Origin of the sequence: Streptomyces sp. CA-106110 (assembly GCF_050936285.1) — a bacterium.
Lineage (GTDB): Bacteria > Actinomycetota > Actinomycetes > Streptomycetales > Streptomycetaceae > Streptomyces.
In genome coordinates this window covers 2,852,509-2,967,851 of sequence record NZ_JBNJNB010000001.1, presented here as the reverse complement: position 1 = coordinate 2,967,851, position 115,343 = coordinate 2,852,509, and the positions used below count along the sequence as shown (strand labels likewise).

Here is a 115,343-nt window from a genome sequence, read left to right as displayed (position 1 = left end):
GCACGGCGCCGCCATGGAGCTACGCCGTCGATCCGGAGAAGTGGCCGGATGCCCGGATCGCTGGGGAGCCCGCCGCGGCGGTGGTCCAGACGATTGCCCGCCGCCTCGCCGCCGCCCTGCGTGAGAGGCCGGAGCTCTCGCTGCGCGCGCTGGCCGCCCAGAGCGACGTCGGCAGACAGACCATCGGTGATCTGCTGGCAGGCGCCACCTGGCCCGATGTCCTGACGGTCTGCCGACTGGAGCGCGCCCTGGGCCTCGCGCTCTGGCCCGGATCGAATGCGACCCAATGTGCTCATGACTGATCCCCAATTGCCTATTTGAGGTCAGTCGTGCACGCTCAAGCGCGGAATGGCGCAGACGCCCTATAGCGCCACCGGTGGGAGCGCTAAAGTGAGCGTGCGCGACGGACCAGAACCGTGGTAGGAGAAGGGTCTGTTCGCGTGTCTAGGCGGCCTCCCTCGATCGTTAATCGAGGGAGGCCTGCTTGTTGGGTTGAGGGCCGTTCTCGGATGGATCAAGCAGCCCGGGATGACAGCACAGCCCGGAACATTCCCGGTGCTACGTTTTCCACCTCACCAAGTAGCTTCATACGGTTGAGGGTTTTTCCTACGGATGAGCGGACCGCCGCGTCCGCCCCTGGGCGCACCGCCGCCGCGATATCGGTGATGGACATTGCCTCTTGAGCGGCGCACAGGAGTGTGAGGATCGCATCGCGCATGCTTCCGTTGCGCGGTGGCCCCAGGGCCCGAGTGCCAATGCCCGGGCGCGCATCTTCGGACGAAGGATCCTCGTCGGCGACAGAAACTTCAGACGGACCCCCCGGGGAAGGCTGGGCGGTTTCCGCGCCCTCGCCAGTGTCCGGCGGCTCTTCGCGGACATCGGCGGCTTCGCTGCCCTGGCACATCATCGCGTACACAGCTTCCAACGTGGCCAACTCGCCGCGCAGTGAAGTGATCAGCTCCTTCACGGCATGCCGGGCCTGGCCGATGTAGACACCCTTGTCTGACGCAGGTGCGCTGGTCCGGTATCCCGCCATAGCGAACTCCTAAGGAAGGCCGCTGCCAGTGTAGGGACGGCACACTGTGGCACGCACGCAGTTCCTGTGAGGCGCTATCAAACGGTCAGCAGTGCGCTCAAGCACGGCAAGTCCGGTCGGGGTTATCGCAGGACTCGAACCGTCTTGGCGCAAAGTTGGCTCGTCGGGTTCGTGCGATGCCGCTCCGGAACTGTGAGACGTGCCACCACAGAATTCTGACGTGTGGATTCTGTCGAAGGTCCCGGTCTCCGGGAACGTTTGAGCGTTACGGTTCCTTCATGGTGGATGGCAAGCATCTGTCGGCGACAGAGGCCTTGGGTTCGGCGACGAAGGCCCTGGATGTTCTAGTCCTGGCGTATGACCGGGGGGAAATCGGTGTTACCGAAACCGCCCGGGAGCTCGGTATCTCACGTTCCACCGCACACCGCATCCTGGTCACCCTGCAACGCACGGGTTTCCTGCGTCACGATCCTGGCCAGCACGGATACTCAGCGGGGCCACAGCTCGTACGCATGGGACTGGCCGCGATCGCCCAATTTGACGTCCGACGACAAGCCCGCAGACCCCTGGAAGAGCTTTCCGAGAAGCTGCAGGAGACGGTGTGCCTCTACTCCCTGGATGCGGCCGTCGTCCGACTGCTCGACGGAGTCGAGTGCCGGCATGTCCTGCGCGTCAGTGTTCCGCTCGGACAGGAGTTCCCCGCCCACGTCACAGCGGCGGGCAAGGCCCTGCTCGCGCTGCGCGACCCGGCAGATGTACGCGCGACACTCCCGGCCGCACTCCCTGCCACGGCGGCAGGAAGCATCACCGAGTGGCCGCTGCTTGAGGTGGAGTTGGAGGAAGTCAGAGTCCGGGGATGGGCGGCAGACCTCGAGGAAAGTGCACACGACCTGCACGGCGTAGGCGTGGCCATCCGCAACCGTATCGGGGAACCACTCGCCGCGATCTCCGTGTACGCACCCGCCGTACGTTTGCGTGAACAGGACATGCCAGCGGTTGCCACGGCCCTGCAGGAGACCGCCACCACGATCGCCAGGGGGGAGTGACAGCGGGTGCCGAGGTGCCGGGACTCAAGGCCCCAACGTGATCCGCCCGTCCGGGATCCACCCCTCCAGGTATCCCGCCAACAGCACATCCACATCCGGCAGATCACACCGTGTACACAACTCCTGCCACTGCTCAGGCCCCGCCCAGCGTGTCGCTCCCCTCCAGGACAGATGCTCTGGCGGATCACCAGACGCAGCGAGACGAAAGATGAACACGTGCGCCTCTCGACGGGTCCGGCCTACGGCCACAGGCACCTGAGCCCAGCGGCATCCTTCAACAGTGCCCCCGCGCACCGGCATCGCGCCGACCGCATCGCGGAGTACGCGCAATGCCGCCTCACGGTAGGTTTCTGTGGCTCGGACGGATCCTGAAGGGAGCACCCATCGGGGAACAGCTCCAGACAGGTCGTCTGTCACCAGGGCAAGCCGCCCGTCCGAGCTCAGCACCGCGAGGAACACCACCCGCAGCATCCTGGGAGGCGGCACGGCAGGGCGCCCCGAACTCTCGGCGGCGTCCAGAAAAGCAGGCACGGTCCGATCCTGACATGCGGCCGCTTAACCGGCCAGTTCTGACCCGCGCCGACGGGGGTTTGATCGCGGAGATCGAGTCGGCAAACTTGGTCGACTTGGGGGCTCTGGCATGCGCATCACCAACGGGATGGTTCCGGTTGGGAGAGGTAGCCTGAACCGGGAGTCGCGGATAGCCCAGCCCTGCTCATGCAGCGCTCTCCCCGTGAGCGCCCCGAGCCCGTTTTCCGTATTCTGCCGCGGGACGCCACATGCTTCCATCGAACAGATCAGCCAGTGATCTGACTCGGGAGATGTGCTTGTCGAGGTTCCGAATCTGGGTTGAGTAGGCACCGGGCAGGAGCGAACGAATGGTCTCGAGTTCCGCAAGAGCTTTCGGCGGCCCGAACACTGGAGATGAAGATGATCGCGGCTCCGACGGTCGATAGGTCGTCCCCCTCCGCGCGGGGAGCGCGGCCGGTTGTGATCGGGCTTCCTTGTCGCCGTGCGAGAAGGTGCTTGTGCTGGGCTGACTCAGCAGGTGCCCAGCAGCCCAGTGCGGATTACTGGGTCGCGCAGTAGAGCAAGGGTTTCGGACTCGTCCGCGAAGATGTCTTCGGCTCCTGGGACGAGAGCCTGATGGAACATAGCGAGTACGACGTCTGCGGTTGGCTGTTCCCATACGACGCTCGCCCAATCCGCCGCATCTTCCATGTCCCCCTTCTCGAAGGCATTGAGCCATCGGTCCAGCAAGGGAGGAGTGGCTCGGTAAGCGCGACGACGTCCTCGGACAAGAATGCTCCGGTTGAGACCGAAGACCTTGATCGTTGCCTCACCTCGGTCTGTGAGATGGACGTATTCGCCGGCTGCGAGTGAGAGGTGCAGATGCGGTGCGGGATCATCGCTGCTCGGATCGATGAGCAAGGGGGACCCGTCCTTTGCCAACGGAAAGAGGTCGCGCTTTAAGTGGCTGTTGCACAGGGAGCACGCCAGGAGGTGGTTATGCCAGTCGAACGTTCGCAGCGGATTGATGCGCACGGGCTCGAAGTGATCGATGTCCGTGCCCTGGTTGTCTCCGCAGTACATGCAGCGTTCGAGCCCTGGTGCCATCTTCGCCAGGGTGCTTCTCAGTACGGGGTGTATCTGCCGGCGGACTGTCGTGTTCTTCCATAACTGCTTGGCCCGCTGTTTCGGGACAGAAGCCTGGCTGATGTCACCGGTGTGGCCAGCCATTAATGTCAGCGCCGCCCGCGGGAGTGGTGCTCGCTTGATTCGGATCATGAATCGCGCCGAGGCTGACGGGAGTGAAGCCGGGTCGTGATTTCGTCGACGCGAGTAGCTGGGGAACTGGCCAACTTGCGCTTTAGGTGGCGGTACTGGGTCTTTTCCTCTTCGCTGGCCCGCCCTCGCACGACGTCCAGTTCCAGCGCGAGGAGCTCCTCCCTCTTCTGTTCGGCTTGGTCCGAGTAGGGAGTGTCGAGCCCGAACAGGTCCGAGAGTACGGCGTCGTCACCGCTACCGAAGATGATTCGGTCGTAGAGGTGCTCGGGCACGACCTCCACAGGGCTCTCCTCGTCCGGGCCCGGTAGTCGGATCAGGCCTCCTGGGTCCGCAGCCTGGCAGACGTAGGGGCTGTGCGTGGTGACGATGAACTGGATGTTCGGGAAGTGCGCCTTCAGCCAGCCGCCGATGCGCTTCTGCCAGGAGACGTGCAGATGAGCGTCGATCTCGTCGATGATGACGACGCCGGGACTCGGAACGTTCGGTGTTCCGTCCGTCGTTTCGAGGACGAGTTGGCCGTAGGCGTCGTGGATCTGCTTGAGGATGTCCACGACGAGGGCCGCTACCGTTCGGTAACCGTCGCTCATCTCCCGCAGCGGGAAACGGTGGTTCCGGTTGACCACCCACAGACCCTCGGAATCGACGTTGTCGATCCGGTAGTCGTCGGGGAGCAGGTCGTCACCCAGGATGGCCAGGGCAGCCGCTTTGAGGTCCCGGGCACCGTCCTTGTCCTCGAATGCGCGCAGGTGCTGCTCGATGAGCCAACTCACGCCTTCCGCCAGCGACGCATCCTCATGGAAGAGGCTCGTCAGCCGGGCGACCGCGCCTGAGCTGGACATCAGCCGCTGGATGTCGCTCGAGCCCCCGGCGAGCCTGCGGAAGGGCCCGTACCCGGCGCAGAACCATCCCACCGGGTTGTCCGCCCAAGGGCCGCGCTGGGCGACGGGGCGTTCCTTCTGGTAGCCGATGGCGTTCAGCGCCGGCTGTCCGGCCCTGCTGGAACCCGGCTTGCCGGAGAGAGACGTCTGCTCCGCCGCGGTCCAGCGCAGCCCTGCCCAGATCGGCCGGACCGGACGGCGCCCCGTGGTGAACTGGTCGTGCTCCGGGTCATGGACCAGGCACACTTCGGCCTTCGCCACCGTCTCGTCCCGGGAGACCCAGGTGTCGAACCCGGGGACGAGGCTGCGGGCCACGGCAGGGCCGCTGATCGTCAGGGCGACCGCGCGCAGCAGGGTCGTCTTACCCGAGCCGTTGCGGCCTGCCAGGACCGTCCAGCCGGCATATGAGCCGTCGGGCCTGGTCAGGTCGAGGTCGACATTGCGTGCACCGTGGAACGACCTGATGTTCCGTAGGCGAAGGTTCTTCAGGTACATGTCTCGTCCGCCCGGATCCCGTTCTGAGGTGAGAGCCGGACGACGGCCGGCTCCGTGGTGACTCTAACGCGGCGGTGTTGTGCCGAGTCACCGCAGGTCAGTGGCTTCCCTCCAGGAACGGACTGCGCGGTCCCGCCCAGGTGATGGCGAGCTGTTCACGGGCCCTGGTGGCGGCGACGAACAGCAGCGACCGCTCGCGCTGCAGGTCACGTTCGTACTGGAGACGGTCCTCGGAGACGGGGGTGACGGCGCCAGGTTGCGGCACGTGGTCCGCGCCCACTCCGATGATCGCGACGGCCCGGTACTCCAGGCCCTTGATCCGATGCATCGTCATGACGTGCACCCCGGAACCGATCGCCGGTGTCTGCCGCGGCTTCACCTTGACGGCCTTGATCCCCGCGCTGTGCAACGCCTCCACCGCCGCGTCGACGAGCTTGTTGGTCCGGGCGGTGACAACGATCTCCTCCTCCTTCAGGCCTTCGCCCAGCCACTCCTCGACCCGTCCGGCCAAGCCCGTGAGTTCGGCGGCCGTGGAGGGGTACTCGATCAGCTCGGGCTTCGCTCCGCCGAGGACGGACCGGTAGCCGCCCAGGTCCTCGCTGGCGTCGTCGAGGTCGTCGAAGTCCGCGTCGCCCAGCAGTCTCAGGGAGGTTCCGAGGATCTGACGGGTCGTGCGGTAGTTGAGGGTCAGTCGCCTGGAGCGTCTGCCCCGCACGTTGATGCCGTGGGCGCTCAGCGACGTCCGGTTGTCGTAGATCCGCTGGTGGGCGTCACCGACGATGAACAGGTCGTCCTCGCCGACCGGGACGAGCGCGCGCAGCAGCTTCCAGTGGGCGGCGTGCAGGTCCTGGGCCTCGTCCACCACGATGTGCCGGTAGGGGCGCGTCTCGTCGCTCCAGCCGGAGGCGATCCGCGCGGCCTGTGCGGCCAGTTGGGTGACACCGACTTCACCCGCGGCGTCCAGCCGGTGCTCGAAGGCCTCGATCAGCCCCCACACCTGTGCCCGTTCCGGGCGGTTGAGGCGCCGGCCACGACCGGCCCGGCTGGCGGCGAGGTACTCGTCACGGCTGCGCACGTCCTGGGCGAGCACGACCTGTTTCCATTCGGTCTCCAGGAAACGCGCGTCCCAGCGGTGCGGCTGCTGTTCGTCGGCCAGTTCCTCCCAGCGCTTGCGGATCTCGTCGTCGCCGAGGGACTTGGGGGTCTTCGTGCCGAAGGTCTCCTTGGCGATGCCGTAGGCGACCTTGTCGATGTTGCGGACGTCCACCTTCGCGGTGAGCTGGGTGCCGCCGAGGTCCTCCAGCAGCGAGCGCAGGAGTTCGGCGAGGGTGGTGGTGTAGGTGGTGAGCAGGATCGCCTGGCCGGGCGGCAGCCGTTCCGCCAGGGCCTTGACCCGGTGCAGAGCGACGACGGTCTTGCCCGTACCGGGGCCGCCGGTGACCCGCACCGATCCCTTGTTGGGGGTCTTGCGCTCGGCCAGTGCGCGCTGGGCGGGGTGCAGGAAGATCCGCCAGGCCGACAGCGGCTCGGACATGATCCGCCCGAACTCGGCGACATCGCCGGTGACGACGAACGACTCCTTGGTCGCGGGGCGCTCGTTGGCGGCCTCGTAGTCGTCCGGGTCGACGGTGTCGCTGGTCGCGGCGACGGAGCTGACCTGCTCCCAGACGGCCTCGACGCTCATACCGTCGGCGAGGCAGAGGATCACGTCCCGGGCGAGCTTGGGCAGGTGCTCCACGAAGCCGAGTATCGCGTCGATGCTGCGGATCTCGCGCAGCGCCGGTACGACGGACGGGTGCACGCCCAGCCGGTCGAAGTCGGCGTCGGAGACATCCGCGAAGACGGAGGGTTCCGCGGTGGCGGCGGTCTGGGCGGGCTGCCCGCTCAGGGTGCCGTGCAGGCTCGCGAGGTTGATCAGCTCGACGCCGCCGGTGACCTTGTTGATGTCGAAGATGATGTGCGACGCGAGGGTGTAGGCGTCGTCGTGCGGCAGCACCGCGACCAGGTAGTAGATCCGGTCGGCGTAGTGCATCAGCACCGCACGGAAGTTGTCGTTGATCCTGGCCGTGCGTACCCGCTTGTCCTCGGCGCCCTTCGGCGGCTTGAGGTTCAGTCCGTTGGCGTCCGGGTCACGCTGCATCTTCATGATGAACTGCAGGACCTGCGCCTGGACCGACCCGTCCAGCTTGTCGTAGTACTTGCCGAAGACGTCCGCCATGACGACCTGGGCCTTGGACATCACACATTCTCCAAACGCTCGGCCAACTCGGCCACATCAACTGTCCCGGCATGTACGACGTGCCAGCCGGCCTCCGCGAAGGCGGCGTCACGGTGCTCGTCCACGTCGATGAACACCGCCACTCTCGCGTCCGGCCAGGCGAGTTCCGCCTGCTGCGCCACCCGGTCGTCAAGTTCGAAGCCGACCTCCGGGGCACCGAAGTGACGGGTACGGGCCTCCTTGCACAGGGCGAACAGCAGTTCCTCGGCCTCCGTGGAGGCCCACTCGACGGCCTCCGCCCAAGGCTCCGGCAGTTGCTCGGGCAGGCCGGTGGCGGTGGGCAGCGCGCCCGTGAGCAGCGCGACCGCGTGCGGGTCGACCCGCCCGGCCGTGGACATCGCGATCTGGTGGAACGACCGCGGCAGCGCCGCACCCCGGTCGCCTGCCAGCAGCTGCAGCAGATTCGACCACCGCAGCCAGTCCGCCCAACGCGCCCGGTGGTCCGGCTCGGCGACGGCTTCGTCGCGGTCGTCCAGCACGGTGAAGGCCGACCAGGCGGACATCCCGGGCTGCCCGGTCACCGGCTCGGGCCGCCGGTCGAGGAGCCCGATGATGCGCAGGCCGCCCAGGGTGCGGACGTCCATCGCGATGGCGTCAGCGGCCGCCGGGGCGCCGGGCACCGGGAGGGTCCCACCCGCCAGCACGTCCGGCAGCCGCTCGCCCACCGCCCGCCGGTCGATCGGTTGCCGCGCCGCGCCACCTCCCGCGAAACCACTGATCAGCGCGGCCGCCCGACGAGACCACCGCTCCGCGTCTGGATCGGCGAGCATCGCGAGCAGCGTCTCGACCGGGTTGCGCAGCACCGGATCCAGCGTGTCGTCGGGGCGTGGACCGCCCGTCAGCATCTGGTGGATCTGCCGGGCCGTCCGCAGAGCTCCTTCGCCGAGCAGCGGTTCGGCGGGGGTGCGCACCTCTCGGTCGTCCGCGGTGCCCTCCACCGCCGCCTTCCAGGCCATGACGTCAGCGTGCGTGAACTGCCAGACCTGCATGCCCTCGGCCCGCAGCGCCTCCCGCTTGGCGGCGTCGTCGGCGATCCGGTTGATGCCGGTGCTGGCGTGGAAGGCGTAGCCGTCGAGGAAGACCGCGATGCGCGTCGACGGCCCGTCGATCCGGGTCAGCAGATAGTCCGGTTCACTGGGCGCGGACGTCAGCTGCCGCACATGGTCCTGGAAGAGCCATCGAGTGCCGCTGCCGTCCGGGCGAGTGAAGCGCAGCTCGTACTCCATGCCGCGTTCCCCGGCACGGGGCGTCACCGAGCCGGACTCCGGGCGGCGGCTGCCCCAGTCCACGAGAGTGCGGACGAACTGCTTCTCCAGCTCGCTCTCGGCGAGTTGATCGATGCGCACCCCGGACAGGGTGTCGACCTGCTCCGTGTCCCAGCCCGTGAGGATCTCGTCCAGGAGCTCCCTGGCGACCCGCAGCGACGCGAAGGGGTGTTCGTTGCTGCTGACATGCGGCAGCAGGCAGCGGTGGCAGGGGGTGCGCAGGTTCTCCTTGCCGCAGGGACAGTCCCGCAGGGCGGTCTGGGCCAGGGTGAGCACCCGGTGCAGTACGGTCGCGTCGGCGAGGTGCTCCAGGTAGCCGGTGCCGCCGGGCATGGAGTCGTGCAGCACCAGGAAGCGACGGCGCAGTTCCCGGGTGCCGCCCGGCATGGTCGCGGGTACGACGCGCAGGTGGTCGGGAGCGCCGCCGAAGTGCTTGGTTATGCCCAGCAGCAGCGCGGCCTTGAACGACACCAGCCGGGTCTGCAGTTCCATCGTGGAGACGGGCAGCAGGATCCGCAGTGCCTGCGTGGTCAGCTCGTGCGCGAGGACGAGTCGCTGCATCGACGCCGTCTCGGCGTCGATCCCGTCGTCCTTGTGGCCGCACCAGTACGCGTGCCGGGTACCGATCCGCTGGGCGGCCCGGTCCCATGCCTGGGGGTGCACGCCGCGTACGGCCCCGCACTCCAGGCAGGTATCGAAGCCGGGCACCTGGACGTCGTCGCCGGCGATCTGGTGCTCGGGACCCGCGGCGGCGGCCGGGCCGAGGTTGAGGGTGCGGATGGTCGCCACCCGGGCGAACTCCACACCGAACGGCAGCTCTCCCACCCGCTTCCAGGCGCGCAGTCCCTGGGGCTGATCCGGGTCGATGTCCACCAGCGTGACGTCGTTGAACCGGCGCCGCTCCCGCTCGTCACGCTCGTCGGTGAGCCGTGCGTCCTCGCGCCGCTCGCGGGCGGTGACCCGTTCGGGCACGAGCACGGTGTGGAGCGCGCCGGGATCGGCGATCTGCGGCGTCAGGCAGCGCGGGCAGGCTGTGAGGTCCAGGCCGGCCTCGGCGGTGGCGACGTAGCCGCACTCGGGGCACAGCCGCCACTTGGCGTAGGCGGTGTCGCCCTCGCCGGCGCCGAGATCCAGGCCGTTGACGATGTACTTGTAGCCGTCGGTGTGGAAGGTGTTGCCGGGCGCGAGTTCCAGCAGGCCCATGCGTGAGCCCCGCCCGTACTCGGTCAACTGGTCCTGGAACTCGCCGTCGGCGTCCTTCCACCACAGCGTCGCGTCCAGCAGCGTGGCGTCGTCGTGGAGGGTGTAGTTGGGCAGCAGGCCCAGGCGGACCATGGCGTTGATCGAGTTCTCGCCGACCAGGGCGTCCCTGCGCCGGTTGACCGACCTGCGCTCGGCGTAGAGCTGGCGGCGCTGCTCGTCGCGTTCGCGGTCCCCGGAGGCGGTGGACAGGGCGTCGAAGGCCCGGCCGATCTGCCGGGACCGGGAGCGCAATGCCTCCAGGCGTTTGCGCCACGCGGTGGCGGCCTGGCCGACGGTCTGCTCCAACTCCAGCTGCGCGAACTGCCGCAGGCCCTGCTCGGCCTCGGCCGACATGCCGGGGAAGAGCTGGACGAAGGAGGACGCGAGTTCGGCGTGGCGGGCGTGGGCGACGTCCAGGAAGCGGCGGAACCAGCCGTCCTCGGCGAGCCCTCGGGTGAAGAGGGCGCCTATGCGGTGCGGCATGGGCTCCTCGGGCATCATCGTCCCCCGCCACAGGCTGCGGTCGGCGGCCCGGTCCAGCAGGTACGCCAGGTACTGGCGGCGCAGGATCTCGGAGGCGTCGAGGTAGCAGTCCGGCGGGATGATCCGGCCCGCGAGCATCTGCTCGGGTGCGTGCAGGTAGTACTGGTTGCGGGCGCCGCGCGGTACGAAGGTCACGGTGAGCGAGTTGCCGGTGCTGCGGCCGGCACGGCCGATGCGTTGCGCGTAGTTGGCGGGCGCGGGCGGCAGGGACGCGAGCAGCACGGCGGACAGGTCGCCGATGTCGATGCCGAGTTCGAGGGTGGGCGTACAGGTCAGTACGTTCGGGTCGAAGGGCGAGGGGCGGTTCTTGAAGGCCTGCTCGACCTCCTCGCGGCGGGCCCGGCTGAGTGCGCCCGTGTGCTCGGCGGTGAGGACGTCACCGGGCCGGTCGACCGTGTAGAGACGGCGGTAGTAGTCGTCGCTGTAGTCGCGGTCGTCGGTGGTGAAGGTGCCGCCGCACTGGAAGCGCAGGCAGGGTGTGCCGAGCCAGTCCTCGCGCCGGCCGGGCGGGACGGTCTGCCGCCAGGTGCAGCTGTCGCAGCGGACGCCGTGGTCGTTGACACCCGTTCCGTCGGCCCCTGCCCCGTCTGCCCCACTGCCGTCGTCGGGAGACGACGGATCGGTGGCGAGGCTGTGCACCATGATGGTGCGTGGCCTGAGAGCGAAGACGGTCGAGCCGCCCTCGGCCGGGTAGGTCGCCAGTACCTCGCGCTGCGCGAGCAGCTTCATGGCCTGTTCGGCGAGGGCGCGGGCCTCGCGTCGCTCGCAGCCGAGGGTGCGATGCCCCCAGTCGGCGAACCAGGTGTTGTCGCGGGCCAGCGAGTCGAACTCGGACGTGCCGAGGCGCCCGAGGACCGGGAAGGTCGGTGCGGCCAGGCCGCGCGGAAACGCGGGCATGCCCGTGGGCCGCCCGCCCCAGATCGGCCAGCGCCGGGCGCCGGCCTGGGCGATGTACTCCTTCAGCCAGGGGTGGAACAGCGCCCCGCGCAGCCGCATGCGCTCCAGCAGGCCGCGCAGGTAGACGACGTAGTCGGCGTCGTCGGTGGGAAGGGTGATCTGCCCCGGGAGGCGCTGGTGGGCTTCCCGCAGCAGAGCCGCGACGGCGACGGCGTCGGGGAGGTGCACCTCGGCGGCGGCGGTCCGGGTCAGTTCGAGGGTACGGCCCAGGCGTGAGCGCAGCCCGAACTCCAGCAGCGTCTGGAAGACCATGCGGTCCTGCAGCATGTACGCGCCCGCGTCACTGAACCCGTCGCCGCTGAGGAGCGTCCGGATCTCCGGGTTGTCGCGAAGGTCGGGCGGCACGATCGAGGCGAGCTTGCTCATCTCGCCCTTCTCCGCCGCCGTCACCACGGCTTCGGCGGCGTCGGTGGCCAGATCGTGTACGGCGACGGGGGCGCCCGGCTTGAGCTGCTCGGCGAGCAGTCCGCGGAAGGTGAACCCGAAGCTGCGGTTGGCGATGAACGCGGCCCGGTGGGTGGCGTCCTGGACGGAGTCGGTGAAGACCAGCAGCTTGCGCTCGTCGTCGCTCAGGCCGCGGTCGGAGAACAGCTGGGTGGTGGTGACGGAGGCGAGGGTGGCGGTGCCCGCACCGAGGAAGCGCATGCCGTCGGTCAGGTCGCAGGAGGGACACTTGTCGCCCGCGTTGGCGGGGATGGGCCCGGCAACGGTGATGACGGGCACGGTGTCGTTGCTCGGCACCGTACGTAGTTCGGCTTCCTCCGCGTGCAGGAAGACAGCGGTGTGCTCGCCCGGCCTGGCGCGGATCATCCAGCGGACGGCCCGGTTGCCCTGGGCGGAGGCCCGGTAGATCTCCAGCGGCTTGGTCTTGAGCTGCTGCCACTCCAGATCCGTGGAGAGCGCCGCCCAGCCGGAGCGCCCGCAGTGACGGCAGTACACGGCGGGGAGGTGGGCGCGGTAGGCAGGGCCGACGGGGCGGACGAACGGGACGGGGCTGTCCGGGGTGAGGGCGGCGGCGCCGTCGCCGGGGGCATACGGGTCTGTGTCGGCGTCGGCGGTGCTGTCCACCTCGGCGGAGGGGTAGACGGCGAGGTTGGCCGGGTTGGGCCGGGTGTCCCCGGTGGGGCCGTCGTCGTCGAACCAGCGGAAGTGGGGCGTCGGCGTCGCGGCGCGGATCACGCGGCGCACCTCACGGACCCAGAGCTGGGCCTCGACGCGGAGGAAGGGGATGGTGCGGTCGGCGATCGGGTCGTAGGCGCGGGCGGTCGAGACCAGCGCGAGGAGCCGTGCGAGGCCGGTCGCGACCAGGTCGATGTCGGTGCGGGCCGCCTCGTCCCAGGCCGCGCCGCCGCCGCGCTTCGCGAACTCGCGGGCGATCTCGGGGACGGTGACGGGAGTGTCGCCCGCGACGTCGAGGAGGGCGCGGATGAGGTTGTGCTGGCGGAGCTTCTCGCCGAGTTGGATCGGGTCGGCGAAGTCCCTGCCGAGGACGAGTTCGGCGAGTCGGTGGAGAGCGGACGGGTCGTCGAGGGGGTCGGGGACGGCGGCGAGGCCGGCCGGGGAGGGCACGGGGAGGAGGAAGTCGGGCTCGGCGACGAACTCGCCCGGCGACTGGCGGTCCTCGCCGATGAGGGCGGCGTCCGGGAAGGGGGTGCCGAAGACCTTCTCGGCGAATTCGAGGAGGAGTTCGCGGTCGGACTTCTGGGGGCCGTCGGGGGTGGGGGCTGCTTCGGCGGAGGGGGTGGCGCTGGTGCTTGCGGTGCGGCCGACGGCGCCGGTTCCATTGGTTCCGCCCGCTCCGCCGGTTCCGCCGCCGAGGGTGGCGGAGGTGGCGACGGGGGTGATCGTGCCGAGGGGGCGGCCCGGCTCGGCCTTGCCCGTGGCCGCGCCCAGGCGGCGCAGCAGCATCGCCACATCGGTGCCCTGGGCGCCGTCGTAGGTGTGGAACTCGTCCAGGACGACGTACGTCAGCCCGCCGTCCTGCCAGAGCGGAACGTCGGGGATGCGCTGGAGGAGGAGGTCCAGCATCTTGTAGTTGGTGAGCAGCAGGTCCGGCGGGTTGGCGCGGATGGCCTCGCGGTCGGTGATCAGGCGGCTGTCCGGGGACAGTTGCGCGGGGGTGATGGTGCTCGCGCCGGACTCGCGGGCGTAGGAGCCGGGAGCGTTCTCGTCCTCGTCGTCCGGGGGGCGGTTGCCGGAGGCGCCGCCGATGTAGATGCCGGCGGTGACGGAGGAGAGGGCGGCGTTCTTGGCGAGAAAGTCGTCGATACGGCGGGCCTGGTCGTCGGCCAACGCGTTCATCGGGTAGAGGAGCAGCGCCTTGACGCCCTTGACCCCGGCAGCACGGGCGCGGGCGCAGTGGTCCAGGATCGGGACGAGGAACGACTCGGTCTTTCCCGAGCCGGTGCCCGTGGTGACGATCGTCGGCTCGGGGGCGTGCCCCGACTTGCTGGACAGCCGCTGCCAGGCGGTCGCCTGGTGGGTGTAGGGGCGGAGGCTGGGCGACCAGTCAAGAGCCTTCTCCCAGCCGGGGGGCGCGTACCGGAAGGGCGTACGGACACGGAGGTACGGGCCCCGGAAGAGCCGACTCTCCGGCCGCTCAAGGAATGCCTCGAGCTCCTCGCGGACGTCATCGTCGGCGAGCGCGAAGCTCGTCGTCAGGTACGCGGCGAGGGCACGGCGCAGATCCTCGGCGGCCAGGGAGGGAAGCATGGCTGGGTGCTACCTGCTTTCCGGGGCGGGGGTGGCGGGGGACTCGGCGGGGGCGGGCGTGGGCGTGGTGAGGGGGTGTTCGGCGAGGTAGGCGGCGTAGTCGCTGTATTCGCCGGCGTGGAGGCGGGCGGTGAAGTCGGCGTGGGCGCGGGTCATTTCGGCCTCACGGTTCGGCTTGACCCAGCCTTCGGGGATGGCGGGAGTGGGGTCGCCTGCGCGGGCTGCCTTGGCCCAGGCCTTGACGAAGGCTGTCTCTTCGGGGGTTTGGCGGATGCCGACGTTGTGAGTTGCCGCGCCGATCTTGTGGCCGTCGGGGGCGAAGAACATCTCCCACTCGTACTTGCGTAGTACGGCGAATTGGGAATGGTACATGGCGCAGAGCTGTTCGGCGGTGAGCCCGAGCATGGCGGCGACGAGTGCGTCGATTTCGACGAGGGCCATTCGGCGGTCGTACTCGGTGCGTAGCGGCGTTGCCATGGACCAGGTGCGTTCGACGGCCTGGACTGGCGGTCGAAGGGATTCGGGGTCGGTCCAACGATCAACAAGCCATGCAGATTCGAAGAGTTTCTCCCAAAAAGGGGCGTAATCGCGAGTGACGCAATTGAGGCGAAGGGCGCGGAGGAGAAGTGGAGAGGCCAAGGGGTGTCCCGGCGGAAATGGATAATTACTGACTAGATTGTCGTTGAGATTAGATTTCCCCGCGGCCTTGGTCAGATAGTCAATTGGAAGACTAGCGAGAATCCCTGCAAGGATTCCGGTCTCGCGATCCGAAGGCATTGCAATAGTGTTAATGGAATGAATATGCGTAAACCCAGGAGCGATCAGCGCAGCCTCAAAAGTGCGTTCGGTTCCGGTGTCCACGAAACCACGCCACCCGACTCGCCAGAAGCTGGCCTGAGGTTGACCATTCCAGGGCTTGAGTCCGCCCTCCATACCGGAGTCACCCTTAGCGAATTGATAATTTGCCCTAGGGATTTGAGTCGATGAGAGGACCTCCAGGTCGAAAGTTGACCAGTCGTTCTTGCTCCGGCAATTCTCGTTAGGCTGTTTGGCGAAGGGGTTTGCCACAGTGATATGAGGACTTTGAAGGATCACTTGATCTGCACTCTCATTATCCCGGGTTTCCCACCTTATGGCCCCTGAGGTCTTGGCCCCTTTCTCGTGCCACCCATCGGAGTGGAAGTACGGACGAGCAGACAACCTCTCGGGATAGGTTGACAGGACTGCAAGCGCGTTGAGTTCTTCGGCTGAGATGGGCTTAATCAGCTTAGCCTCGAGTGCGGGCGTCCCTGGCGCGTCCAAGATGTAGGCGAATACTTGAAGCAGAGACTCATCAACACGGATGACCCTCTTTTGGTGCGGCCGCATATCAGGGGCGCCGGAGGCGAATTTCACGCCGGGCACTTCGCCGCTGCCGTCATGCTTCAAAGAGAGTTCGAGAGTTTCCGTGCTCAGTAGATTTGTGACGAGCTTAAATCGGACCTCATCTTTTTGTGGGCCGTAGCATGAGATACAGAAGGTCTGGCTGGGGCTATCGACGCCATCAAACCATTTGTTCGCAAATAGGAATCCAGCATGAAGGCGCAGACGGCCATATGTCGCAACCCGCAGCTTTCCGCCATACTTGTCGGTCATATGGCTTTCAGGGTGTAGCAGCGCAGCAAGTCCATTCGGACCGAGAGACCGCCAGGCTCGTTCCATGAAATTCATGTAGACATTTGTTTGAATACCCGTCAGAGGTGGATGGTCGATCTCTGAACCCAGGTAAGAGCCGACGCCAGCCGATGCGCTCAGGTCAGATAGATAGCCACGGAGCGCTGCCGCATATCCCAGCACTGCCCGGCGACGTTCGTCCCTCACCGACTCCTGAGCCTTGTCTGTAAGTCCGAACCAGGGGTCGTATTCCGCGAGCGCGAGAGCATCATCCCAGATCGGCCGGTGCCAGGGAGGATTCCCCACCTGCAAATCGAACCCACCTCGCCCAAAGATGTGCGCGAACTCCAACTCCCAGTGGAAGAAGCCCTCCCGCCGGGAGATTGCGTCCACCTCGCCCAGCCACGGGAATCGCACCATGACCGACGGCAGGTCAACGCATTGGCTCATGACCCGGTCAAACTCGTCGTCCGTCGCCAGCTTTTCGAACTCGCCGGTATCCGCGAACAGCCCGAACTCGTCGTCCAGGCCCGCCGCGGTGCCACCGATACGGCTGGACTGCCTCGCCTTCGCCTTGGCGGCCGGAACACCCAGCACTGCTTCGCAGAAGGACAGCCACTCCTCCATGCTTGGCGGTGTAGGGGTGTCGACCTGCCCAACCGGCCAGAACCACAGGGCGCACCAAGCATCCATGACCAGCTTTAGCCGGCCGCGCGGCGAGCCCGGCTCGTTCAGCGCGCTCTCGATCTGCTCACGGGTCACGTCTCCCGATGCCTTCTCCAGTGGCTGGTCGGGGTCGACCTCCCATACGTCGATCTGGCGCCGTACCTCCCGCTCGCTCACGATCAAGCGGCGCCGGGTCAGCTCCCACAGCCGCTCGACTCGGGTCGCCAGCGCCAGCAGCCGCTTACCTTGCGCTACCGACGGCGTCGCCACGACAGCGGTTCGCCACTTCGCCAGTGCGTCGCGCTCGTCCTTTGCCAGCTCCTTGGCCTGCTTGGCGTCAGCGACCGCACCCCAGCCCTTAGCCGGGAGCAGGAAGTGGTGGATCTCCTTGCCCGCCTGGAACCGGCCTTCCGCGGCTCCGGCCCGCAGCGGCCGGTCCGTCGGGACTGTCGTCAGCCATGCCTTCCGCTTCAGCGCCTCCGCCGCGTACATGGACCGCCGCGCCCCGATCAGTGAGTTGCCGCGCCGCAGGTGCAGGCCGAACCACGGGGCCTTCAGGCCCTCGTGCATCGAGTTGAGCCACAGCGAGACCTCGGCCAGCTCAACAGCGGTCTGGTTGAGGTCGACGCCGTAGCAGTTGTGCAGGGCGAGATACGCCTTGACCTTCTGTAGCTCCGCCTCGTACCGGTCAGGCGACAGTTGGTCGCCGCCGAGTTCCGTCATCCTGCGCTTCAGGTACTCCGCCGCCAACTGGTTGATGGCCTCGTTGAGGAAGGCCCCGGAGCCCAGGGCGGGCTCACATACGGTCAGGTCGAGGATCGCCCGCGCGGGCGTCGTGACGCCGTCCTGGTCCAGCAGTTCGGCCAGCGCGTGCTTGACCGTGCTGCGAGTCAGCACCTCCGGCGTGTAGTACGACGCGGACCGCTGCCGCTCTCGTCCCGACAGGCGATAGACGAACGTGCCCTTCTTGTGTTCGACACGCCTGAGAACACCCGTCAGCTCATTCCGCCGCTTGACGAAGACTTCCTCGTCGTAGTTATCGGCGTCCTTGAAAGGCACGACCCAGGTGCCGCTCAGCCCGTCGGAATCCGGCTTGGCAACCTCGTACAGGTCATCCCAAGCGAAGAAACCGGTGTAGGACATCAGGCCCTCGTACACCGCACCGAGCTGATTGATGCCGAGCTGCGCGTACGAGATGAAACCCTTGCCGGTGCCGCCGCCGGCATTGCCGCGTCCGCTGCGCCGCCCCTGTGTGAGCATCAGCAGGTTGAGCACGCGCCACAGCACCTTGTTGCGCAGCCGCGTGTCGATCCGCTCGCCCTCGACCGACACCGAGCCGATCAGCGGGGTCGCGTCGGCCTTGAACAGGTCGCTGCGCAGGGCCTCGAAGCGCAGGCCGTCCGCGTCGAGGACGGTCACTCCGCCCTCGGCCGGCGCCGCGTCCGTGCCCAGAGGGCGGTGTCCCTGGTCGACCAGCCGGAAGAGCAGATTCAGCGAATCGGCGAAGTGGGTGCCGTCCTGAGCCTCCTCCGGAAGGTCGTAGGAGACCAGCTCCCCGAGCCGGGCCAGGCCATAGCCGTCCTGGTAGGCGTCGTCCTTGCTGGGCAGGATGCCAAGTTCGGGCCGCGCCTCTGCGTAGAGCAGGAACAGGATCCGGTACAGATACCGCAGCGACTCCCGAGTGAGCCGGCTCGCCAGGTCGGCCGGGTCGCCCAGCTCCGCCGGATCGGCGCCGCCCTCCTTGAGCCGGTCCAGGATCTCCTGGGCGATGAGCTCGACGGACTGTCGCAGCCCCTCCCGCAGCTCCTTCGAGACGCCCACCGCATGCTTGCGGCCCTTGTCGACCAGCCCGTCCAGATACCCGGCGACACCACCCTCCGTCAGCAGCGACTCCGCGCCGAACAGCGCGGCCACCGCCTCCAGTTCCTCGCCGTCCGCGCTGAGGTTGCGGTCCAGGGCCTCGTCGACGCTCACCGCGAGGAACCGGCCCTCGTGCCAGGCCGTGCGGTCGGCGAGCAGTACCGCGCCGCCCGCGAGGAGAAGGACGTAGCGCGGGGCGTAGCCGTCCTCGCAGCCGAAGAGGAAGGTGACGGCGTCGGCTGCACTGGTGATGAGCTGCTTGCCGTCGAGCTGGATCGGGTCGAGGAGTTGTGCGCCGCCGTCATCGACGTCCGCGACGACGAGTTCGCCGTCCACCTGCCAGGTGACGTCCAGGGCGACGAGTTCCAGGCCGCCTGGGCCCGTGACGGCGAGCGCCACCGGCACCGACCGTTCCTTGTCGCCCTGCATCACCTCGAAGTCGCCCCGGCGGAGCCGGGTGTGGGTGGGACCCGCGGGCTCCGGAGCGGCGGGCTCAGCGTCCTTGCCCTTGCCCTCCGGCTCGACATACGCAAGTGCTGCCAACAGGTGATCGTTGAGCTCCCGTACCTCGGGACCGTCGAAGGCCTTGTTCTCGGTGATGCGGACCTTGGCCTTGAAGTACTCGCGGCGCAGGCCCTTCACACCGGACCGGGACGACGGAGCGCCCGCCCGGTCGGCGGAGGTCCAGCGCTTGCGCAGCTCGGTGAGGTCCTTGGCGAACAGCTCGGCGAGGTAGTGGGCGGAGATGTACTCACCGCGGTTGGTGATCGCTTCGAATGCCACGGTGTCACGCACCCCTCTGCTGCTGAATCACGTTGCCGCCGGCGGTCGAGGCCGGCGCCAGGACTCCGATCACCCGCACCATCGCCTCGCCCTGTGTGGCCAACTGCTCGATGAGCTGCTCGACCTCCACCGCGGTCTTCTGCACGCGCGTCTCCTCGTGCTTCCGCCGGATGCCGCTGAAGCTGAGCTGTTCAAACGTGGACAGGCTGGCCTTACGCCAGGCTGCCAAACGCTGCTCGTACTCCACGAGTTGTTCCACCAGCGGAGTTTCCTGCTCGGTGCGCAGCGCGGCGATGTGCTCGCGGCTCGCCCTTACCGCCGCCGGGACCAGTGCTTGCAAGGCCGCCTTGTCCCCGGTGAACGGTCGGTTGAGCATCTTCGGCTTCACCCCGGCCCGCTCAAGCACTCCCACCAGGTCGTCGTCGAAGACCGGCGTGCCGCTTTCCAGGCCCGTCACACACATCCAGGCCAGCACGGTGGGGTGACCCTTGGCGTTGGAGTACATGCCCTGAACCAGGAAGATCGGTTCATCGACGTCCGCCGTGATGACCGGAGCGCGGTCGCGGCTCTGGTCCGAGCCGTTCCGGCGGTCCTGAGTGAGTCTGACGAGGACCTTGTCGGTGAGCCACTCCACCACCGGGTGCTGGTCGGTGAGGTAGCTGACGTCGGGCCAGCCGGAGGTCTCGGTGCGCTCCTGCTTGGTGATCGCGCCCTTGGCACGGTTGCCGCTGCGCTCACGGGCCCGGTCCAGCCTGTCCTGGCCGAACTGCTTGTCGAAGGTGACCCGGAGCTGGTCCAGGACCTGCCGCTCGTCCAGGTACGACTTGGGGAGGACCAGCAGGCGGCGCTGGAGTTCCCGGTCCGGGGTGAAGACCATCATCTTGGGGTGGTCGGCGTCCCAGTGCTTGCCGATGCGCTGCTCCGGGTTGCCGTAGACCTCTTCCAGGGCCTCTTCGACGAACGCGCGGGTGGAGGCGAACAGTTGCGGCACCCGGTAGCCCGGTGAGCCGCCGTCCGGGGTGTGGTCGGCGAGGAACGCCTCGAAGGGGTCCAGCGGGACCGACGGAACGGCAGCGTCGAACGGTTCCTCGTTCGCCAGGAGCCGTTCCATGATGGCGTTCGTCTCGGCGTCCTCGTCGCGCAGGCCCAGGATGGAGGCGGCCTCGCCGAGGGTGCGGTGGACCTCGTCCTCACGCCTGAGCAGGCGCTCGGACACCGCTCGGTCGGCCGAGGGGCGGTCGGGGTCCTCGTCGGCGGTGAGCAGCAACAGCGCGCGGATCTCCGGGGAGTGCTGCTGGCCGTAGCGGTCAATGCGGCCGTTGCGCTGCTCGATGGTGATCAGCGACCAGGGCAGGTCGTAGTGGATCATCTGGTGGCACTGTCGGTGCAGGTTGACGCCCTCGGCGGCGATGTCGCCGGTGAGTAGGACCCGCAGTTCGCTGCTCGCCAGGCCGAAGTCCTTAACGGTGCGCTGCTGTTCGTCGTCGGAGAGGCCGCCGTGGAGCTGGCGGACGGCGCCGCTGGTCTTTCCCCGGCTGGGGGCGAAGCCGAGGGCCGACGGCAGGGTGTCCTGCAGTATCTGCAGGGTGGCGCGGCGTTCGGAGAAGATCACGACGCGGGTGTCGGACCCGGGGCCGACCTTGATCTCCTCCTTGAGGACCTTCACCAGTTGCCGGAACTTGGCGGCGTCCTCGATGTCTATGGCCTCGGCGATGGTGCCGAGGTTGACCAGTGCGTCGCGTTCGGCCTGGCGTTCTTGTGGGTTGGGGCTCCGGTCGATGCTGTCGATCCGGTTGTCGACCGTTTCGACGAGCGCGGAGTGGGAGGAGAGGAAGGACTTCAGCAGGGTGTAGGGGAAGAGCCGGGCGCCCTTGCCGGAGACAGGGGCCTTGCGGCCGTCCTTCGGGTTGATCCAGACGTCGTACAGCTCGTCGAAGACCCGCTGCTCGGCCGGGGTCGCCTTGCAGTCGATGGCGATCGGCGGCTTGCGGGTGGCCCACATGTGGCCGATCTCGGCGGAGACGTCGGGGGACATCTTGTGGCGCCGGATGTAGAGGTGCTGGAGCTGCGTCTCGTCGTAGTCGCTGGTGTTGGGGATGGCCGTCGGGTCGAGGAGGCTCAGCAGTTCGCCGAAGGACTCCCGCTGGCCGTTGTGCGGTGTGGCGCTGGCCAGGATCAGGGCGTCGGTCTTCGGCGCGAGGAGCTGCGCGAGGCGGTTGTTCTTCGTCCCGGTGTTGATGAGCTTGTGCGACTCGTCGATGACGACGGCGTCCCAGGTGACCTGCATGAGATGGCTGCGCCAGCGGTCGGAGCGCAGGGTGTCGATCGAGATGATCGCGCGCTTGTAGTAAGAGAAGGGGTTGCGGCCGGCGGGGATGTCGTTCTTGATCCGCTCGATGCCGGCCGAGTCCAGCCGCACCACCGGGATCGCGAAGCGCGTCCACAGCTCGTGCTGGAACTGTTCCAGGATGTGCTTCGGCGTTACTACGAGGATGCGCTCGCCGCGTCCGCGCCTGATCAGTTCGGACAGCAGCAGCCCGACCTCAAGGGTCTTGCCGAGGCCGACCGCGTCCGCGATCAGCAGTCGGGGGCGCAGGGCGCGCAGGGCGGCCTTGGCGGGTTCGCGCTGGTAGGCGAGGTCGTCGACGAGGTGGGTGCCCACGGTGGCGAGGCGCTGCTCGGAGAGGGGCAGCGGGGTCTTGCGGATCAACGCGTCGATGAACAGGCGCGAGCGGCGGCACTCGGGGGAGTCGTCGGGGACGAGCTCGGTGTCCTCTGGACGCAGCGGGGTCACCAGGTCGAGGCTTTCGTGCGCGAAGAAGACCGCCCGCTGGTCGCGGACCAGGGGCGAGATGCCCCGTACGTCCAGGCGAGTGCCGTCATTGGCGGTCTCGGCGGCCTCCACGACCAGCCAGTCCTCGTCGCGGGCGCGGACCTGCATCCCGGCGGCGAACCGGACGCCGTCGGACGCGTCGCCCGGGACGTTGCCTGACGCACTGTCGGTGACGGTGGTCATCGGCGGGTCTCCTTCGATTGCTGCTCTGCTGCTCTGCTGCTGTGCCGTTCAAGCACTGTGCGTTTGTGGTTTGCGCGCGGGTTTGGCGGGGTCAGCCGCCGTAGTCGCCGCGGCGGTCCTCGATGCGGCTGCGCCATCGTGCGGCCCAGCGGTCCGGCATGGCGTCCGGCCGGGGCCCGGGATCGAGCGGCTCCGCGGGCCTGGGGAACGGCGCGGCCTCGGGCACCGGATCGGGGGCGATGTCCGGAACGCCGTCCGGCTCGTCGTCCACCACGGCATCATGGTCCGGTACGGCATCCGGTGCCTCGACCGGTGTGGCCTGCCGCTCCAGCACCGCCGCGAGGAACGCCTCCGGCAGCGGCGGGTACGCCTGTGCCTCCGTTGGCACGCCGAAGTCGAGCAGGCGTCCCATTGCCTCCTCCAGCACGTTCTGTGCCGTCGGCCGGTCCTCTGCGTCGAAGGCCAGCGTGTGGGTGACCAGGTCGAGCAGCGCGGGCGGGAGGCCGGTCAGGTCGGGCTGGATGTCCAGCGTCCGCTGTGCCGGCATCTGCGCGTAGAAGGGGACGTGGCCGGTCGCCGCGTGCGCCAGCGTCGCGCCGAGGCTGTAGACGTCCGACGCCTCGCTGGCTCTACGGGAGTCCGCCGCCTGTTCCGGTGCCATGTAGGAGAGGGTGCCGAGGGCCGCGCTCGCCGTGGTTAGGCCGGTACCGCCGCTGACGTGGGAAATTCCGAAGTCTATGACCCGGACGCCGTCCGTGGCGACCAGGACGTTGCCGGGCTTGAGGTCCCGGTGCAGTAAACGTACCGAGTGGATGTGCATCAGGGCGGCCGCGAGACCCGCTGCCAGCCACCACGCACCCAGCTCGCTGACCGGGCCGTGCTGCTCCACCAGCTCCAGCAGCGAGGGCGCGTTGATGTACTGGGTCGCGATCCACGGCGTCGCCGCCTGCGGGTCGGCGTCCACCAGAGCGGCGGTATGGAAGCCGCCGACACGGCGGATCGCCTCCAGTTCCAGGGCGAACCGCTTGCGGAAGTACTCGTCCTCCGCGAGCTGCGGTCTGACAACCTTCACCGCGACCGGGCGGGTCGAACGGTAGCCCAGGTACACGACACCCATCGCGCCCTGTCCCAGTCGGCCGACCAGTCGGAAGTTCCCGACCGTCGTCGGGTCGCCCGCTCTGAGCGGCTGCAGCACCTTTGCCCCCGTACTGTCCTGACCTGGCTGGACGAGAGCGAGGTTATCAGCGGATCGGTTCACTGATCCTGCGCCTCCTGGGACTCGCTCTTCCCCGAAGAGGCACTGGTGGCCGACTGCGGCAGCAGGGCCCCGTTAGTCAGCCCGTCGTACGCGAGCGCGCCGACCCGGTCGCCGATGGCGGCGGCCTCGCGCAGCAGTTCCTCGAAGGCGGCCAGGCGCCGGAAGGCCTCGCCGTACTCCCGCTGGCGCCCGATGTCCATCTGCGGAATCTGCGCACCCGAGGCGTTCAGGCGGAGGGTGCCACTGGCGGTGGTGCTGCGGCGGGTGTTGGCGGCGCTGCGGAGGAAACCGCGCAGGTAGTCGGTGTCGAGCTGATCGGTCCGGGAGGTCGGCTCGGTGCCGTCCAGGTCGACCAGACCGCCCCGGACGAGATCGCCGAGTCCCATCGGCGCGGCCTCGATTCGGCCGGGGCCGGCAGGGAGCTCGGGGAGCAGGTCGAGCAGGCCCCGGGCGAGGCTCTGGACGCGGTCGCGCAGGGCGGCGTACTCGACGGGGTAGTCGGCGTGATGCGGGGTGACGTATCGGCCGGGGCTCAGGTCGACGTCGTCGTCCAGGACGTCGACGGGCGGAACATCCGCGATCTGCTCCGGCGTCGGTGCGCAGCCCTTCATATCGATGCCGATGCCGTCCGGGTCGGCGGTGCTGAGGTCGATCATGCGGATGTGTGTCCGGGCGGGGTCGCCCTGGGCCGGTCGCCGCAGGATCCACAGGTGCACGGGCTGCGCGTGGCTGGACATCAGACCAGGCGGCAGTGCCACCACGGAGGCCAGCAGTCCTCGGCGGACCAGTTCGGCCCGGATACGGCGACCGGCCTTGCGGTAGGCGACGGACGAGGGCAGCACCAGCAGCGCTCGGCCGCCGGAAGCGGTGTGGGCGTAACAGTGCTGGACCCAGGCGAGTTCGCTCTCCGAGCGCGGGGGTACGCCCAGCTCCCAGCGGGGGTCGAGCAGCAGGTCGTCCCGCCCCCAGTCGGCCACGCCCACCGGGGGATCGCAGACGACCAGATCGGCGCGGAGGTCGGGGAATGCGTCCTTGCGCAGCGAGTCTCCACAGGCCAGCGTGGCGGTCCTGCCGTCGAGCCGGGCGCGGAACTCGGCAATGGCGGCGGTCGCCGGATTGAGTTCCTGGCCGTACCGGTGGGCACCCGGGACGGCAGTGAGCAGCAGCGTCCCGATGCCGCACGCCGGGTCATAGACCGTGCCGATGGTGCGGTCCGATGCTCCGGCTGCATCGTCGGCCGGCCCGGTGAACGCCGAGACGATCCGCTCCAGGGCGAGGGTGGTCATCGGCTCACCGCCGCTGCGGGTGGTGGAGGCGATACAGCGCTCGACAAGGTCGGCGTAGAGGGCGTGGGCGCCACGCTCTGCGGCCAAGGTGGTGAGGGCAGCCGCGGCGGGCTCGGCCAGCGGCTGCTTGACGGCGGTTCCGAGCAACTGCGCGCCGACCGCGCCGAGTGCGGTGAGCAGGTCATCGCCGTACTGAGCGCGCAGTTCGTGCCACAGGTCGACCTCAGCGGAGGTTTCCCGGCCCTTCCCCTGTAGGTCCAGCCACTGCTGGACTTCCGTGAGCGCGAAGAGGGGGCTGGTCGCGGTGCCGGCAGCGGGGCGCGGGAAGTCTGGGTGGCGGCGGCGCCAGTTGGAGACGGCGGCACGGGTCACCCCGGCGAGGCGGGCGATCTCGGCAGCCGTGACGACCGCCGCGGGAGCGGATTCGTCGGCGGCCATGACGGGACCGTACACACCTCAAAGGACATAGACAAGATGTCTGCGTTAACAGCGCTAACAGCATGGTGACATTCCTGCCCATTTCGGAATCCAAGGAGCGAGGAACCGCCCCTCAAGGGACAAACGGCCAGTCGACGAGTGAGAGGGTCAACCCTCGCTGTCGTGGTGCGCGGCGAAGCCGAGGAAGGCCGCCCACGCGGTGCGGTCCATGGTGAGTGCGGGGCCGGTGACCGCCTTCGAGTCCCGGACGTGGACGGTCCCTCGCGAAGTCGCCACTTCTACGCACTGGCCGCCCTCCGCGCCGCTGTAGCTGCTCTTGAACCACCGCGGATCCTGAGCGACGGCAGTGATCCTTCGGGTGTTCATAGCTCCCCCAGCGGCTGGACCAGTGGGGATACGCCTACAACTCCGCAGCGAACGAGACCCTCATCCTCATCGCGGCCGAACTGGCCGCCAACGCCGTGCGGCACGGCCACGTGCCCGGCCGGGACTTCCACCTCCGGCTGACGGCAACCTCCGACACCCTCCGCGTGGAGGTGACGGACACCCGCACCGAGCGGGTACCTCCCTCTTCTCCGCAGGCGCCACGCGGCGATGCGGAGTCGGGCCGGGGCCTGCTCATCGTCGCCGGGCTGGCCACCCGCTGGGGTACCGGCCCGCGACTCGGTGCACCGGGCAAGACGGTGTGGGCCGAACTCGCTGCCGCAATGCAGGAGGGGTGACGTCCGGGGCGCGCCAGACCCGATGCCGCGACGCATTGCAAACAACGTCGAGTCGGCCCATCCTGAGCTGCAGTCGAGTGCGTCTCAGCCGACTCGACGGCTGAGGCAAGAGGGGGCGACATGACAGGCTTCGGGACTTGGCCCGGACAGGCGCCGGGAATCGGGCACCGAAGCGCCGGAGGCCCAGGTCACCGCTGATGAGGTTTGTCCCACTGGACCACCGTAGGGTCCAAACCGCGGTCATCGGAGACAGGTACTCCGGCGATCCTGTGATCCTCCCCATGGATCATCACGAACTGGACCACTGGCGCAAGCTGCACCCCGACTACACCTACTGGTGCGGGATTCAGCTGGGCGGCTGCGGCGGTGAGTTGAGTGACCGGCGCTACACCGACAAGGTGTGCCACTTCGCCCACCACCCCAATGCCGTGTGTCATCGCACCGCCAACGGTGAGTCCAGCGCCGATCACCTCTTCGTCAAGCGCGGTGTGGAGCGACTGCTCGAACGGCAGGGTGTGCCGGGCAAGGTCAGCATCCGGGATCTCGGCGCCGGCCCGGGCGGTGCCGTGGATCTGCTCGCTCCGGGCATACGACTCCGAGTGAGGTTCCAGCTCGGTGCTCTCGACTTTCCGGCCTGGCGCCGCGCCACCGACGAGTTCGATGGGGGCGAAGTCGGCGTGGACTGGATTCTCGCGCAGGACGGTCCGGTGAGCCGGGAGCTGTTGGACCGTCAGGGCTTCTTGCTCCGGGTCCGCCTCGTCACCCATGGGGGAGAGCGTCGCGTCCACATCGGAGTGCAGGCGCGCGGACATCCGCTTCACTGGGCGCCGTTGGAGGAATGCACGCTGTCGCCGATGGGTCTGCTCACCCCGCACTTGGAGAGGGTTCGCCCGTCTCGGCCGCGTTCCGAACCTGCGGGCTTCCCCGTCCAGGGCGCTCTGGTCTTCGCTCCCGTACCAGGCGGCGAGGTCACGGAAAGCGCGCCCGTCGTGGTCGGCGAGGATCGGCATGTGCTTGCCGCTTACGTCAAGCCTGTCGGCAGCGCGGTCACCCGGGCTTTTCTCTCCGTCCCCGCGGACACTGAAGTCCCGCTCGCGGGGCAGGTCTACCGCGTACCTGACGGAGCGCGTGTTCTTGTAGCGGACGGCGGAACGGGCTGGGTCGTGGCCGCTGAGCGCTACATCCGCCTGAACGCCGACGAGGCTCAACGCACAGGGCTGTGGTCACTTTCCCCTGTCCCGGCCGTTGCTTGCGAACGGTCTTCCGCTGGTGGGACAGGCCAGGCCGGCGCTACCGCGGAGAGTTCCACCGACGCTTCGAGGCCCACGTCCACGGCCGGGACTGCGGCTGACGACGAAGCGCCTCCGGGCGGGGCGGATCACCGGCCCGGGAACAGCAAGCGGGCCAGGGATCTGATCAGTCAGCTTCGCCCGCTCGAAGGTGCTCTGGGAGAGGCGGCCGGGAGACAGGTCACCCGGGCCATCAACGGCGCCGAGTTGTGGCTGGCCGCTGCGGCGAACGAGCGTGGCGGCGCGGCGAACGAGGGTGGGCGGCATGTGCGGCAGTTGGAACTCGCGCTCAGGACCGCGAGACGCGACCTGCAGCTGGAGGATGAGGCGCTTCCTTCGACACGCCCGCTCAGTCCCTGAGGGCGGCATCGGCGAGCCCTCCCGAACCGGGTGTTCCGTGCGACCCGGTCGGCACCGCAAGGGCGGAGGCGTCGAGGAACCAAGGGTTGCCGTGCGAGCCCAGGGCGGAGGCCTCGCGCGGGCCGAAGTTCACCGCGAGGCTGCGGGTCGGCGTGGCCAAGAGCTGACTGCTCCGGGAATAGGTGCAGTTCGAGACGCATGTCAGTGGTGCCGGATAACCTGCGGGGGTGTATGAGATGACCGACCCCGTGGCGGCCCGGCAAGCCGCCATTGAGGCTGAGAAACGTCGTCTGGCCGAGCAGAGGCAGCGACGTGAGGCTGCCCCCTCGCACAGCACCAGTGGATTCGTCCTTCGCAAGTGGCGGTGGCTCGGGGTGAACGGCGCCGAAGCCGTGAGCGCCGTGCAGGAAGTGCTGGAGGAGCTGCAGCAGGCGAGCGGCGGCGAAGGTGCGGACGGCGGCGGTCATCACAAGGAGGAGCTGCGCAAGGCGGTCGAGGGTTCTCCCCGGGCGGACGCCCTGCTGCCCGCAGTCGGAGCACTGCTTGGGCAGTGCACGCCCACGGACGTCCTGAGGCACCTTCGGACTCTGCACGCCGCGGGAGTGGAGTGGCTCACCCCTGAGGGGACGGACCGCCTGGCGGTCATCTGCTCCACCGCCCCCAGTCTGCTGCTGGCCCGCTCGTCCCGAAGCCTGAGCGGTGGACCCGCGTACTCGCTGTTCACCTCGGTCGCCATGGGCGGAGCCGTGCCCGTGCCCAGGACACTGCTTCCCGAGGTGCTCCGCTGGGCTCCGCTGCCCGTCATCGACGACCTCATCGAGCACGGCGGGATCCTGCCGGAGGACGACCCGTGGGCGTATCGGAGCGACAACGAGGCACTCTACCTGCGTGCCCGACTGGTACCGGGGCAGGTGACGCGGGACGAGGCCCGTGCCCTGGACTGGACCTGGTTCCTGCGTCGCGCGGAATTCGTGTCCGGCGAGGAACCGGCGGACACCGACGGGTCCGCTGCCGACGGCCGGCCGGACGTCTGGGACTTGCTGTTTGAGGCATCCGTGGGAGACGCCACGCGCCTTCAGGAGCTGGACGCCGCGCTTCCCCAGGAACAGCGCATCCAGCTGCGCAATCTCAAGGCCGGATCCCAGGAGGGGAACTGGCCCCGAAGTTTCCTTGCCGACCGCGGCCTGTGGGCGCTCATGTCCACGCTGTGGGACCCCCAGTCCACTGTTGATCCGCGGCTCAGCGACTTCCACGCCTGGACGGCCATTCGCAGAGCGTACGATCTCGTGATCGAAGGCCGCGTGGAGGAGGCGGGACGGCAGTCCGCGGCTTTCGACCGCCCCCTGAAGCCCGCCAAGAAGCTTCCGCCGAGTATGCAGGGCATTCTTCCCGAAGCCCTCAACATCGCTGCGTACGCCGCTCTCGCACGTGAGGATCTGCAGGACGCCGAAGCGTTGACGGAACGCGCGGCGGCGCTGACCGACGAAGCGACGGGCAACCTCCGGCTCATACGCGTATGGCGTACGACGCCCAAGAACAGCCGCGATCCCCTCACCAATCCGTACCTGGATCTCGGCCTGCCACACGGCTCCGCCGACTGGGAGACCCGCTACCGTGAGCTCGTCCGCGAGTCACGCTTCGACACGGCGAAATACGCGCGGCTCAACATGATCCGCGGTCGTCTCGACCAGGCACGCCGGAACGAAGCCGGAGACTCGGTCTTCTTCAGGTTGCCCCTGGCCCACTCGGTCTACGAGGCACCCGACGACGTGTCGCGGTCCATCGTCCCGCCGTTGGAGCCGTTGCCGCGGCGTACCCCCGCCACCAGCGGGGCCGATATGGAGGCCGTGCGTGCGCGGGCCGCCGTCGAGCTCCTCCAGGACTTCCGTACCACGCCACCACGTCTTGACCGTCACCGATCCAGGTAGTGGTCGCACACACCGTCCGAGAACCCCTTCGCCAAGAGAAGTCAGGCCACTCAGCGATGCCGCACACGCACCGACGTACCACCATCAAGAAGCGCCCCAAGAAGGCCGAAAAGCGTCTCAGGTCGCACAAGGTGTGTCCGCAATGCGGGCAGATCCGTCCTGAGGCCACGCAGAAGCGCCCGAAACCCACTGCAACGGCGATACGCAGGGCGAAGAAGGCCGAACAGTCGCCGCGGACGGCATGGTCGTCCTCCGAACCACTCGACGCCACTCAGGTGATCAAGGGCATCGTGGCTGCCGTACCGGCGGCCCTGGCAGAACTCGGCGAGGAGCACCCCGCAGGGGGAACGAGCAGTGGGCTGCTCCAGGCCGTCCGTACCGCGGTCATCGCAGAGTTCCGCACCCGCGCCCAGTTCGTGGGCAGGCTGTGCGAGATCGACGCGCTGCTCCACGCGCAGGGCGCTTCCCGAACCGTGGCGGATGCCATGACCGAGCACCTCGGCCAGCTTCAGCTGCGTCGGGTCACGGACCTCGACTCACCGGAGCTGTTCGTGGTGACCGAAGGACAGGGCGAGAACTTCGAGGTCCTGCGGCCCGCCTACGTGGACGAGGCCACCGGCAAACTCGCCCTCGCCGGCCAGTTGCGTCGCGTGGACGCCATCGGCAACGGAGCGAACGGCACGGAGGGGGGCTGGTGACCGCGACGGGCATCGACTTCGGAACGACCAACTCGGTGGCCGCTCAGTGGAACGGCGAATACGTGGAGGTCCTCGAACTCGGCGGCTACGGACTCGACGCCGACTGGCGACGGCCCGGCTTCGAGTGTCTCTTCCCCTCCGTGGTGGGCACCAGCTCGCTGCGTCCCGGAACACTCTTCGGCTGGGAGGCCAAGCTCCGTTCGGAGAGCGCCGTGGAAGCGTGCAAGCGCATGCTCCGTGACGAACAGCTGGTCACGATCGGCAACCGGCGCTTCGCGGCGACCACGGCTGCCGCAGGAGTGTTCCGCACCATGGCCAGGGTGGCGGAGGAGGAGGCGGCGACCGACATCGCACCGGCCGTGGTCACCGTCCCGGCCAATGCGACGGGCGCAGCGCGCTACCGGACACGCGAGGCGGCCAAGGTCGCGGGCGTCGCCGTGCAGGCCCTGCTCAATGAGCCGACGGCAGCGGCCATCGCGTACGCCCATGCCCTGGAGGAAACCGGGGAGTTCCTGGTCTTCGACTGGGGTGGTGGCACCATGGACTCCACCATCCTGCTGCACGAGGACGGGTTCTTCGACGAGAAGGCGTCCCGTGGAGTCAACCGCCTCGGTGGGCTCGAAATCGACGAACGTCTCAAACGCCTGGTTCTCGAACGGGCACCGGCATGCCGTCAGTGGACCCCGTCCGAACAACGCCAGTTCGGGCTCGACATCGAGCGATCGAAGATCCTCCTGTCGCAGCAGAGCAGCGTCCACGTCATCACGCCCGACGGCATCGGAGCGGAGATCACCCAGGAGGAGTTCTCCGAGGAGATCCAGGACCTCATCTCCCGAGCCCTGGACCCCGTCGAGGCCTGCTTGGAAGACCTCCGCATGGACCCGGGTGAGCTCACCGCCGTCCTGATGATCGGGGGGAGCAGCCAGATCCCGGCCGTACGAGCCGCGGTCGCCGAGGCCCTCGGATGCGTGCCGGTCGGCGCGGACCTGTGCAACCCGATGACTGCCGTGGCGGAGGGTGCCGCGATCGCGGCCGCTTCCCTGAACGGCGAACTCGACAGCATCGTCCAGGTGGTCAACTCCCATGCGCTGGGCACGGTGACGACCGAGCGTGGTGGTCGGCGCAGCTTCAGCACCATCATCCCGCGGAACCAGCCGCTTCCACAGATCCGCAAGAAGTCGTACACGCCGACGAAGGACAACCTGGCGTCTCTCCAGGTCGAGGTATGGGAGGGCGACCCAGACAAGCCGGTCGACCACCCGGACAATGTCCGGCTCACCGTACTCACCCTTGAATACAAGAGACGGTGCTCAGCGCAGGACGGAACGTTCGAACTCGACTACACCTACACCAAGGAAGGGCTGCTCGAAGTCAAGGCGACGCTCGTCAAAACAGGCGAGGTCGTTCTCAACGAACCGGTGTCGAGCTTCGGCACGACCGGGGCATCACCCGAGGTCGAGAAAGAGCTGGCTCACCTGATGTCCCTGCGCGGGGCACCCCATCGCAGCGCCCCGCTGCCCACGCATCCTCACCGGACCAAGCCCGACATCCCCCCGGCGCAGGCAGGCTCGAAGCGCGGCAAGGCCTCCCCGGAGGTTCTGGCGCGCCTCGCCGCCACGGCGGACAACCGTCCGCTGGTGGTCGACGGCTCGAACCTCGCCTGGATCTCCAGCGCCAGCCGAGCCGCCGGTGGCCGACCGCGTTTCGCCATCCTGGAACAGGGCGTCGCCGCCCTGCAGCGCCGCTATCCCAACCGGGACATTCACGTCGTCGTCGACGCGACGCTCCGCCACGACGTGGCTGAGGAGGAGCGAGCGGCCGTGCAGGCAGCGATCGACGCACGCCAGGTGGTGCAGCCGCCGGCGGGTACCGAGGGGCGTGGAGACGCACTGGTCGTCGACATCGCCAACGCCGTGGACGGGGTGATCGTCTCGAACGACAACTTCGCGCCGCTCCAAGCCTCCAACCCCTGGCTGCGAACCTCCGGGCGCATGCTCGGCGCGACGCTCTCCCAAGGGGTCTGGGTGTTCAGCTCACGGATCCCGCCGCTCAACAACAGTGCGCGCTACAAGAGATGAACACCTCGGCCGGCGCGGCCCCGGCTGATCGGCAGGGAAGAGGCCCGCTTCACATCAGAGGCGGGTTCTCTGGTACCACGGCTGCATGGGAATCGAACGGTTCATAGGCATCGACCTCGCCTGGGCGCAGAGCGGAGCCCGCACCCAGCCCAATGAAACAGGCGTGGCCGCTATCAACGCGCACGGCGTCGTGATCGAATGCGGCTGGACCCGCGGCCTCGACGAGACGATGTCATGGCTGGCCGGGACAGCCGTCGACGGATCGACCCTGGCATTCGTCGACGCACCGCTGGTCGTCGACAACCCGGCCGGCCAACGGCCGTGCGAGCGGGAGGTCGGCCGGCGGTACGGCCGTTGGAAGGTGAGCGCGAACAGTACCAACCAGAGCTCTCCCCGACAGGCCGGAGTGCTGCTGCGGGAACGGCTGGAGGAGTCAGGCTGGTGCTACGACGACGGCAGGGGCGGGCCGCCGGCCAGCGGTCTGGTCTTCTCCGAGTGCTATCCGTACACGACCCTGGTCGGAGCCGCCGAGCTGGGCTACGACCAGGAACGCCCCACGTACAAGCGCCGACCGGCACGGGTTCCGACGGCACAGTGGCGAGCGGTACGGGCGGCGGAGTGCGACAGGCTGATCGGGCACATGGCGGGCCTGGCCACCGCCGATCCGCCCCTCCTGCTCTCCTCCCACCCGGTCTCCCGTCAACTGCTCTCCGAGCCCTCACCTCAGAAGGCGGCTGACTACAAGCACCGGGAGGACCTCATCGACGCGCTGCTCTGTGCATGGACGGCCGCACTGTGGTATCGGCAGGGACTGGCGCGCTGCCAAGTGCTCGGAGCGGACAGCTCCCTGCCTCCGGGACAGGCTCCCACCATCATCGCGTCTGCCCGCCTTGAGCAGCGGCGTGACGGTGAGACGAGGCGAATCGAGGGAACTCAGCCGCTCGACGGTCCGTCGCCGATGGCGTCACGGCACTGATCGCTTTCTTTCCCCGTCACGTGTCGAGTGTGAACAGGCGACTGACCAACTCCGGGTAGGCGAGGCCCGCTTCGGCGAGAATCTTCCTGAGAGCTTCCGGCGGGCCCTTCTGCAGCGGGGCCGAACCGACGCGGCCGGGTACCGCGGAAAGGTCGCCGCCGCTGAACCGTGATTCCGGTGTGGCGGGGAGCCGCACCTGGTAGGTGCGCCAGACCCGTGCCGGGGGATTGAGCAGGACCAGGTAGGGGTCCGCCCATGCCATGAAGGCCCAGCGGTTCTTGCTGCGGGCTCGCACGAGCACGCCGTCGGCGTGGTGCCGCCCGAGTCGTTCGGCGGCCTTGGCCACGACCGGAAGCGGATTGCCGAAGGAGCCCGTGATCTCCCAGAGCCCGTCCTCGGACGCGACCGACCAGCCGGCCGCGGTGAGCCCCTCTATCGCCTCCGCGTAGGGGTCGTCTTCCTGCGCCAGAGCGATGAGTCTGTCCACCTCGCTCCAGGGCGCGACGCGGGCGAGCGCCCGCTCCGGCGGGATCATCAGGTCCTCCGCCTCGGCGGGCTCGGCACGCGCGATCATCGCCTTGCCGCCGTGCCAGGCGCGGGCCGCGAGTACGTCGTGCTCGCCGCCGCCGGTGAAGGTGGCGTCCTGGACGAGCAGTGTCATCACCACGGCCGCCACCGCGTCCAGCCGTCGCCGGGTCTCGGGCGGCGCATCGTGGTCCGCCTCGCCCGCCAGGTCTTCGGAACGGAGTGCTTCGAGGAGGCGGCTGAGTCCGTCGCGCCAGCTCTGGTCCTGCTCGTCCCAGACTCCGGCGGCCAGGAGCTGGACGTACAGGTTGGCCACGAGCAGCCGGACCGGAACCGGTGCTGCGGCTGAACCGTCAGGGCCTGTGAGCGCCGCGACCCAGCGCTGGGCCCAGGCGCGACAACGGGCACGCTGCTCTGGCGCGACGTACGGGGCGAGCGGCTCGCTCGTGGTGGGGAGGTCCACCTCCTCCGTCTCGTCCTCGTGCTCTTCGTCGTCCTCCTCCCGCACGCCAAGGGTGACCGCCGACACGATCCACCGCGACGAGGGTGCCTGCGGCAGGTCGAGCTGCGAGGTGCCGAACGCCAGATCCGTCAACGGCGCCCCGATCATCCGGCGGCAGTCGGCGAGGTAGGCGTCCCAGCGGTCGACGCCGCTCGATGTCACCGAGCCCGTTGTCGTGTCTCCCGCCGGGCTCACCCGGGGAGCGGACGTTCCGGCGGTGAGTTCGCGCAGGCGCAGCAGATCGGTTTCGAAACGGCGTGCGGCACGCTCGTCGGCGAACAGGGTCTGCGCCGTGTAGTCGTATCTCAGGCGGGGACCGCTGTCGGCGCCGTGGCGCCGTACGCAGTGCACGGGGCTGTACACGAAGACGACGGCGGATTCTGCTGTGGTGCCGTCAGGACGGGCGCACGTGGCGCGAACCGCCGCACCAGGAACCTCGGGCAGCGGGAAGGAACAGGCCGAGACCCCCGCCGGAATGGTTCCGGTCCGTGTCCAGGAACCCGGTGAACCGTCCGGAGACGTGCTGATTACCACGGGCAGGGGCTGGGGGTGCGCCAGAGAGACGTGCAGGCCTTCGCTGTCCGTCTTCGCGCCCAGCAGGACGAGCGTGTGACCGGTGGACTCGAAGGGCCGGATGGTGCGGCCCGTCAGGCTTGCGAGTGAGGTGATGCGCCCCTGTTCGGGAAGCAGCGGCGCGGTGTCGGCGGTGATTACCGCGAGCTCGCAGTTGCCGCCGTCCCGGGTGCTGGTGCACAGCGCGGCGCGGGTCAGATTCGGGCTCCCGGTGAGAGCGTATCGGCGGCCGCCGGCCTGCCACTCGACGAACTTGCCGTGCCGCATTCGAGTCTCCTCGAGAAAACGGATCTGCGCGTCGAAGCCGCCGAGTGCCCTCTTGATCGCTCCGGCGTCGTAGCTGGACCAGCGAGGCTGGAGCCCGAGGATGGTGCGGCGGGGTGTCAGACGGCCGACCAGCCCGCTGAGGGCATGCCCGGCGTCGTCGACGAACGGGGCGTATGCGTGCAGTTCGTCGACAGGACCGAGCGGCAGTTGGTCCAGCAGACTCTCCTGGAGATTGTGCAGAAGCCGGGCACCTGATTCCGGTCCGGCCGGGGCGTTGACATGCCGTTCGGTCAGAAGGGCAGCCATTTCCGTCAGATGACTCGTCGACCAGGGGGCCATTTCCACGGCGGAGGGTAGTGCGTCCAACCAGTCGGCGAGGTCGGCCAGGAGCGCGTGGGAGTCGTCGTCCTCAGTTTCCACCACCGTCCACAGTTCGTCGTTGGCACCCCAGCCGGACAGCGTCGGGTTCCCCGAACCCACTGCGAGCCGGCAGGCGTGTTCTCCGACCAGAAGGACGACCTTGGGGTGGAACGCACGCCGGCAGGAGGCCAGGCCGTGCAGATAACTGCGGCCGGCCATGCGCACATCGACCGGGTCGTACAGCCCTTGGGCCGCATCACCGATCACCGCGGTGCGAGCACCCAGGCCACGGGCGACGGGTATGGCGACCTTCTCCAGGAAGGGAAGATCGACTGTGAAACCGAGGAAGAGTGCTTCGTGCAGCGGCTGCTGATCGCTGCGTTCGCTCCACTCTCTCAGCAATGTGACGGGGGACGCGAACCGGGTGTGCTGTGCCGCGCTCATGGGTTTGTCTCCAGGATTCGCCGTCCCTCCGCGGAGACGGTGTGGCAGTTGTCGCGGACAGCGAAAAGCCCCAGCTGCACTGCCAGGGAGCCCAGTTGGGGGATGCGGGTGCCGATGTCGGAGTCTCCTTCGTCACCGGTCTTGAAATAACGCTCGTTGCGAAGGTGTAGACGGGAGAAGATCTTCAGTCCGCCGGTCGCGGGGTCGGTGCGCAGCTTCGCGAGGGCGACTCTGCGGGACTGGGCGAGCATGTCGTCCACCAGCCGGGCGGCCAGGTCACGGACCGGCCGGTCGGCGTAGTCGTCGATGAGGCCGTCGACCCACGTCGGGTCGAGGAACTCGGCCCAGCGCCGCTGACGGCCCAGGAAGACGGCCCGTACGTCGTCTGGCAGATGACCTTCTCGGGAGCGCAGCGCACCCACCATCAGGAGCAGCACATTGGCCATCGGGGCATCGACGCCCTGCGCTAGGAGTTGCCGTTCGGCAGGCAACAAGTGACCTGCCACGTTCTTGAGCGGAGGCAGGTCGTCCAGGACGCGCCGTACATTCGCATCCGGGGCCTGTTGCGCCAGCCAGTCGCGTAGTTCCTCGGCCGACCGGTCGGCCTCGCCGTCCTTGGAGCCGACGCCGGCCACCAGCGCCGCCCACAGCCGACGCCAGGCGCCGACGGAGTAATGGCGCAGCAGCACTCCCCGCCAACCGGCCGTCTCGGGAATCGCCGCCAGGACGGGATCCGTTGTCGCCTCGCCACCGAAGGCCACCGCGGAGCGCAGCGTCTCCTGATACCCGTCGCCCTCATGACCGTGGAGATCGATCGCCCGGCCGAGGATACGGAGGGTCGCACGCCGTGTGTGGTCGGACGCCTCCCAGTCCCCCTGCGCGTGGGTTCCTCCACCGCGAGTTGCGGTCAGCAGGTCCGTCAGCCATTCCCGCTCGGCCGGACACGGGACGCCAAGAGCCGCCTGCCCCGCTGTCTCCAGGTCGGCGAAGGACACGATGTCCCGCGCCGCGAGAGACAGCAGAGGGGCGAAGAGCTCCTTGACCGCGGGAGGGCACGGGTGCCGGCCGGGTCTGAGCACTCCGTCCCGGACGTCCACGGTGCCGAGCACCGTGGCGGGTCCGCCGTACTGGTCCCAAAAGCCCCAGCGGCGGGGTGAGTACGACTGGCTCAGCTGCTCCTCGTCGGCGGCTCGTGCGAGTTCCAGTTCCTCTGCGCAGAAACGCCGAACTCGATCGACCCCGTGGGCAAGCCACGCCGGATCTGTCTCCGTGTGGTGCTGGAGCGCCGCCAGCAGGACCTCGCTGCGGCGGACCGCCCGGCGGCACGCGGTGATGTCCCAAGCGTTCCGTTCCGCGTGCGCCGCGATTGCCGCATACAGCGAGTGGTAACGGATGTAGCGGGTCACGGTGGACACTCCAGGAACCAACCGGTCCACCGCCCGCATCACCGGGCCCTCCACCGCCAGGGGATAGCGCCCGGACCGCACGCCCAATCCCTCGAGTGCCCATGCCGGCCCACGGACATCCGCTGTCACTTGCCACCCCTTGTTGGCTGCCGGAGCGTTGCATCGGCAGGAGCTACCTGACCCTGCCTCAGAATAGATGCTGATTTCGGACGAGAGGCCAGTACCGTCGACTGGATTCGGGAAGTTGCCGGGACGCGCCCGATCTCGCCCCAAGGCCGTCCGCGACTTGGCTTTCGGCAACGCCCGAGTTGAGTTCGGTGCTGATGCAGGCGATCGATTCACGAACCCCATTGGGCAGCGACGACAGACAGCGCATTAACGGGCTCCGCTATGCCGTCTACATCCAGGGCGGTTGCAAGTTCCCGGATCCCAGATGCCCTGCGGGAGCGCTGTGGTGAGGGCGACTCTGAGGCTGCTACGCGGCCGCCTGAGGTCCGCGATCTTTCGCAGCGTGCGATTCCCGCGTGCCCAATGGGTCTCGTCGGCCCGCACCACGAGCCGCCGGTCCCGGCCAGTCATTGCAGGTGGGGACGCCGTCCGTTCCGTTGTGGGATCGTCAGTTCACCTGGAGACAGAGCCCGTAGCTGCATACACGAGGTTCATGCCGTTCTTGTCGGACGTCAGCCGTAGGCTGTTGTCGGAAAACAAGGGGGAGACGATGACTGACGATCGCAAGGCAGTCGTTCCGGTGTGGATGCTGGCGACCGGTGACGTCCGGGTGCCGGCAATGGCCGGAGGCGAGGCGATGACGGCTGAGCGCCTGGCTGAGCTGCGTGGTGTGCTGGCCGCCCTGGCCGCCGCGCCGATCGCCACCCTTGAGGTGCATCCGCTGCCCGACAAGCTCGACCGCAGCCGAGGCATCCCGCTCGATGCCGCGAGTCCCCTGGCGCAGCACCTGTCACAGTTCATCACGCAATCGACGCGAAGTTCCCTTACAGCGGCCAGGGCGACCGCCGCCGGCGAAAACCTGTATCGCATGGTGGTGCCGGCGAAGGTCGCCGCCCAGTTCGGTCAGGGCATCGTTCGCCCGATGGCGTCGAAGGCGGCGGCCGGTGGCATCCACAGTGCACTCATGAACTCGACGGGCATCGCCGCCAATGCGACGTTCGTGCCAGTCGGTAAAGCGGCGGCAGCAGGCGCGGTCGGCGGAGCCGGTGCGACAGCCAGCGTCGCGGCCGCCGGCAGCGCGGCGCTCACCGTGGCCGCGCCGCTCGTGCTCATGGCCGTAGCGGTGGGCATGAGCGCGCATGCCGACTACAAGCGCCAGCAGGCTATCGAACACATCACAGAACTGCTGGAGCAGCTGCACGAGCAGAAGCTCGAAGATGAACACAGCGAACTCGACGGCTGCCGCGATGCCATCGACAAAGCCACCGCCATTCTGCTTGACCAGGGCAAGCTCGGAGTCTCCCTGGGACTGGACTCGGCAGTGCACGCCATCAACACGGCGTTGGGCGCCGCTGACCGCCGCCTTGCCCGGTGGCAGAGCGCACTCGACAAGCTGCCCGAGGGCAAGTCCGTCGAGATCAGCACGCTGGCCAAGTCGTTCCCCGGCGTCGACGAGCATGGCGGCATGTTCCGCGCCCACCTCGAACTCGCTGCCCTGGCCATTGCGCTGAAGAGGCGGGTCGTCGTCCTGCAGGCTGTCGAGCATGCCCAGGACCACCCTGACAACTTGTTCGAGAACTTCACCCGCGAACTCAAGCGCGACCAGCAGCGCCTCGACGAACTGGAGTGGAGCATTGCCAGTGTCCTGGAACGCTTGTCGGCGCTGGAGCTGGCAGGTCCGCAAGGTCTGTGGCCCGTCTTCACGACCGGTGAAGTCGATCGCCTGATGCGAGCGGCAAACCGGATTCGCAAGCTGGGCGACGGCGTCGTGGTCAACAGCCGCACGACAGACGTGGCGATTGAGATTGCCCGCAACAAGGACGGCTCGGTGGTCGTGTTCCCTGCGCTGTCCGCGTAGACGTAGGCGCGCTCGCACTCACGTGCTGCGTGGTGTGGGGCTGCCCGAAACCTCGAACGCGATAGTGGCCCTACGGCCACGCGGTCGACGTAACTGAGGGTGATGTTGGCCTTTCGCGACCGGCCCAGCTTGGTCCAAGGTGCAATCGGGCATGGGACTCTCCAGCTCATGCTGCCTGTGCGGGCTGTGAGACGCAGAGAGTGCGTGCATGGAAGCTGCGCGGACGAGTCGCCTCAGGACACAGCTCATCCCGCCAAAACAATTGCGTGTGCATATGCTCGGGGGATGATCTTGCGCCTCGCGGGAATCTCAACATCAATTAGCCTTGTTTCTGCTGGTCAAGGGATCTCGTGAACGTCCCACTCGCTATAACGATACGGAAGCGAGGGCCTCGGCCTTACGGCCGTGGTCCTCGTCGGGTTTTCGTGGCCGATCGTGGGGTCCAGGGCCTCGCAGAGTGGGCTTTTTCTCGGTGTCGACTGCACTGATGTGCGGTGCGATGCCCCAGGACGCCTCAGGCGTCCGCAGCGGAACGGTGGCAAGCCGTTCACGTGGACCAACCGGCGACCGGATCATCGGATCTGTCGCTGCTGTTCACGCATCCTCGAAGCGGCTCAATAGGGTTTCGCCGATCGCGCTGCTTGCGCTGTTTGTCATCGGCTCCTCGGGCGGAAGACGTTCCCCGCGGAGCTCGGCGACCATGATCGCATCCTCGGTGGCACGTGAAAGGAAGCGGATTGCTTCGCGTAACTCCGCACGGCAGGAGCACTCATCACCAGCGATAGCCTGTGCGCGTCGGACGTCCTCTCTCGCTGCCTCCACCATGCTCTCTTCGCATGAGTCGGCGACAGCCGCCAGGATTCCTCCTGGCTGTACGTATTCGCGTTTCCCCTCCAGGGACGTCCACGGCAACCTACGCAGCCCGGTAATCCCGCTCACTGGGTCGACTCCTCCCCGTCGGCTTGGCCCCCCGTGCTGTAGCGCTGCATCGGGGGTCTCGCCTTCGACTATACGCGCATACGCGTATTCGCGGTCGCGTGAAGACGAAGATTCGCGCACGCTCACAGCATGGATCTTGACCGGAGCAAGCCCGTATGGCCGCAGGTAGCTGATGAACTGCGCAGGCGGATCGATGCCGGCGTGTACCCGAAGGGTGAGCGATTTCCCGCTGTCGTGACCCTCGCTACTGAGCTCGACGTAGCAGCCTCGACCGTGCAAAAGGCGGTGGCCGCCTTGCGTACAGAGGGGCGTCTCTACACCCTGCTCGGGCAGGGCAGCTTCGTGCGCTGACTGCCGCGCGACTCGCAGGAGAGCGCGCCGATGGCAGTTGCCCCCTTCACTCACCGGTCGGTGCCGCAGACGCAGACGCAGCCGCAGTAAGCGGCCGAGCGGGCCTTGAGTGCCGACTCGTAATCTCTGCGGCCACTGCCCCTGCTGTTGCGGGCTTCCAACTGGCATGCCACCCTGTCCCGCTCGGAAATACGATTCTGGGTCTGGCCTGCAGCTTCTTCGCGCGGGGCAGCGGCCTCCGCGGCGCCTGGGATGATCCTTCGATGTCACTGTCGATCATCACCGCGCTGATCCGGAATTTGATCAAGGCGCTCGTTGCCGTGCTGCGCAGCCGCGTGGCCAAGGACGCGGAAGTCCTGGCGTTGCGGCACGAGAACGCGGTGCTGCGCCGTCAGATCGCCCGGGTCCGATACGGGCCCGCCGACCGGATCTGGTTCGCTGCACTCTCACGGCTGGTCCCTCGCGAGCGCTGGCGCCAGGTCTTCGCGGTCACCCCCACCACACTCTTGGCTTGGCATCGGCAACTCGTAGCACGCAAATGGACATACGCCCAGCACCGCCGTCCTGGCAGGCCCTCCACCGTGCCCATGAGGCGCACCCCGCGGTGTGGACACCTGATAATGGATCTTCTTGGTCCTGGAAGGTGTAGATCTACGTGGCACGGCCCTCGAAGTACAGTGCGGAGTTCCGTTCCGACGCGATCGCGTTGTGGCGGGCTTCGGCGGACAGGCGGACGTTCAAGGACGTCGCGGCCGATCTGAACGTCAATCCCGAGACGCTGCGGACGTGGGTGCGCGACGCGGACGGCCGTCCGGCGGCCGCCGGTGCGGGGGAGGGTCCGGAGGGCGAGTTGGCCCGGCTGCGCGCGGAGAACGCGCGTCTGGCCAAGGCGGAGAAGGAATGGCATCTGGAGCGGGAGATCCTGCGTCGGGCAGCGGCGTATTTCGCTCGGGAGATGAAGTGAAGGCCGCCGCTTGGGACTTCATCTCCGCCCACGCCGAGACCTTCGGCATCAAGCGGATATGCCGGGCGCTGGAAGTGTCCCGCTCCGGCTATTACCGGTGGATCGCCGGCGCCGAGGCGCGGGCTGCCCGCCAGGCCGACGAGGATGCCCTGGTCGAAGAGATCCGCGAGATCCACACCGAACACGGCGGCAACTACGGCGCGTTGCGGGTGCATGCCGAGCTGCGGGGCTTCGGCCACACGGTCAACCGCAAGCGGGTCGCCCGGCTGATGCGCAAGCACCACATCGTCGGCCGCCACCTGCGAAAGAAGAAGCGGACCACCATCCCGGACCGTCTCGCGCCGCCGGCACCAGACCTGGTCAGACACCCCATGTCGTTTGGTGTCAAGCGGCATGGGGGTGGGCGTGGTGCGACCAGGCGGTCGCTTCGTCGTAGAGGGTTCGGGTCTTGAGGCATCCGTGGAGGATGCCGACGAGGCGGTTGCCGACCTGCCGCAGAGCCGGGTTGTAACCGGCCTCGCGGGCACGTTGCTTGTCGTAGTAGTGGCGGGCTCCGGGCGAGGCGCGCAGGGCGGAGAATGCCTGGGTCTGCAGCGCGTCGGCGAGCCGGTTGTTGCGGACGTAGCGGGCCTGGACGGTGTGACTCTTGCCAGAGGCCCGGGTGATCGGGCTGGTGCCGGCGTAGTTCTTGCGGGCCTTTGCGCTGGTGTAGCGGGTGGGATCGTCTCCGAACTCGGCGAGCACCCGGGCGCCGGTGATCTCTGCGATGCCGGGCATCGAGAGGTAGATCTCAGCGTCCGGGTGCGCGAGAAAATGGGCCTTCACCCGTCCCTCCAGCTCGACTATCTGCTCGTTCAGCGCGATGATCAGCCGGGCGTGGGCAGTGGCGGTCGCCGCGTAGGCGGCCGTGACCGGCTCGGGCAGGCCGAGCTGCCGCTCGCGCAGCGCGGTCTGGATCGTGGCTGCTTTCGCGTCCCGGTGATGGCGCCGGGCGCGCGCCAGCACGGCGGTGATCTGAGTGCGGGTCAGCTTCGCCCCGGCTGCCGGGGTAGGGGCCTTGATCAGCAGTTCCAGCGCGTCCGTGCTGGTCAGTGTGAGGTCTGCGTAGGCGTTCAAGGCGGCGGGGAAGTACTCGCGCAGCGTGCTGCGCAGCCGCTGGAAGGTGCGGGTGCGTTCCCAGATCAGGGTCTGGTGGGCACGGGCGACGACCTTGACGGCCTGCGCCTGCTCGCTGTCCCCGGCCACCGGCCGTAGCTGGTCCCGGTCGATACGGACCATGTCCGCGAGCGCGTGCGCGTCGCCCTTGTCGCTCTTGGCTCCGGAGGAGGCGTACCGCTCCTTGAACCGGGCGACCTGCCTGGGGTTGATCGCATAGACCTGGTAGCCGGAGGCGATCAGGGCCTGCACCCACGAACCGCGGTCGGTCTCGATCCCGACCACGACCTCGACGGCCTCCAGGTCCTTACCGCCGTGCTTCGCGACGAGCTCGTGCAGCTTCGCGATCCCCTCCACGCCCTCGGGCAGCTTCGCGGCGGCCAGTTTCCGGCCGGCCTCGTCCTGGACCTCGACGTCGTGGTGGTCTTCGGCCCAGTCATCGCCGATCAGCAGCAACTCATCCTCCTGGTCAGGAACTTCGCTTCCTCTGCAGCCTGCGGAAGGCGCGGCACGCGGCCTAATGGATCCAGTGCTCACGCCCTGTGGGGCGGGCACGCCACCCCATCAACGGTCTGGCCTCCCGGCCGACCAGCAGGGGCACGGTCTGACCACAGAAGTCGGATGCTTCCGGCGGTTGAAGTGTTCACCTGCTGGCGGCTACGGCACCGAGTCTCACCGACCCGGCACGTCCCATTAGGCGGGACTGAGGTTCCCCCTCTGAGCTGGACAGCCTGATACTGGGACGGAAGGTCCCAGAGGAAGCAGTTCCAGGTAGTGAGTAAGAAGAGCAACACGAGCAAGCGGTACACGGCCGAGTTCAAGAGGGACGCGGTCGCGCTGGTCTATTCGTCAGGGAAGACGGTCACCGAGGTCACCCGGGAGATCGGCGTGAGCCCGGAGGGGCTGCGGAACTGGGTGAACCAGGACAAGTCCGACCGGGGTCGGGGGCCGGCGGGCGCGCTGACCAGTGACGAGAAGGAAGAGCTTCGCCGTCTGCGGCGGGAGAACCGCGAACAGCAGCAAACCATCGAGATCTTGAAAAAAGCCGCGGCGTGCTCAACCTCTCGGTGCACCAGAGCGACAGGCCTTCGACCAGGGTCACCAGAGTGTGGCTCGACCTGACGCTGGAGCGCACCGACGGTCGCGAACCGGCACCAATCGCCTGGTCTATGGAGCCGAAGTCGGTGGCAACCCCAGGGCGGGCCGGCACCACGGTGACGATCACGTCGAGCTTGAAGATCTGTAACTGGTTTGGTGGTCCTGGCGCACTGAGTTGATCTTGGCGTCCAACTCGTTGATCATTGGATCTCGTGTCCGACACCCCGCCGCTGCCGAGCTACGCGGAACTGATTGCACTCGTTGGCGAGTTGAGGGCCGAGCTGACGGCCGCCCGGGCCGAGATCGCTGAGCTGCGCGCGGAGAACGGTGAGCTGAAGCGGCGTCTGGGGATGAACTCGAAGAACTCCTCCAAGCCGCCGTCCAGCGACGGGCTGGCGAGGCCGACGTCGCTACGTAAGCCCTCGGGCCGAGGCCCGGGCAAGCCCCGCGGCGGCGCCGGGGGCGCGCTGATGCAGGTCGACGAGCCCGACGCGATCGAGGTCCATTCCCCGACCGCCTGCCTGGGCTGCGCGGGTGACCTGACCGGGGCCGAGGTAGTCTCCATCGAGCGGCGGCAGGTCTTCGACCTGCCCGAGATCCGCCTGCGGGTGACCGAGCACCGCATCGAACACCGCCGCTGCGCCTGCGGGCAGGTCAACGCTGCCGCCACCCCTTCCGACGCCCCCGCCGCCCCGGCCCAGTACGGGCCGCGGCTGAAGAGCCTGGCGGTCTACCTGCTCACTCGCCAGCACCTGCCCTATGAGCGGTGCGCCGAACTGCTGGCCGACTGCCTGGACGCGGATGTGGCCACCGCGACTCTGCTCGGGTGGGCCGGGCAGGCCGCCGAGGCAGTCGCCCCGCACACCGAGGCCGTGCGGCAGCAACTCATCGAGTGCGAGGTGGTCGGCTTCGACGAGACCGGCACCCGGATCGCGGGGCGCACCTGCTGGGTACACACCGCCTGCACCCGCTCGCTGACGCTCTACCAGGTCCACACGAAGCGCGGCGTGAAGGCGTTCGAAGCCATGGGCGTCCTACCGCACTTCACCGGCATCGCGGTCCACGACGGCTGGAAGCCCTACAAGACGTACACCGACGCGGTCCACGCCCTATGCAATGCCCACCACCTGCGCGAACTGGCCTCCGTCGTGGACAACGCGCCTGCCGGCCACCCCGAGGACTGGGCCGAAGAGCTGGCCGCGCTGCTGGTGGACACCTGGGACGAGATCAAGAACATCCAGACCGCGCACCCTCACGCCACCGGCTTCACCGTCGACGCCCTCGAACGCCTCACCGCCCGCTACGAGGAGATCATCGCCGCCGGACGGACCCTGCACCCGCCCCGCGCCCCCGGCGAACCACGCCGCAAACGGGACAAGGCCGCGAACCTGCTCGACCGCCTCGACACCGAAAGCCACCAGGTGCTCCGGTTCGCCTTCGACTGGCGGGTGCCCTTCGACAACAACACCAGCGAGCAGGCCATCCGGATGGCCAAGATCCAGCAGAAGATCTCCGGCGGCTGGCGCACGGCACCCGGAGCCGAGCGCTTCTTCGCCGTGCGCGGCTACCTATCTACCGCCGCCAAGCAGGGCCGCAACCTGCTCGACACCATCACCCGACTCTTCGACGGCCGAGGCGCCTGGATCCCCACCCCAGCCTGACCACCAAACCAGTCACGAAGATCTTTGGGGTGGGAGTGGACGCCGCAATTGCCCGAGGGGACGCACCTGCGATGGAGGAAGTACACATCGACACCCTCAATGAATGACCGACCACCCTCGGTGGGTGCTCCGGGAGACCAGCTCTCGGCCTCTGCACGGCGGCACCCGACTCGCCGTAGTGGTACGGGCGCCGCTGCACGAAGAGGTCCAGGCAACGGGCAGCGTTGGGCTTGTCACCCATCAGAACCGGGTCTTCTACTCCCGGCGGCAGTCTCCAGTGGATCCACCTGGACGAGCACAGTGGCTGCGGCAAGTAGCCTGTAGTTGGACGACAGCGTGGCCGTCAAGATCTGGCTATCAGCCAGCCGTTTCGCTTGGCTGCGTCCGGATCTCGAGCGGGAACAGCCGCTGGTCGAAGCCATACGGGGTCTTCGGATTCAGGCGGTGCGCCGGGGCTGTCGGGCTGACCTGCTGTCACGCTGAGTGAATGCCATGGCGGGCGGAATCGTGAGGGCCACGACAGAGATCACCGTGCTCGCGCACGGACCCTCGAAGCGTCTACACGAGCAACCTCCGGTCTGCTGGGCGCACGGAAAAGGCACATGTCCGGTAAACAGAAAGGGCCGAGGAGATGGATACCCTCGCCCCTCAGCAGCCGCTCGGTTATAGCTACAGTCCGTGAGCTTCCTCGTACCGTTTGATTTGCTCGTTGGACAGGCGCCCGGCATGCGGCACGTTCTCGCCCTGATTCATCAGCCAACTACGCACGTCCTTGGTCGTGAATGCTTGGCCGGTCCTGCCCCGTAGCGCCTGGCGCACGTGCATGCCGGTGCGCTTCTGGGCGTCGTGAGCGACGGACACGAACGGCTCCACGGCGTCTTGCCCCAAGCGGGCGATGGGGGTGCTGCGGGACAAGAGCCGCGCGGCCACCTACCGACGCCAGGTGGGACGGCCGCTGGCGGCCGTGGTCGCCGACCTCAACCCCGTACTGCGGGGCTGGGCGGCGTACTTCCGCTGGGGCAACTCGGCCGGGAAGTTCTCCACGATCGACAGCTACGTGCACGAGCGGCTCGCGATCTTCGACAGTCGCAAGCATGCAATCCCCGGCCGCAGTTGGGGCAAGCGCCATGACGGCGCGTGGTTCAACCGGCTCGGGGTGTTCCGCCTGTCCGGGAACGTACGCAGGGTGGCAGCGCATGCCAGCCGCTGAACGATGTCGGTAAGCCGTGTGCGTGAGAAGCGCATGCGCGGTTTGACGGGCGGGGGCTGGAAACGGAGCCCTCACAGGCCACCGCGCCAGTCCCCGACCCTACTGAGTAATCCTCATTCTTGCTGGGCTGAGGCAATTTCTACTTCCCTGATCACCTACCGGACAGTCCGCTTCGCGAAGGCCCGAGGTTAGGGCGGGATTGAGACGTGGTCCGCTCCCGGAAGCGGACCCGCAGATCTCGGCGTCATCGCAGAGTATTACAAACATGCACGTGCATGATCTCGGGGAGTGATCTTGTGGTCGGCGGGATGCTTGTGACCAATTAGGTGCGCTGTGCATGGTCAGAGGATCTCGTGAACGACCCACAACCACTGACGATATGGTGACGAGGGCCTCGACCTTACGGTCGCGGTCCTCGTTGCATGTTCGTAGCTGATTGTGATGCCCAAGGCTTCGTAGAGCGGCCCTTTCTTGTCGGCGTGGACTGCATGGATGCGCTGTCACGGCAGCTGTAGTTCTTGATCGGTGATGCATCGGTGCTGGTCAAGTCGTTGCTGTGGCAGTGATGTTGTTCCATCTGCGGTGGGCTTGGGCGGCTTGGTGTTGGTGGTGGCGACGCCAGGCTGACCAGTGCAGGAGGTGGTCGCGTTCGCGTCGGGGGCGGGGCAGGACTGTGATCCGCAGGAGTCGGAGGAGTTCGCGGCCGCTGGGCGGGACGAGCTCGCTGCTCGTGGTGGCCGTGGTGGTGCGGGCGCGGGCGACGGCCAGGACGGCGGCGGCGAGCATGCTGATCAAGGTCCAGCGCATCCAGGAGTTCCAGCAGGTGGTCTGGCCCTGGTCGAGGCCGCAGACGCCCTTGGCCATCTGGAAGTCCTCCTCGACGCGCCACCTGCGGCACACCACGTCCACAAGATCGGCCAGAGTGACCGGGGCGGCGGAATGGCAGCGGTAGAAGGAGAGTTCACGGGTGTAGCGGTGACGGCGCACCAGGACGGCGGCGTGCCCGGGCCGGTGTCCGTCGGGGGTGTCGTCGGGGCGGATGCCGAGCACGGCCCAGTCGTAGTGGCGGTCGCCCTTCAGGCCGTGGCCGGTGCGCAGGCGCATCCAGCTCTTCTTCGGGACCCGGGCCGCGAGGTCGGTGACGGTCAGGCGGCCGACGGCGGTGTCCACACGGTGATCGGTGCGGACGGCCAGGGCGTAGTCGAAGGCGAGTGCGCGGGCGGCCTGTCGCAGCTCACGGCCGCCGTAGACCTCGTCGCCGGCAAGCCACCGTGCCTGTATGCCCAGGTCGCGGGCACGCTGCAGCATGACGGCGGCCTGCTGGGGCTTGGTGGCGAACTCGATGTCGTCCGGGACGTGGGTGAGCAGGCGGCGTTCCTCGTCGGCGACCCACTCCCTGCCGAGGTAGAGGGCCCGGTCGATCGGGGCGTGCCCGGTGCGGCTCGCGTAGGTGAGGTGGACCGCGACCTGGCACAGGCCGAGGCCGCCGAGCGCACCGGAGTACTGGTGGGCCGCACCGACGCAGTCCGTGGAGGATTTCTCGTCACCGGTCTCATCCACGATCAACACCGCGTCCGGGTCGGCGAGTTCACCTGCTGTCCAGGCCGCGATCCGGTCCCGGGCCAGATCGTGATCGACCGAAGCGCGGGACAGGAAGTGCTGCAGCCGATGCGGACCGCCGTGCCCGAGGGCCTCGGCAAGGGTCCAGCAGTTGCGGGTGTCCAGCTCCATCAGCATCGCCTCGCACATCTCCCGTGCCAGGGCTCGGGGTTCACGGCGCCCGAAACAGTCCGCGATCTCTTCGATCACCGCCCCCAGCGCCGTCATCCATGCCTGCTCGGCTATCGTGGCCTCCACGGCCACCTGCTCCTGATACGTCGTCACAAACGTTCATGATCACGGTGGCCGTACCCATGCTCGCAGGCACCCCTCCACCGCACTGACCAGCATCGACGACCTACCGATCAAGAACTACAGCTGCCGTAGCTGTGCAATGCGTCCAAGACTCTCGGTCATCTCTCGGATCTGTTTTGCGCCGAGCGGGGATTGCTTTTTTCGAGTGACGGCGGGGAGCGCGTCCAGCTTCTTCCGCCCCGCCTCCTTGTCTCTCTGTGCCTCGTTGATCCATTGGGTGACGACGGCTGGGGGAGTGTCTAATCAACGGCGGATCTGCTGATCAAGGGAGAGACGCCACGTGAGCGAGATGACGATGGAGCAAGGGTCCGTGGAGGAGTCGGCAGGCAATGCGACGCCATCGGCCGCGTCGGACGAACAGCTCGTCGCGATGCTCGTTGACCGGGCACGTAGTGAGGGACTGCAACTGACTGGCGAGGGCGGGCTGTTGCAGATGCTGACCAAGCGGGTGCTGGAGTCCGCCCTGGAAGGCGAGATCACCGATCACCTCGGCTACGAGAAGCACGATCCGGCCGGGAAGAACAACGGCAACAGCCGCAACGGCACCCGGGCGAAGACCGTACTGACCGACATCGGTCCGGTGGAGGTGAAGGTGCCCCGCGACACCGCCGGCAGCTTCGAGCCGCAGATCGTCAAGAAGCGGCAGCGCCGCCTGACCGGTGTCGACGAGATGGTGCTGTCCCTGTCCGCGAAGGGTCTCACCCACGGGGAGATATCGGCTCATCTCGCCGAGGTGTACGGCGCCGAGGTGTCCAAGCAGACCATCTCCACCATCACTGACAAGGTGATGGACGGCATGGCCGAATGGCAGAACCGGCCGCTCGACCGCGTCTATCCGGTCCTGTTCGTGGACGCTATCAATGTCAAAATCCGCGACGGTCAGGTCGCGAACCGCCCCATCTACGTCGTGATGGCCGTGACCGTGGACGGCACCCGCGACATCCTCGGCATCTGGGCCGGTGACGGCGGCGAGGGCGCGAAGTACTGGCTGCACGTGTTCACCGAGTTGAAGAACCGCGGCCTGGACGACGTGCTGATGCTGGTCTGCGACGGACTCAAGGGCCTCCCCGAGGCCGTGGAGACCGTCTGGCCTCGCACGATTGTCCAAACGTGTGTGGTTCACCTGCTGCGGAATTCGTTCCGTTACGCCGCCCGCCAGGACTGGGACAAGGTTGCCAAGGCCCTCAAGCCCGTCTACACCGCTCCCAGCGAGGACGCGGCGACGGAGCGGTTCCTGGAGTTCCAGGAGTCCTGGGGCCAGAAGTATCCAGCGATCGTGAAGCTGTGGTCGGACGCCTGGGCCGAGTTCGTGCCCTTCCTCTCCTTCGACGTCGAGATACGCAAGGTCATCTGCAGCACGAACGCGATCGAGAGCGTCAACGCCCGCATACGCAAGGCCGTTCGCGCCCGCGGACACTTCCCCAACGAGGCCGCCGCCCTCAAGTGCATCTACATGGCGCTGATGAGCCTGGACCCGACCGGGAAGGGCCGCAAGCGGTGGACCATGCGCTGGAAGGCCCCACTCAACGCCTTCCAGATCGCCTTCGAGGGCCGCCTGACCCCGAGCAACAACTGACCGCTCAACAACCAAGATCAGCCGTTAAATTGACACACCCCTTCAAAGCCGACCGGTGGATCGAGGCTAAGGGGAATGGCCCAGTCGGTGCTGTCGCTGGAGCAACGCGGCCCTCCGAGTCGGACGTGACTGGCGCGGGCAGGCAGCCGTGCGCCCGGCCATGGTGGTGGTTCGACGCGTCGGTGCAGCCGAAGGATCCCTGCCTGAGTGGTCAGTTCCAGATCGTGATCTTCCGGTTACCCCGACCTGCCCGACCAGCACCCAGTGGGCTGTGCGCGGAGGCATCGCTCCGGTGTCACATGAGGCTGGACTTGCGAAGTGCAGAGAACTGGCCCGGACGACAGAGCTTCAGTTTGTCAATGGCCAACTGGCCGCGGTGATCGCTGCGAAGGACCGCATCGGAGGAGTGTGCGGTCGACCCCGCGAAGGTCAGCAAGGCGACGAAACGGTGAAAGAAGACCGCCAAAGAGGCGTCCCGGATGTACGAACGACGTTCAGTCATTCCACGCAAGCCCGTTCCCGCAAGGCATCCCTACGGTGGCGCCGAACGGACCGATACGGCGGATTGCCGCCGACTTCCGAGGGAGTTCCCCATCGTGACCACACACATGTCGGCAGCGGAGACGAACGCGCTGATCCCGGGTATCACCATGGCGCCGACGACGGCTTGGCGGCAGCGGGCCTCCTGCCGAGGTGCCGATGTCGAGACATTTTTTCCCCTTCCCAACGAGCGGGCCGCCGTTGAACGCGCACTCGAACTGTGTTGCCGTTGCCCGGCGTTGACTCCATGCCAGCAGTACGCGATCAGTCGTCGGGAACGATATGGAATCTGGGGTGGGCTGACGGAGGAAGCACGCGAATGGATCATGCGCCGGAGCTGACTGGGCGACGGCGGGAAGTCGCGTGCGCTCCGCGTCGCCGACCCGCACCCTCGGGACGCCGCACCGGCGGCCTCTTGCGGATGCTGCAGTCTCGGCCTCAGCCTTGATCCACCGACGTGGCCTGGAATGGATCTTCTGACCGGTTTTTGAGCGGGTTTCGGGTCGGTGTCTGTGTCTGGGCAGGTGGTATCCGCTGGTCTGCTCAGCTTTTCCACGGTTCGGTTCCGGTCGGGCCCTGGCGGGCGGGGTGGGCAGGGACTGTCAGCCGGGTTCGGGCGGGGCGTGGACGGTGTCGAAGAGGTGTGTCCAGGCGTGCTGCCAGCGCCAGTTGTGCGGAAGGTGCAGGGTGATGCGCCGGGCGGAGCGGGCGAGGCGGGCCGGGACGTGGATCAGGTGGGCGCGGAGGGTGGCGGTGGTGGCCTTGGCGTGGAAGGCGGAGGTCAGTGCGCCGGTGGCCCGCAGGAGGTTGTAGGCCATGGCCCACAGGGTCAGCCAGGCGGCGTTGGCGTGGAAGTGCCCGGACGGCAGGTGGGCCATGGCAGAGGCTTTGCTGTCCGCGATGACCTGCTCGATGACGGCGTGGTGGCGGTGTTCCCGTTCGGCCTGGAGGGTGGGGGCGGGGTTGTCGGTGAAGAACGGGTGGTAGCGCCAGGCGGGGAAGAGCTCGCCCTGCTCTCCCACGACCGCGGGTTTGGCCAGGTCGCGGACCCGGCGCACGATCAGCCGGGCGGTGACCCGCTCCGTCTTCTTGCGGCCGGCGAACGCGGTGTAGGCGGGTATCTCGGCGACTTCGGCGTCCGAGATGAGTTCCCCCGTCTCGGGGTCGGGCACCGCGGTCGGGTAGGTGATCTGCCGCCATGCCTGGTCGGGGATGGCGAGGATGGCCCGCTTGATGGAGGGGTTCATGCCGGCGGTGATCGAGAAGTGGGCGCCGGCCCGGCGGCAGGCGGCGATCACCCCGGCGTTGTAGAACTGGGAGTCCGCCCGCAGGATGCGGGTGCCGGTGCAGCCGGCCTCCGCGGCGGTAGCCAGGGCCTCACTGACGAACTTCGGGGCGCCGCGGGAGTCGGCTGCCTTGCCGCGGCGCATCCGCACCCCGGCGATCACCGGCCGGGACTGTGGAGTGCAGATCGTGGCCAGCAGTGGGTGCAGGGTGCCCCGGGTTCGACAGTTACGGGTCGTGCCTAGGACACGAAAGTGCGGCCTGACCTGCGGGAACGCGTGGGGGCGCGCTGAAGGCGCGTGTCACTAGGCGCGGGTGTTCGTGCTGGTCAGCGCGTTGCGGTGAGTTCGATGACCTTCTTGGGCACGGGGAGGTTGAGGGCGGTGAGGATGTCGCGCTGGGGCTTGGTGGGCTCGGAGGTCTGGCGGTAGGTGCCGGCGGGTCCGGTGAAGGTGGCGGCCTGCAGGCGCTGGAGTTCGGCGCGCAGACGGTTCCAGGTCTGGCCGGTGGCGTTCTCGGCGACGCGGATCAGCAACAGGGCGAGCCAGCACAGCAGGACGTGGGCGCGGATGCGGTCCTCGCGGCGATGGTAGACCGGGCGCAGGTCCAGGAGTTGCTTCATGTCCCTCCAGCCTCGTTCCACCTCAAGAAGCTGCTTGTATCCCAGGGCGATGTCCTCGGTGGACAGTTCTGGGTCGGAGGACCGCAGCAGGTACTTGCCGTCGAGCTTCTCCTCTGCGGCGATCTTCTTCTTGTCGATGCGCAGGAGGCCGCCGGGGGTGGTCCGCAGGTACCGCTTCATCCCTGGTTTGGTGGACAACTGCCCGGCCAGGTGGGCGCGTTCGGCCGCGTTCAGCTTGTCGGTGCCGGTGATGGCCTCTTCGAGTTGGGTGACCAGGCGGGCGCGGATGGCGGCGTCGCGGGTGGCCTGATCGGGGTTGAAGCAGATGATGTACCGGTCGTCGGAGCCGATGTTGACTTCCTTGACCTGCATGTTGTCGCGGACGGTCGCGTAGCGGCCGGGGCGGGCGAGGGCGGCCTTGACCTCGGCGGAGCCGGAGCGGAGCTTCTCGCCGATGATGTAGCCGCCGCCTCCTTGCATGAGCGCGCGGCGGTTGGCGGCGGAGGTGAAGCCGCGGTCGGCGACCCACACGACGCGGGAGAGGGACCACTCGCGCAGGTCGCGTTTGACCTGGCGGATCAGGTCGCTGTCCGCGGTCGAACCGGGCCATGACCACACGCGCACCGGGATGCCGTCGCGGGTGACGGCCATGCCGACGACGACCTGGGGCAGGTCGTCGCGGGAGTCCTTGGACTTCCCGAAGGCGCGGAACCCCCGTTCCTTGTCGATGAGTTCGGGGTCCGCGTCCTCGGGCAGGCGGCGGCCGTCGGCGTCGCGGGGGACGGGTTCGTCGGCGTCCTCGGTCTCGAAGTAGGTGCTGGTGGTGTCGAAGAACAGCAGGTCCACTTCCAGGTTGAGCAGGTCGGTGACCTGGAAGTACGCCTCCTTGGCCAAGGCCGGTTCTATCTGGAGCAGCCAGTCCATGGCCCGGTAGCAGGACTGTTCGTCGATGGCGGGCAGGCCCTCGATGTGGACATCGTGGCTGATCCAGTCGGTGGCGGCGAGCTTGCTGGAGGCGTCCAGGGCCCGGTTGGCGACCAGTGCGAACAGCACCCGCTCCACGCGTGGGTCCAGGCGGCGGCCGGTTAGCTGGCGGCGCATCACCTGGTCCAGGCCGAGCCGGTGCCACAGTCCGTCCAGGACGTGGGTGCCGCCGAGCGGGCGGGCCTCGGTGAAGGCGAGTTCGGCCGGGCCGGTCAGCGCGGCGGCGCGGGCCGGGTCCAGCAGCCGGGTCAGCGCGGTGACCAGACGCTCGATGGCGTCGCGGTCGATCTCGTCCTCGCGGCCGAAGGAGTGCAGCACCTTGGTACGCGACACCCCCGCGGCCGGGTCCCACTCGTTGTGGGCGAGCTGGAGGTACCGCACCACTTGCCCGGACTTGTTCCTCCGCGAGGACGTACGCACATACACGTGGCTAGACGATACACACTTGTTCGCAGGTCAACGCAGTGTGATCACGCGAATCGTGTCACTAGGGCTTTCACGGGTCTCGCGACCCGGAGACCGTCCTGACCTGCACCTTCATTCGATCCCGTGCCCAAAACCGGCCCACAACTGTCGAACCCGGGGGTGCGGATGCCTTTGAACCGGCCGTACTCGGCGCCCTGCTTGGTGCGGCCGTATACGCGTTTGTGGGTGGAGTCGACATCGATGAACGCCATCTGGTCGGCCCCGGGCAGCAGTGGGGTATGCGCGGCCAGCGCACCCAGGAACCTCCTGTGCACGGCGTGGAGTTGGAGGGCATGGCCGTGGGTGAACGCGCGCAGGAAAGTGCCGAGCGTGGAGGGGGCACGAATGCCGCCGAACATGGTCGGCATCGCACCGTGCCGCAGGACGTCGAGGTCGTCGATGCTGTCCGCACCCGCGACCATCCCGGCCACAATGCTGGTGACCTTCGCGTCCGCCGCCGCACCCGCGCCGTTCGTCACCCCGGTCAACTTGACCTTCTCCGTCACCAGTCGCGGCAGACCACACCGCTCGGCCAGCCGCATCACCGGGACCAGCCCGGCATGCGCGATCAGATTCGGGTCATCGAACGCAGCGGAGACCGCCGCTGGCGTATGGGAAACTTGCATCTCGGAAGTGCCTTGCTGATTGTGCGTGCTGGAAACGTGAAGAACTCCCATCATCGCAGGTCACAAGGCACTTCTTCATTTTCCCAAGCGTCATCCACAGGCATCGGTCGGTGGATCGAGGCTCAGTCAGATGACGGACGCCGGGATCCCGGAGCGGCGGGAGCGTGGAGACCACCCCATTCCGCTTCGCACTCAAGGAGCAGTTGTGGACTCTGCGGTAAACGTGGCTGTCATCTACTACTCGTCCACCGGGACCGTCTTCGAACTCGCCAAGGCAGCGGCGACGGCCGCCGAGAAGGCGGGTGCCGAGGTACGGCTGCGGAAGGTGCACGAACTGGCGCCGGACGAGGCCGTCGCCGCCAACCAGGGCTGGACCGACCACCGGGCCGCCACTCAGCACATACCCGTCGCGGCCCTCGACGACCTGGAGTGGGCCGACGCGATCCTGCTCGGCTCACCCACCCGATACGGACTGCCTGCTGCCCAGCTCAAGCAGTTCATCGACACCACCGGGCCGCTGTGGGCCCAGGGACGGCTGGTGAACAAGATCTGTTCCTCGTTCACCGCCTCCGGGACTGCACACGGTGGCCAGGAGTCGACGATCCTGGCGATCAACAACACCTTCTACCACTGGGGCTCGATCATCGTCGCTCCCGGCTATGCCGACCCCATCCAGTTCCAGGCAGGCAACCCCTACGGCACCAGTCACGTCTTCCAGAACGGCGAGATCCCGCCCGGCCGGACCGAACTGGCCGCCATGGACTTCCAGGCCCGGCGCGTCGTGGACATCGCGAGGCGCCTGCGGCCGCAACTCCCCCTCTGACCGACGTCTCATCCGACGTCCTGATCCGACGTCCGGGAGGACGAGAACCCGGGCGGGCGCCCGGTCGTGGTGAGACACGACCGGGCGCCCGCCCGGGTCAACCGCTGGATGGGGACAGCCTGCCCCCGCTCAGACTCCGACCGGCTCCGCACCGCCGGCGTTCTTGAGGAAGTGGCGTTCCTGGAAGGACGCGATGATGCCGGAGGTGCCGTAGAAGATGCTGAACAGGCCGAAGACGGTGGCCAGCGAGACCGCGCCGATGTCCGGCCGGACGAACAGCACGAAGGCCAGGGCGATGGACACCAGGCCGCTCAGCACGAACAGGGCCCGCTCGCCCGGCTTTTCCCCGCGTTGGAAGGCCAGGACGATCTCCATGGCCCCCGTCGCCAGGGCCCATGCGCCGATCCAGATCGTGAGGGCCATCGCGGTGATGCCGGGCCAGGCCAACGCGACCACACCGGCGACGACCGACAGCAGGGCGAGGAGCAACCAGCCGAAGACCGGGCCCACCCGGTCGCTGCTGAAGGCCCGCGCGCCGTCCAGCGCCGCGCCTACGAACGCGTACACGGCGAACAGGATGACGACGGCGCCGATGGTGATGCCGGGCCAGGCCACGGCGACCACTCCGATGGCGACCGCCAGCAGACCGCGCCAGAGCAGTGCGTTGGGCGAACTGAGCATGATGATCTCCCACTTGTGAGGGTGTCGCCTCGTTCTTGATACGAGACGAGGGATGCACGGGGTGTGCGCCTGACCTTGCTGGAGGTCGTGTTGTCCACCGTGAACGCTAGAACGACCGGCCTGGCTGGTGATCCGTCATCCGACTGCGCTCGGTACTTCACCCCGAGAGGCGGATCAGGCCGGCTCGCGTACAGCGCGGGACGGTCATGCGGCACTGCAGTCAGGTGACCGAAGTCCGACCCGCCTCCCGGTGAGAGCATCGCTGTCGTCGAGCGGGGGACGACGCCTCAAGGGCGGCACTGGCGCCGCATCCCGGCTCTCAGGCCGCCGACGAGGAGTTGACATGATCAAAGCCGTGCCCGTTCGTCCTGGGTACTCCGGCCCGGTCCGATATCACGGCCTGCGTTCTGACCATATCGGTGAGCGCATGAGCCGTCACCACTGGTTTGCTCCAGGTCGTGGCCGCCCTCGTGGTTCCCGCAGGCGCCGGGATCCGGATGGCGTTCGTGCTGAGCAGCGCGATCTGATGGGCGGTCGGCCGTGATCGAAGGCCATCGGATACACCTGACTTCGGACGCCGCAGGCACATCGGAAGGCCTGCCGGCGCCCGTGATCGACGCTCCGCCGCTGCATGCCGTCCGCCGGGCGGCCGATCTGTGGCGGCTGCTGGTGTCCCTCAGCGCGCTCCTGGCGACCGTCCTGCTGGCGGTCGCTACGCGCGATGTCGCCCGGACGGTTCAACAGGGACTGCTGACCACGGCGACCGCGTTGCCGCCCGATCTGCGCGACGGTCTCGTGGGAGCGGTGCAGGGGATCGCCCTGCTCGCGCCGACCGCCGCACTGGCACTGTGGGGTGTGCGGCGGCGGATCGACCCGGTTCAGCGGGTCGTACCCGCGGCGGTGTTGGGCGCACTGGCCGCATGGTCCCTCACGCATCTCGCGCTAGCGCGCAGCAGGCCGGATCTGTGGCCGGAGGTTTTGGCGGGCCGGGGCGCTCTGGTGCGCGCTGGCTGGCCGTCGGCGGTGTACCTGGCCGCCTGCGCGGCGGCGGTCGTCGGGGCGGGCCCATGGCTGGGGCCCCGCGTACGGCGGGCGTTGTGGTCGCTGACCGCCGCGTGCGCGGTTCTGAGCGCCGCCGCCGCCGCGCTCGTGCCACTGGATGCCGTCGCCGCACTGGCCGTCGGGGGCGCGGCGGGGTCGGCCGTGCTCTTGCTGGGCGGGGCTCCGACGGACCGGCCGGCGGCGGAGGCGGTCGCCGACGCGCTGGTCGCCAGCGGAATCCCGGTCGCCACCTTGCGTGAGCTGCCCTCGGACGACCAGCGTCCCGGCGAGGGCACCCTCTACCATGCCGAGACCACCTCCGGTTCTCGGCTGGCGGTACGGGTGCTGGCCGCCGAGGACCACAACCGTGATCTGTTCCACCGGCTTGCCCGACGGACGCTGCTGCACCACCCGGCCGACGCGGGCGCGCAGTCACCGCTGGGGGCGGCCGAGCACGAACTGCTCATGATCGTCTTCGCGGCCCGTACCGGGGCCCGGGTGGACGAGCCCGTGATGGCGTATCCGGTGGCCGGGGGCGGCGCGCTCGTGGCGACGGTCGATACGGGTGCCCGCCCGCTGTCCGCGCTGACGGACGAGGCCCTGACCGATGAGCTGCTCATCGCGGTGTGGACGTCCGTGGCCCGCCTCCAGGAACACCGATTGGGCCATCGGGCACTGCGCCCGGAGCACCTCCTCGTCGAACCGGGTGGCGTGTCCCGGCTCACCGCGTTCGCGCGCGCCCAGCTCAATGCTCTGCCCGATGTGCTCGGCAGCGATATCGCCGAATTGCTGGCGACGACCGGGATACGGGTCGGCCCCCACCGCGCCACCGTGAGCGCGCTCGCCGGCCTCGGACCGGAGCTGCTGGCGACCGCCCTGCCCTACCTCCAGCCGCTCGCGCTGATCGGCCCGGCCCGGCGTGCCGTCGCCCGGTACGACCAGGAAGCCGCGCGGGCCGCTCGCGCAGGCGGGGGGCGGCGGATGCTGCGTCCCGGCGGTAGACCGAGTCTGCTGCGGGATCTAGCCGCCGAGGTGACGGCCGCCACCGGAGCTCCACCCACCTCACCCGCGCCCCTTGCCCGCCTCACCTGGAAGAAGGTCCTGGGGCTTGTCGGCGCATTCCTGGTCCTGCACCTTGTACTGCCGCAGTTCGCCAACGCCGGGGCCGCCGTGGACGCGCTGCGCTCCGCCAACTGGTGGTGGGTGCTCGCCGTCGTGCCCGTCACCTTCATCTCGCAGGCGTTCTCGACCTGTCTCCAACTCGGCACGATCCCCGACCGGTTGCCATTCGGACCGACGTACGAGGTTCAGTTCGCCAGTTCGTTCCTGAACCGGATCACCCCGAGCAACGTCGGCGGGATGGCCCTCAACCTGCGCTTCCTGCAGAAGACGGGCATCGAGACCGGGGCCGCGACGGCCTCCGTCGGGCTTCAGAGTCTGGCCGGCGCGCTCTCCAACGCCGTTGTCGCCGCGGTGTTCTTCGCCTGGGCGGGAAGGCACGGCCGCGGCCTTCACGTGAACCTGCCCGCTGGCCGGTACGCCCTGCCCGCCATCGCCCTGACGCTCGCGGCAGGGGGCCTGCTGGCCTTCACTCCACCGGGCCGCCGTTTCCTGCGCGAAAAGGTGTGGCCGTTCCTGCGCGCGGCCGGATCGACCATGGCCGGGATCGCGTCCGACCCCGCCAAGCTCGCGATCGGCGTCGTCGGTGCTCTGGGCCTGCCTCTCATCCAGATTCTCGGGCTCGGCCTGTCGGTCCATGCGCTCGGTGGTGACCTGCCCGTCGTCCAGGTCGGCGCCGCATACATGGCGGCCCGGTTGATCGCCAGTGCTGCTCCCGTGCCCGGCGGTCTCGGTGCCCTCGAAGCCGGTCTCATCGCCGGTCTGACCGCCCTCGGTATGGCGGCGGGCCCGGCCACCTCGGCGGTACTGATCTACCGGCTGCTCACCTTCTGGCTCAACGTCCCGCTCGGCGCCGCGGCCCTCGGCGTCGTGCAACGCCGGGGCTACGTCTGACGAGGTACCGGTCACCCGGGCACCGGGCACAGGTCAGGTGGGATCGGCCTCGACGAAGGCGTGAAGCTGTGCCCGGGTGGTGATGTTCAGCTTCGGGAAGATCCGATACAGATGCGAGCCGACCGTCCGGTGTGACAGGAACAGGCGTTCGCCGATCTCCTTGTTGGTGAGCCCCTGACCGGCGAGGCGGACGATCTGGAGCTCCTGCGCTGTCAGCTGACTAGTGAGCGACGCCCGGTTCGTGGAGGTCTGGACGACTCCCGCGGCGCGCAGTTCTACGCGGGCGCGCTCGGCCCAGGGAGCGGCGCCAAGGTGTTCGAAGACGTTGAGAGCGGCGGTGAGTTCGGTCCGGGCCGGTTTGATCCGTTGCTGGCGGCGTAGCCACTGGCCGTGGGCGAGCCGGGCGCGGGCGCGCTCGTAGGGCCATCGGTCGCCTTCGGGATTCGCCAGCGCGGCCCGGAAGTGCCGCTCGGCGTCCGCGTCGGAGTGGGCCAGCAGCGCGCGGGCGGTGCTCATCAGCAGGTCCAACCGTGGGGTGGGCCGCTGAGCCAGATCGCTGGCTGCCACCGCGAGCACCGTCTCCGCCTGCTTGGCCTGGCCGGCAGGGATCGCGGCGGCGGTGAGGTCTGCGAGGGCGTAGTAGGAGTGGTGGTCGTGGAGGGGCTCTCCGGCGTGGGTGAACAGCCCGCGGAAGTGGTCGTAGGCGGCGTCGTGGTCGCCTTCGGCGGCTGCGGCCAGACCCAGTGCGCGCCCGCAGCGCACGCCGATGATGCGGCTCTGCGGGTCCGCGGCAGCCATCGCCCGCTGCGCGAGCGTACGCGCCTCGTCCACCCGCCCGCGCAGGGCCGCCAGCATCGCCTTCAGAGACTGGCCCATCGCGGTGGAGAGCCCCGGATTGAGATCCAGGGAGATCGCGATCGAGTAGTCGGCGATCGCCTCGGCCTTCGGCCACTTCCCGGCGTCCAGGCATGCGTGACCGTAGAACGTCAGGAACGAGCTGTTGCTGCCGGACAGCGCCGCGTTCCGTTCGGGTTCCAGGATGCTGCCCAGGAGCTCGATGCCCTCGGCCGGGAGGTCGGCAATGCCGGCCGCCGCACCCAGCATGAGGCGGCTGAGGTACTCGGTGCTCTCTTCGGTGATCGAACGTTCCGCCTCCTGGCGTATCCGTTCGCGGGCGGCGAGGAAGTCGGTCGAGGCCTCGATCCAGAGCAACAGTGGTGGGTCGTCGATCTGCGCGGTCACCTGGGCCAGTGCCTGGCGGATCTGTTCGCGGTGCTCCCGTCGGCCGGAGTGGAAGGCCGCGCTCGCGGCGACGCCCAGGACTCCCACCGCCGACTGCGGGGTGCGCTCGGCCGCCGCCCGCGACGCCGCGATCAGCAGTTCCATCGCCGCGTCCTGCCGCCCGGTGTTGGACACCGCCCAGCCGACCTCCGCCGGCAGCTGATCGCGGACGTCGGGGGCGTCCGTGAGAGCAGCGGCGGTGGCGGCGTACTGTTCGACCTTGTCGGGCCGGTCGTTGAAGAGGGCGAACTGAGCGGCCCTGGCCAGTCGCCGGGCCCGCGCGGTGGCGTCGGGAGTGAGTTCGGCGGAGCGCTCCATCGCCGCGAGTGCCTCGCTGGGTGCACCACGCCTCCCGGCGCGCTCGCCCACCTCCGCGAGCATGACGGCGAGATCCTCGTCGGGTCCGCTCGCGGCGGCCGCCAGATGCCATGCCCTCCGGTCGGGACTCTCCTCCAGGGCCTGCGCGACGGTCTGGTGCGCCGCCCGCCGCTCCTCCAGGGAGGCGGTGTGATAGAGCGTCGAGCGGATCAGCGGATGCCGGAAGTAGGGCCCCAAGTCGCTGCGGTGGAGCAGTTGGGCCCGCTCTGCCGGCAGCAGGGCGTCGTCGGGAAGCCCACCCGGCATGGCGGCGACCACCATCGGCCACTCGAACCCATCGGCGGTGGACATCAGGAGCAGCAGGTTCCGGGTCGCTCGCGGCAGTTCCGCCAGACGCACCGCGAAGATCCGCTCCAGCCGCTCGGTGAGCGGAAAGAGCCCACCGGGCCGGAACTGCGTTCCGTCCTCGTCCCTGGCGACCTCGGCCAGTTCGATGATCGCCAGTGGGTTTCCCCGCGTCTGGTTCAGCAGACGCCGCCGGACGGTCCGGGCCAGGGTGACAGGCTGCAGATCCAGCAGCTCTCCGGCGGCTTCGGCCGACAGCGGTTCGACGTCGAGTTCGGCGAAGTCCCCGCCGAACGAGGCGGGAGTCGAGCCCCTTGTTCCGGTCAGCACGGCGACCGGTTCACCTCGCAGACGGCGGCCGAGGAAGCCGATCGCGTCCTGCGACGCCCGGTCGACCCACTGGACGTCGTCGACGACCAGCAGTGCGGGACGCTGCTCACCGAGTTCGGAGAGCAGAGTCAGCGCCGCCAGGCCCACCAGCATCCGATCCGGCGGAACGTCCTCGGCCTCCATGGCGAACGCGGCCCGCAGTGCGGAACGTTGCCGTCCGGGCAGGGTTTCCGCTTCCTGAAGCACCGGCCGGAGCAGCTGGTGGAGCGCGGCGAACGGAAGCCTGGCCTCGCTCTCGTATCCGCGGGCCTGCAGCACGGTGGTCCCGGCCGACTTCGCCCGCCGGATCGTGGCCTCGATGAGGGTCGTCTTGCCCATGCCCGGCTCGCCCCGCACGAGGAGCGCGGGACGGTCGCCCGTCGGTCGTACGAAACCCTCGAGCAGCGCCAGTTCTCGCTCACGTCCGAGGAGAGACCCTTCAAGTCCACCAGACCCGTGCCGCATTCATCCCCCATACCTCGGCAGTGATTCCTGACTTGATCAAGGATGACGCTCACTGGTCATCAGCGCTCGCCGACAGCACCCCACGCAGTTGCGTTCGCGAGGTGATGCCGAGTTTCGGAAAGATGTTGTAGAGGTGCGAGCCCATGGTTCGGTGCGACAGATAGAGCTGCTGCGCGATGTCCCGGCTGGACAGCCCCTGCTTGGTGAGCCGGGCTATCTGCCACTCCTGTGCCGACAGTTGCGGCGTGCCCTGGGCGGCCGCGCGCTTGGTCTTCAGGCCGGAGGCCCGCAGTTCGCGGGCGGCCTGCTCCGACCAGGCCGCGGCTCCCAGGGTGTCGAAGGTGCTCTGCGCGGACCGCAGCGGGCGGCGCGCCTCGGCCATCCGGCGCCCGCGGCGCAGCCATGCGCCGTGGGTCAGGTCGAGCCGGGCCCGGTACCACGGAGAGGCGGCCGCGCTGAGGTCGAACGCGTGCTTGAAGAGTCGCTCGGCGTCGCCGTCGTCGGAGAGCGCCCCGCGGCGGCCAGCAGGAAGGTCTTGCCGATCCCGGCCTCGCCGGTGATCGCATGCGCGCAGCCCCGGTCACCGACGGCATCGAGCAGTCCGGTCAGCAGGGCGAGAGCCGCCTCGCGACCGACCAGTCCGCGTGGCCCGGTCCAGCTTTCGACCATGGTGAGCACCGCCGCCGTTCGTTCCGTGCCCCGAAGGGCACATCATGGCCCTTCAGTATTTCTTCAGTCACCGTACTGATGTCCGGGCCTGGTGATCACTTTAGTGTCGCTGTCATCTGGATCAAGGAAATGGGGCTCGGATGGTCGACACGGAACTCGCCAGCCGGGATGCCGAGTTGAGGAATCTGAAGGATCACGTCGCGCGTCTCACGGGCGGGGGTGGCGGGCTCGTGGTCCGGGGTGATCCGGGCATCGGCAAGTCCTCGCTGTTGTGGGCGGCCATCGACCTCTCCGAGGCGGCAGGGTACCGCACGCTGCAGGCCAGCGGGTTCGAGTCGGAGGCCAGGATTCCGTTCGCCGGACTGGACCAGCTCCTGCGGCCGGTGCTGTTCGCGGCGGAACAACTGCCGACGGCGCAGCGGAAGGCGCTGCTGTCGGCGCTGGGTGTCGAGGACGGACCGCCGCCGGAGCTCTTCAAGGTCGCTCTCGCCGTGCTGAACATGCTCGCCGAGCTGGCGATGGCGGCCCCGGTGGTCGTGGCCGTCGACGACATCCACTGGTTCGACCAGTCCACCCAGGAGGCGCTGGCCTTCGTCGCCCGCCGGGCCGAACGCGACGCCGTCCTGATCGTCGGGACCATTCGCAACGGTCATACGAGCCCCTTCGGTGCCGCTGGACTGCCCGAGTTCGAGGTTCTCGCACTGGACGGCGCGGCCTCACGCCGCCTGGTGGCCACCCGGGCCCCTGGCCTGAGCCCTGTGGACCGGGACCGTATCCTGCTGGAGGCGCGGGGGAATCCGCTGGCGCTGGTGGAACTGCCGGAAGCATGGCAGGCGAGCGGAGTGACGAGCGAGCACGGACCGCTGCCCTCGATGCCGTTGACCGCCCGACTGGAGCGTGCGTTCGCGGGCCGGGTCGCCGACCTGCCCGGGCTCGCTCGGGACGCCGCGCTCATCGCCGCCGTCGACTACGGCAACGACCTGTCGGAGGTCCTGGCCGCGGCCTCGGTGCTGGCCGGATGGACCGTGACGCTGGACGTGTTCGCCGCCGCGATCGAGGCCAGGCTTCTGACGGTGAGCGGGACGCACGTGGGGTTCCGCCACCCGCTGGTGCGCTCGGCCATCCTGCAGGAGGAGCCTCTGACGCGTCGGCTCGCGGCCAACGCGGCGCTGGCTGAGGTGCTGACCGACGACCCCTACCGGCGCACCATGCACCGGGCCCAGTCGATCCTCGGCCCCGACGACGAGATGGCCGACGAGCTCGAGGCGAGCCACACCATCTCGCTGAAGCGCGGTTCGGTCACCTCGGCGATCTGGGCCCTGGAGCGTTCCGCGCAGCTCACCACCGACTCGGCGAAGAAGGGCAGGCGGCTGCTGCTGGCGGGTGAGCACGCCTTCGGGCTGGGGCGGACGGACACGCTCGACCGGCTGCTGACGGCTGCCGCGCGCACCGAGTTGTCGGAGCTGGACCGGGTGAGGATGGAGTGGCTGAGGGAGATCTTCAGCGACGGTGTCCCCGGGGACACGCCGCGGGTGCTGGAGCTGTGCGCGATGGCTGATCGCTCCGCGGCCACGGGCGACGTCGACCTGGCGCTCAACCTGCTGCTCGGTGCCGCACTGCGATGCTGGTGGGCCGACACGGGGCCGGAGGCACGAGCCCGGGTGGCCGCTGTCACCGAGGCACTCCCGGTGCCCACGACCGACCCCCGCTATCTCGCGGCCCTGTCGGTGGCCGAGCCGGTGCTGCGCGGTGCCGCCGTCCACGACCTGCTCTCCGGTATGTCACCGGAAGGTGTCTTCGACGCCGAGGCGCTGCGACTGCTCGGCATGGCCGCACACGCGATCGGTGACCCGCCACGGGCGATCGACCTGCTGAGTAGATCGGCCCAGCTGCTGCGCGAGGAGGGACGGCTCGGCCTGCTCTCTCACGTGCTCACCATACAGATCAACAACCATCTGTGGATGGGTGACTGGGGCCGCGCGCTCATGGTCTCGGAGGAGGGCCACCGGATCGCCGGGGACACCGGGCAGCCTCTGTGGACTACCGGGTCGATGAGCCAGGACACGATCCGCCGCGGGCTGCTCGGGGAGACCGAGCGGGCGCTAAAGATGGCGGCGGAAGTGGAGGCGGCGGCCGGCCGGGACCGGCTCAACGACCTGCTCTGCTGTGTGCAGCTCGCGCGTGGTCTGGCGTGGCTCGCCTCCGGGGAGTACGAGTTGTCGTACCAGGCGTTGCGCAGGCTCTACGATCCGGCCGATCCCGCCTACCACCTGCGGGAGTCCTTCGACGGTGTGATGTTCTTCGCCGCCGCCGCGGCGCACAGCGGTCACCGTGAGGACGCCGCGCCGGTGATCGCCGAGCTCGAACGGGTGGCCCGGATCACTCCCGCGCCGCTGCTGCATGTCCATCTGCTGTTCGCCCATGCCGTGCTCGCAGCCGACGAGGACGCCGAGGAGCTGTACGAGGCGGCGCTCGGCCATGACCTCAGTCGCTGGCCGCTCGTCCGGGCCAAGACCGAACTGGAGTACGGTGAGTGGCTGCGCCGACGCCGGCGGCTCGCCGAGTCCCGGACGCCGTTGCGCTCCGCCCAGAACACCTTCGACCTCATGGGCGCCACCACGTGGGCGGACCGCGCCCGCGCGGAGCTGCGGGCGTCCGGCGAGCGCGTCGTCGAACGCCGCGCGTCGACCGTGGACGAACTCTCCCCGCAGCAGTTGGAGATCGCGAGACTGGCGGCCGAGGGGCTGTCCAACAAGGAGATAGGCGAGCGGCTCTACCTGTCCCCCCGGACGGTCGGCTCCCATCTGTACCGGATCTTCCCCAAGCTCAACGTCACCACCAGAGCTCAGCTCGCGGCCCGACTGGAGGAGAGGTAGCGGGTCTCCGTCTACCCGCTCCTGCCCCGACTGATGAGTGCGCGGCCAGTCATTTGGCTCAAGCCCGGCCGTGAGCGCTTTCCTACGATCGGAGCAGGGCACCAGGCAGAGGAGGGGGCGGATGCGCGAGGCCGAACTCCTGGGTCGGGGCGACGAGCTGAGGAACCTGTGGGAACTGACGGACCGGCTGCCCGCGGCCGGTGGCGCGCTCGCGCTGGTGGGAGGGCCAGGGGCCGGTAAGACAGCTTTGCTGCATGCCGTGGCCGGGCCCGCCCGTGCCATGGGCCGGCAGGTGCTCTGGACGACCGGCCGGACGGACACCAGTCCCTTCGCCGGCCTGCGCGAGCTGCTGCGGCCCCTGCTCGGCACGATCGACGCCCTGCCCGCGGCCCAGCGCGGGGTCCTGCGGCCGGTGTTCGCATCCGAACCCGGACCGCCGCCGCAGACGTTCACGGTCGCCCTGGCGGCGCTGAACCTCTTGGTCGCCGGTGCGTCGAAGCGGCCGGCTGTGGTGATCGCCGACGACGCGCACTGGCTCGACGGGCCCACCCAGGAGGTACTGGCGTTCATGGCGCGCAGGGTGAGCCATGACCCGGTCGTCGTCCTCGCGGCCCTCCGTACCGGATGGACCATGCCGGGCATGGCCGTGCTGGACGTGCCTGCGCTGGACCACTCCTCGGCGCGCCGGCTGCTGACCCGCCACGCGCACGGGCTCGCCCCTGCGGACCGCGAGCGGATACTCCTGGAGGCGCGCGGCAACCCGCTCGCCCTGGTCGAACTGCCCGCCGCACGGAGCGGCGCGCGGCCACCGGGCTCCTGGGCGCACCTGCCCGTGACCAGCACGCTGGCGACCGCGTTCGCCGACGCCCTTGCCGGTCTCCCGAGGCAGACCCGGGACGCCCTGCTGGTCGCGGCCGTCGACCACGTCGGCGAGCTGCCGGAGATCCTCGCCGCCGCCTCCGTGCTGACCGGCCGGGCCGCGGCGGTGGACGTCCTCGACGGTGCGGTGGCGGGGCGGCTGGTCCGGCTGGACGGTACGGGGCTCCGGTTCGTCCACCCCGTCGTCCGGCGCGCGGTGCTGGACGCCGAGTCCCCGGCCCGGCACCGGGCCGCCCACGCCGCTCTGGCGGCCGTCCTGGCCGACGAGCCGCACCGGCGTCTGTGGCACCAGGCCCAGTCCGTCGTCGGCCCCGACGACGAGCTGGCCGATGAACTGGCGGCCGCACACTCCCTCGCGCTCCACCGCTGTGGCGTCGTGGCGGCGATCTGGGCGCTCGAACGGTCGGCACAGCTCACCACCGACTCCGCCATCCGGGGACACCGGCTGCTGGGTGCCGCGGAGTACGCGTACGGTCTCGGCCGGATGCGCCTGACCCATGCGCTGATCGACAAGGCCGACCAGCAGCGGCTCACCGAGGCGGACCGTGCGTGGGCCGATTATCTGCGCGACGTGTCCGACGCGCCCGTCCGACCGGGCCAGGCCGGGACGCCGTCCGTCTTCGACATCCCCGAGCGGCCGGCGGGCGACCCCGACCATGCGCTCGGCCTGCTGCTGAGGGGGGTACTGCGGGCTCACCGGACAGGAACCGGGCCCGCGGAGCGGGCCGCGCTCCTCGCCCTCGCCGACCGGCTGACGGCAGCGGACGACCCGCGTCGCATCGTGGCCCTCGCACTGATCGAACCCGTCTCGCGCGGCCGTGCGGTGGCCGACGGCCTGCCCTCGAACGCGGCGGTTTCGGGGCTCCCGGACGCGGACGGCCTGCGGCTGCTCGGCATCGCCGCACACGCCATCGGCGACCCGATCCGGGCCGTGGAGCTGCTCGGCCGGGCGGAGCCCGCCTTCCGGGGGCAGGGCCGGCTCGGTCTGCTGTCGCATGTGCTCATCACCCAAGCCGGCGACCTACTGCTGCTCGGGGACTGGCCGCACGCCGCAAGCCTGGCCGACGAAGCCCGCCGGATCGTCGCCCGGACCCGGCAGCCGGGCTGGATCGCCGAGCTCACCTGTATCGACGCGCACGCCGCCGCCCTGCGAGGGGAAACCGAACGGGCGCTGCAGCTGGCGGACACGGTGGCTGGCTGGCAGCGCGGCGAACTGGGCATGGGGGTACGGCTGGCCCGGGGCGTGGCCAGGCTCTCAGCCGGACAGCATGCCGAGGCGTACGTCGAACTGCGGCCACTCTTCGACCACGCGGGCGAGAGCCTGCACCGGGAGGCCCTTGCCGCGGTGATGCCGTTCGTGGCGGCGGCGGACGCCTGCGGCCGTCGTGCGGAGGCGACGGCCGTGCTCGCGGACCTGGAGGAGACAGCGCGGCTCACGCCCGCCCCGCTGCTGCACGTCCAACTGCCTTACGCACGTGCCGTGCTGGCCGCCGAAGCCGTGGCCGAGGAGCTGTACCTCGTGGCGCTGGGCCAGGATCTGGCCCGCTGGCCACTTGTCAAGGCGCGCACCGAGCAGGCGTACGGACAGTGGCTGCGGCGTCGACGGCGCTTCGTGGAGGCGCGGTCGGTGCTGCTCGCGGCGCAGACCACGTTCGAGCTCGTCGGATTCGTGGACTGGGCGGAGCGGGGTGGCGGTCAGCCGGGCGGGGATTCCCTCGCGTCGGCCGAGCAGCTGTTGTCCCCGCAGGAGCTGCGGATCGCCGGCCTCGCCGCGCAGGGGTTGTCGAACCGGCAGATCGGGGAGCGGCTGAACCTGTCGGACCGTACGATCGCCACCCACCTGTACCGGGCGTTCCCCAAGCTCGGAGTGGCCTCGCGCCGTGATCTCGCGGCGCGGCTGGGGCTTCCGGAGGACGGCAGCGCGGCCGACGCGACATCAGGAACGGCTGCAGTCAGATGACTGAAGGCGCCGGCCCGGCGCCGTCACTAGCGTGATCACTCTCAGCGGTCCGCGGAAGGAAGCCATGGGTGCGGCGGTGCTTGTCGGCAGGCAGCGGGAGATCGAGGTGCTGGCCGGGCTCCTCGGCCGGACACCGCCGCGCGGCGCGGTGTTGCTGGTGCTCGGGGAACCCGGCATCGGCCAGTCGTCCTTGCTGCATGAAGCGGAGACCGTCGGGCGGTCCCGGGGCTTTCGGGTACTGAGCATGGTCGGCGTGGAGTCGGAGGCGGCGTTCCCGTTCCCCGGGCTGCACCAGATGATGCTCCCCGTCCTCGACGAGGTACCGCTGCTGCCGGAGCGCGAACGGGACGCACTGCTGGGGGCGTTCGGGATGGCCGAGGGGCCGCCGCCGGAGCCGTTCCTCATCGCCCTTGCCGTGGTGGACCTGTTGGCGCTGGTGGCGGCCGATGGGCCTGTGCTCGTTCTGGTCGACGACGTGCAGTGGCTGGATCCGCAGTCGCATCAGGTGCTGACGTTCGTGGGGCGCCGCGTGGCGGGACCCGTGGTGGTTGTCGGCGTGATGAGGACGGGCCACACGGGCCCGTTCCTGGACGCCGGCTTCCCGCAGCTGACCGTGGGCGGCGCGGACGACGAGGCGGTGACGCGGATCCTGTCGGCCCACGCCCCGGGCTGAGTCCCGCCGAACGGCGGCGCATCCAGGGCGAGGCCAAGGGAAATCCGCTCGCGCTGCGGGAGTTGCCGTCCGCGGTCGCACTGCCGTCCCCGGGTGGACTACGGTCGCTGAGTCTCTCCGACCGGCTTGAACGCGCGTTCGCCGGACGTGGCGCCGAGCTGCCGCCCAAGACCCGGGACGCGCTGCTTGCGGCGGCCGTCGACCCCGTCGACGACCTGACCGAGGTCACCGCCGCGGCCGGGGTCCTGCGCGGCGAGACGGTCACCCCGGAGGTGTTCGGCCCGGCACAGGCGGTGGGACTGGTGGACGTACGGGACGGGCGGGTGACGTTCCGGCATCCGCTGATGCGCTCCGGCGTCCTGCAGGCCGAGAGCCTGACCCGGCAGCAGGCGGCCAACGGCGCGCTCGCGGACGTCCTGACCGATCGGTACCGGCGGACCTGGCACCGTGGGCAGTCGATCGTGGGCCCCGACGAGCGGATCGCCGACGACCTGGAGGCCAATGCCGCCGAGGCCCTGCGGCGCGGCGCGGTGATGGCGGCGATCACCAATCGGGAGCGCTCGGCACGGCTCACGGGCCGGCCGCCGCTGCGCGGACACCGGCAGCTGATGGCGGCCGAGCACGCCTTCGGGCTGGGCAGCGGCGACATCGTCAACGAGCTGATCCAGGCCGCCGCGCGGGGCGATCTGACCGACCTGGGCCGGGCGCGGATGGAATGGCTCCGGGAGATCTTCGACGACGGGATCCCCGGGGACGCCGTACGGGTGCAGGAACTGTGCGACATCGCCCTGCGGTCGGCCGCCGTGGCCGATTCCGATCTGGCGTTGAACCTGCTGCTGGGGGCGGCCCTTCGCTGCTGGTGGGCCGACACCGGGCCGGAGGCCCGCGAGCGCGTGGTCACCGTGACCGACCGGCTGACCGAGACCGTGGCCGACCCGCGCCATGTGACGATCGTCGGGGTGGCGGAACCGGTGCTGCGCGCCGGGCAGGTCATCGACACCCTGGCCCGGACGACCCCCGGCGAGAGCGCCGACGTGCTGCGGATGTTGGGGATGGCCGCACGCGGTGGGGCACGAGGCGTTGGCGGCCGAATTGCTCTTCCGGGCCGGGTCGACCCTGCGGAAGGAAGGCCGGCTCGGATTCCTGTCGCACGTGCTGTCCATGCAGGTGATGACGCATCTGGTGCTGGGCGACCTGGCGCGGGCGGCGGCCGCGGCGGAGGAAGGCGAGCGGCTGGCGGTGGAGACCGGGCAGCCGGTGTGGCGGACTGGCACACTGGTCTGCGACTCGATCCTGAAGGCGCTCCTCGGCGACGCTCAGGAGGCGTTGCGACTCGCCGCCGAGGCCGAACTGGAGGCGGCCCGCCGACACCTGAACGACCTCCTGTCATGCGTCCAGCTCGCCCGTGGGGCGGCGTGGCTCGCGGCGGGGCGGAACCGCGACGCCTATCGCGTGCTGCGGCGTGCCTTCGATCCGGCCGACCCGAGTTTCCACCAACGGGAGCGGTTCACCAGCCTGATGTTCCTCGCGGACGCGGCCGTACGCGCCGGGCACCGCGCGGACGCCTGTGACCTGGTGGACCGACTAGAGCCGGTCGCGGCCCGCACGCCCTCGCCGATCCTGCACGTCCACCTGTCGTACGCCCGCGCGGTCCTGGCCGATGACACCGACGCGGAGGACTACCATCTCGCGGCACTGAGCCAGGACCTGTCGAGGTGGTCGTACGCGCGGGCCAAGATCGAGCTCGGGTACGGCTCCTGGCTGCGCCGCCAGGGACGGGTCGACCAGGCACGCACGCTGCTCCGCAAGGCCCAGGACACCTTCGACCGCATCGGCGCACTCCCCTGGGCCGACGAGGCGCGGCTCGAACTGCACGCGACCGGGGCCCTGTTGCACTGGCCGGGGTCGACCGCCGAGCGGCACCGGCAGATCACGGAACTCGCCGCCCTTCGGCTGCCGGACGACGAGATCGCGCAGCGGCTCCATGTGCCCGCGTCCGTCGTGGCGATGTACCGTCGCCGGCCGCTGTGGACACGGGAACAGTCGTATGACCCAAGCCGCGGACCACGGCGTGCCGAGACCATGACTTGAGTGCGTTTTTCTCAAGTGGCCGGATGGAGTTCGCATGAAACAGACCGAGGCGCCCCTGGGTATAGAGCTTCGTCATTTGCGTTATTTCGTGGCGGTGGAGGAATCGGGAACATTTACCCATGCGGCGGAGCGAATGTATGTCGCGCAGCCGACGCTGAGTCAGCAGATTCGGCGTCTGGAGGAATTCGTGGGTACGGCTCTGCTGCAGCGCGGGCGTGGCGGCGCACGGCTGACCGCGGCCGGCACCGTCCTGCTGGAGGAGTCGCGGGCCGTGCTGTCCCTGGTCGACCACGGAGTCAGCAGGACCCGGCACGCGGCGGGGCTGGGACGGCAGCGCCTGCGGTTCGTCGTTCAGCCGCATCTGCCACCGGCGCTCGCCGCGCAGACCGTGTCGCGGCTGCGATCCGCGGCGCCCGCGGTCGACGTCAGTTGGCTGGAGGCGGCCCTGGACGCGGAGTTCTCCCCGGTCCTGGAGCGGCGGGCCGACGCCGCTCTGGGCTGGATGAGCCCGGCGGACCGTGACCTGCCGGACCCCCTCGACGTCATGGACATTGGGCAGTACGAACCCGCCGTATGGATCCCGTCCAGGCACCCGGCGGCACCGCGCGGGGCCATCGGCCTGGAGGAACTCTCCCGCATGGACCTCATCCACGGGCCGCGCCGCGTCGGTCCGGGCACATACGACGCCTGGCGGGCGGTCCTGCGCACCAGCAACCCGTATTTCGAGTTCATCGACCCTCCCTTCCGTCAGTCGCTGTCGATGACGCTGGCCTTCGCCGCGACCGGGAGCCGGCCGAGCGGGGTGCTGACCGGCCCGTGGCACCGCGTCGGCACCGAGCCGGAAACGGTGGCCGACACCGGTCGCGGCGAAATGGTTCCGGTCCGCGTCGAAGGGGCCCGGCTCGCCGCCAGGGCCGGTCTGGTGTGGAGGGGTGATCTGCCCCGCGAATTGCAGCAGATCCTCTTCGACACAGCCGAGGATATCGCCGCGTGAACCGCGACCGACCCGGCGAATCCATAGAGACCGGCTATGGCACAAGAGTCTCCATCACTTTTACGGGCGCCCGGTTCACGCGCTGAAATCTTTTTGGAGCGGAAATCCACCGCCCGCTTTCACGACGGAAGGACGCACGGCGATGAGCAAGACCAAGGACATCCGCGAGGCCGTCGAGGCGGAACTCGTCTTCGATCCGCTGGTCGACCCGTCGGACATCACCGTCCACAACCTGGGCGGTGAAGTTCGGCTGACCGGCACGGTCCCCAGCTACCCCCAGTACGTGGAGGCCGCCGCAGCGGCGCAGCGCGTCGCCGGTGTGACCAAGGTGCACAACCACGTCGAGGTCGTCCTGCCGGCCGACCACTACCGCGACGACGCGACGCTCACCACCACGGCGAACAACGTGCTGCTGGCAAACATCGCCGTGCCGCTCGGCGTCGAGGCGAGCGCCGACAACGGCAACCTGACGCTGACCGGCATCGTCCGGTACGGCGCCGAGCGGTTCGCCGCCGAGCAGGCGGTCGCCGGACTCACCGGCGTCCGCAACGTCAAGGACAAGATCGAGATCACCGACGACGCCGACCCGGTCGACGTCACCCTGCTGGTCCAGGACGCCTTGGACCGCAACGCGCTGATCCTCGACGACAGTGACGTCGGGATCACCACCGGTGGGAACACGGTCGTCCTCACCGGCAATGTCCGCACCTGGGCGGAGCACGACGCCGTGATCGCGGCCGCCTGGATGGCCCCGGGCGTCTACGACGTGCGCGACGACATCTACATCACCGGCTGACGTTCCCTGCGGAGGGGGTCCGCGGGGCCGGTCCCAAGACAACGCCATGGGACCGGCCCTCTGCGGCATTTCCCGCCTTGCCCACCGGCCCGACAGGAGAAGCACGCCATGCGCGAAGCAGCACGATCCAAGATCAAGGAAATCGGCCAGGCCCGCCAACACGGCACAGAACTCGAACGCATCCTCCGCGACGCACTCGATCTGATCGCGGGTACGAAAGCCGCCCCGAAGCAACACCCGCACGGGCACGGGCCCCACGGTGCCCGGCGGCACCACAGGCTCGTCCGGACGGCCGGTCACCTGGCCGGCTACACGTTGCTCGGCTACATCATCGTCCACCAGCGGCGGGGTCTGCGGAACATCGCCGCCTGAGGCGGTCTGAGGAAACCTGGCCGCCTGAGTACGAAACCGGCGGCCGGCGCGGCCCCGGGTACGCACCCGGCCGCGCCGGCCGCCGGCACAGGAGGGATCCACATGGAACCGGACTGCCCGGATCTGGACCTGACACTGTGGCTGCACGTGTCACTTTACGAGGGCCTGCCCGTCGAGGCCCGCTTCAGCTACGACACCGCCCGGCCCTTCGAGGTGAACGTCGACTTCTCCACCGCCGGTGGCGGGGCCGTCACCTGGGTGCTCTCCCGGGAGCTGCTGATAAACGGCCTGGTGTACCCCAGTGGCGAGGGGGACATCCGGATCTTCCCGCCGTGCCGGCGCCATGGTGGACAGCATCTGTTCATCCTGTTGCGGGGACGGATCGGGGAGGCGCTCCTCGAAATCGACTACCACCCCCTTCAGGCCTGGCTCGTCCAGACCCTCAGGGTCGTCCCGTTCGGCGCGGAAGCGGAGTTGTTGGACTGGGACGTCCCCCTCGAACGCGTCCTCGCCGAGTGGAGCTGGTGACGTACACGGTGCCTACCTGTGTAGCGCGCCGTCGACGCCCTGGGTGCGGTGGCGCAGGTGCAGCCCTTCGGCGAATACGGTCACGGGCAGGTGAATCCTTTCTGCGCGGGTGCGCAGCAGGGCGAGGACGATCTGGTCGAGCCCGGTGCCTCCCCGCGGCAGCACGCTGACCACACCGTGCTCCACCGCCCGCAGCAGTTGATCGAAACCGACGATCTGCGCCACCAGGACGACGCGCGGCCCTTGCGCTCGCGGTGGGCGGCCGTCGCCGCCCATGAGGGAGAGCGTGTCGTCGTCGAGCTCGGTGGCCAGCACGAGCAGGGTCTCCGCCCGCCCTTCCTGGTCCGGGCGCAGCACGCGGATCCGGGGGCGGGTGCTCAGAGCGGTGGCGATGTCGCCGGCGAACCTCGGATCGGCTGACTTGACGGCCACGGACAGGGGCGAAGTTACGCTTTCCAGACTCATAGTGCCAAAGGTAGGCATCTGGTAATCATCCGGGCTTCGGTCGGACGACTGCAGACGGAGACTTACGCCGGTCTTCCCGCGCCTTCGGGCGGTTCGACAGCCGTCGCAGTCATCCGACGGAATCGGGTGCCGTCGGTGGCGAACCACGCTGGCAAGCAGGGCCCACTGCCCGGCCGATTGGAGGAAGCGCATGAACAGCCCGACCCGCCCGACCCGCGCCCGCGTCCTGATCGTCGGCGGCGGTTTCGCGGGCGTCGCCTGCGCGCGCCGCCTGGAACGGGTCCTGCGGTCCGATGAGGCGGACATCGCCCTGGTGACGCCGCTCGACTACGAGTTGTACCTGCCGCTGCTGCCACAGGTGGCGGCCGGTGTCCTGACCCCGCAATCGGTGGCGGCCTCGCTGCGCAGGTTGCTGCGCCGTACCCGGATCGTCCCGGGGGCCGCGTTGGGCGTCGATCTGGACGGCAAGACGTGCGTCGTGCAGCTGATCACCGATCAGGTGGTGTGCGAGCGCTACGACATCGTGGTGCTGGCCAGCGGGAGCGTGACCCGCTCCTTCGACATCCCCGGTGTGCCCGAACACGCCCACGGCATGAAGACCCTCGCCGAGGCGGTCGCCATGCGTGACCACGTCATCGCCCAGCTCGACCTCGCCGCCGCCACCGAGGATCCGGCCGAGCGGGAGGCCCGGCTGCGATTCGTCGTCGTGGGCGGCGGCTACGCAGGCACCGAGACCGCCGCGTACCTCCAGCGGCTCACCGTCGCGGCGACCTGCCGCTACCCGGCGCTGAGCCGGGAGACAATCGAGTGGCACCTGGTGGACATCGCGCCACGCCTGATGCCCGAACTGGGCCCGAGGCTCGGTGACAAGGCGCTGAAACTGCTGCGGCGGCGCGGTATCGAGGTCTCCCTCGGAGTCAGCGTCGCGTCCGCCGGGCCGGGCTGGGTCACGCTCACCGACGGGCGGCGACTGCCCACGCACACCCTGCTGTGGACGGCGGGGGTCGAGGCGAGCCCACTGGTCGCCTCGACCGGGGCGGACACCGAACGAGGACGGCTCGCGGTCACCCCGCAGCTGACCGTGCCGGGACACGACGACGTGTTCGCCCTCGGTGACGCCGCCGCCGTACCGGACCTCGCCGCCGACGGGGACGCGATCTGCCCGCCCACCGCCCAACACGCCCTGCGCCAGGGCGGGATGGCCGGGGTCAACATTGCCGCGCGGCTGCGCGGGCGGACGCTGAACCCCTACCGGCACCGCGACCTGGGCCTGGTCGTCGACCTGGGCGGCCTCGGTGCCGTCGCCCGGCCGCTGGGCGTCCCGCTCAGCGGCCCGCCGGCGCAGGCGGTGGCACGCGGCTACCACCTGCTGGCCCTGCCCACCTTCGTGGCCCGGACCCGGGTCGCCACCAACTGGGCGCTGCACGCGGTGGCGGGCGACGACTTCGTCCGTACCGGATTCCTCGCCGGGCAGCCCGCCACGATACGGGCGATGGAGCACACCGGCGCGTACCTCAGCCCTGCGGAGATGCACGCCCTCACCGCGTCCGAGAAGTTCACGGGAAAGGAGTCTGCATGATCTTCCGGCATCGTCCGTTCATCGCGTACTGGGACTGGCAGCGCGACGCCCTCTGCCGGGGCATGGACGCCTCGGTCTTCTTCTCCCCGACGGGTGAGCGCGGCCGTGAGCGGCTCGCCCGGGAGGCGAAAGCCAGAGAGATCTGCGCGCGCTGTCCCGTCCGGGAAATCTGCGCCCGTATCGCCCTCGACGCCCATGAGGAGTATGGGTTCTGGGGCGGCCTCAGTGAGCGGGAGCGCACGGAGGCGCGGCGGCGTCGAACACTGTCACGGCGGGCTGCGTGATGACCGACGCCGCCACACGCGAAACCGCGGCCCCGCACATCGGAGCCGAGCCCGGCGAGCACGCCGACAGCCGCACCACCTGACGCAACGGCCCCTCCTTCCGGGCCAGGCCGCTGGACCGCACCCGCTTCCTCTACGTCGACCTGGACGCCACCCACTGCAAGGCCCCCGGGGACCACGGCAGCCGCGGGCGGCCCTGGCGACGGAGGCCCGTCTGCTCGGTCGCGGCGGCGTGCGCGCTGTGGTGTGATCGCCGAGGTCAGCGAGACCACCGTGCGCCGGGGGTGCCGGAACTCGAGGCGGGTGCCGGGCCATTGCCAGTGGTCGCGTCCGGGCATCGGGCGGTGGCAACCGCGAGATCAAGCGCCGGCCCGACGTCGTCCAGGTCTCCCAACGACGCCAACGACGCCGCGGTCCTGCGGCTGGTCACCGCCGTGCTCAACGACTCGTCGCGTCAGAGCAACCCGCGAACGGCCGCCGGAAAGTCAGCCGGCGGCCGTTCCGCGTCACCCGACATCAACGCCGTGGGGCCAGGTCGTTTGCGAGCCGGCTTGACCGCGGCGAGAAAACGCGGCGGACACCATCCCAGAACAGCAGCGTGCTCGCCCCGTACCTCCGTACCCCGCCGAAGCAGCCAGGTGCCGAGCAGGACGTGCGGAAGTACGGCGGCGAGCAGTACGGCGACCTCGGTGGGACGGTGGTGGCGGATCGTCTCGGCGGCTGCCAGAACCACCGCCATCGCCGTGGCGAACAGTGACAGGGTGTGGTGGAAGCGTCCCACCTCGGAGTGCGGCCAGTCGGTGGGGTCGGCCGGTTCGGGTGCGTCGGGGACGGCGCGGCGGTACCCGGCGAACACCCGGGACGCCCAGGCGCTGGTGGGCTGGCGGCCATAGAGCTCCAGTAGCCCCACCACCACGAGCAGGGCCAGGACGCGGTTGGTGCGGAAGTCCTCGACCGTACGGGCCTGCGCCCCGGACGCCTTGGCGCCGCCGTACTCCTTCTCCACCATGGTGGCGCTGCGGTGCAGGTAGTCGGCGGTGAAGTCGGTCCCAGATAGGCGCCGTGGCCGAAGATCGAGCCGTACTGCATCAGCCCGTTGCGCAGGAAGGTCTCCTGGCCGTGCCGGACGTCGTCGCCGGTGAAGAGGAGCCGTCCGTCGGCCGTGGTCACCCGCTCGGGTATCGGCGGTTCGGCCTGGTAGGTCCGCAGGCCCAGCAGCCCCAGCACCAGGAAGCCGCCGAGGGTCACCATTGTCCCGCTGGGGCATATGGACTGCGGCACGGTGTGACCGAGTGGCCCGACGGCCGCAGGACGAGTCTGGGAAGGGCCGCTCAGGTCAGGCTTCGGTCAGGTGACCGCTCCGACTGCGACCTACGGTGTAACGGCCGAAGGACGGGTGTAGGGCAGGAACAAGCCGGACACCGTGCACTTCCTCGAATGACCGGGGCGCGGGCATCTGGGCGCTCCCGCAGCTGGTCGCCGCGGTGCTTGTTCGAGAAGCACGACGAATGGATCGTCGTCCAGAGCACGACCTCGCTGAGGCGCCGAGGCGGCGGCTCCGCATGCGCAGGGGCAGGTCGGCTGTCGGTGACTGGGCTATCGGTGGAGGGAGAGGACGTGCGAGCACCAAGGGGCCAGCGCCACGAACAGTCCGGGGCCTGTGAGTTCGTCCCCGTCGCGGTCGTAGGTGTCCGTGGTGAGCAGGTCGGTCAGTCGGCAGGCACGTCCCCGGAGATCCGGCCAGGGCACGGGTACTCGGCCCTGGGCGGGCCGGTCGGAGTAGTTGACGACCACCAGGTGGCGCGTGTCGCCGTCGGTCCAGCTCCAGGCCAGCAGGTTGCGGTGGGTGTCGTTGTCCGGCCAGCCGGTGCAGGTCAGCAGCTGCCAGTCGCCGGCCCGTACGGTGGCCGCGGCGGGGAGTAGCTGGTCGTGGAAGGCGCGCAGGTCCGCGTCGGCCGGTTCGGGCGGGCGACGGGCCAGGAACACTGGCAGACGCACCCGGCGGCCCTCGAACTGGCCCTCGTGCCACAGCGTCGCGCCCGGCAGTGTGGCGACGGTGACGGCCGCCGCGCGTTCCCGTTCGCCGGGGAGGGTGGCGGCGGCCCGGGACTCGTCGTGGTTCTCCAGGAAGCGGACGAGGCCGCGCTGGTAGGCGAGGTCGGCGCCGAGGCGGGCGCGGACGGAGTCCGCGTCCTCGTGGACCAGGCGGTCGTAGAGCCGTTTGTCGTAGCAGTGGTCGAAGCCCTGCTGCTGGAGGGGCCATTCGAGGTCCCAGTAGGCCTCGGCTACGAAGAGCAGGTCAGGGTGGTGGGCCCGTACGCGCGGGATGACGTACGGCCAGAAGTCCTCGGCCGGAACCGGGCCCACCCGCTCTCCCCACGTCTTGTGGAACACGTCGTTCATGAGGAGCATCGCCATGTCGCAGCGGACGCCGTCGGCCTGCTCGCCGATCGAGGTCAGCGTGTCGATGGTCGCCGATCGGAGGTCGTCGCTGAAGGCGTTCAGCTGGACCACGTCCGGCCACGGCGCGAAGTACGGGTCCCGACCGCGGGCGAACATGTGCCCGGCGGTCTCCAGGAAGGCACCGGGGGAGCGGGTCAGGTCGTCCGGCGTGCCCTGGAGGAGACAGGCCGGGCGGTCGATCAGCCAGGGGTGGTCGGGGGCGACGTGGTTGGGCACGTAGTCGAGAATCAGCCGCGCCCCGCGTGCGGCCAGTTCGGCCCGGGCGGTGGCCAGTCCCTCCGGGCCGCCGAGTGCCCGGTCGGCGACGTAGTTGCGTACGCAGTACGGGGATCCTGCGATGTCGGCCGTGGTCAGGTCGGGCAGGGCCGCTCGGAAAGAGGCATGCAGGGACTCGTTCCGCAGGGCGATCTTCAGTCCGGCCGGGCTGCGTTCCCAGACCCCCATCAGCCAGACCGCGTCGACGCCCGGCCGCGCGACCTGGTCCCAGACCTCGCCCGGCAGGTCGCCCAGGGTGATGCGACGGGCGTATCGGCTGCTCAGTTCTCCCAGCCAGACAAGGGTGTTGATCTCGTAGATCACCGGCTGGGACGGCCATGTGTTCATGACAGCGGCTCCGCGCGCAGGGTGGCCCAGTCACCGGGGCCGACGAGGTGGAACAGGGTGGCGGTGACCGCCGCGAGACCGGTCCAGCCGGTCTGATGGGAGGCGCCGAGGCCGGCGCCGGTGTTGCCGTGGAAGTACTCGTGGAGCAGGACCAGGTCCTTCCAGTGCGGGTCCTTGGCGAACTTCTCCCGGTCGCCGTGCACCGGACGGCGCCCCTTGTCGTCGGCGAGGAAGATGCCGGTGAGCCGGTCGGAGATCTCGCGGGCGACCTCGTACAGATTCAACTGCTTGCCCGAACCGGTGGGGCATTCCACAGTGAACGTGTCGCCGTGGGAGACGTGCAGGTTCAGCAGGGCACGGATGAGCAGGACGTTGACCGGGAACCACACGGGCCCGCGCCAGTTGGAGTTGCCGCCGAACATGCCCGAGTCGGACTCGGCCGGCAGATAGCCGACGCCGTACGTCTGGCCGTGCACGTCGAAGGTGTACGGGTGGGTGGCGTGGTGGCGGGAGAGCGAGCGGATGCCGTGCGGGGAGAGGAACTCCTCCTCGTCGAGCATGCGGGCCAGGATCCGACGCAGCCGGTCCTCGCCGAACAGCGCGAACAGATGGCCGCCCTCGGTGTCGGACCCCACGGCGTGCTGCGCGGCAACGACAGCGACGGCCGGATGTCGCGTCACGAACTCCCTTGCCTCTTTCACGAGTTCGGGGAAACGACGGTCCACCCAGCCGCCGACCAGGCTGGTGGCCGCGAGTGGGATCAGTCCGACCATGGAGCGGACCTTCAGTCGGGTCGCGGTGCCGTCGGGCAGCCGCAGGACGTCGTAGAAGAAGCCGTCATCCTCGTCCCAAAGGCTCTGGTTGTCGTTGCCGATGCGGTTCATGGCGACGGCGATCCACGCGAAGTGCTCGCACAGCGTCTGGGCCTGTTCGACGTAGACCGGGTTGGCGTCGGCCAGTTCGATGGCGATCTCGAGGAGGTTCTGGCAGTAGAGGGCCATCCAGGCGGTGCCGTCGGCCTGGTCGAGCCGGCCGCCGGTGGGCAGCGGGGCGCTGCGGTCGAAGACACCGATGTTGTCGAGGCCGAGGAAGCCGCCCTGGAAGACGTTGTTGCCGTCGGCGTCCTTGCGGTTGAGCCACCAGTTGAAGTTGTTCATCAGCTTGTGGAAGGCGTTCTCGAGGAAGACGCGGTCGCCGTGGCCGGTGCGGTGCTTCTCCAGTTCGTAGACGAAGAGGACGGCCCAGGCGTGCACGGGCGGGTTGACGTCGCCGAAGTTCCATTCGTACGCGGGGATCTGGCCGTTGGGGTGCAGATACAGACGGCGCAGCAGCAGCTCCAGCTGCGCCTTGGCGAAGCCGATGTCGACCATGGACAGGGCGATGGCGTGGAAGGCGAGGTCCCAGGCCGCGAACCAGGGGTACTCCCAGGTGTCCGGCATCGACATGACCTCGTCGTTGACCATGTGGTACCAGGCGCTGTTGCGGACGCGGGGGTCGGCGGCGAGCGGATCGGCGCCGTGCTCGGCGAGCCAGCGCTCGACGTCGAGGTAGTAGTACTGCTTGCTCCACAGCATCCCGGCGAGCGCCTGCCGCACCACCCGCCGCTCGTCCTCGCCGAGGCCGTCCGGGACGACGCCCTCGAAGAACACGTCGGCCTCACTCCGGCGTGCCTTCAACTCCTGCTCGAACTCGCCCCATGGATCGGCGAGTTCCGTGTCCGACAGCCGCAGCCGTACGGTGGCGCTGCCGCCGGGGGGCACGGTCAGCACGTGGTGGACGGCGGCCTTGGTTCCGGTCTGCGCCGGGTTGACGGCTTCCTTCTCGCCGTGGACGACGTAGCGGTCGATGCCGTCCTTCACGTACGGCGACACGTTCGGACTGCCGAAGATGCGCTCGTTGTTCGTGTCGTTCTCGGTGAACAGCGCTGGTGCGTCCGTGTCGCAGTACAGCCACCGTGTGCCGAGTCCCTCGTGGTCGGCGCGTACGGCGCCCGGGACGCGCCGCAGCCCGGGGACTGCCGCGCCGCCCGCCCACGACCAGGTGTGCCGGAACCACAGCGTCGGCAGCAGGTGCAGCACGGCCTCGTCGGGTCCCCGGTTGCAGGCGGTGATCTCGACGAGCAGGTCCTCCGGTCCGGCCTTGGCGTACTCGACGAACACGTCGAAGTAGCGGTCCTCGTCGAAGACACCGGTGTCGAGGAGTTCGTACTCGGGCTCGTGCCGCCCGCGGGCCCGGTTGACGGTCACCAGGTCCTCGTACGGAAAGGCCCCCTGCGGGTACTTGTAGAGGTACTTCATGTACGAGTGGGTGGGCGTCGAGTCGAGGTGGAAGTAGTACTCCTTGACATCCTCGCCGTGATTGCCCTCCGCGTTGGTCAGGCCGAACATCCGCTCCTTGAGGATCGGGTCGCGGCCGTTCCACAGCGCGAGCGCGAAGCACAGCCGCTGTTTGTCGTCGCTGACGCCCGCGATGCCGTCCTCGCCCCAGCGGTAGGCGCGGGAACGGGCCTGGTCATGGGTGAAGTACGACCAGGCGTCACCGCCGGGGCTGTAGTCCTCACGGACCGTGCCCCACTGCCGCTCGCTCAGATACGGCCCCCAGCGCCGCCACGCCACCCGCCCCGCGTCGGCCTCCCCCAGCCGCAACCGCTCGGGATCCGCCGTGTCGCCGTTCGCCACCATCGCACGCCCTCCTCACTCAGGACCTTCACTTGGACTTGGCCGTCTCGGACTCGGCCGCAACGACTCGGGCGGAGCCGCGGCTGCCGAGGTTGTCTGGCACTGCGGTCCGGTGAGGAACATCGTCACCACCGGGCCGGTATCGCCGCTTTGGTCGACTGACCGCGTGCGGACGGTAAGCGGGTGAGGAGGCCGGCGGCTCATTCAGAAGGCTGCGCGCCGCCGTTCATCTTCGCCTGGTTCTGTGCGATGAGTTCCTGCACCTCCTGTTCGACCTGCTTGGGGTCGACGCCGAGGGCCTGTCCTATGTGAGCCGACCACACCTCCGAGCGTATGTTGGTCTCGAAGTCCAGGTCGGCGCGGACCTTCTCGCGGGCCGCCTGGCGGTTCTGGCTCACCATGACGAAGGTGGACAGGAAGATCGCCTCAAGACTGACGATCATCGTGAGCAGCCCGAAGGGGTACGGGTCCCAGACCGCCGAGTGGCCGAACAGCCCCTCGTTGAAGCCGATCCAGACCGCGAACCACAGCGCGTGGAGGTAGACGAACTGCATGGTTCCGGAGAACGCGGTGATCGCGTCCGCGATCCGGTCCTGGGTTCCGCGCTTCCGCGCGAAGACGACCTGTTCATGCCGGAACCGGAGGCCCGAACCGTTCGCCGCAGAGCCCATGCCCACTCCCTGATCCGCTGCTCACGAGATACGGCCGCCAGCCTACGCACCGGGCGGGTGCCCCCCTTCCGTCAAACGACTGCCAAAGCCACCGAACGCCTACGCATACGTCGCTCCTTTGAGTCGATTGACGGAAGCGAGCGGGCTCGCGCTCCGGCAGATTGACGGCAGTGGTGCTTCCGGCCCTCTCCGCGAGAGCGGGCCCTCTCCCAAGGAGAAGGAGATGAGCATGGCCAAGACAACCGCCACCCCTCTGTTCTGGCGAGGGCTCCTGGCCGTGATCGTCGGAGTCGTGTCGGTGGCGTGGCCCGACATAACCCTGGGGGTGTTCGTGATCGCGTTCTCCGTCTATGCCCTCCTCGCTGCCGGCACCGATTTCCTACGCGCCGTCATGAGTGACCGTGTCGGCCCCGTACTCGGGTATGTGTTCCTCGCCGTCCTGTCCTTGGCCGCGGCACTCGGCGCACTGACATGGCCGAGCGTCACGGCGCTGGTCCTGACGATATGGGTGGCGGCGTGGGCACTGGTCACGGGCGTCCTGGAGGTGGCCCTGTCGTTCCGGCACGGCGAGAACGCGGGCGAGCGGGCGATGTGGGTGCTCGGCGGTCTAGTGTCGGTCGTCCTCGGGATCGTGCTCGCCGCGCGGCCCGACATCGGCGCGGTGACGCTCGCATCGGTGTTCGGGATCTTCAGCATCCTGTACGGGGCCTTTGTGCTCGTACTGTCCGCGAGGGTCCGTCGTGCCGCGCATGCCGCGGGGCGACTCGTCGGATCCCAGTGACTCCTCCTGATCCCCTCGGTACGCACCCAGCACGACCCGTCCTCGAACAGCACACGTCCGTCAAGAAAGGGGTGCATTCATGTCAGACCAGAAGCCCCAGACGAACCCGACGCCTCAGACAACCCCGGCCGGCCCGGCGAACCGCGTCGCCGAACTCTCGGAGAAGGCCCGGGACGCGCAGCGGACGGTGGAGGCAAGTGTCGCGGAGGACCGGCAGAAGCTGTCCGCAGCGGTGGCCACCGCGAAGGACAAGGCCGAGCTGGGTGCCCAGAAGCTGCAGGCGAGTGGTCAGCGGGCGAAGGAGAACGCGACCGGGACCTGGAACCAGGTACAGGCCTCCTGGCAGGAGCATGTGGCCTCGGCCCGCAAGACGATCGAGGAACGCAAGGCGGAGCGGGATGCGAAGCGCCTGCAGAAGGCCGCCGACGATGCCGAGGAGTACGCCGCCGACGCCATCACCTTCGCAATCGTGGCCATCGAAGAGGCCGAGTACGCCACGCTGAACGCGGTTCTGGCCAGGGCGGAGGCGGACGAGTCGGCCGACGCGGCGAAGTGAGACGCCGAGGCGCGTGCGTGTGCAGTGGCTGAACGGCCGAGGCAGCGGGGCGTGGGACAGCGCCCATGGCCCGCTGACCGGCTGGGACCGCGGTGCGCTCGGGCCATGCGGGCGGCGGGCCCTCGCTTGCCGAAGGGACGCGGCGAGCCGGAACGCGGCGTCGTCGACGCACTTGCGCTCGATCGCCCGAAAGGAGCCGATACTGTGCGGTTGACGATCGACCCGGGGAGATCGTGAAGCTGAGCCCCCCGACGAACGTGAAGGAGAGGCCGTGCAAGCGTCCGAGATCGCGTGGCTTACCAGGCATGTGCTGCTGTACGTCTCGCCGCCCGACGCGCGGGCCAAGGTGGCGGAGTTCTTCGCGGCCCACAATGCGTATGCGGATGCTTTCCGCAAGCGACACCCTGGAGCGCTGCTGATGATCGGACCATTTCCCGAGCCGGAGGAAGCTCAGCCTGGCGCGATGTCCATCTTCACGTCGCGCGAAGCAGCTGAGGAGTTCGCGGCCTCGGATCCGTTCGTCGTGAACGGCGTAGTGGGTACCTGGCAGGTGCGGACCTGGCTCGTCTCGCCAGAGGACCAGGAGCGTGGTCAGTAAGCGGCAACCTGCGTGCGGCTCATGATCATTCGTACGAGATGGTTCTGGTATGCGCGATCAGGAGCGGCCGCAACTTCCAGCACTACCCGGACACCGTGACTTACGAGTTGGTGCGCGATTGAGGTCGGGTCGTGTTGGCCTGGCGGGTTGGCTGGTGGATGATCACCGCTCGGCGGTGCGGTCGGAGACCAGGCTGGCGATGGCCAGGTGGGTCTCGTCGTAGTACTCGCGGCGTCCGATCCAGCGCTGGAGGGACCGCCACTGCTTGTGCTCGGCGTTGGCGTGCTCGACTGGAATCCGCTCGGAGGACTGCTTCTTGCGAGCGGCCTCCCAGACAGCTACTTCTTCGGGCGGGGAATCCTTCTTCGGCTTCAGCGGCGGGGCTTCGACCTGGTTGGGAAACTGTTTGGCCAGGCCTCGGTATCCGGCGTCCACCTTGGCCTTCACCTGGGGGAACTGCTCGAACAGGTCCGAGATGCCTTCGGTCTTCAGCGCGGTCTGATCGTGCATACGGCCGGGCCGGATGGCCCCGGTCCACAGGGTGCGGCCCTTCTCGTCGCTGATGACGCTGGCCTTCTTGGTGTTCTGCTTCATCTTGCCGGAGACGAACGCCCGGCGGCCGGGCTTGTTCACCCGGGGGCGGCGTACACGGACCTCGGTACCGTCGATCCGCAGTTCCACACCGTGGGAGGCGGCGTAGGCGAAGACATCAGCCAGGGAGCGAAGCCGCAGGTCGGGGCCATCGGGGATAGCGAAACCGCGGGCGGCGAGCAGGGGGCGTACCTCGTGAACGGCGCGGGTGATCGTGGAGCGGTCCACGCCGTAGAACACGGCGAGGGCGGCGTGCGGGAGTTGGAAGCGCAGGACGACCAGGGTGGCAATGACCCGGTCGGTGAAGACCAGTTCGTGGTCGGGGCCGGCTCCTGCGGCGCGCTGCCGGTCGTGGCCTCGGCGTTCGCGCAGCCGGGACTCCTCACGGGCCGTCCACGGGTCGGCCAGCTCCACAATCAGCTTGCTTAAGCGGCGGCGCGGGATCCCCGTACAGATACGATGTCTCAAGGCCGTGCGGGCCCATCCTGACGTCACAATCATGATCGTCCCGCACGGCCGTTCGCGTACCTAGGCAGGGGGTGTCAGCTATCGCGCACCAAGCCGTTAGAGGTTGCGCGGATAGGGATGGGGTCATGGTCGGCACTTCGGGCGTTCGTCCCAGCGGTTGGTTGTCCATGCCCGCCGGATCAGGCTACGCACGGTGATGATCGCGTCGGCGAGGTCGAAGAAGGCGTCGATGACGGTGGCGCGCCCCTCGTAGCAGCGGGTGAACCGGTAGAAGGCGTTCTGCCAGGCGTGGGTGCGTTAGCCGACTTCCTGTCCCCGCCGCACGCTTCCCGCAAGGCCAGACCGCAACCCAGGGCAGGGCCAAGGAGAGAGGCGCGTTCGCCCAGTTCGACCATGCAGAGAGCGAACGGGTGCCGGACGCAAGGCACCCTCCACCTCTACGTGCGAAATCCGTGAGTAAACCGGACGTTCAGGACTCTCCCCGGGGCTGCGGCATTCCTAACGGGTCAGGAGATCACCACGACGCAGTGCCGGGGGTGCTGCACCGAGGCCGGGTATCCGAGGCGGGCTCCATGCCGCTCAGGCACTGACCGGCTCGGACCGGCTTGCGTTGGTACGACCACGCCGCTCCTCGAACGAGGCGAAGACCGCCGAGACGCCATGGACGATCCTGAAGAGTCCGAAGCCGGTGGCGAGTGAGACCGCACCGATGTCCGGACGGACGAACAGCACGAACGCAAGCGCGATCGACACCAGGCCGGTCAGCAGGAACAAGGCCCGCTCGCCCGCCTTCTCGCCGCGCGACAGCGCGACAGCGCGACAGCGCGACCACGCCGGCCGTCGGCGGGGGCAGGGCAAGCAGCAGCCGTCCGGCCCCACTCTGTTGTCGGCGAAAGCACGCGCACTGTCCGTAACAGCACTCATACACGCGGAGGCGGCGAAGAGGAGCACGGTGACGTTCCCCAGAGGAGGGTGACGTGACACGAAGCGGCGATGCACGGTGCGGTGCCCGACCTCGCCCGAGGCCGTGGCGTTCGCCGGGAATGCCAGAGTCGTGGCTGCCTGCTGTGATCCGCCGTACGGCTGCTTCCGCTACTGCACCGTTGACCTGCCCGCGACGGCCGAGGGGGCATCGGAGGCGCGGACGCCGCTGTCCTTGGGCAGCGGCGACATGACAGGCTCGCTACAGCATTGTGCACATGCAGTGCATCAGGCCGGGGGTCGTTTCCCAACCCAGGACACGGATCACTTTGCGTACGACGGGCGGCGTGGCGTGCAGCAGCAGACGGCGGCCGTCGCGGCTGAGCGTCTTCGCAACGGTCGTCATCATGCGGATTCCGGCGACGTCGATGAATGTGAGGCCCGTCAGATCAACGTGCAGATCGCCACTGCCGAAATGGACCGCCTTGTCCAGAGCCGCGGCCAGTAGATCCCGGGAGCAAAGGTCCACTTCTCCCTCGCACCGCAGCCCGGAGGGACAGATCGTCGGGATGACACTGAGGAGCGGGGCCTCCCGTAGCAGGTGTTCGAGGGTCGGAGCAGCCGCGAGGGCGACGGACGACGGACGGGGCGGTCGGCGATGGGTCATGTAAGTGCCGTTCATGCTTGTTGGGAGCGCACCACCGTGGCTGCGTCAGGAGAGCCACCGATCGGGAAGGCGCAAAATGATGACAGCACTGTGCCGAACGGCTGGCGGCCGAGGCTTCTGTGAAATGACTCATTGTCCTACCGAGCTCGGGATTGTCGGCGACCTTTGCGGAGTGGACTGAACGGCTTACGAGTTGGTGCGCGATTGAGGTCGGGTCGTGTTGGCCTGGCGGGTTGGCTGGTGGATGATCACCGCTCGGCGGTGCGGTCGGAGACCAGGCTGGCGATGGCCAGGTGGGTCTCGTCGTAGTACTCGCGGCGTCCGATCCAGCGCTGGAGGGACCGCCACTGCTTGTGCTCGGCGTTGGCGTGCTCGACTGGAATCCGCTCGGAGGACTGCTTCTTGCGAGCGGCCTCCCAGACAGCTACTTCTTCGGGCGGGGAATCCTTCTTCGGCTTCAGCGGCGGGGCTTCGACCTGGTTGGGAAACTGTTTGGCCAGGCCTCGGTATCCGGCGTCCACCTTGGCCTTCACCTGGGGGAACTGCTCGAACAGGTCCGAGATGCCTTCGGTCTTCAGCGCGGTCTGATCGTGCATACGGCCGGGCCGGATGGCCCCGGTCCACAGGGTGCGGCCCTTCTCGTCGCTGATGACGCTGGCCTTCTTGGTGTTCTGCTTCATCTTGCCGGAGACGAACGCCCGGCGGCCGGGCTTGTTCGCCCGGGGGCGGCGTACACGGACCTCGGTACCGTCGATCCGCAGTTCCACACCGTGGGAGGCGGCGTAGGCGAAGACATCAGCCAGGGAGCGAAGCCGCAGGTCGGGGCCATCGGGGATAGCGAAACCGCGGGCGGCGAGCAGGGGGCGTACCTCGTGAACGGCGCGGGTGATCGTGGAGCGGTCCACGCCGTAGAACACGGCGAGGGCGGCGTGCGGGAGTTGGAAGCGCAGGACGACCAGGGTGGCAATGACCCGGTCGGTGAAGACCAGTTCGTGGTCGGGGCCGGCTCCTGCGGCGCGCTGCCGGTCGTGGCCTCGGCGTTCGCGCAGCCGGGACTCCTCACGGGCCGTCCACGGGTCGGCCAGCTCCACAATCAGCTTGCTTAAGCGGCGGCGCGGGATCCCCGTACAGATACGATGTCTCAAGGCCGTGCGGGCCCATCCTGACGTCACAATCATGATCGTCCCGCACGGCCGTTCGCGTACCTAGGCAGGGGGTGTCAGCTATCGCGCACCAAGCCGTTACGGGAAGTACTGGCGTTGCCGGCTGCGCAACAGTGGTTGTGATCCGGCAGCGTGGTGACCGGCCGGACGAGTCTCGCTCCACGAGGAACGGAGTCGGGATACACATACAGGTCGCCGTTCGGCTCTCGGATGCGCGCCTTGGCTTCCGTCCCGGCTGAAGTGAACTCCAGGCGGCAGGTTGGGCTGCGTGGCCGGAGGGGCGGAGCCGGTGGTCGTGGCTGCCGCGGTGTGGGCGGCCAAGGGCGGCGGCGAACGGTCGGCCCGTGGACGGGTCAGGACTGTCCGGGTGGGTGCGTCGCATCCTGGCGCGAAGACCCGTGCGGAGTGCGGGCGTTTCCGGTGGTGTCTCACACGTCCGCACCGTGGCCGGACGTGTGTGGAACAAGACCGGGAAGACAGGGCTGTTCGGAGCGTTCGGTCGGGTCGCTCGACGCGCGAACGGAGCCTCCTTGCGCAGAGCCGCCGCGCGCCGCCGTGATCGGCAGGCCCGGGGTCGGCGTTGTCGGAGGCGTCCTACGGTGAACGGGACGGATGCCGCTTGCATCACCCTGATCTGTGCCTCGTCCCGCGCGGCGTCCAGGTCCTCGACACTCGCGCCGAAATGGGATTGCCCGGACATTGGACGCTTTCATCCGACTGCAGTCGGTACCTCACTACTTCGTTCCGCAGACGGATCGGTCCGCGAACACGTGGCGGTGGACCGTGACATGACGCAATGCGGTGATGCGCCGCCCGAGTGGGGGAGGACGCCTGGAGGGTGACACGGGTGCCGCATCCCGGCTTTCGGCCTGCCGACGAGGAGCCGACGTGATCCAGCAGCCGCCACAGGTCGGCTGCCCGGCGAGCCGGACGCCGCGGCGGGGCGTCGGGTTCGGCGATGGGCCCCGGCGCGCGTGTAATGGAAGAAGTCGTTACGGGCCTGCGATTAGCCAATCCCGCGCCGGCGTCGTCGGCTGCCCGAGCGGTCGCCCCCAACGTGTCGAACATGCTGGACGCGGAGTGCGGTGGATGCGAGTTCGACGGCGGGGGGTTGACGGCGCACGCGCGCACCGTACGCTGGAGCGAGCCCGGTCCCGGTACCCGTGGGCTCGGTGTCTGTCGGATGCTGTCTGCGCCCCCGTATCCGTGCGTTGTTCGAAGCCTTGTAGTTTCGGCCCAGTCGCATGACTCAAGCCCCGCCGCTGTGGGACTCCTACGATCTCGCCGAGAAGGCATGGCGAGTACTGGAAGACTGAGGTGACGCGTGTACGACGCCGGGCTCCTTGGCCGCGACGAGCAATTGAGTGTCCTCCAGGAACTGATGGGAGGACTGCCCGACGCCGGTGGCGCCATGGCGCTGCAGGGCGCCCCGGGCGTCGGCAAGTCCGCGTTGTTGCGGGTCGCGGCCGAACGTGCCCGGACGGCGGGATGGCAGATGTTGGAGGTTGCCGGGCGCTCCGACGACACACCCTTCAGCGGTCTGCGCGAGCTGCTGCGGCCGGTGCTCGGCACGGCGGACGCTCTGCCTGCGGAACAGGGCGGGATCCTGCGGTCGGCGCTCGAGATCGGTTCCGGGCCACGGCCGGAGACCTTCAAGGTGGCCCTGGCCGCGCTGAACCTCGTCACCGCGAGGGCGGCCGAGCAGCCCGCGGTGCTGATCGCCGACGACGTGCAGTGGCTCGACGGGCCCACCCGAGACGTACTGGCGTTCATGGCGCGCAGGGTGAGCCACAACCCGATCGTCATCCTCGCGGCACTCCGCAGCGGACGGACCCTGCCGGGCGTGCCCGTACTGGACGTGCCCGTGCTGGACGAGCCCTCGGCGCGGCTGCTGCTGGCCCGTCGTGCGGGCACGCTGCCTCCCGCCGTTCAGGAGCGGATACTCGGTGAGGCGCTCGGCAACCCGCTCGCGCTGGTTGAACTCCCCGAAGCCTGGCGCCGTACGGGACCGTCGGCTTCCTGGACGCACCTGGCGGTGAGCCCCGCATTGGCGACGGCCTTTGCGGGCGGGCTCGGCGAAGTGCCGGTGCAGGCCCGGGACGCCCTGTTGGTCGCGGCCGTCGACCATGTCGGAGACCTCTCGGAGGTTCTGGCTGCGGCCTCCGCCCTGGCAGGGCGCGCTGTCGCGGTGGACGTTCTCGACAGCGCGGTGGCGGCGTTGCTGATACGAGTCGACGGGACGACACTGCGTTTCCTCCATCCCGTGGTCCGATTCGCGGTCCTGGATGCGGAGCCCCGGGCCCGCAGGCAGGCCGCCAACGCCGCCATGGCGCAGGTGCTGGCCGAGCAGCCGGAACGGCGCACATGGCATCGTGCCCAGTCCGTCGACGGCCCCGACGACGACTTGGCGGACGAACTGGCGGATGCTCACGCTTCCTTGGTCCGGCGTCACGGGGTCGTCTGGGCCATCTGGGCGCTCGAGCGATCGGCGCAGCTCACCGCGGACTCGGCCACTCGGGGTCACCGGTTGCTGCGTGCCGCCGAACACGCACACGGCCTCGGCCGCACACGCCTGACCCACTCCCTGATCGACGAGGCAGAACGCCAGGAGCTCAACGACGCGGACCGGGCGAAGGCCGGGTGGTTGCGAGACATCTCGGACGCGGACCCGCAGCCCGGTCCGGCGCGGACGCGCGTGTGGGACATCACCGAGCTGTCGGCCGACGATCCCCACCTGGGTCTCGACCTGTTGCTGAGCGCGGCGCTCCGTGCTCACGGGACGGAGGCCGACCCCGCCCGGCGAGCCGGTATCGTCGCGGCCGCCGACCGGCTGACGGCCACGAGCGACCCACGCCACATCGCGGCTCTGGCACTGGCCGAACCCGTGCTCCGCGGCCGGACAGTGGCCGACCGGCTGCCCTCGAACGAGACGGTGTGGTACATCCCCGACGCTGACGGCCTTCGGCTGTTCGGCATGGCAGCGCACGCGATCGGCGATCCGGTCCGCGCAGCCATCCTGCTCAGGCGCGCAGAAACAATGCTTCGCAAGCAGGGCCGGCTTGGTCTGCTGTCGGAGACGCTCCTGACCGAAGCCGCCGACCAGCTGTTGCTCGGGGACTGGCCGCGTGCCGCTCATCTCACCGAAGAAGCACGCAGGATCCTCACCGAGACCCGGCAGCCGGCCTTACTCGCCGCACTCACCGGCACGGACGCGGTCGCCGCCGCACTGCGCGGGCAACCCCAGCGCGCGGTGGAGCTGGCCGGCAGTGTGGCGGCATGGCAGCGCACCGATCTCATCCCGACGCTACGGCTGGCGCGTGGCATGGCGCGGCTCGATGAGGGACGGTACGCCGCGGCGTACAACGAGCTGAGGCCGCTCCTCGACCAGCCGTACGAGGCTCTGCGGTGGCAGGGCTTCGCCGCGGTGATGCCGTTCGCCATGGCCGCGGATCGTGGCAGGAGCCGGCATGAAGGCGCACACATACTCGCGCTCCTCGAGGGAGCGGCACGCGTGACTCCCGCCCCGCTGCTGCACGTTCAGATGCCCTATGCGCGCGCTGTGCTCGCCGCCGACGCGGTGGCCGAGGAGCTGTACATGGTCGCGTTGGGCCAGGACCTGGCCCGCTGGCCGCTGGTCAGGGCACGGACGGAACAGGCGTACGGCCAGTGGCTGCGGCGCCGCCGGCGGGCCGCACGGTCGCGCATGATGCTGCTCTCGGCGCGGACCGCTTTCGAGCTCATCGGAGCCTCCGACTGGTCCGGCCGCAACGCCACTCAAGCAGCGGGCAACCCGCTTGCGTCCGTCACGGAGCCGCTGTCACCCCACGAGACACTGATCGCCCGGCTGGCCGCGGAAGGGCTCTCCAACCGGGAGATAGCGAAACGCCTGAATGTGTCACACCGCACCATCGCCGCACATCTGTACAGAGTCTTCCCCAAGCTCGGAATCACCTCGCGCCGTGAGCTGGCGCCGCTGTTGAAGCCGCCGGAACCGGGCGCGAGCGACCGCTGAACCAGCGCTCGCCGCACCGACGGATTCAGTCAATCGGTGCAAGCCGCCGATGGAGCGGAGCGAATGGCGCGCAGACTCAGGGCAGTTGGGGAGGGGATCCATGGGCGCGACGATGCTGGTCGGAAGGGAGCGGGAGATCGCCGTGCTGGCGAGGCTCCTCGCACATGCGCCGCCGCGCGGTGCGGTGCTGCTGATTCGCGGAGACCCGGGTATCGGCAAGTCGTCGCTGCTGCTCGAGGCGGAGTCCATGGGGCGGGCCCGGGGTTTCCGGATACTTCGGCTGGCCGGTGTCGAGTCGGAGGCGGCGTTTCCTTTCGCTGGACTGCACCAGATGGTCGGTCCGGTGCTCGATCATGTCTCGCTGCTTCCGCGGCACGAGAGGGAAGCGTTGTCGGCGGTGTTCGACCTGGCCGAGGGCCCGCCACCGGAGTCGTTCCTGATCGAGTTGGCGGTCGTGGACCTGCTGGCGGCCGTGGCGGCCGACCGGCCGGTGCTGATCCTGGCCGACGACCTGCAGTGGCTGGACCCGCAGTCGCAAGAGGTGCTGACGTTCGTCGGACGGCGGGTGGCGGGACCCGTGGTGATCATCGCCGTGATGCGCCGAGGCCACACGGGCCCGTTCCTCCACGCTGGCTTTCCGGAGCTGACCGTGGGCGGCCTGGACGACGATGCGGCAGCGCGGATCCTGTCCGCTCATGCTCCTGCCCTGAGTCCCGCCGAACAGCGGCGCATCCGGCGAGAGGCGCTGGGCAATCCGCTGGCACTACGCGAACTGCCGATCGCGATGGCGGCCCTGCCCTCCAGCGGACTAAGTCCACTGACCCTGTCCGACCGGCTGGAATACGCGTTCGCAGGACGCGGGGCCGAACTCCCCTCGGCGACACGGGACGCCTTGCTCGTCGCGACCGTCGACTCGGCAGACGACCTCGCCGAAATCATCGCCGGGACCTCGGCCATGCGTGGCGAACCGGTCACTCCTGAGGTGTTCGACCCTGCGCAGGCGGCAGGACTGGTGACTGTGAAGGATGGCCGGGTCGCTTTCCTGCACCCCCTGATGCGTTCGGGAGTCCTGCAGGCCGAAAGCCTGGCCCGGCACCAGTCGGCCCACCGGGCGCTGGCGCACACCCTGGACGATGCGTACCGAAGGACCTGGCACCGCGCTCAGTCCATCGTGGGTCCCGACGACCAGATCGCCGACGCTCTTGAGGCCGGCGCCGCACGGGCGCTGAGCCGGGGCGCGGTGATCGCGGCGATCAGCGATCTCGAGCGGTCGGCACAGCTGACGAGTCGGTCGGCGCTGAGCGGACACCGGCTGCTGATGGCCGCCGGGCACGCCTTCGGAATAGGCCGGGACGACATCGTCCACGCGTTGCTGCGGTCGGCCGCGAGGACCGACCTGACCGACCTGGACCGAGCACGTGCGGAATGGCTCGGCGAGATCTTCGACCACGGCATTCCCGGGGACGCCGCCCGCGTACACGAGTTGTGCGACATCGCCGTTCGGTCCGCCCCGGCCGATCCCGATCTGGCGCTCGACATTCTCCTGGCGGCTGCCTTCCGCTGTTATGCGGCCGACACCGGGCCGGCCGCCCGGACGCGTGTCGTTGCTTGCGTCGACCGGCTGCCCGAGACGGCGGGCGACCCGCGCCACCTCGCGACCCTGGCTCTGGCAGAACCGCTGCTGCGCGCTCGGCAGGTCATCGAGGCACTGGTCCGGACGCCCCCCGGCGAAGATGGAGACGCACTGCGGGCCATGGGTATGGCCGCGCACGCGGTGGGGCACCTGGCCCTCGCGGCCGAGCTGCTTGCCCGCTCCGAGGCCATTCTGCGCCGGCAGGGCCGACTCGGACCGCTGTCGCAGGTGCTGACCATACAGGCGTGGACGCATGTGCTGCGCGGGGACCTGGTGGGGGCGACCGACACGGCAGAGATGGGGAAGCGGCTGGCAGCGGAGACGGGGCAGCCGCTGTGGGGAGCCGGAACGCTGGTGTGCGACGTCCTGCTGAAAGCGCACGTCGGTGAGACGCAGGAGGCACTGCGGCGGGCCACCGAGGCCGAACTGCAAGCGGACCACGGCTGGAACGCGGTGCTGTCATTGCTGCAACACGCCCGTGGACTGGCGGCACTGGCGGCCGGGTGGAACCGGGACGCCTACCGGACGTTGCGGGCGGCATTCGATCCGGCCGACCCCAGCTTCCACCAGTACGAGAGGTTCACCAGCCTGATGTTCCTCGCGGACGCGGCCGTACGCGCCGGACACCGAGAAGACGCCCGAGGGCTGGTGACGGAGCTGGAGATGATCGCGCGGGCGACGCCGTCGCCGATGCTGCACATCCATCTGTCGTACGCCCGCGCCGTCCTGGCCGTCGACGGGGACGCCGAGAACCTCTACTTGGCGGCGCTGGGGCAGGATCTGTCCGGCTGGCCCTATGCCCGCGCGAAGGTCGAGCTGGCGTACGGCTCCTGGCTGCGCCGTCAGAAACGGGTCCGTCAGGCGCAGTCGCTGCTGACCTCGGCACAGTCCACCTTCGACCGGATCGGCGCTCTCCCGTGGGGTGACGAGGCACGACTCGAACTGCAGGCGACCGGCGCTCCGATTGTGTGGCCGGAGTCGTCTGCCGAGCGGCTGAGGCGGATCACCGAGCTGTCCGCTCTGCGACTGCCGGACGACGAGATCGCCGATCGGCTCCACCTGCGCAGGGCGGTTGTGGCGATGTATCGCGGCAGGTTACGGCCCGACACCCACCGGTGAAGACGCCGCGGCAGCAGCCGGATGACTCAAGCCCGCGGGCGGGACCTCCGGCAGCGCGACATGAGTCCGCTTCTCTCGAGTCGCCGGATGGGACTGCACGGAGAAAGCCGAGAACGGATCGATTTCCTCGTTTGATTCCGATCGGCGGCCGGCGGACCCACGCCGTGCTCGGTCGGCCTGCCAACTCGGCGCAGCCGTCCGGGAGTTCGGTGCCAGTCAGGCTGAGCCGTACGGTGGTGCTGTCGCCGGTAGGCACGGTGAGCACATGGTGGACGGAGGTCTTGGTACCGGTGTACCGGGGGCCGAGTACGCCACACTGGACGCGTTTCTGGCAGGGGCCGAGGTGGACGAAGCGGTCGACGCAGCGAAAGCGCAAGGCAGGGGAGAAGCGGCGTACGGCGGAGCGTCGACGCGACCTGCGGATCGTTCAAGAGCATGCTCAGCCCGCCGTGCCGATCATTACGGCTCGGTCCGCGATTGATGGTGGGTGTGGCTCCGTCTCGGCGGCAGTTGATCTGGGGCGTTGCGACGACCGTTGATCAGTCCGGGGTGTTGTGATGGGCGGTGCTCGGTCGGGATATTCGCTGGTCGCCGCTTGTTGGTGGTGGTCATACTTCCGCGATGGATCCAGTGACTCTTGAGACCGACCGTCTGGTGCTGCGGGCCTTCACACTTGCCGACGTGGATGCGGTGCATGAAGCCTGCCAGGACGAGGACATCCAGTTCTACACCCCGGTGCCGGTGCCGTACCGGCGTGCGGACGCGGAGAAGCTCGTCGGCGAGAAGAGCGTCTCCGCATGCACATCTCGGCGAGTTGATTGAACCTTCCCCTTGATCGTGGACGCCTGGAGACTGGGACATGAGGTTCCAGAGGAAGAAGTGGCCAGGTGGGAAGCAAGAGCAACCGCAGCGGGCGGTATACGGAGGAATTCAAGCGGGACGCGGTCGCGCTGGTCCGGTCTTCCGGGAAGACCGTCACCGAGGTGGCCCGGGAGCTCGGGGTCAGCGCCGAGGGACTGCGGAACTGGGTCAAGCAGGACACGATCGACCGCGGGCAAGGGGCGCCGGGCGAACTGACGAGCGCGGAGCGGGAAGAGTTGCGGCGGCTGCGGCGGCAGAACCGTGAGCAGGCCGAGACGATCGAGGTGCTGCGAAAAGCGGCGGTCTTCTTCGCGAAGGAGAGCGATCGATGAGCGACGTGTACGCGTTCATCGAGGCGGAGAAGACCACCCATCCTGTTGCTCTGTTGTGCCGGCTTTTGAAGGTGGCCCGCTCCTCTTTCTACGCGTGGCTTGCCGGCGAGAAGGCGCGCTCGGCGAGGAAGGCCGCCGATGACGTGCTGGCCCACGAGATCACCGTGCTGCACGTCGCCTCCAAGGCCACCTACGGGGTGCCGCGCATCCACGCCGGGCTGCGCCGGCTCGGACGCCGCGTGAACCGCAAACGGATCGAGCGCGTCATGCGCGAACGCGGCATCAGCGGTGTCACACGGCGCAGGCGCAAGGGCCTGACCCGCCCGGCCAAAAGGGCGGTGCCCGCCTTGGACCTGATCGGCCGCGACTTCACCGCGAGTGCGCCCGGGGTGAAGCTGGTCGGCGACATCACTTACATACCCACCGATGAGGGCTGGCTGTATCTGGCGACCTGGCTGGACCTCGCGACCCGCGAGATCGTCGGCTACTCGATGGCCGACCACCACCGCGCCGGCCTGGTCGTGGACGCGCTGAAGATGGCCGCCGGCCGCGGGCACCTCAAGCCCGGATGCATTACGCACTCGGACCGCGGCAGTGAATACACCTCCGACGAACTCCGAGAGGAAATGCGCCGGTTGGGACTGCGGCAGAGCATGGGCCGCACCGGCTCATGCTTCGACAACGCCGCCGCCGAATCGTTCTTCGCACTGCTGAAGGAGGAGATCGGAACCCGCCGCTGGCCCGACCGGTCCAGCGCCCGCGCGGACATCTTCGCTTTCGTCGAGACCTTCTACAACCGACAGCGCCTACGCCGCCATCCACGCTGGGGCTACCTCACCCCGCTGGAGACCCGGCAGCGTCTGGAACAAGAACACGCCCTCGTGGCGTAAGCATCGAGTGTCCAAGATCACGGGGAAGCTTCAGAAGCGACTTCACCCGCACCAGGCAGCTCCTCTTCGATGCGGCTCGCCAACGGCCCAGCGTCAGGCAGGTTGAACCCGCCAGCCAGCTGCGCCGGTGTCAACCATCGAGGCAACGCCAGCAGGGCCAGAGGGTTTCCGCGTGCCTCGGCGACTAGACAGTCTCGCACCTGTGCGTCCAGTCCCCCGCCGATCGCCGACTCGATCAACGAGCGCGCATCCTTGTCGTTGATCCCCACAATCGCCATCTCCGGCAGGCCATCCAGCTCGGTTTCGCTGATCTCTCGCACTGTGAACACCAACAAGACCGGCTCGGCGAGCAACCGACGACCGACAAATGCCAGAGCCTGCACGCTGGCCTGATCAAGCCATTGCGCGTCATCCACCAGGCAGACCAACGTCTGCTCCTGTGCAATATCCGAAAACAACATCAGAGTGCGGTATGTGGGCTCTTGTCCGTTTCGTGGTTGAGGTTGGGTGAGGGCTGCTGGTCGTCGCCGTTTGGTGGGGGTCAGGCGCGGGGCTGAGTGAACAGGCCGGGTTCGGGTTCGGTGAGGATGCCGCGTGTGACCAGGCGTTTCAGCTTGGAGCGGATGCCTTCGGTGTTCTTCGGGATGATCGGCAGGTCGAGTGCCTGGCACAGGTCGCGGGCGCGCATCGGCTGCCCGGTGTCGGCGAAGGAGGTGAGGATCTGCTGGTAGGCGGGGTGGTCGGGGACGTCGGGGCGATCCGGATCGTCGGCGGACGTGGGGGCGGGGAGGGTGAGGAGGGTCTTCCGGGTGACGCGCAGGTTTTCGCTCTCCGCGTCGAGCTCGCCCAGCTGCGCGTTGAGGTCCTCAAGGCGGGCGCGGACGGACTCGGCGCCCTGCTGACGTTCGTGCTCCTCGCCGCCGCGGCGGTCCTCCTCGCCCACGACCCCGAATTCCGTGGCGCGGTGTGGACGTTCGTCCGGAACCTGTGAGCGGGCGCGCCCGTCAGTCCCCGTGGCTGCCGGAGGCGGTCTTCGAGTAGGCGTCGTGCCAGGCGGCCTTCGCGCCGGAGTCGCCGATGCGGTAGACGTCCACGACGGCGCCGGCCGCCACCACGACGGACAGCACGGCCGCGGCGATCCGGACCACGCCGCCGCCGCGGGTCACGGCCGCGGCGGCGGAGGCGGTCTGCGTCCCGGGCGTGCGGCGCGTCGTCCACCAGACGACCGCCGCCAGTACGAACAGACCGGCGGCCCACGGCAGCAGCCCGTCGCCGAGCTCGGTGTGCCTGCGCACCAGCGCGTCGCTCTCCACGTGCCGCTCAAGCCACTCGCCTGCCTGTGTCGTGAGCGGCACGGACACCAGGGTGACGAAGGCCAGTACGGGCAGGACCAGGCCCAGCCGCCGTGCCGCCTTCGGCCAGAGCGCGCCGACCACGAGCGTCAGGGCACTGAGGGGGACCAGTACGACGACGAAGTGGACCAGCAGCACATGCGCGGGCAAGCCGTTGACGAGGCTCATCGGATGCTCCTCCGGGAGGCGACTATGGGGGCGGGCGGCACAGCTGTGATCAGTGTCCGCTGATCGGCGCGCCAGCCTGGCACAGCAGCCTCTCAGCTTCCTCTGACCCTGATCCGTTGCTCACGAGATACGGCCGCCAGCCTACGCACCGGGCGGGTGCCCCCCTTCCGTCAAACGACTGCCAAAGCCACCGAACGCCTACGCATAAGTCGCTCTTGAGTCGATTGACGGAAGCGGCCCGAACCCTTCTTCCGGAACTGTGTGATCCACATCTCTCGGGCCGCCCCGCCTTGCTCCGCGGCGCACTGGCTCGACCTACAGGAGGTTCCTTGATGAATGTCCATAGACCGGGAAGGCGGCTCAATACCGTCCTTCTCGCAGTCATGGCCACCAGTGCTGCCATGCTCCCTTCGACGTCTGCGGTGGCCGCCTCGGCCTTTGCGTCGTCTTCCCCGGCTCCGGGCTCGAGCGGGTCTTCCGCCTCCCATGCGCCCGCCGTCAAGACGCCACTGGGCAAGGGGCTTTCGGCTCAGCAGCCCAAACAGCGCAGCGGCGTGGTACCGGGCCAGGTCGTGGTGACCCTGGCCGCGGGCACGTCGGTCACCGGGAAGCCGCTGACCGGCCACCGGTTGTCGACGTTGGCTCCGCAGACGGACAAAGCGGCGGTGAACTCCGCCCTTCGTGCGGTCGGCGCCAAGGCGATGCGCACCGTCATCCCGGCGCTGTCCCAGTCCTCTGGAACTGCGCTCCGCAAGAACGCCGCCTCGCAGCCGGCCGCGGACTCCGCTCTGTCGCGCACCTACGTGCTCCAGACGGCAGAGCGTGACTCCGATGCGGTGGCGAAGAAACTGCGCAAGACGCCTGGTGTCGCGTTCGCGGAACCGGACCGCTACGTCAACACGCTGGACGTGCCGGGCCAGCAGCTGCCCGCGTCCGTGGTCAAGGCCGCCGCACGGGCGGCGGCAGCGCAGGCTCATGCGACGCCGTCGGATACGGCACGTGCCACCACCGACTCCACTGGGATTCCCACCAACTACGGACTGGCGGATTCCGCTCAGGCGCTGCTCAACGCCGGCGGGGTCGACGCGACGGGCGCTTTCGCGACGCTCAAGGACAAGTTCGGGCAGGAGCCCGGGGACGGTGAGATCATCACCAACGTCTCCATCGGGGACCTGGTGGACCAGTCGATGGTGAACGACAGCAACCCGAGAGCTGTCGAGAGCGGGGCCACCACCATCCTGCAGGATGGTCAGCGCTACCTCGACCTGCCGTCGATGCCGCTCATCCCGACCTATGTGTCCGATGGGCAGGGCGGCCTCAGCGGCTCCGCCGCGGTCCAGGGTCAGGACGGTGCACTGGACGAGGTCCTGCTGGACTTCAGCGTCATGAGCCCGCTGCCCCACGACCTGCAGCGGCCTGACCGGGTCGGGAGCGGCTACACCGACCTGCTCGGCATCGCGCCTGGTGCCAAGTACCGTCTTGTCGTCCCGCAGACCCCGACGACCGATCAGATAGCATCGGCGCTCATGGCGGCGGCCAACCAGTCGCCCCGCCCCAACGTGATCACCGCCAGTCTCGGCATCGGCACCGACACCCTGGGCTTCGCCGGGCGCTACCTGGAGGACGACCCGGTCGTCCGCGCCACAGTCCAGCACATCGTCAAGCAAGACGGCATCACGGTGGTCATCTCCTCCAACGACGGCACCCGCCTGTTCACCCAGGCGGCGGTGGGCCCGGACGGTGGCAGCACACCGACCGACCTGGCTGCCGACGATGCCGCGGCCACGAACATCGACGACGTCGCGTTCTCGTCGGTGCCGTCCCGGGATCCGGACACCGGCGCCATCGCGGCCGGCGGCACCACGCTGGACGACACGCTCGCCGGTCCGGCGGGCAGCCCCACCGTGGCGGAGACCCGTATCAGCGGCTTCGGCACGTTCTCGTCCGGATTCGGTAGCCGCGTCGACCTCTCCGCGCCCAGCGACAACATCCCCGCGTTCGTCCACCCCGTCCAGACGCTGTTCACTCCCGCCGGCGGACCCTCGGACGTGAACGTGCGCCTCAACGGCGGCACGTCGGCGTCCGCTCCGGAGATCGCCGCAGCGGCGGCCGTGGTGCTGCAGGCGTCCCGCCTGGCCGGACACCACCTGACGCCCGGCGATGTCCGCGCCCTGCTGGAGCACACCGGGCGCCCGGTCTCCAGCCCGCCTCAGATCGACCGGACCCTGCACGTGGGACCGCAGATCGATGTCACCGCAGCCACCGAGGCAGCTCTCGGCGGCAAGTTCAAGGCCGAGCCCGCCCTGGTGCGGCTGTCGGTCGCACACCGGGTGACCCTTGGAGGCCTCGGCGGCCGGTTCACGGAGACGACCGATCCGGACCGTATCGACCTGGGCGACGTCGCCTCCGGCGGCAACGGCGAGGGCCTGGTGGGCCCGGTCACCTTCGCCGGTGATGTCACGGGCCTGCCCAGTGGAAATGTCGTCAAGTACCGGCTCACCGTGGGCTCAACCGTGTGGACGTCCGACACTCCGGCCATCCGTGTGACACCACGTCAACTGCTCACCGCGGCCGGCCTGCCGGTCGTGTCCACGAGCGACCGCACCGTCGACCTGCGCTACGACGTGCTGGTCAAGGGCAACGTGGTGGCGAGCACCTCCCGTACCATCACCATCGGGAGCAGCGACGGCACCTACGCAGAAGCCCACGGGCCGACGGCGCCCGCGGTCGCCCCGCTGGGACACGCGGTCACCGTGCACTACGACCTGACCGGCGTCAACGGCGTGTCCCACCCGGCCATCGCCGTATCCGGCGTGGGCCACTGGAACCCCGGACTCGGACCGATCTTCTACCCGGCCTGGACGCAGCCGCTGACAGACACCTCCGGCAACGTCACCATTCCGGCCAGCGCCTTCCACGGCGGTGCCGGCCTCTACGGCATCGGCATCATCCAGAGGTCCGGGAACCTCGCGTCCAACGTCTACGCCGAGTTCACTCCGATCCGCATCGGCACCGACCGTGCCGAAGACCGCCCGGACGCGCCGCTGATCACCGACGCGAGCGGAGTCCCCGGCCACTTCGCCACGGCCGACCGCACCCACCCGAAGTTCCGTCTCACGTACGACACCAGCGCCGTCCACGGGGCGGCCGCGGCCGAGGTGGAGTTCTCCGCGCCCGGCCCGACGGCTAACGGTGGCAACGGGTACAACACGTTCGACAACCCCAATGGGTCGCAACTGGACAATGACGGCATCAACACCCCGTCCGTCCTCCACCAGACGCTGTCCGGAACGTCGGGCACGGCCGGCCTGGACATCCTGAAGCTCGGGCTGCCCACATCCGAGCTGTACAACGTGCGCGTGCTAGCCCTGAACAGCGACCACCAGGTCATCGGACAGGCTTCGCCGACCGCGGAGTTCGAGGTCGACGACGGTCTCGCTCCGGACGGCGCGCGGGTGCTCGACTTCGCCTTCGCCGGCAAGGACTCGCTGGTTTCCCTGCTGGGCCAGGACGGTACGTCCATGGTGCGGCCGTACGACCCGGCAACAGGCACCTACGGCCCCGCCCTGACCACCGACAGCACACCGCAGTCGACCTATGCGGTGACCGGGGCATCAGCCACCACCCACCGGGCCCTTGTGGCCCACCGGGCCCAGCCGAACGGCGACGTCGACCTGCAGATCTGGGACACCGCGAACCGGACGATGGTCGCCCAGCAGACGCTGTCCGCCTCGGAGTACACCTTCGTGAACGCCAAGGTCGATCCCGCCCGGAACCGGGGCGTCGTCCTGCTCCACCGGGTGTCCGACAACACCGACGTCCTGCTGCCGATCAGTCTGACGACGGGCGCCCCCTCCCCGGTGATTCCGATCCCGGTCTCCGGCGCGGGAGTCACAGACCCAAGCGCCGCCCCCGTCCAGTGGTCGCAGCTGGCCATCGACCCCAAGGACGGCACGGTCGTCCTGCTGCCCACAGGTACCTTGCACTGTGCGGGCACCGTCTACGCGCCTCGCATGGACCTCGACACCGGTACCGCCACGCTGGCCGGGGAGACCTCCCGGTGCAGTCACGGCCTCGCGATCGACGATGCGGGCAGCCCTTACAACGCGTCGAACACGGGATGGAGCATCAAGATGCCCGCCCCCAGCGTGATCACCAAGATCGACCCCAGTGGTGAGCCCGACTCGATGCTGGTCCGCCAGGACCGGGGTGGTTTCGAGCTCACCGTCGACGGCGGGCGCGACCTCGCCTTCGAGAAGTTCAACGGACCCGACGGCCTCCACCTCTTCGGGGTTCCGACGCTGGTCTTCGACAACAACGCGATGGGGCAGATGGACGTCGTGGACCTCAAGACCGGCGAGCGCGTGAAGACGATCAACGGCACCTACGCGTACCCGGACGGCAGCCCGCTGATGACCGTCTCGCTGCGCGGCTTCCGGAACCCCCAGGACGGACAGTCCATCCAGCTGGACCCCACCACCCGCACGGGATACACGATCGGCATCAACCACCAGGAGATCCAGCAGTTCTCCTACTGATGGTGAGCTGACCACCGTCAGGTGCCGGGGCGAGGAACGGCAGCCCGTTCCTCGCCCCCTGGCGTACCCTGATTCGGCAGAACAGGCAGAACAGGGGTTCAAGGATCAGACGCCAACTCCTGAGAGTGCGGTACGCGACCTTATGACCGGCTTGTTATCGCTCGATGGGGTGACGTTGAGGCATCGTTGCCGGTCAAGCGTTCGAGATCCGCTTGCATGGCGGGATGGGTGATCGCAAGCCGTACTCGAGTGATGTCTCCGACGAGCAGTGGGCGTTGGTGGAGCCCGTGATCAGCGCCTGGAAGGCCGCGCACCCATCGGTCAGTGGCCACCAGGGCAGATATGCGATGCGGGAGATCGTGAACGCGATCCTGTACCAGAACCGCACCGGCTGCCAGTGGGACCTGTTGCCCCACGATCTGCCGCCCGCCGGTGCGGTGAAGTACTACTTCTACAAGTGGCGCGACGACGGTACCGACCAGAACATCCACGATCTTCTGCGGTGGCAGCTGCGGGAGGAGAAGCGGCGATTAGCCGACCCGAGCCTCGTCGTTCTGGACACGCAGAGTGTCCATGCCGCCGTCGGTGTGCCTGCCACCACGACGGGCCGGGATGCCGCGAAAAAGGTGCCGGGCCGCAAGAGATGCCTGGCCGTGGACACATTGGGCCTGGTCATCGCGGTCGTCGTACTGGCCGCCTCCGCACACGAGAACACCGCGGGCAAGGCCCTGCTGGACGGCGTGGCCGAGCAGACCGGCACGGTGCGTAAAGCCCTGGTCGACCAGGGGTTCAAGAAGAGCGTCGTCGAGCACGGCGAGCAGTACGGCATCGACGTCGAGATCGTCGAACGCAACCCCGCCGACAAGGGCTTCGTCCCACAGGCCAAGCGGTGGATCGTCGAGCAGACGAACGGGATCCTGATGTTCTACCGGCGCCTGGTCCGCGACTACGAACACCGACCCGCCAGCTGCCGCTCCCGCGTCTTCTGGGCGATGACCTCCGTGATGGCCCGCCGCCTTACCGGCGCCACCGTCCCCGCCTGGAGGACACCGTGACCGAGAACCCGCAGATCAGCGCCGTCCTGGAGTACATCGAGGCGCGCGAGCGCGAACTGGGCGAGCAAGCCGGACAGCTCCGCTCCCGCATCGGGGAACTCACCGCGCGGCTCGGCGAACTCGACGCGGAGAGCGAGAACCTGCGCATCACCCGCAAAACTCTCCTCACCATCTCCGCTCCGGCGCCCGCCAAGGACCCGCCCCGCCCTGACGTGCCGGACCACCCGGCCTACCAGCAGATACTCACCGCCCTCGCTGACGCCGGCCGGCCGATGCGGGCCCGCGACCTGTGCCAGGCCCTCGACCTGTGCCAGGCCCTCGACCTGTGCCAGGCCCTCGACCTGTGCCAGGCCCTCGACCTGTGCCAGGCCCTCGACCTGCCGATCCTCCCGAAGAACACCGAAGGCATCCGGTCCAAGCTGAAACGCCTGGTCACACGGGGCATCCTCACCGAACCCGAACCCGAACCCGGCCTGTTCACTCAGCCCCGCACCTGACCACCGACCCACCCAGCCGACCAGGGCTCCTCACCCAACCCCAAACCCGAAACGGGCATTACGTCACGTATCGGACTCTCAGAGCTGCCTTACCGATCACAAAGCGCTCCGGCGAGTCCCCGGCACGCAAACCGAACGCAGCCTCCAGCGCGTCTCGCAGCGGACCCGAAAGATGCTTCACCCGGTGGAGCATCGGGACACACAGCTGATGCAAGCCAGCGAACGCGAGCTCCATCTCCGACTCGACACCCCCGGCACGGACGACACGGCACCCCGACGCCTTCCCCGCCAGGTAGTCCAGCAACGCCGACTTGCCAATCCCCGGCTCCCCACTGATCACCAGCGTGCCGCTGTAGCCCGATCGCGCCTCGGCGAGCAGCTGGTCGAGCCGTCGACATTCGGCAGTCCTGCCGCGCAACATGGGTCCGAGCCTCCTCCAGTCATCCTACGACCGGGGCACCACCCGCACCGCCTCCCGACCCGGGCGTCACGGCGCCGCGACTGGGGGTCACCGAAGCACCCCTGACGATCCGCACCTGAAAGGAACCGCCGATCTACCCGGCGGCTCCCTTGCCGCGCATTTCGTGATCACAGCAGGCGACGCAGCGCCCGCAAATGCGATCGAGGGTCACGCTGATCATGCCGATCCGCGACACACCGTAGCGGCCCGGGCTGTCAGTGACTCCGCACGCGCCACGGGCCAGCTACGGGTTCATTCCCGGACCGCCGCCCCGCCAGCCGATCACCGCAGGGTCGCTTAGGATCTTGCCGCGGTTGCGGATAGTGCGCCCCGCGTCTCTTGCCGAGGGACGCGTGCGACTCTGCTCCTCAGGTGATCCACGGCCGCGGTCGGCCGCCACGGCGCCAGGACGATCCCGACGATCAGCCCCGCTCTGGCGCGCCGTCCCGCCCGTGCCGCAAGGTGGTGGCGGAGAAGAGGATGCCTCCGGCGGGGGCGCTCCGGCTCCGGGATGGCAGGGGCCGGCTGCGCGGGTGCGGGTCGAGGGTGGTTCGGGTGGGGGTCTGCCATCCCGTCTGCCGTCGTCCCAGGCAAAGCCGTATCAGCCGGGGCCTTCCTGGCCCAGGTCGTTCGTCCAGCTGGGCGCTCCACCTGGACCAGGAAGGCCCCGCCCGATACCACTGCGTGTGGGACGACGGCAGACGGGATGACAGAGAGACAAGGTGCGGGGCGTGCCAGGAAGCCTTGCCCACCGAGCGACGTCACTTGGTGCTGGCGATGCGTCGTCGAGTACGCCCCCGGCAAGGCCGGCACCGGAGATGGCACGGTCTACCGAGTGATGACCACTTTTGTGGATCCGGATAACGAGCAGGCCAAGCATGGTCCGCACCCGGCGCCCGGAGCGGGAGGCCCTGTTTCCTTCATCGCATCAGGCGACATCCACCGGCACGGCGTCCCCTGGGAGGCTGAGTCGTAGGGGCGGGTTCGACGGCGACTATGGGCGGTGGTTTTGTGCGTCCTGTGTCGTGTCGTAGCGATTCCGGGCGGCGAGCACCTCGGGCATCTGGCGTTGGACCAGGTCGATCAGGTCTAGCAGGCGTGCGGCGGTCGCCTCGCCCAGTTCCGTGAGTGTGTAGTCCACCCACGGAGGGTTCCCGGGCTGCGCCGAGCGGTGCACCAGGCCGTCGCGCTCCAAGGCACGCAGGGTCTGCGACAACATCTTCTCGCTGATGCCATCGACGCGCCGTCGCACTTCGTTGAAGCGCAGCGTGCCCGAGCTGAGCGCGCTGAGCGTCAGGCCGCCCCACTTGCCCGTGACGTGCTCCAGCGTCGGCCGCGAGGGGCACGCGCGAACAAAGACGTCGAAGGGTCGCTCGCCACCTGCCTCGGTGTGCTCCTGCGTCGTGCCGTCACTGTGCATCCACGAAGCGTACCAGCAGTTAGCACTTACTGCTAGATTGCGCTTTCGAAAAGAACGTGCTCTCCTTGCGGGTGTCGGCTCACCCCGGTGCCTCCCATACCCGGGGCAGCACGCATCGAGCAGCACGCATCTACACGTATCTGTTTAAGGAGAAAGTGATCGTGACCACACCTGTCGTCTCCATCGCCTACCACTCCGGCTTCGGCCACACCGCAGTCATCGCCGAGGGCGTCCGCGACGGCGCGGCCGCCGAGGGCGCCACTGTTCACCTGATCGACCTCGAGCAGATCTCCGACGAGCAGTGGAGCCTCCTCGACGGCTCGGACGCGATCATCTTCGGCTCGCCCACCTACATGGGTACCGCCTCCGCCGTCTTCCAGGCCTTCGCCGAGAAGACCGCAAAGCGGATGATCACCCATCAGTGGAAGGACAAGATCGCGGCCGGATTCACCAACTCGGCTTCGAAGAGCGGCGACAAGCTCAACGTCCTCCAGAACTTCACGATCCTCGCCGCACAGCACGGCATGCACTGGGTTGCCCTGGGCCTGCTGCCCGGCTGGAACTCCTCAACGGCGTCGGAGAACGACCTCAACCGGCTGGGCTTCTTCCTGGGCGCCGGTGCCCAAAGCCACAATGACCAGGGCACGGAGGGCGTACACAAGGCGGACGTCGCCACCGCCAGGGAATTGGGCAAGCGCGTCTCCGAGGTCGCCCGGGTGTACGTGGCAGGCCGCACCGCACTGGCCGCCTGACGACGCACGCCCCGGCGATCACCGTCGCCCACGGCTTCGCAGGCCGCATCGGAATCGCCGACCTGCACCCCCAGCACGCCAGCCGCTGACAAGAACGGAACCAGACATGCCATTCGCAAACTTCAAGGTCCCCGCCGGCACCATCGCCCCCGAACAGAAGGAGAAGATCATCCACCGCACAACAGAGCTCTACGTGGAGATCTTCGGCGAACGCGCCCGCGCCACCACCATGGTGCTGGTCGAGGAGGTCGCCGACGGCGGCTGGGGTATCGGCGACCAGGTGCTGACGCTCGCTGCGCTGCAGGGCGGCGGCGGGGGCGGGTCGGACGGGTCGGGTGGTGAGGTGTAGGGCTGGGGAGGTGAGGCGGTTCGCTTCGGGCGCGGCGGCGATCTCGCCGTGCCCGAACGGATCGCGCGTCGGGGTCGGCATGTTCGTGCTCGGATCCGCCGACGACATTCGTTCGCGGCGACGATTGCTGTGACGTGCGGTCTTCGCCCCGGCGTCAGCCCGTACTGGTAGCCGGATTCGGTCCTTGCCGAAGGCGGCCTGCTGCATTACGCCGAGCGGTTCGCCGAGGCCGGGTTGTGAGAGGGCGGTTCATAAGGCTTTGAGTCGTGGCTGCGGCTGTCGTCGGCGCCGTTGTTCCGCTAGCGCAGCGCCGGGGACGTGGCGCGGTGTCGGGAGGCGATGCTTCCTGACGGCACCTTTTGACGGCAACACCGGCGCACGTTGCCGTATCCGGAGCACCAATCGCGCACCATTCGGGGCAGGCGGGGGCAGCCTCACCCGGGCTCATTGGACGGCCCGGATGATCTCGCGAGGGAAACATCACGGTCGCGTCAAACATCGGTTTCCCGGCGAGAACCGGATGGGCCGATGCCCGGCGCGCCTGATGTCGCGCGTTCGGTTCGCGGCCGGCAGCGGATCTCGTCCCCGCGCAGCACCTTGTCGGTCGGGATGTCCCGGACGGTGGTGGCCTGGTCCACGGCCGTGATGCGGCCGCAGTCCCGTCGGCCTGCGGGGCGTGCGCGTGGCATCGGAACGCTTGGCGCCGCCCGGCGAGCGGCAGGATCCACGGCCGGATGCCTCGTGGCGACCGTGTGGCCGATCACTGCCGCTGGAGTCGATTGCTGTGGGCGGCAACATCGACCACGGTTCCCCGGTCAGTGATGATCTTGATGTCGGTGTGAGCGGACGTTCGGCCACGTGGGGGGGCAACAGGTCTCCTCCTGTACCGCTTCGACATCGTCCAAGGTTCCCCGGTTCCTCCATGTCTGGCGTGCACGCAGGGGTTCAGCGACAGCGTTTTTTCGTTCTTTCCGCTGTGGAGGTACGCATGTGGCAGGGCTGCACCTGTCCGTGGTCGCCGCGAGGGCAAGTGGGCCCGACCCGTGCTCCACCATGGCTGCATGTCCGATCGGCGGGCCGCAGGAGCCAGGTCCTGGCACCGCCGAGACGGGACTCGGGCAGCCAGGTGCGGCTCACCCTCGCGACAGGTCGGCGGCCCGGCGCTGTCGCAGGGCGCGGGTCTCCGCGGTGCAAGCCCGAGGGCGAAGAGAGGCCATATCGGTACGGGGCGTCAGCCCGACCGTCCACGAGCCGGGCCTTGGTCGTTGCAGATTGAATAAATAGTAAAGGATGCTCATTCTTGTCCACCGATCAGACTTTTTCCGGCAAGCCGCTTGATGGTGGCGAGTCGGTGGATTCACGGCCTGGAGCGGACCTGGCTGGGCGCACGGCCGAGCTGGAACTGATGGACTCGCTGTTCGCCAGGCACGATCGGGGCCGCCCCGGCCTGCTGCTGCGCGGCGCCCCGGGGGTCGGAAAGTCGGCACTGCTGGATGCCGCCGCGGCACGGGCCGCAGACGCCGGAATGCGAGTACTGCGCGCCTCCGCCGTGGAGTTCGAGGCCGAGATGAACTACTCGGCGCTGCACCAGATGATCTACCCGCTACGCCATCACGTCGACCGGCTCGCCGGCCACCATCGCGACGTGCTCGACCGGATCTTCCATTTCGCGACGGGACCGTCGCCGGACCCGCTGGCCGCTTCGACGGCGGTTCTCGCCCTGCTCGGCGAGGCCGCCGTCGAGCGTCCGATGCTGATGATCGCCGATGACGTGGCGTGGTTCGACCGCGCCAGCGCGGCCGCGCTGGGGTTCGTCGTCCGCAGGATCAGCGACGATCCGATCGTCTTCCTGGCCGCCGTGGGGACCGGGGCAGACGGCTTCAGCCACCAGCTCCAGCTGCCCGTGCGCGAGATCGGGCCGCTGGCGGCGCAGGCGGCAGCCGAGCTGCTGGACGCTCGATGGCCCGCGCTGGGGCCATCGGTACGACGGCGGGTGCTGGCCGAGGCCGACGGCAACCCGCTCGCGCTGCAGGAGCTGCCGACGGCGCTGAGCAGCCGGCAGCGCTCAGGCCAAGACCCACTTCCCGCGCTCCTGGCCCTGTCCGGGCGGCTGGAGGAAGCCTTCGCCACTGCTGTCGAAAGGCTGCCTGCGCCGACCCGAAGCGTCCTGCTCGTGGCCGCGCTGGACGCCGACGCCAGCCTGACCACGATACGGAGGGCCAGGCAGGACCCTGCGGGCGTCGACGACCTCGCCCCGGCGCAGGAAGCGGACCTGGTACACATCGATGCGGCCGACGGCCGCATCTCGTTCCGCCATCCGCTGATCCGCGCCGCGGTCGTACACCAGGCATCCCCGAGTGAACGCCGCAGCGTGCACCACTCTCTGGCCGCGGCACTGGCCGACCACCCTGGGCGCCGGGCGTGGCATCTGGCCGAGGCCGCGCACGGAACGGACGAGGCGGTGGCCCGCGCGCTGGACGAAGCAGCCCTGTCCGCCTGGCGGCGCGGTGCACCGTTCGGCGCTGCGGACCGGGCGATGGACGAGGCGGCGATCGTCGACCGCCGGCGCGTCGCTGCGTCCGCCGCGGTGGCCGCGCTCATGCGGGCCGGTGAACTCAGCCCGCATCCGGGCGACCGGTCCCGCCGACTGGTCGAGGCCGCGTACCTCGCGACCATCACCGGCCAACTCGAAGACGTCCCACGGCTGTTGGCCGACGCCGGACAGGCACCCGACACGCCGACCGGGCTGGTCTTCGCCGCCACCGCCCACCTCCTCACCAACGATGAGGGCGATGTCGATGCCGCCTACTGGCTCCTGACCCGGGCGCTCGACGACAACACCGGCACCGCCAAGAACGACAACTGGGACCACTGCGGCATCCTGTACGCGCTGCTGCTCGTCAGCCTCTATGCCCTCTGCCCCGAGGCGTGGAAGCTCCTCGACACCGCAATGGCCCGGTTCGCACCGGATGCCGTAACACCGTTCAGACTGTGCTACGACGCCTACGTCGACCCCACTCGCACCTCCGACGCGGTACGGAAGGGCCTCGCCGACGCCTTCGCGGCACTGCCTGCCGACGCGGCTCCCTGGGAGCTGATCCCCCTGGCGTTCGCGGCGCGCGCGATGGACACGCTGTCCGACTACAGGTACCTGGTCCTTCGCATGATCGAACGGGAACGCGACGGCGGCGCGATCGCCATGGTCATTCCCGCTTTGATGCTGCTCTGCACGGACTCCTACGCCCGCGGAGAGTGGGACCAGGCCGAGAGCCTGGCACAGGAGGGGCTGGACCTGGCAGCGGTCTACGGCTATCACTTCTGGGAGCGACAGCTTCGGGCCTTGCTGGCATTGGGCGCGGCTCTTCGCGGCGACGTGGACCTCGCGCGGACCCGCAGCGAGGAGACCACGACCTGGGCGGCGCCCCGCGGCATCGAGGTGACCGAGGCCTACGCCCGGTCGGCTCGCGGCATCGCGGCCATGGGCCAGGGCGACTACGAGGAGGCTCATGCCCAGGTGGCCAGGATCGATCCTCCCGGAGTACCGAGCACCTGCATCCCGGGCCGGTGGCTGGTCCTGGACCTGGTCGAGGCGGCGGTCCGCACCGGCCGCATGGACCAGGCCCGCGCCCACGTCGCCGCCGCGCAACAGGCGGGCATCCACCGTATCTCCCCCCGCACCATGTTGATCACCGCCGGGGCCGCGGCCGTGGCTGCCGACGAGAAGGAAGCCGGCCCCCTGTTCGAGGCAGCCCTGCTCCTGCCCCACGCGGCCCGGTGGCCGTGGGAACACGCGCGCATCCAGCTGGCCTACGGGCAGTGGCTGCGCCGCACCCGCGATCCCAGCGCCCGCCTGTACCTGAGCGCCGCCCTGGAAACCTTCGACCGGATCGGCGCCAAAGCCATGGCCCAGCGGGCCCGCAACGAGCTACGCGCCACTGGCGTTGCCACCACCGGGCCCGACGCATCGACAGCCGCGCTGACCGTTCAGGAACGGCAGATCGCCGAGCTGGCGGCCATCGGCCTGACCAACAAGCAGATCGGCGAACGGCTGTTCCTGTCTCACCGCACGGTCGCCTCCCATCTGCACCGGCTGTATCCCAAGCTCGGTATCGCCTCACGCGCCGCGCTCCGCGCCGTCCTGCAGGCGATGGCACCCGGCGAGGACGACCATGCCTGACCGCCGGCGTCCCTCACCAAAGACCTGGACGGCAGAGTCCCGTTCGGCCACGCATGACCGGACAGCGCCGAAGCGCATGACCAGCCCCTGGTGATCACGGACATCACCAGGCGTCTGGGCGCGAGACCCGCGGAATCGGGACCCGTCGGCCTCGGCCCTGCGGGGCGGCGGCGTCGTGCCACGGTGCGGGCTGCCGCTCCGGCGGTATTGCAGAAGGCAGACCCCTTACCGGTGAGTCGGAGAAGATCTTGGTCGATGACGAGATCAGAGCCTTGGCCGCCGTGCTGCTCGAACGCGTCGGAGAGCTGGCGAAGGAGATCGCGACGCGGATCTGCGGCGCGCTGAACGACTATGACGCGGTGCCCGAGGAGGAGCTGGAGGAGGCTTGCCGGACCCACTACGGCAACGCACTCCAGACGCTGGCCGGACAGGCACCTCTGGACACCGACACCACGGCCCGCATCGGCCGCCGACGCGCCCAGCAGAATGTGCCGCTGCCCAGCGTGATGACGGCCTACCGCATCGGCGTCAAGTACTTCTGGGAGGTCGTGGTCGGCGAGGCCACCGCATCCTCCCTGGTGGGGAGCGACCAGCTGGTGGCAGCGGACTCGGCGATGTGGGAGCTCCAGGACAAGGTCACCGAGGCCGTGGTCTCCGGATACCACGACGCGGTGGCCCAGCGGCTCCTCGCCAGCGACCAGGAGCGTTCGGCGCTGGTGGAGGCGCTCCTGGCGGGCAGGAGCATGGAGACCGACGCCGTGTGGTCCGCGGCGGAAGCCCTGGGTGTGCCGCGCAACGGTCCGTTCGCCGTGGTCGCCGCGGAGGTACCGCACATCGGTCGGCAGGCCCTGCCGGAGGTTGCGGCCATCCTGAGCCGGCGCGGCATCCTGTCAGCCTGGCGGCTGCGGCCCGATATCCAGCTGGGCATCGTGTACCTGCGTACCCCCCGGGACCTGGACGTCCTCGTCGAGGTGTTGCGGCACCAGGCGGAGCGGCGCGTGGGGGTGAGTCCCCCCTGCGACGACCTGTACCTCACGGGGGACGACCTGCGCCTCGCCAAGGTCGCCATGCGCGCCGGCGACGCGGGGAGCGGCGCCGTGACCGTCTTCGACGACTGCCCGGTCGCGGTCGCGGCAGCCGGCGCACCCGACGTCATGGTCCGCGTCGTCACCAGCGTCCTCGGCCCGATCAAGGCCCTGCCGGCCAGCGAACGCGAATTGCTGCTGGACACGCTGGACGTCTGGTTCAGCTGCGGCGGATCCGCCGAGGAGGCCGCCAAGCGTCTGTACGTCCCTTCAGTTGGAGATCAGTGGCCCCGCTGTAGTTTGAGGACCGGTGGGTGGCGGCCGTGCCGTGGGGTGTTCGGCTTCGCGGGCATGGTTGCGCCGCCTGTGACAGGCGCGGGCGACGGCCTGGTGGCAGCGTCGCCACCAGGACCAGTGCAGGCCGTGGCGGATCCGCTCGGCCGGGGTGGGCTGGGGTGCCATCACCCACAGCAGTCGGGCGATTTCATACGCCGTGAACGCGATAGCGGCGGTGCCGGTAGGGCTGGTGGGATCGGCGAGGTCCCCCTGTGTGGCCGGGAGGCGTGTCCAAGCTGGCGTGCAGGATCTCCGCGACGCGGTCGGGGCCGGGGGCGGGCTCCTCGTCGCGGGTGGCGGCCGCGGCCTGGACAGCCAGGAAGGCCGCGGCCAGCTGGGCCAGGGTGATGTGCCGGTACCAGCCGTGGAAGGAACGCACCTCGTAATCGGCCATCCCGGCGGCCGACTTCGCGAGCTTGATCGCTTCCTCCACTCGCCAGCGGGCCCCGGGTACACAGACCAGCTCTTCCACGGTGGTCTCGGGCGGGCCCCAGGCCAGGTAGTAGTCGCGCCCGGTGGGGGTCTGCGGCCGTCGCCGGGCGATGAACCACCGCGCCCACGCCCCGTCGCCGGTCTCCGCCTCAGGGTCGGGGATACGGCGTACCCACCACTGCCAGACGCGGGAGTCGAGCTGGGAGGGCCGGCCGGCAGGGTGACCCAGTCGTCCTCGGCGGCGTGCCGCTCCACCAGCCTCGCGGCGTGCCGCCAGCCGGGACGGGGCAGCACCGTGTGGTTGGCCTGCACGTTCACCGCGTAGGGCAGATGGTGCTCCTCCAGGAAGACGCGGAAGGCGCCGTCGCGTCCATAGACCTCATCGGCGGCCACCCACACCCGGTCCTCGGGAAGGTTGGGCAGCGTACGGGCGATCATCTGCTCGGCCAGGCGGGGCTTGGTGGCGAAACCGACGGTGTCGGGGACGTGTGCGGCGCGGCAGCGGGCCCGGTCCTCGGTCCATTCCCGGGGCTGGTAGATCTCCCGGTCGATCAGTGCCTGCCCGCGTCCGGTGGCCCAGGCGGCCATCACCCCGATCTGGCACGGGAAGACCCCGCCGAGCGTGCCGGAGTACTGCCTGGCCACCCCGACCGAGGCCCGGCCCTTCTTGGCGAAGCCGGTCTCGTCGACCACCAAAACCCCCGCTCCGCCGGGCCCAGCTCCCCTCCCGCCGTCGTCCAGGCCATCGATGACGTAGCGTCGGGTGAAGTCCCGCAGCGCATCGACGTCCCAGACCGAGCGGTCCAGCAGATGCTGCTGCCCCCACGGCTCGGCGTCGCCGCCGTACTCGGCAAGCTGCCAGCCATTCTTGCGTGACACCGGGGAGAGCAGGCCGCGGATGCACCGCGCGGCCCGCATCCGCAGATCCGCCCGCGGGAAGATCCCGCCAACCTCCACCAGCAGGTTCTCCAACTGATCGGAGAACTCCTCGGCCCGCTCCCGATCGGTGATCTCCGGCATAATGTCCAGTAACTCCGCCTTCATACAAGGCAGTTACCCCCACACGATGACCGAGGAACTACAGCGGGGCCGCTGATCTCCAACTGAAGGGTACGTCACGGCAGCTGTAGTTCGTGATGGTTGCCCAGTTGAGGCTGGTCAGGTGGTCGCGGGGGTGCCTGTAGGCAGGTGAACGGCCACCGTGATCATGAGCGTTGTGGAGACGATCCAGGATCAGGTGGCCGCGGAGGCCACGGTAGCCCAGCAGGCATGGACGGTGGCCCTCGGGGCGGCGACAGCGGGGATAGCGGATTGCTTCGCACGACGCGAACCGCGGCTGCTGGTGCGGGAGATGTGCGAGGCGATGCTGATGGAGTTGGACACCCGCAACTGCTGGACGCTGGCCGAGGCGCTCGGCCACTGTGGCCCGCACCGGCTGCAGCACTGCCTCGCCCGAGCCGCCTTCGACCACGACCTGGCCCGCGACCGGCTCGCCGTCTGGACCGCTGGCGAACTCGCAGACGGGCAGGC

General features: G+C 69.0%; 84 protein-coding genes and 5 pseudogenes (2 of these 89 only partly in view). 45 read left to right on the top strand and 44 right to left on the bottom strand.

The annotated features are described in order from the left end of the window. Window positions 1–302 carry the 3' portion of a helix-turn-helix domain-containing protein gene (locus tag ACQEXA_RS13630; protein ID WP_433130031.1) on the top strand. 19 nt of this gene lie to the left of the window's left edge, so 302 of the gene's 321 nt are visible here — the last part of the coding sequence; its start codon lies off the left edge, out of view; its stop codon occupies window positions 300–302. 212 nt (window positions 303–514) lie between these two features. Here the strand turns inward: ACQEXA_RS13630 and ACQEXA_RS13625 are convergent, their stop codons facing one another. Beyond that, window positions 515–1,036 (bottom strand): hypothetical protein, encoded by a 522-nt coding sequence (locus ACQEXA_RS13625; protein WP_433130029.1) that lies wholly within the window; start codon window positions 1,034–1,036, stop codon window positions 515–517. A gap of 278 nt (window positions 1,037–1,314) precedes the next feature. Between ACQEXA_RS13625 and ACQEXA_RS13620 the strand changes: the two genes are divergently transcribed. Continuing rightward, the gene (locus tag ACQEXA_RS13620; protein WP_433130027.1) at window positions 1,315–2,082 is read left to right on the top strand and encodes an IclR family transcriptional regulator; all 768 of its coding nucleotides are present in this window, start codon (window positions 1,315–1,317) and stop codon (window positions 2,080–2,082) included. Between the two features lie 24 nt (window positions 2,083–2,106). On the opposite strand, the gene ACQEXA_RS13615 is transcribed toward ACQEXA_RS13620, so the two are convergent. The 10 genes from ACQEXA_RS13615 to ACQEXA_RS13570 form a co-directional block, all read right to left on the bottom strand. Next, window positions 2,107–2,553: an NUDIX hydrolase gene (locus ACQEXA_RS13615; RefSeq protein WP_433134551.1), complete on the bottom strand. Its 447-nt coding sequence runs from the start codon at window positions 2,551–2,553 to the stop codon at window positions 2,107–2,109. 570 nt (window positions 2,554–3,123) lie between these two features. Continuing rightward, window positions 3,124–3,870, bottom strand: a complete 747-nt coding sequence (locus tag ACQEXA_RS13610) for an HNH endonuclease (protein ID WP_433130024.1) — start codon at window positions 3,868–3,870, stop codon at window positions 3,124–3,126. Next, window positions 3,867–5,243, bottom strand: a complete 1,377-nt coding sequence (locus ACQEXA_RS13605) for an AAA family ATPase (RefSeq protein WP_433130022.1) — start codon at window positions 5,241–5,243, stop codon at window positions 3,867–3,869. The genes ACQEXA_RS13610 and ACQEXA_RS13605 overlap by 4 nt, the downstream gene beginning before the upstream one ends. Before the next feature lie 97 nt (window positions 5,244–5,340). Further along, the gene (locus ACQEXA_RS13600; protein WP_433130020.1) at window positions 5,341–7,482 is read right to left on the bottom strand and encodes a UvrD-helicase domain-containing protein; all 2,142 of its coding nucleotides are present in this window, start codon (window positions 7,480–7,482) and stop codon (window positions 5,341–5,343) included. Further along, entirely contained in the window at window positions 7,482–14,240 is a 6,759-nt protein-coding gene (locus tag ACQEXA_RS13595; RefSeq protein ID WP_433130018.1) for a DEAD/DEAH box helicase, read from the bottom strand. Before ACQEXA_RS13595 ends, ACQEXA_RS13600 begins: the two co-directional genes overlap by 1 nt. Before the next feature lie 9 nt (window positions 14,241–14,249). After that, window positions 14,250–19,202, bottom strand: coding sequence for a type II restriction endonuclease subunit M (locus ACQEXA_RS13590; protein ID WP_433130016.1), 4,953 nt, complete (start codon window positions 19,200–19,202; stop codon window positions 14,250–14,252). Window positions 19,203–19,206: 4 nt separating this feature from the next. Further along, on the bottom strand, window positions 19,207–22,218 hold the full coding sequence (locus ACQEXA_RS13585; protein ID WP_433130014.1) for a DEAD/DEAH box helicase: 3,012 nt from the start codon (window positions 22,216–22,218) through the stop codon (window positions 19,207–19,209). Between the two features lie 91 nt (window positions 22,219–22,309). Then, window positions 22,310–23,413 (bottom strand): protein kinase domain-containing protein, encoded by a 1,104-nt coding sequence (locus tag ACQEXA_RS13580; RefSeq protein ID WP_433130012.1) that lies wholly within the window; start codon window positions 23,411–23,413, stop codon window positions 22,310–22,312. Window positions 23,414–23,472: 59 nt separating this feature from the next. Further along, a complete protein-coding gene (locus ACQEXA_RS13575) occupies window positions 23,473–25,200 on the bottom strand; it encodes an N-6 DNA methylase (protein ID WP_433130009.1) in 1,728 nt (575 codons plus the stop codon). Window positions 25,201–25,347: 147 nt separating this feature from the next. Then, a complete protein-coding gene (locus tag ACQEXA_RS13570; RefSeq protein ID WP_433130007.1) occupies window positions 25,348–25,566 on the bottom strand; it encodes a DUF397 domain-containing protein in 219 nt (72 codons plus the stop codon). A gap of 95 nt (window positions 25,567–25,661) precedes the next feature. Here ACQEXA_RS13570 and ACQEXA_RS13565 point away from each other — a divergent pair, with 95 nt between their 5' ends. Together ACQEXA_RS13565 and ACQEXA_RS13560 are read left to right on the top strand one after the other, a co-directional pair. Continuing rightward, window positions 25,662–25,922, top strand: a complete 261-nt coding sequence (locus ACQEXA_RS13565; RefSeq protein WP_433130005.1) for an ATP-binding protein — start codon at window positions 25,662–25,664, stop codon at window positions 25,920–25,922. 281 nt (window positions 25,923–26,203) lie between these two features. Continuing rightward, window positions 26,204–27,571, top strand: a complete 1,368-nt coding sequence (locus tag ACQEXA_RS13560; RefSeq protein ID WP_433130003.1) for a hypothetical protein — start codon at window positions 26,204–26,206, stop codon at window positions 27,569–27,571. Here ACQEXA_RS13560 and ACQEXA_RS13555 read toward each other — a convergent pair. After that, window positions 27,561–27,731, bottom strand: a complete 171-nt coding sequence (locus ACQEXA_RS13555) for a hypothetical protein (RefSeq protein ID WP_433130001.1) — start codon at window positions 27,729–27,731, stop codon at window positions 27,561–27,563. The two genes, ACQEXA_RS13560 and ACQEXA_RS13555, sit on opposite strands and share 11 nt — an antisense overlap. Window positions 27,732–27,807: 76 nt before the next feature. Between ACQEXA_RS13555 and ACQEXA_RS13550 the strand changes: the two genes are divergently transcribed. The 4 genes from ACQEXA_RS13550 (at window position 27,808) to ACQEXA_RS13535 (ending at window position 33,251) form a co-directional block, all read left to right on the top strand. Then, window positions 27,808–29,499 carry a hypothetical protein gene (locus ACQEXA_RS13550; protein ID WP_433129999.1) on the top strand — a complete coding sequence of 564 codons (1,692 nt, stop codon included), beginning with the start codon at window positions 27,808–27,810 and terminating at the stop codon, window positions 29,497–29,499. Window positions 29,500–29,555: 56 nt separating this feature from the next. After that, window positions 29,556–30,197, top strand: coding sequence for a hypothetical protein (locus tag ACQEXA_RS13545; protein WP_433129997.1), 642 nt, complete (start codon window positions 29,556–29,558; stop codon window positions 30,195–30,197). After that, complete coding sequence (locus tag ACQEXA_RS13540) at window positions 30,194–32,275, top strand: Hsp70 family protein (RefSeq protein ID WP_433129995.1); 2,082 nt, start codon at window positions 30,194–30,196, stop codon at window positions 32,273–32,275. The genes ACQEXA_RS13545 and ACQEXA_RS13540 overlap by 4 nt, the downstream gene beginning before the upstream one ends. Window positions 32,276–32,360: 85 nt before the next feature. Beyond that, entirely contained in the window at window positions 32,361–33,251 is an 891-nt protein-coding gene (locus ACQEXA_RS13535; RefSeq protein WP_433129993.1) for a DUF429 domain-containing protein, read from the top strand. Between the two features lie 16 nt (window positions 33,252–33,267). On the opposite strand, the gene ACQEXA_RS13530 is transcribed toward ACQEXA_RS13535, so the two are convergent. Beyond that, window positions 33,268–35,922: a hypothetical protein gene (locus tag ACQEXA_RS13530; RefSeq protein WP_433129991.1), complete on the bottom strand. Its 2,655-nt coding sequence runs from the start codon at window positions 35,920–35,922 to the stop codon at window positions 33,268–33,270. Beyond that, on the bottom strand, window positions 35,919–37,409 hold the full coding sequence (locus tag ACQEXA_RS13525) for a hypothetical protein (protein WP_433129989.1): 1,491 nt from the start codon (window positions 37,407–37,409) through the stop codon (window positions 35,919–35,921). The genes ACQEXA_RS13530 and ACQEXA_RS13525 overlap by 4 nt, the downstream gene beginning before the upstream one ends. Window positions 37,410–38,046: 637 nt before the next feature. Here ACQEXA_RS13525 and ACQEXA_RS13520 point away from each other — a divergent pair. Next, window positions 38,047–39,354, top strand: a complete 1,308-nt coding sequence (locus ACQEXA_RS13520; protein ID WP_433129987.1) for a hypothetical protein — start codon at window positions 38,047–38,049, stop codon at window positions 39,352–39,354. A gap of 594 nt (window positions 39,355–39,948) precedes the next feature. Here the strand turns inward: ACQEXA_RS13520 and ACQEXA_RS13515 are convergent. Beyond that, a complete protein-coding gene (locus ACQEXA_RS13515; RefSeq protein WP_432936572.1) occupies window positions 39,949–40,293 on the bottom strand; it encodes a hypothetical protein in 345 nt (114 codons plus the stop codon). A 129-nt stretch (window positions 40,294–40,422) separates the two neighbouring features. Here ACQEXA_RS13515 and ACQEXA_RS13510 point away from each other — a divergent pair, with 129 nt between their 5' ends. The 3 genes from ACQEXA_RS13510 to ACQEXA_RS13500 all read left to right on the top strand — a co-directional run bounded on the left by ACQEXA_RS13510 (window position 40,423) and on the right by ACQEXA_RS13500 (window position 42,060). After that, window positions 40,423–40,644, top strand: coding sequence for a GntR family transcriptional regulator (locus tag ACQEXA_RS13510; protein WP_432936574.1), 222 nt, complete (start codon window positions 40,423–40,425; stop codon window positions 40,642–40,644). A gap of 655 nt (window positions 40,645–41,299) precedes the next feature. Continuing rightward, window positions 41,300–41,608, top strand: coding sequence for a transposase (locus ACQEXA_RS13505; RefSeq protein ID WP_433129985.1), 309 nt, complete (start codon window positions 41,300–41,302; stop codon window positions 41,606–41,608). Beyond that, window positions 41,605–42,060 (top strand): IS3 family transposase, encoded by a 456-nt coding sequence (locus ACQEXA_RS13500; RefSeq protein WP_433129983.1) that lies wholly within the window; start codon window positions 41,605–41,607, stop codon window positions 42,058–42,060. The genes ACQEXA_RS13505 and ACQEXA_RS13500 overlap by 4 nt, the downstream gene beginning before the upstream one ends. Here the strand turns inward: ACQEXA_RS13500 and ACQEXA_RS13495 are convergent. Beyond that, a complete protein-coding gene (locus ACQEXA_RS13495; protein ID WP_433129981.1) occupies window positions 41,993–43,219 on the bottom strand; it encodes an IS110 family transposase in 1,227 nt (408 codons plus the stop codon). The two genes, ACQEXA_RS13500 and ACQEXA_RS13495, sit on opposite strands and share 68 nt — an antisense overlap. Before the next feature lie 318 nt (window positions 43,220–43,537). Here ACQEXA_RS13495 and ACQEXA_RS13490 point away from each other — a divergent pair, with 318 nt between their 5' ends. Then, window positions 43,538–43,885: a transposase gene (locus ACQEXA_RS13490; protein ID WP_433129979.1), complete on the top strand. Its 348-nt coding sequence runs from the start codon at window positions 43,538–43,540 to the stop codon at window positions 43,883–43,885. A 188-nt stretch (window positions 43,886–44,073) separates the two neighbouring features. Then, the gene (gene tnpC, locus ACQEXA_RS13485) at window positions 44,074–45,522 is read left to right on the top strand and encodes an IS66 family transposase (protein WP_432920114.1); all 1,449 of its coding nucleotides are present in this window, start codon (window positions 44,074–44,076) and stop codon (window positions 45,520–45,522) included. A gap of 669 nt (window positions 45,523–46,191) precedes the next feature. Here tnpC and ACQEXA_RS13480 read toward each other — a convergent pair. Continuing rightward, window positions 46,192–46,383 (bottom strand): hypothetical protein, encoded by a 192-nt coding sequence (locus ACQEXA_RS13480; protein ID WP_433129977.1) that lies wholly within the window; start codon window positions 46,381–46,383, stop codon window positions 46,192–46,194. 34 nt (window positions 46,384–46,417) lie between these two features. On the opposite strand from ACQEXA_RS13480, the gene ACQEXA_RS13475 reads away from it, so the two are divergent. Further along, the gene (locus ACQEXA_RS13475; protein WP_433129975.1) at window positions 46,418–46,732 is read left to right on the top strand and encodes a group II intron maturase-specific domain-containing protein; all 315 of its coding nucleotides are present in this window, start codon (window positions 46,418–46,420) and stop codon (window positions 46,730–46,732) included. A gap of 543 nt (window positions 46,733–47,275) precedes the next feature. On the opposite strand, the gene ACQEXA_RS13470 is transcribed toward ACQEXA_RS13475, so the two are convergent. Beyond that, window positions 47,276–48,616: an IS701 family transposase gene (locus tag ACQEXA_RS13470; RefSeq protein WP_433129973.1), complete on the bottom strand. Its 1,341-nt coding sequence runs from the start codon at window positions 48,614–48,616 to the stop codon at window positions 47,276–47,278. Between the two features lie 325 nt (window positions 48,617–48,941). Here ACQEXA_RS13470 and ACQEXA_RS13465 point away from each other — a divergent pair, with 325 nt between their 5' ends. Beyond that, window positions 48,942–50,222: an IS256 family transposase gene (locus ACQEXA_RS13465; protein ID WP_432938879.1), complete on the top strand. Its 1,281-nt coding sequence runs from the start codon at window positions 48,942–48,944 to the stop codon at window positions 50,220–50,222. Between the two features lie 479 nt (window positions 50,223–50,701). Further along, on the top strand, window positions 50,702–51,103 hold the full coding sequence (locus tag ACQEXA_RS13460) for a WhiB family transcriptional regulator (RefSeq protein WP_433129971.1): 402 nt from the start codon (window positions 50,702–50,704) through the stop codon (window positions 51,101–51,103). A 261-nt stretch (window positions 51,104–51,364) separates the two neighbouring features. Here the strand turns inward: ACQEXA_RS13460 and ACQEXA_RS13455 are convergent, their stop codons facing one another. The 3 genes and pseudogenes from ACQEXA_RS13455 to ACQEXA_RS13445 all read right to left on the bottom strand — a co-directional run. After that, window positions 51,365–52,243, bottom strand: a complete 879-nt coding sequence (locus tag ACQEXA_RS13455) for an IS1380 family transposase (protein ID WP_433134549.1) — start codon at window positions 52,241–52,243, stop codon at window positions 51,365–51,367. Window positions 52,244–52,374: 131 nt separating this feature from the next. Further along, window positions 52,375–54,078 carry an IS1634 family transposase gene (locus tag ACQEXA_RS13450; RefSeq protein WP_433129969.1) on the bottom strand — a complete coding sequence of 568 codons (1,704 nt, stop codon included), beginning with the start codon at window positions 54,076–54,078 and terminating at the stop codon, window positions 52,375–52,377. 170 nt (window positions 54,079–54,248) lie between these two features. Beyond that, window positions 54,249–54,743: pseudogene (locus ACQEXA_RS13445) on the bottom strand (IS1380 family transposase); the annotation flags it as partial. A 205-nt stretch (window positions 54,744–54,948) separates the two neighbouring features. Here ACQEXA_RS13445 and wrbA point away from each other — a divergent pair. Further along, window positions 54,949–55,566: an NAD(P)H:quinone oxidoreductase gene (gene wrbA, locus ACQEXA_RS13440; protein ID WP_433129967.1), complete on the top strand. Its 618-nt coding sequence runs from the start codon at window positions 54,949–54,951 to the stop codon at window positions 55,564–55,566. Between the two features lie 129 nt (window positions 55,567–55,695). Here wrbA and ACQEXA_RS13435 read toward each other — a convergent pair whose 3' ends face one another. Next, window positions 55,696–56,247 carry an HdeD family acid-resistance protein gene (locus tag ACQEXA_RS13435; RefSeq protein ID WP_433129965.1) on the bottom strand — a complete coding sequence of 184 codons (552 nt, stop codon included), beginning with the start codon at window positions 56,245–56,247 and terminating at the stop codon, window positions 55,696–55,698. 609 nt (window positions 56,248–56,856) lie between these two features. Between ACQEXA_RS13435 and ACQEXA_RS13430 the strand changes: the two genes are divergently transcribed. Continuing rightward, window positions 56,857–59,301, top strand: a complete 2,445-nt coding sequence (locus tag ACQEXA_RS13430; RefSeq protein ID WP_433129963.1) for a lysylphosphatidylglycerol synthase transmembrane domain-containing protein — start codon at window positions 56,857–56,859, stop codon at window positions 59,299–59,301. Window positions 59,302–59,334: 33 nt separating this feature from the next. On the opposite strand, the gene ACQEXA_RS13425 is transcribed toward ACQEXA_RS13430, so the two are convergent. Genes ACQEXA_RS13425 through ACQEXA_RS13415 form a run of 3 tightly spaced genes read right to left on the bottom strand, consistent with a single transcriptional unit; the run spans window position 59,335 to window position 62,748 of the window. Next, window positions 59,335–62,079, bottom strand: coding sequence for an AAA family ATPase (locus tag ACQEXA_RS13425; RefSeq protein WP_433129961.1), 2,745 nt, complete (start codon window positions 62,077–62,079; stop codon window positions 59,335–59,337). A gap of 49 nt (window positions 62,080–62,128) precedes the next feature. Further along, window positions 62,129–62,461 carry a response regulator transcription factor gene (locus ACQEXA_RS13420; RefSeq protein WP_433129959.1) on the bottom strand — a complete coding sequence of 111 codons (333 nt, stop codon included), beginning with the start codon at window positions 62,459–62,461 and terminating at the stop codon, window positions 62,129–62,131. A gap of 32 nt (window positions 62,462–62,493) precedes the next feature. Next, on the bottom strand, window positions 62,494–62,748 hold the full coding sequence (locus ACQEXA_RS13415; protein ID WP_433129957.1) for an AAA family ATPase: 255 nt from the start codon (window positions 62,746–62,748) through the stop codon (window positions 62,494–62,496). A gap of 140 nt (window positions 62,749–62,888) precedes the next feature. Here ACQEXA_RS13415 and ACQEXA_RS13410 point away from each other — a divergent pair, with 140 nt between their 5' ends. From ACQEXA_RS13410 to ACQEXA_RS13400, 3 genes are all read left to right on the top strand, one after another. After that, window positions 62,889–65,624 (top strand): AAA family ATPase, encoded by a 2,736-nt coding sequence (locus ACQEXA_RS13410; RefSeq protein ID WP_433129955.1) that lies wholly within the window; start codon window positions 62,889–62,891, stop codon window positions 65,622–65,624. A gap of 121 nt (window positions 65,625–65,745) precedes the next feature. After that, on the top strand, window positions 65,746–68,463 hold the full coding sequence (locus tag ACQEXA_RS13405) for an AAA family ATPase (protein WP_433129953.1): 2,718 nt from the start codon (window positions 65,746–65,748) through the stop codon (window positions 68,461–68,463). Window positions 68,464–68,527: 64 nt separating this feature from the next. Beyond that, window positions 68,528–69,136, top strand: a complete 609-nt coding sequence (locus tag ACQEXA_RS13400; protein ID WP_433129951.1) for an AAA family ATPase — start codon at window positions 68,528–68,530, stop codon at window positions 69,134–69,136. A gap of 98 nt (window positions 69,137–69,234) precedes the next feature. On the opposite strand, the gene ACQEXA_RS13395 is transcribed toward ACQEXA_RS13400, so the two are convergent. Continuing rightward, complete coding sequence (locus tag ACQEXA_RS13395; protein ID WP_433129949.1) at window positions 69,235–70,080, bottom strand: hypothetical protein; 846 nt, start codon at window positions 70,078–70,080, stop codon at window positions 69,235–69,237. A gap of 121 nt (window positions 70,081–70,201) precedes the next feature. On the opposite strand from ACQEXA_RS13395, the gene ACQEXA_RS13390 reads away from it, so the two are divergent. The 5 genes from ACQEXA_RS13390 (at window position 70,202) to ACQEXA_RS13370 (ending at window position 73,917) form a co-directional block, all read left to right on the top strand. Next, window positions 70,202–71,227, top strand: a complete 1,026-nt coding sequence (locus ACQEXA_RS13390; protein WP_433129947.1) for a hypothetical protein — start codon at window positions 70,202–70,204, stop codon at window positions 71,225–71,227. Between the two features lie 34 nt (window positions 71,228–71,261). After that, window positions 71,262–72,221 carry a LysR family transcriptional regulator gene (locus ACQEXA_RS13385; RefSeq protein WP_433129945.1) on the top strand — a complete coding sequence of 320 codons (960 nt, stop codon included), beginning with the start codon at window positions 71,262–71,264 and terminating at the stop codon, window positions 72,219–72,221. A gap of 142 nt (window positions 72,222–72,363) precedes the next feature. Further along, window positions 72,364–73,017, top strand: coding sequence for a BON domain-containing protein (locus ACQEXA_RS13380; RefSeq protein ID WP_433129943.1), 654 nt, complete (start codon window positions 72,364–72,366; stop codon window positions 73,015–73,017). 108 nt (window positions 73,018–73,125) lie between these two features. Next, complete coding sequence (locus ACQEXA_RS13375; protein WP_433129941.1) at window positions 73,126–73,389, top strand: hypothetical protein; 264 nt, start codon at window positions 73,126–73,128, stop codon at window positions 73,387–73,389. 102 nt (window positions 73,390–73,491) lie between these two features. Then, on the top strand, window positions 73,492–73,917 hold the full coding sequence (locus ACQEXA_RS13370; RefSeq protein ID WP_433129939.1) for an SsgA family sporulation/cell division regulator: 426 nt from the start codon (window positions 73,492–73,494) through the stop codon (window positions 73,915–73,917). 12 nt (window positions 73,918–73,929) lie between these two features. On the opposite strand, the gene ACQEXA_RS13365 is transcribed toward ACQEXA_RS13370, so the two are convergent. Beyond that, window positions 73,930–74,382 (bottom strand): hypothetical protein, encoded by a 453-nt coding sequence (locus tag ACQEXA_RS13365; protein ID WP_433129937.1) that lies wholly within the window; start codon window positions 74,380–74,382, stop codon window positions 73,930–73,932. 190 nt (window positions 74,383–74,572) lie between these two features. Between ACQEXA_RS13365 and ACQEXA_RS13360 the strand changes: the two genes are divergently transcribed. Together ACQEXA_RS13360 and ACQEXA_RS13355 are read left to right on the top strand one after the other, a co-directional pair. Beyond that, a complete protein-coding gene (locus ACQEXA_RS13360; RefSeq protein ID WP_433129935.1) occupies window positions 74,573–75,961 on the top strand; it encodes an NAD(P)/FAD-dependent oxidoreductase in 1,389 nt (462 codons plus the stop codon). After that, window positions 75,958–76,245: a WhiB family transcriptional regulator gene (locus ACQEXA_RS13355; RefSeq protein WP_432934719.1), complete on the top strand. Its 288-nt coding sequence runs from the start codon at window positions 75,958–75,960 to the stop codon at window positions 76,243–76,245. The genes ACQEXA_RS13360 and ACQEXA_RS13355 overlap by 4 nt, the downstream gene beginning before the upstream one ends. Before the next feature lie 454 nt (window positions 76,246–76,699). Here ACQEXA_RS13355 and ACQEXA_RS13350 read toward each other — a convergent pair whose 3' ends face one another. The 5 genes and pseudogenes from ACQEXA_RS13350 to ACQEXA_RS13330 all read right to left on the bottom strand — a co-directional run bounded on the left by ACQEXA_RS13350 (window position 76,700) and on the right by ACQEXA_RS13330 (window position 82,660). Continuing rightward, entirely contained in the window at window positions 76,700–77,254 is a 555-nt protein-coding gene (locus tag ACQEXA_RS13350) for a hypothetical protein (RefSeq protein WP_433134833.1), read from the bottom strand. A 47-nt stretch (window positions 77,255–77,301) separates the two neighbouring features. Next, window positions 77,302–77,496 (bottom strand): annotated as a pseudogene (locus ACQEXA_RS13345) (hypothetical protein); the annotation flags it as partial. 345 nt (window positions 77,497–77,841) lie between these two features. Beyond that, entirely contained in the window at window positions 77,842–79,311 is a 1,470-nt protein-coding gene (locus ACQEXA_RS13340) for an alpha-amylase (RefSeq protein WP_433129932.1), read from the bottom strand. After that, window positions 79,308–81,992: an MGH1-like glycoside hydrolase domain-containing protein gene (locus tag ACQEXA_RS13335; protein WP_433129930.1), complete on the bottom strand. Its 2,685-nt coding sequence runs from the start codon at window positions 81,990–81,992 to the stop codon at window positions 79,308–79,310. The genes ACQEXA_RS13340 and ACQEXA_RS13335 overlap by 4 nt, the downstream gene beginning before the upstream one ends. 197 nt (window positions 81,993–82,189) lie before the next feature. Next, window positions 82,190–82,660 (bottom strand): DUF1003 domain-containing protein, encoded by a 471-nt coding sequence (locus ACQEXA_RS13330; protein ID WP_432934722.1) that lies wholly within the window; start codon window positions 82,658–82,660, stop codon window positions 82,190–82,192. 229 nt (window positions 82,661–82,889) lie between these two features. Between ACQEXA_RS13330 and ACQEXA_RS13325 the strand changes: the two genes are divergently transcribed. The 3 genes from ACQEXA_RS13325 (at window position 82,890) to ACQEXA_RS13315 (ending at window position 84,595) form a co-directional block, all read left to right on the top strand. Then, window positions 82,890–83,441 (top strand): HdeD family acid-resistance protein, encoded by a 552-nt coding sequence (locus tag ACQEXA_RS13325; RefSeq protein WP_433129928.1) that lies wholly within the window; start codon window positions 82,890–82,892, stop codon window positions 83,439–83,441. Window positions 83,442–83,520: 79 nt separating this feature from the next. Continuing rightward, window positions 83,521–83,997, top strand: coding sequence for a hypothetical protein (locus ACQEXA_RS13320; protein WP_433129926.1), 477 nt, complete (start codon window positions 83,521–83,523; stop codon window positions 83,995–83,997). Window positions 83,998–84,268: 271 nt separating this feature from the next. Further along, the gene (locus ACQEXA_RS13315; RefSeq protein WP_432934725.1) at window positions 84,269–84,595 is read left to right on the top strand and encodes a YciI family protein; all 327 of its coding nucleotides are present in this window, start codon (window positions 84,269–84,271) and stop codon (window positions 84,593–84,595) included. 162 nt (window positions 84,596–84,757) lie between these two features. On the opposite strand, the gene ACQEXA_RS13310 is transcribed toward ACQEXA_RS13315, so the two are convergent. From ACQEXA_RS13310 to ACQEXA_RS13290, 5 genes and pseudogenes are all read right to left on the bottom strand, one after another. Then, window positions 84,758–85,687 (bottom strand): transposase family protein, encoded by a 930-nt coding sequence (locus ACQEXA_RS13310; protein ID WP_433129924.1) that lies wholly within the window; start codon window positions 85,685–85,687, stop codon window positions 84,758–84,760. Between the two features lie 90 nt (window positions 85,688–85,777). Continuing rightward, a pseudogene (locus ACQEXA_RS13305) lies at window positions 85,778–85,951 on the bottom strand (IS5/IS1182 family transposase); the annotation flags it as partial. Window positions 85,952–86,233: 282 nt separating this feature from the next. Next, window positions 86,234–86,428 carry a DUF308 domain-containing protein gene (locus ACQEXA_RS13300; protein WP_432934726.1) on the bottom strand — a complete coding sequence of 65 codons (195 nt, stop codon included), beginning with the start codon at window positions 86,426–86,428 and terminating at the stop codon, window positions 86,234–86,236. Window positions 86,429–86,837: 409 nt separating this feature from the next. Continuing rightward, window positions 86,838–87,257: an STAS domain-containing protein gene (locus tag ACQEXA_RS13295; RefSeq protein WP_432934727.1), complete on the bottom strand. Its 420-nt coding sequence runs from the start codon at window positions 87,255–87,257 to the stop codon at window positions 86,838–86,840. A 233-nt stretch (window positions 87,258–87,490) separates the two neighbouring features. Further along, window positions 87,491–88,420 carry a transposase family protein gene (locus ACQEXA_RS13290; RefSeq protein WP_432922089.1) on the bottom strand — a complete coding sequence of 310 codons (930 nt, stop codon included), beginning with the start codon at window positions 88,418–88,420 and terminating at the stop codon, window positions 87,491–87,493. Between the two features lie 1,309 nt (window positions 88,421–89,729). Here ACQEXA_RS13290 and ACQEXA_RS13285 point away from each other — a divergent pair. The 5 genes and pseudogenes from ACQEXA_RS13285 (at window position 89,730) to ACQEXA_RS13265 (ending at window position 97,252) form a co-directional block, all read left to right on the top strand. Then, window positions 89,730–92,417: an AAA family ATPase gene (locus ACQEXA_RS13285; RefSeq protein ID WP_433129922.1), complete on the top strand. Its 2,688-nt coding sequence runs from the start codon at window positions 89,730–89,732 to the stop codon at window positions 92,415–92,417. Between the two features lie 100 nt (window positions 92,418–92,517). Further along, window positions 92,518–95,169: an AAA family ATPase gene (locus ACQEXA_RS13280; RefSeq protein ID WP_432934729.1), complete on the top strand. Its 2,652-nt coding sequence runs from the start codon at window positions 92,518–92,520 to the stop codon at window positions 95,167–95,169. 621 nt (window positions 95,170–95,790) lie between these two features. After that, a pseudogene (locus ACQEXA_RS13275) lies at window positions 95,791–95,952 on the top strand (GNAT family N-acetyltransferase); the annotation flags it as partial. A gap of 104 nt (window positions 95,953–96,056) precedes the next feature. Beyond that, window positions 96,057–96,362, top strand: coding sequence for a transposase (locus ACQEXA_RS13270; RefSeq protein ID WP_433129920.1), 306 nt, complete (start codon window positions 96,057–96,059; stop codon window positions 96,360–96,362). Then, window positions 96,359–97,252 carry an IS3 family transposase gene (locus ACQEXA_RS13265; RefSeq protein ID WP_432934731.1) on the top strand — a complete coding sequence of 298 codons (894 nt, stop codon included), beginning with the start codon at window positions 96,359–96,361 and terminating at the stop codon, window positions 97,250–97,252. Before ACQEXA_RS13270 ends, ACQEXA_RS13265 begins: the two co-directional genes overlap by 4 nt. 17 nt (window positions 97,253–97,269) lie before the next feature. Here ACQEXA_RS13265 and ACQEXA_RS13260 read toward each other — a convergent pair whose 3' ends face one another. The 3 genes from ACQEXA_RS13260 to ACQEXA_RS13250 form a co-directional block, all read right to left on the bottom strand. Further along, the gene (locus ACQEXA_RS13260) at window positions 97,270–97,713 is read right to left on the bottom strand and encodes a hypothetical protein (RefSeq protein ID WP_432934732.1); all 444 of its coding nucleotides are present in this window, start codon (window positions 97,711–97,713) and stop codon (window positions 97,270–97,272) included. A gap of 80 nt (window positions 97,714–97,793) precedes the next feature. Continuing rightward, the gene (locus ACQEXA_RS13255; RefSeq protein ID WP_432934733.1) at window positions 97,794–98,195 is read right to left on the bottom strand and encodes a hypothetical protein; all 402 of its coding nucleotides are present in this window, start codon (window positions 98,193–98,195) and stop codon (window positions 97,794–97,796) included. Between the two features lie 61 nt (window positions 98,196–98,256). Beyond that, window positions 98,257–98,772 carry a DUF2231 domain-containing protein gene (locus tag ACQEXA_RS13250; protein ID WP_433129918.1) on the bottom strand — a complete coding sequence of 172 codons (516 nt, stop codon included), beginning with the start codon at window positions 98,770–98,772 and terminating at the stop codon, window positions 98,257–98,259. A gap of 383 nt (window positions 98,773–99,155) precedes the next feature. Between ACQEXA_RS13250 and ACQEXA_RS13245 the strand changes: the two genes are divergently transcribed. The 3 genes from ACQEXA_RS13245 (at window position 99,156) to ACQEXA_RS13235 (ending at window position 104,862) form a co-directional block, all read left to right on the top strand. Beyond that, entirely contained in the window at window positions 99,156–103,310 is a 4,155-nt protein-coding gene (locus ACQEXA_RS13245) for a S8 family serine peptidase (RefSeq protein ID WP_433129916.1), read from the top strand. Between the two features lie 224 nt (window positions 103,311–103,534). After that, the gene (locus tag ACQEXA_RS13240) at window positions 103,535–104,365 is read left to right on the top strand and encodes an IS5 family transposase (RefSeq protein WP_432934736.1); all 831 of its coding nucleotides are present in this window, start codon (window positions 103,535–103,537) and stop codon (window positions 104,363–104,365) included. After that, the gene (locus ACQEXA_RS13235; protein ID WP_433129914.1) at window positions 104,362–104,862 is read left to right on the top strand and encodes a hypothetical protein; all 501 of its coding nucleotides are present in this window, start codon (window positions 104,362–104,364) and stop codon (window positions 104,860–104,862) included. Before ACQEXA_RS13240 ends, ACQEXA_RS13235 begins: the two co-directional genes overlap by 4 nt. Before the next feature lie 58 nt (window positions 104,863–104,920). Here the strand turns inward: ACQEXA_RS13235 and ACQEXA_RS13230 are convergent, their stop codons facing one another. Both ACQEXA_RS13230 and ACQEXA_RS13225 read right to left on the bottom strand, forming a co-directional pair. Further along, window positions 104,921–105,283: an AAA family ATPase gene (locus tag ACQEXA_RS13230; protein ID WP_432934738.1), complete on the bottom strand. Its 363-nt coding sequence runs from the start codon at window positions 105,281–105,283 to the stop codon at window positions 104,921–104,923. A gap of 1,033 nt (window positions 105,284–106,316) precedes the next feature. Continuing rightward, on the bottom strand, window positions 106,317–106,742 hold the full coding sequence (locus tag ACQEXA_RS13225; protein ID WP_432934739.1) for a winged helix-turn-helix transcriptional regulator: 426 nt from the start codon (window positions 106,740–106,742) through the stop codon (window positions 106,317–106,319). A gap of 161 nt (window positions 106,743–106,903) precedes the next feature. On the opposite strand from ACQEXA_RS13225, the gene ACQEXA_RS13220 reads away from it, so the two are divergent. Next, window positions 106,904–107,494: a flavodoxin family protein gene (locus ACQEXA_RS13220; RefSeq protein WP_433129912.1), complete on the top strand. Its 591-nt coding sequence runs from the start codon at window positions 106,904–106,906 to the stop codon at window positions 107,492–107,494. Between the two features lie 106 nt (window positions 107,495–107,600). Beyond that, window positions 107,601–107,843 (top strand): tautomerase family protein, encoded by a 243-nt coding sequence (locus ACQEXA_RS13215; RefSeq protein WP_432934741.1) that lies wholly within the window; start codon window positions 107,601–107,603, stop codon window positions 107,841–107,843. Between the two features lie 491 nt (window positions 107,844–108,334). Here the strand turns inward: ACQEXA_RS13215 and ACQEXA_RS13210 are convergent, their stop codons facing one another. Beyond that, window positions 108,335–108,481 carry a hypothetical protein gene (locus ACQEXA_RS13210; RefSeq protein ID WP_432934742.1) on the bottom strand — a complete coding sequence of 49 codons (147 nt, stop codon included), beginning with the start codon at window positions 108,479–108,481 and terminating at the stop codon, window positions 108,335–108,337. 662 nt (window positions 108,482–109,143) lie between these two features. On the opposite strand from ACQEXA_RS13210, the gene ACQEXA_RS13205 reads away from it, so the two are divergent. Beyond that, the gene (locus ACQEXA_RS13205) at window positions 109,144–112,020 is read left to right on the top strand and encodes an AAA family ATPase (RefSeq protein ID WP_432934743.1); all 2,877 of its coding nucleotides are present in this window, start codon (window positions 109,144–109,146) and stop codon (window positions 112,018–112,020) included. A gap of 248 nt (window positions 112,021–112,268) precedes the next feature. After that, on the top strand, window positions 112,269–113,729 hold the full coding sequence (locus ACQEXA_RS13200) for a PucR family transcriptional regulator (protein ID WP_433129910.1): 1,461 nt from the start codon (window positions 112,269–112,271) through the stop codon (window positions 113,727–113,729). A gap of 339 nt (window positions 113,730–114,068) precedes the next feature. On the opposite strand, the pseudogene ACQEXA_RS13195 reads toward ACQEXA_RS13200, so the two are convergent. Then, a pseudogene (locus ACQEXA_RS13195) lies at window positions 114,069–114,731 on the bottom strand (IS701 family transposase); the annotation flags it as partial. A gap of 298 nt (window positions 114,732–115,029) precedes the next feature. Between ACQEXA_RS13195 and ACQEXA_RS13190 the strand changes: the two are divergent. After that, window positions 115,030–115,343, top strand: the start of a protein-coding gene (locus ACQEXA_RS13190; RefSeq protein WP_432938733.1) for an IS701 family transposase. It continues 1,036 nt past the right edge of the window; 314 of the gene's 1,350 nt are visible here — the first part of the coding sequence; its start codon is at window positions 115,030–115,032; its stop codon lies off the right edge, out of view.

Bases quoted from the DNA above. Each gene is read 5' to 3' on its own strand.
- ACQEXA_RS13385 (WP_433129945.1), top strand. From the start codon at position 71,262: ATGAAACAGACCGAGGCGCCCCTGGGTATAGAGCTTCGTCATTTGCGT.
- ACQEXA_RS13395 (WP_433129949.1), bottom strand. From the start codon at position 70,080: ATGGCGCGGGTCGGCCACGGTCTCGGTCAGCCGGTCGGTCACGGTGAC.
- ACQEXA_RS13560 (WP_433130003.1), top strand. From the start codon at position 26,204: ATGGATCATCACGAACTGGACCACTGGCGCAAGCTGCACCCCGACTAC.
- ACQEXA_RS13340 (WP_433129932.1), bottom strand. From the start codon at position 79,311: ATGAACACATGGCCGTCCCAGCCGGTGATCTACGAGATCAACACCCTT.
- ACQEXA_RS13530 (WP_433129991.1), bottom strand. From the start codon at position 35,922: ATGAGCGCGGCACAGCACACCCGGTTCGCGTCCCCCGTCACATTGCTG.
- ACQEXA_RS13415 (WP_433129957.1), bottom strand. From the start codon at position 62,748: ATGGTCGAAAGCTGGACCGGGCCACGCGGACTGGTCGGTCGCGAGGCG.
- ACQEXA_RS13280 (WP_432934729.1), top strand. From the start codon at position 92,518: ATGGGCGCGACGATGCTGGTCGGAAGGGAGCGGGAGATCGCCGTGCTG.
- ACQEXA_RS13405 (WP_433129953.1), top strand. From the start codon at position 65,746: ATGCGCGAGGCCGAACTCCTGGGTCGGGGCGACGAGCTGAGGAACCTG.
- ACQEXA_RS13335 (WP_433129930.1), bottom strand. From the start codon at position 81,992: ATGGTGGCGAACGGCGACACGGCGGATCCCGAGCGGTTGCGGCTGGGG.
- ACQEXA_RS13510 (WP_432936574.1), top strand. From the start codon at position 40,423: ATGGATCTTGACCGGAGCAAGCCCGTATGGCCGCAGGTAGCTGATGAA.
- ACQEXA_RS13420 (WP_433129959.1), bottom strand. From the start codon at position 62,461: ATGGCCGAGGCGCGCCGCCCGCTGCGGTCCGCGCAGAGCACCTTCGAC.
- ACQEXA_RS13600 (WP_433130020.1), bottom strand. From the start codon at position 7,482: ATGTCCAAGGCCCAGGTCGTCATGGCGGACGTCTTCGGCAAGTACTAC.
- ACQEXA_RS13330 (WP_432934722.1), bottom strand. From the start codon at position 82,660: ATGGGCTCTGCGGCGAACGGTTCGGGCCTCCGGTTCCGGCATGAACAG.
- ACQEXA_RS13460 (WP_433129971.1), top strand. From the start codon at position 50,702: ATGTACGAACGACGTTCAGTCATTCCACGCAAGCCCGTTCCCGCAAGG.
- ACQEXA_RS13520 (WP_433129987.1), top strand. From the start codon at position 38,047: ATGACTGACGATCGCAAGGCAGTCGTTCCGGTGTGGATGCTGGCGACC.
- ACQEXA_RS13570 (WP_433130007.1), bottom strand. From the start codon at position 25,566: ATGAACACCCGAAGGATCACTGCCGTCGCTCAGGATCCGCGGTGGTTC.
- ACQEXA_RS13310 (WP_433129924.1), bottom strand. From the start codon at position 85,687: ATGATTGTGACGTCAGGATGGGCCCGCACGGCCTTGAGACATCGTATC.
- ACQEXA_RS13380 (WP_433129943.1), top strand. From the start codon at position 72,364: ATGAGCAAGACCAAGGACATCCGCGAGGCCGTCGAGGCGGAACTCGTC.
- ACQEXA_RS13605 (WP_433130022.1), bottom strand. From the start codon at position 5,243: ATGTACCTGAAGAACCTTCGCCTACGGAACATCAGGTCGTTCCACGGT.
- ACQEXA_RS13535 (WP_433129993.1), top strand. From the start codon at position 32,361: ATGGGAATCGAACGGTTCATAGGCATCGACCTCGCCTGGGCGCAGAGC.
- ACQEXA_RS13365 (WP_433129937.1), bottom strand. From the start codon at position 74,382: ATGAGTCTGGAAAGCGTAACTTCGCCCCTGTCCGTGGCCGTCAAGTCA.
- ACQEXA_RS13425 (WP_433129961.1), bottom strand. From the start codon at position 62,079: ATGCGGCACGGGTCTGGTGGACTTGAAGGGTCTCTCCTCGGACGTGAG.
- ACQEXA_RS13400 (WP_433129951.1), top strand. From the start codon at position 68,528: ATGGGTGCGGCGGTGCTTGTCGGCAGGCAGCGGGAGATCGAGGTGCTG.
- ACQEXA_RS13575 (WP_433130009.1), bottom strand. From the start codon at position 25,200: ATGGCCGCCGACGAATCCGCTCCCGCGGCGGTCGTCACGGCTGCCGAG.
- ACQEXA_RS13325 (WP_433129928.1), top strand. From the start codon at position 82,890: ATGGCCAAGACAACCGCCACCCCTCTGTTCTGGCGAGGGCTCCTGGCC.
- ACQEXA_RS13355 (WP_432934719.1), top strand. From the start codon at position 75,958: ATGATCTTCCGGCATCGTCCGTTCATCGCGTACTGGGACTGGCAGCGC.
- ACQEXA_RS13550 (WP_433129999.1), top strand. From the start codon at position 27,808: ATGACCGACCCCGTGGCGGCCCGGCAAGCCGCCATTGAGGCTGAGAAA.
- ACQEXA_RS13245 (WP_433129916.1), top strand. From the start codon at position 99,156: ATGGCCACCAGTGCTGCCATGCTCCCTTCGACGTCTGCGGTGGCCGCC.
- ACQEXA_RS13620 (WP_433130027.1), top strand. From the start codon at position 1,315: ATGGTGGATGGCAAGCATCTGTCGGCGACAGAGGCCTTGGGTTCGGCG.
- ACQEXA_RS13295 (WP_432934727.1), bottom strand. From the start codon at position 87,257: ATGAACGGCACTTACATGACCCATCGCCGACCGCCCCGTCCGTCGTCC.
- ACQEXA_RS13625 (WP_433130029.1), bottom strand. From the start codon at position 1,036: ATGGCGGGATACCGGACCAGCGCACCTGCGTCAGACAAGGGTGTCTAC.
- ACQEXA_RS13610 (WP_433130024.1), bottom strand. From the start codon at position 3,870: ATGATCCGAATCAAGCGAGCACCACTCCCGCGGGCGGCGCTGACATTA.
- ACQEXA_RS13615 (WP_433134551.1), bottom strand. From the start codon at position 2,553: ATGCTGCGGGTGGTGTTCCTCGCGGTGCTGAGCTCGGACGGGCGGCTT.
- ACQEXA_RS13260 (WP_432934732.1), bottom strand. From the start codon at position 97,713: ATGTTGTTTTCGGATATTGCACAGGAGCAGACGTTGGTCTGCCTGGTG.
- ACQEXA_RS13215 (WP_432934741.1), top strand. From the start codon at position 107,601: ATGCCATTCGCAAACTTCAAGGTCCCCGCCGGCACCATCGCCCCCGAA.
- ACQEXA_RS13370 (WP_433129939.1), top strand. From the start codon at position 73,492: ATGGAACCGGACTGCCCGGATCTGGACCTGACACTGTGGCTGCACGTG.
- ACQEXA_RS13375 (WP_433129941.1), top strand. From the start codon at position 73,126: ATGCGCGAAGCAGCACGATCCAAGATCAAGGAAATCGGCCAGGCCCGC.
- ACQEXA_RS13475 (WP_433129975.1), top strand. From the start codon at position 46,418: ATGGGGGTGCTGCGGGACAAGAGCCGCGCGGCCACCTACCGACGCCAG.
- ACQEXA_RS13360 (WP_433129935.1), top strand. From the start codon at position 74,573: ATGAACAGCCCGACCCGCCCGACCCGCGCCCGCGTCCTGATCGTCGGC.
- ACQEXA_RS13545 (WP_433129997.1), top strand. From the start codon at position 29,556: ATGCCGCACACGCACCGACGTACCACCATCAAGAAGCGCCCCAAGAAG.
- ACQEXA_RS13435 (WP_433129965.1), bottom strand. From the start codon at position 56,247: ATGCTCAGTTCGCCCAACGCACTGCTCTGGCGCGGTCTGCTGGCGGTC.
- ACQEXA_RS13320 (WP_433129926.1), top strand. From the start codon at position 83,521: ATGTCAGACCAGAAGCCCCAGACGAACCCGACGCCTCAGACAACCCCG.
- ACQEXA_RS13595 (WP_433130018.1), bottom strand. From the start codon at position 14,240: ATGCTTCCCTCCCTGGCCGCCGAGGATCTGCGCCGTGCCCTCGCCGCG.
- ACQEXA_RS13240 (WP_432934736.1), top strand. From the start codon at position 103,535: ATGGGTGATCGCAAGCCGTACTCGAGTGATGTCTCCGACGAGCAGTGG.
- ACQEXA_RS13410 (WP_433129955.1), top strand. From the start codon at position 62,889: ATGGTCGACACGGAACTCGCCAGCCGGGATGCCGAGTTGAGGAATCTG.
- ACQEXA_RS13225 (WP_432934739.1), bottom strand. From the start codon at position 106,742: ATGCACAGTGACGGCACGACGCAGGAGCACACCGAGGCAGGTGGCGAG.
- ACQEXA_RS13290 (WP_432922089.1), bottom strand. From the start codon at position 88,420: ATGATTGTGACGTCAGGATGGGCCCGCACGGCCTTGAGACATCGTATC.
- ACQEXA_RS13585 (WP_433130014.1), bottom strand. From the start codon at position 22,218: ATGACCACCGTCACCGACAGTGCGTCAGGCAACGTCCCGGGCGACGCG.
- ACQEXA_RS13350 (WP_433134833.1), bottom strand. From the start codon at position 77,254: ATGGTGGAGAAGGAGTACGGCGGCGCCAAGGCGTCCGGGGCGCAGGCC.
- ACQEXA_RS13465 (WP_432938879.1), top strand. From the start codon at position 48,942: ATGGAGCAAGGGTCCGTGGAGGAGTCGGCAGGCAATGCGACGCCATCG.
- ACQEXA_RS13265 (WP_432934731.1), top strand. From the start codon at position 96,359: ATGAGCGACGTGTACGCGTTCATCGAGGCGGAGAAGACCACCCATCCT.
- ACQEXA_RS13250 (WP_433129918.1), bottom strand. From the start codon at position 98,772: ATGAGCCTCGTCAACGGCTTGCCCGCGCATGTGCTGCTGGTCCACTTC.
- ACQEXA_RS13230 (WP_432934738.1), bottom strand. From the start codon at position 105,283: ATGTTGCGCGGCAGGACTGCCGAATGTCGACGGCTCGACCAGCTGCTC.